Source organism: Eubacterium sp. SB2 (genome assembly GCF_001244405.1).
Classification (GTDB): domain Bacteria; phylum Bacillota; class Clostridia; order Lachnospirales; family Lachnospiraceae; genus Faecalicatena; species Faecalicatena contortus_B.
Genome location: NZ_LN865149.1, coordinates 237713 through 338968, shown reverse-complemented (window position 1 = coordinate 338968; position 101256 = coordinate 237713). Strand labels below are relative to the sequence as shown.

Genomic DNA, 101256 nt, shown 5'->3' with positions numbered 1-101256 from the left:
CTTTCTTTGTATGCAATTTTCAAGGTACATATCCGGATGCTCTGCTTTCGCTTCCCATCCGCTGACTGTTTTATCAGTCATTACATACACGAATTCTTTCGTATATCTAATCACTGGTAAAACCAGCTATCATAACAGCACTGCCCTGCTGATTGGGTTGGCGTTGATAAGTTGTTGCTTATCCTTGCCGGTATCTATATAATAAACATTTATATAATACTGACGGCGCTTCCGTCATTCTGTTATTCTTTTTTAGATTTGGCGGCCACCTACTCTCCCACATCGTCTCCAATGCAGTACCATCGGCCGTCTGGGTCTTAACCATCGTGTTCGGGATGGGAACGGGTGTTTCCCCCAGGCGCATCGCCACCAAAAAATTTTGTTATGAGATCATGTCCTCTTCAGACACTCTCTTGATAACTAAACAATAGACAACATACTCTTTACTTCTTTCTTCCTTAGAAAGGAGGTGATCCAGCCGCACCTTCCGATACGGCTACCTTGTTACGACTTCACCCCAGTTATCGGTCCCACCTTCGGCAGCTCCCTCCTTACGGTTGGGTCACTGACTTCGGGCGTTACCAACTCCCATGGTGTGACGGGCGGTGTGTACAAGACCCGGGAACGTATTCACCGCGACATTCTGATTCGCGATTACTAGCGATTCCAGCTTCATGTAGTCGAGTTGCAGACTACAATCCGAACTGAGACGTTATTTTTGGGATTTGCTCCACCTCGCGGCTTCGCCTCCCTTTGTTTACGCCATTGTAGCACGTGTGTAGCCCTGCTCATAAGGGGCATGATGATTTGACGTCATCCCCACCTTCCTCCAGGTTATCCCTGGCAGTCTCTCTAGAGTGCCCGGCCGAACCGCTGGCTACTAAAGATAAGGGTTGCGCTCGTTGCGGGACTTAACCCAACATCTCACGACACGAGCTGACGACAACCATGCACCACCTGTCTCCCCTGTCCCGAAGGAAAGGCACCATTACGCGCCGGTCAGGGGGATGTCAAGAGCAGGTAAGGTTCTTCGCGTTGCTTCGAATTAAACCACATGCTCCACCGCTTGTGCGGGTCCCCGTCAATTCCTTTGAGTTTCATTCTTGCGAACGTACTCCCCAGGTGGCATACTTATTGCGTTTGCTGCGGCACCGAATGGCTTTGCCACCCGACACCTAGTATGCATCGTTTACGGCGTGGACTACCAGGGTATCTAATCCTGTTTGCTCCCCACGCTTTCGAGCCTCAACGTCAGTCATCGTCCAGTAAGCCGCCTTCGCCACTGGTGTTCCTCCTAATATCTACGCATTTCACCGCTACACTAGGAATTCCACTTACCTCTCCGACACTCTAGTTACATAGTTTCCAATGCAGTCCCGGGGTTGAGCCCCGGGTTTTCACATCAGACTTACATAACCGTCTACGCTCCCTTTACACCCAGTAAATCCGGATAACGCTTGCCCCCTACGTATTACCGCGGCTGCTGGCACGTAGTTAGCCGGGGCTTCTTAGTCAGGTACCGTCATTTTCTTCCCTGCTGATAGAAGTTTACATACCGAAATACTTCATCCTTCACGCGGCGTCGCTGCATCAGGGTTTCCCCCATTGTGCAATATTCCCCACTGCTGCCTCCCGTAGGAGTTTGGGCCGTGTCTCAGTCCCAATGTGGCCGGTCACCCTCTCAGGTCGGCTACTGATCGTCGCCTTGGTAAGCCGTTACCTTACCAACTAGCTAATCAGACGCGGGTCCATCTCATACCACCGGAGTTTTTCCCACTGTACCATGCGGTACCGTGGTCTTATGCGGTATTAGCAGTCATTTCTAACTGTTATCCCCCTGTATGAGGCAGGTTACCCACGCGTTACTCACCCGTCCGCCGCTCAGTCGCAAAACTCTTCAATCCGAAGAAATCTAAGTAAAGCGCTTCGCTCGACTTGCATGTGTTAAGCACGCCGCCAGCGTTCATCCTGAGCCAGGATCAAACTCTCGTTAAAAGTGTTTGTATCCAGGTCAGAATTAACTACTAGCTAATTCTATCCCTTTTACTGTTCTTACCACCGAGATTAATCTCAGTGATGGGTGCATCATTATGATGCTGTTCTTAAAAATTTTCTCTATAAGAAATTTTCAAGGGTTTGTTGTCTATTGTTTAATTATCAAGGTGCTTTTTGTCGTTTGCTGTCCCTCACGGGTCAGCCTAAACATAATATCATTAATCATATGCATCTGTCAAGAGTTTATTTAACTTTTTTTCAACTTTTTTCAAACACATATTTTACATACTAGATTTAGTGTTTTTAGTGATGCTTTCCTACAATACTTTCTGTAGAACTTACATGCAAAAACTACTGGCTTGGCCCAGTAGTTCTGGAAAACATCAAAACGGAGAAAGAGGGATTTGAACCCTCGCGCCGGTCACCCGACCTACACCCTTAGCAGGGGCGCCTCTTCAGCCTCTTGAGTATTTCTCCTGATTCTGAATAATACCTGCTTTCTATATATCAGCAGGGCAATATACAATTATGCACCCAACAGTGCAAAAGTTATTATACTAAACAGATTGTTTTATGTCAACGGAAAAATCGCAACTTTTTCATTTTTTCTCATTTTTGTCAATTGTATCCTGTATTCTGTCATGCACAATGGATGCAATTTCCGTTGTTTTCATATTTTTATAATCATCATAGTACAATGGTTTCAGGAAATGAACCTGTACGGTAACCTTACTGATTGTATTTGTATCGAATGGGCGGAATGAATCAATCAGCGCTATGGGGACAATCGGACATTTTGCCTTTGTTGCAGCTTTGAAGCTGCCACCCTTAAATTCCCCGATGCGGTTTCCGTTCTTTGATCGGGTACCCTCTGCAAAGATCAGATAATTTCTCCCATTTTTCACTTCATTTGATACATCGATAATAACCTGCATAGCCTGACGTACATTATCCCTGTCCAGCATATATGCTTTCATACATGCAAAAACCTGTTTTAGAAACTGGATATTCTGAATTTCCTTCTTTGCGACCACTGAAAAGGGCATTGGGCAGGCCTCCAGAACAGCAAGCACATCGTACAGGCCCTGATGGTTTGGAAAAAACATGAATCCACTTTCTTTAGGAATATTTTCTGTGCCATAAGGTTCTATCCGTACATTTCCCCCTTTATTGGCACGCAGCACAATAAACTTCAGCAGGCTGTACTGTTCCTCCTCCGTGTACTTTTCAGTATGTGACGCGTGATAACACAGGCGGCACCACATATATGGAACCAGGATGATATTTCGGAACACCATCAGCAATATACGTTTCATTACATTTTCCTCTCAGCTCTTAGTTTTTCCATGATTTTTCTAATTTAAACACAATAATTAGTCTTCTATACAATATTCTTTGATGGCAGTTTCATACAAATTACTGCCTTCACTGTCAATTACAACGATAACAGGAAAATTTTCTACAGTCAGCCTGCGGATTGCCTCAGTCCCCAGATCATCATAGGCAACCACTTCTGAGCTGGTAATACATTTTGAAAGAAGGGCTCCTGCCCCTCCTACTGCTGCAAAGTAAACGGAATCATTTCTTATAACCGCTTCAATCACCTCCTGGCTCCTTTTTCCTTTTCCAATCATAGCACCGAGCCCCAGATCCAGAAGCTGAGGTGCGTATTTATCCATCCGGCTTGCAGTTGTAGGACCTGCCGAACCGATAGGGCGCCCTTCCCTTGCAGGTGAAGGCCCCATATAGTAAATCACCTGATTCTCAATATCTATAGGAAGAGACTTTCCCTCTCCCAGTATCTCATACATTCTTTTATGAGCTGCATCGCGGGCCGTATAGATTGTGCCCGTTATGTATACATAGTCGCCTGCATGCAGCGATTTTGATACTTCCTTCTTAATGGGTGCTGTGATATGTTTATCCATAATATATATCCCTCCCTGGTAAATTTTAAGAATATTCTGAAAAAGGTAAGCAAAGGGGTCAGACCCCTTTACAACTCCCGGACTACATGCCTGTTCACATGACAGCAGATATTAATTCCAACCGGCAGCCCGGCAATATGCGTTGCATAGGTATTGATATGAACCCCAAGTGCTGTGGTGGCTCCACCTAGGCCGCCCGGCCCGATTCCCAGCCTGTTTATCTTTTTTAATAATTCTTCTTCCAATTCTTTTACATATGGGATATCGGAATGTGTTCCTACTTCCCGGGTGAGGGCTTCTTTTGCCATCAATGCGCATTTTTCAAATGTTCCGCCGATGCCTACGCCGACTACCATTGGAGGGCAGGCATTAGGACCTGCATCTTTTACCGCTGTTAATACGGCTTTCTTAACACCTTCTATTCCTTCAGCAGGTTTCAACATAAAGACTCGGCTCATGTTTTCACTTCCGAATCCTTTCGGTGCTACTTTTATTTTTACTTTGTCTCCTGCTGTTATTTTTGTATGGATAATAGCAGGTGTATTATCTTTTGTATTTTCACGGATTAAGGGATCATTTACCACGGACTTTCTCAGAAAACCTTCTGTGTATCCCTGGCGCACACCTTCGTTGACTGCATCTTCCAGAAGTCCTCCCTCCAGATGCACGTCCTGGCCAATTTCCAGAAATATCACTGCCATGCCTGTATCCTGGCAGATTGGAATCATATCTTGCGCAGCAATCTCCAGATTCTCCTGTAGCTGTCCCAGTATTTGTTTTCCAAGAGGGGATTTTTCTGTCTGCTCTGCATGCTTCATCGCCGCATCCATATCAGGTGACAGATAGTGATTTGCTTCAATACACATTTCTTTTATATTTTTAGTGATTTCCTCAACATTAATTGACCGTACCATGATTCCTCCTGCACTATTTAATCATTTCATTTTTTTTAATTCACAACTTTTCTTATTATAATATAATTTTATAAAAAAGAAAATAGTGGTGGAGGAAACTTATCTTAAATTTGAGAAGAGAAGGGGCTGTCGGGAAGGAGAGCAGATCTTCAGTTAAGCTGCAAAATAAGGTATTTTAAAGACAGTGCAGTGTCAACGCAGATATTCTGCTGCAGCTTCCTTAGCGCTGGCTTTTGAAAAATTCCAGGTTCTCAGGGACATATCCTGCTTCTGAATCCACTGAAAATACTGTTCCAGTCTCCCATCCCAGTATTCCGGATTACCCACTACCTTTTCAGCAGCCTGAACCACAACTGGTGCGGTATCCAGGGAGCTGGCAAACATAAGGTGCATCATATCTACCTCCGAAATCTGCTCCCAGTGTCTGACATTATATTGTGCCGTCAGTTTATCCACTTTTGTAAATGACAGCGCAATATAGCAAACTGCTACCACGACCATGATATATTTGAATAATTGAAACTTCTTTCGTATAATACTCAGCATAACCCCCAGCATAATCAGCAGAAGCACCCCAAGGAACCAAAGAACCAGAACTCTTAAAAACGTAAGATGGTAAGCTCTTACATAAAGAATCATCCTGTAAGCTGCGGAAAGAGTCATAATACATGTGCATACAGAAATTATCATAAGAATAATTTTCAAAATTCTATTTTCTTCAAAAATACTAACACAGATTAACACAGTGATGAAGTTAATAATGCTGACCGCCAGCAGCTGCCAGAATCCCGCATGCGCATACTGTGAATATGTGACGCTCTCTGGCAGACCACTTTCAAACCGTAAAAACAAAAATAATATCTGAATCGCAGAGTAAAATACATATATAACGGCAAGTATCCCTGAAAATGTAATCCCTGTAACAGAATTTAAAGAAAGCTGTTTTACATTTTCTTTCTCTTTTATATTTAGTGCTGATAATCCTGAAAGAAATGCATACATCAGAATATAGCCTGCCAGAAATGTCAAAATTACTCCCAGCTCAGCCCCAAATCTGAACCATCCCGTAAAACGGCCGAAAAACACCGCAAAAATTTTATCTGAGTATACAAGAAGCGGAAGGACAATTACTAACAGCCCGGCTGCACACGCACACCCAAGAATAATCGGTTTGAAATATCTGCTTTCTTTTTTTACCCTATTTTTTCTATATCTAATTCCATGAATAAAGGGATCACATACCGAAGCAATCGTCTTTCCCGCCAGCATCAGAATAGATACCATATACTTCTGAAAGCTCCAGTTTCCCTGCTCGTTTACCTGTTGAATCATGCCAGACATAAAAAGCAGTATAATTCCGATCCAGTTAAAAAAGTGAAAAAATTTATTCATTGTCAGCGGGGTAGAAATTCCCAGCAGCATCATCCCAGCTGCGTAAATATAAAAATTTTTCTTCACTGTTATTCCCATTCTTTTTAAAAACATAAACGCTGTGGCAATTGTTACGGCAACAATGACAGGGAATGTAACTCCTGACAGATTCTTATACAGACAGAATGTAAAGATAAAACCGTAGATCCCACACATACATCCTGTATAGAGATAATTCTCCTCCAGTTTACTGACTGATAATGTTTCCATAATGAGTGCTCCTTTCCTTATTTACCGAAAGTTTTCGTCAACATCGGGGCCCGCTCGGCTATTCTTCATCCTCTACATATTCCAGAATATCTCCGGGCTGACATTTTAAAGCTTTACATATAGCGTCCAAAGTGGTAAATCTGACGGCCTTTGCTTTATTATTTTTTAATATCGAAAGATTGGCCATTGTAATATCGATCTCCTGTGCCAGCTCGGTCACGCTTATTTTTCTTTTAGCCATCATAACATCCAAATTTACTATAATTGACATCCTTTTCCTCCTGTAATATATTCCGCTTAAATGGTCAGATCATTTTCGTTTTTAAAACGTACAGCTTCTTTAAAAACACAGGCCAGAACATGGCTGAACAGTCCGGCTATAAAAAAGGTCAGAATAACGACATACGTTGCAGGAGTGGGCAGAAAAAATAACTTTATTACAAATAGCACAGAAATAATAAAACTTACTTTTCCCATCATACTCAGACTTTTTACATTGTTATCCACAAAACAGTCTTTTTTGATCACTGTCTTTATCATCCTTCTCAGCTGATGCACAATGATAAGGCCACAGACACCTGCAAGAGCAACAGTAATTAACATGGGCCAAAATTGTACTTCTATTTCTGCATAATAATACCTGCCTGCCAGTTTTAATATAAATGGGAGACCCGCCAGTACAATAATTCCTGCATAAAACATAAAACCTAAAAATCCACTTGTAAATCTGATCAGCTTTTCCTGCTTCATAAAATTCAATCCTTTCCAAATTCTGTGTAATTTTCCAATAGTTCTTTTTATGGATTATATCATTATTAAAACTGTATTTCAATATATTTTTATCGAATAACAATATATTTTTATTATTATAAAGTAAATATAGCTAAGTTATTGACTAATACGTCCATAAATACCGGAAAGCTAAATCCCGGAAAATACTATTTACTTACTGTTTATTTATAAATACACAGTTAATTATTCGTAATGGTAGTAAATTAATCGTAAATTTAAAATGAAAAACGAGTACTTCCTGCCTTATCTAAATAAGGCATTCTGTACCCGCTTTATAATTGCATCTCTATTTCATATTTAAAAAAGCAAATAAATTTTGAGAATATTCTGAAAATAGTATGCAAAGGGGTCAGACCCCTTTACTCATAAGCTTGGTTTAATATCATGATGACGTCCTCATAATCCACTGCAGCCGGATTTAAAAGCATAGCCCCGTCATTCAATGCTGTTTTTGCCACTGCATCAAAATCTTTTTTCTCTACTTTTACTTCTTTTAGTGTCATGGGCAGTCCACATAGCTTATGAAGTCTGCGTTCGAGTTTTCTAACGGATTTTATAGCCTCTTCACTTCTCTTTTCTGCAGAAGTTCTGGCATACACTTCCGGCCCCTCCAGGTATAGAAGCAATTCTCCGTATATATCTCCCAATTGTTTATAATTATATAACATACAATATGGCAGCAAAATGGCCATGGCATTTCCATGGGGTACTTTACAGACTCCGCCCAGTGCATGTCCGATTGCATGAACCGCTCCTACCATGGAATTGGAGAATGCTGCACCGGCCATAGTGGATGCGTTTGCCATTGCAAGTCTTGCCTCAATATTTTTTCCGTCTTTTATGGTGGTCACCAGATTTTCTGAAATCAGTTTTATTGCAGCGGCAGCATAGGCATCGCTCAGTGGATTTTTTTGAGTACAGCTGAATGCTTCTATTGCATGGCATAATGCATCAAAACCTGTCGAAGCTGCCGTTTTCGGCGGAAGCGTTTCCGTCATTCGGGGATCCAGTACCGCTGCATCCGGTAACAGATAGTTTGATATAAACTCCATTTTTACGGACTTTTCTATATTTTTAATCACAGCTACGAGTGTTGTCTCTGAACCGGTTCCCGATGTAGTCGGCACTGCGATAAAAGGGATATGTTTTCCTCGAATCAGGGACTCGCAGCCCTGCAGTTCCAGCAAATCCTCTGCCTCCTGGGATATCAGCATTTCTACGCCCTTTGCAGTATCTATAATAGAACCTCCGCCTACGGCTATGATGCTGTCACAGGCCGCTTCTTTATATTTTTTCCCGATTTTATTCACAACTTCAACCGAAGAATCTGCAGGAATATCCGTAAAAACAGCCCCCGGCTCCATTCCTGTAGAAGCAATTGCGTTGGTTACCTTCTTTAGAGATCCTACTTTCTCGAGAATCCTGCCGGATAACAAAATAGGTCTGGATGCCCCCAGTCCTTTTAGTTCATAAGTAATGTTTTCAAGCGCATACTTTCCGGATAAAATTTTTGTTGAATTCTGAAATTCATAATACGTTGGCAGCACGAGTTTTCCTCCTAAATCTCATCAAAATTTAAAATAAAATCGACTTTTCCACAATTTTCCAGGGTTTTCCACATACTTTATGTGAATTACTCCGTTTTTTAGCAATATAAATGTTGATAACTTTTATTTCACAATAACATATTTATCCCCGCAGACCGCATCGGTGCACCAAAGAAATCGGTCATTCGGAGCATAACGACAACCCGCTATGAATACTCAAAGAGTCTACTTGAGTCTTTATTCTAAAATCCCAATAATGAATGGCAATATACCCGAAAACTTCCCAGTTGTTTACCAGGTACTCTACGCAGTATTCTTTTTGTAATTATTTTAGGAAACAAATATACTTCGGCCAATTCAATACACCTTACAATAGACATAATCTCGGCAATATCCCCCTTCACCATAAAACGATGCTGAGCATAAGCCTCTGTAATCCCAATCTGTCCGGAAAATACCAGAAATGCACCGTCAATACTTTTAAATGAGATAAGAATATCCGGATCCTCGATATTTCCGGAACGCACTATACCACTGGATATTCTTTTTAAACAAAGCTTTGGTCCCCTTTTTGATGCAGTAAGAACAATCGTCCTTCCTATCGGCCAGCCCTCAATTTCTTTGCAGACTCTGCTATCATACTTATATAAAGTCTTCATTCCACGATACAGAAAAAACATAATCACCTTTACAAAAAGAATCTTCCCGCTAAACACCCCTCGCTTTATTAGGCTTAAACGCATGACGTTTCCTCCTTTCCCTGAATGAGTAATCTCAGAATATAATGCTAAAAACATCCACAAATACTATTCCAATCTTCTTAAGTATACCAAACCCCACACCAAAAATATATAACTGAATATAATCTCACTCAATAAACATTATTTCCAATAACGAATCGATCCGAAAAGCCATCAACAATCCGCCTCTCCCGCCCCTGCCAGCGCAGAGAACCATCCAAAGAATTCAACTTTCCCGTCCTGATGCACCAGCTTTCCGGAGTCGTGAAAGGGATATCCCGGATGCTTCATTCGGAGATTACTGCCGCTTCATCAAAATAAAAGCCAGCATATGAACTACAAGCAGGACCTCAAGTCCTGCTTGTAAGCCGACTTATACGGGAATGCATCCTGCATTCCCGTGTTTGTCGGCGATGTTCATCATGCTGGCTTTTCTTTTGATTAGCGGCAGTTATCTTCGAATAAAGCATCCGGGATATCCCTTTCACGACTCCGGAAAGCGTCCCTTCAGCCGACCTCCCGGAAGTTTATTCCTGAATCTCCTCCTCATCATCCTCAGAGATTTCTACCTTTTCTCCGTCAATCTCCGCGGATGCTTTTCTTACCTTAGCTACACTCGCCACAGTATCCCCCTCGGCAAGGTTGATCAGTTTTACTCCTGATGTCACTCTTCCAAGAGCCGATATATCCGCACACTGCATACGGATAATAATGCCTTCCGTGTTGATAATCATAACCTCGTTATCCTCATTCACGGCCTTCATTCCCACTACATTGCCTGTCTTCTCGGTTATCTTGTAGCACTTCACACCCTTACCGCCGCGGTTCTGTGTTGTAAATTCTTCCAGGCTGGTGCGCTTGCCCATCCCCTTTTCCGATACAATGAGGAGATCGCTGCCCTGGGTGCTCATCTGCATTGCAATGACTTCATCCCTGTCGCTTAAGTTCATGCCGCGGACACCCATGGAAGTTCTTCCTGTCGCCCGGACATCCTTTTCATTAAATCTAATACACTGGCCATATTTGGTTACCAGTACAATATCTTCCTCATTATCCGTAATCTTGACCTCAATCAGCCTGTCGTCCTCGCGCAGCGTGATCGCTGCAAGCCCTGTCTTTCTAACATTTGCATAATCGGTAATCGGAGTCTTTTTCACAAGTCCCTTCTCTGTTGCCATAAATAAGAACTTCCCATCCTCATACTCCTGGATCGGAATCATAGCCGTGATCTTCTCATCCGGCATCAGCTGCAGGATATTAATAATAGCGGTTCCTCTCGCAGTCCTGCTGGCCTCCGGAATCTCGTATCCCTTGATCCTGTATACACGTCCTGTATTGGTAAAGAACATGATATAGTGATGGGTGGAGGTAATAAATAATTCCTTGATATAATCCTCCTCCAGCGTCTGCATTCCCTTAATTCCCTTGCCGCCCCTGTTCTGGCTCTTGAAGGTATCCATGGTCATACGCTTGATATATCCGAGCCTGGTCATAGTAATAACAATATTTTCCCTTGGTATCAGATCTTCCATGGATATGTCAAATTCATCAAAGCCGATAGAGGTTCTTCTCTCATCCCCGTACTTTTCAGAAATAAGCAGAATCTCTTCCCGGATCACGCCGAGAAGCAGCTTTCTGTCGGCCAGAATTGCCTTTAATTCGCCGATTTTCTTCATCAGCTCTTCGTATTCACTTTCCAGCTTCTCTCTTTCCAGACCGGTCAGCGCACGGAGCCGCATATCCACAATGGCCTGTGCCTGCACTTCCGTTAAATCAAATCTGGCAATCAATTCTTCTTTTGCGATTTGGACGTTCTTAGATCCCCTGATGATCTTAATAACTTCATCGATATGATCCAGCGCAATAAGTAACCCCTTTAAAATATGCGCACGCTCTTCTGCCTTATTCAGTTCATACTTTGTTCTTCTGGTTACAACTTCCTCCTGATGCTTCAGATAAAGCCGCAGCATATCCAGAATATTCATAACCCTTGGCTCATTATTTACAAGCGCAAGCATAATAACGCCAAATGTATCCTGCAGCTGTGTATGTTTGTACAGCTGATTCAGAATAACATTCGGATTCACATCCCGGCGCAGTTCAATACAGATTCTCATTCCTTCACGGTTTGACTGGTCACTAAGGTCTGTGATTCCATCGATTTTCTTATCCCGCACAAGCTCAGCCATCTTTTCAATTAATCTGGCTTTATTGACCATATAAGGCAGCTCTGTGACAATAATCCGGTTCTTCCCGTTTGCCATAGGCTCAATGTTCGTAATTGCACGCACACGGATCTTGCCGCGTCCGGTTCTATATGCTTCCTCAATACCTCTTGTTCCCAGAATCTCCGCACCTGTCGGAAAATCCGGTCCCTTAACGATCTTTAAAATGTCTTCTATGGCTGTATCGCCGTTCTCTTCAATCTGGTCGTCAATGATTCTTACAACCGCGCTGATAACCTCCCTCAAGTTGTGGGGGGGGATATTTGTCGCCATTCCTACTGCGATACCTGATGTTCCATTGACAAGAAGATTCGGAAATCTGGCCGGCAGCACGGTCGGCTCTTTTTCCGTCTCATCAAAGTTCGGTGTAAAATCAACGGTATCCTTGTTGATATCCGCCGTCATCTCCATGGAAATCTTGCTGAGACGGGCCTCCGTATAACGCATGGCAGCGGCGCCGTCGCCGTCCACAGAACCAAAGTTACCGTGGCCGTCAACAAGCGGATATCTGGTAGACCATTCCTGGGCCAGATTTACCAGCGCCCCGTAGATGGAACTGTCGCCGTGGGGGTGATACTTACCCATCGTATCACCGACAATACGCGCACATTTACGATGCGGCTTGTCTGGTCCGTTATTCAATTCGATCATAGAGTACAGAATTCTCCTCTGTACAGGCTTCAGCCCGTCTCTTACATCGGGCAGGGCACGGGCAGCTATTACGCTCATGGCATAGTCGATATAAGAATTTTCCATGGTCTTTTTCAAATCAACTTCATGGACTTTATCAAAAATATTATCTTCCATTTTTATATCCTTTCCTTTGGAGGTTTTCCGGCAGACAAATAGTCCGTTCTGCCGAACCCTTAATTATTCGATGCTGATCTGTAATCAGTACTTTCCCTGCAATCTATGATTAGATATCCAGATTCTGCACATACTTCGCATTCTCTTCGATAAATTCCCGCCTTGGCTCTACTTTGTCTCCCATCAGCGTAGTGAAAGTCAGGTCAAGCTCTGAAGACGTCTCCTCGTCCATCGTCACCCTCAGCAGTATTCTGTGTTCCGGATCCATGGTGGTCTCCCACAGCTGTTCCGCATCCATCTCTCCAAGACCTTTATAGCGCTGTATCTTGTTGTTTCCGTCACGTCCCACTTCTGAAAGAATCTGGCTCAGTTCCTCATCACTGTATGCATACCATACCTTTTTGTTCTTTTCCAGCTTGTACAGCGGCGGCTGCGCCAGATACACATAACCGTCTTTGATCAGATCCGGCATAAAACGATATAAAAATGTCAATAACAAAGTGCTGATATGTGCCCCATCCACGTCGGCATCAGTCATAATGATAATCTTATGGTACCGAAGCTTCGTAATATCAAAATCCTCATGTATTCCCGTTCCAAATGCAGTGATCATCGCTTTGATCTCCGCATTTCCATAAATCTTGTCCAGCCTTGCCTTCTCCACATTCAGAATCTTTCCCCTCAGCGGCAGGATAGCCTGAGTGGATCTGTCTCTGGCGGTTTTCGCGGAACCGCCGGCAGAATCACCCTCTACGATGTAAATCTCGCAGTTTTTCGGGTCCTTGTCCGAGCAGTCGGCAAGTTTACCCGGCAGGGACATTCCCTCCAGGGCAGATTTTCTTCTGGTAAGATCCCTTGCTTTTCTGGCTGCCTCCCTTGCACGCTGCGCCATCACTGACTTTTCGACAGTCATTTTCGCAACATTTGGGTTCTGCTCCAGGAAAATCTCCAGCTGGGTACTCACAATACTGTCCACAGCGCCGCGCGCCTCACTATTGCCCAGCTTCTGCTTGGTCTGTCCCTCAAACTGGGGATCCTCAATCTTTACGCTGATGATCGCAGTCAGACCTTCCCTTATATCCTCACCGGATAGATTCGGCTCACTGTCTTTGAGCAGCTTATTTTTTCTCGCATAATCATTAAAAGTTTTCGTCAAAGCATTACGGAATCCCACTATATGGGTACCGCCCTCCGGCGTCGTAATATTATTTACAAAGCCATAAGTATTGTCACTGTAGGAATCATTGTGCTGCATTGCAACCTCAACGGCTACATTATCCTTCATTCCCTCACAGTATATAATCTGGTCGTAAAGAGCTGTTTTACTGCGGTTCAAATAAGTGACGAACTCCTTGATCCCGCCCTCGTAGTGGAAATTCTTCTCCACAAGCTCTTCCCCGCGCTCATCCCTAAGTACAATCCGCAGTCCTCTCGTCAGGAAAGCCATCTCGCGAAAACGCTGCTTTAATGTATCATAATCAAAAATCGTTTCCTCAAAAATCTCATCATCCGGCAGAAATGTTACTTTAGTTCCGCTCTTATCGGCCTCACATTCTCCGACTACCCGCAGCTTTTCCACAACTTTTCCACGCTCGTATCTCTGCCTGTAGATCTTACCCTCATTGTAGATCTCTACTTCCAGCCACTGCGACAATGCGTTTACAACCGAAGCTCCCACACCGTGCAGGCCTCCCGATACCTTGTAACCCCCGCCGCCAAACTTTCCCCCCGCATGCAGAATTGTAAATACAACCTCTACCGCAGGAAGCCCGGCCTTATGATTGATCCCCACAGGAATACCACGCCCGTTATCAATAACCGTGATGGAGTTGCCCTCATTTATACTTACAAAGATTGTATCACAATATCCTGCCAGCGCCTCATCCACAGCGTTGTCTACAATCTCATATACCAGATGGTGAAGTCCTCTTGACGAAGTGCTTCCGATGTACATCCCCGGCCTTTTTCTTACCGCTTCCAATCCCTCTAATATCTGGATCTGATCTGCTCCATATTCAGCATCAAATTCTGTACCTGTTGCACCCATTTAAAAACCTCCTAATTTTCTTTTGCTACCTGTCCATTTTTTACATGGAAAATTTTATTAATAGAAAATCGATGATTCACAAACTCATCTAATCCAGTACATGTGATTACCGTTTGTATATCATGAATACTATCCAGTAAATAGTTTTGCCTGTGTTTATCCAGTTCAGACAATACATCGTCCAATAATAATACAGGCGTATCCCTGATCAGTGACCTGACCAGTTCTATCTCGGAGAGCTTCAGCGACAAAGCTGCCGTCCGCTGCTGCCCCTGTGACCCAAACCTGCGGATATCCAGGCTGCCCGCCATAAAACAAAGATCATCCCTGTGCGGGCCCACAGAGGTGCTTTTCAGCCTCATATCCCTGTCCCTGTTTTTCTTCAGAGCCTGTTCCAGGCTAAGGTTTCCGACGCTGCATTCGTAGGAAAGAGTGATATGCTCCTTCCCGCCAGTTAATTTATAGTGGATATCAGAGATGATTTCATTCACTTCTTCTATGAACCGCTTCCGGCTCTCCATTACTTTTGTTCCGTACTCAACCAATTGCATATCCCAGATATCCAACGTTTCCACAAGATTCTCCTGTTTGTAAATGTCTTTGAGTAAGGAATTTCTCTGATTAATAATTCGATTATAGTTAGAAAGATTGCTGAGATATACTTTATCAAGCTGCGACAATTCCAGATCGATAAATCTTCTTCTTCCGGAAGGCCCGTCCTTGATAATGTTCAAGTCTTCCGGAGAAAAAAATACAAAATGAATAATTCCAAACAATTCACTTGCTTTGCGGATCGGAATCTTATTGATGGCAATCCCTTTGGGGCTGTTCTTTTTCAGATGCATATCGATCTGATATTCTATTCCCCTTTTCTCAACAATGGTCTCCAGATGTGCTTCATCACGTCCAAACTGAATCAAATCCCTGTCTTTTGTACCTCTGTGAGATTTGGTAGTCCCGGACAAATACAGGGCTTCCAGTACATTCGTCTTGCCTTGTGCATTGTCGCCGTAGAGAATATTTGTCTTGGGATCAAAGGTCAAATCCAACAATTCGTAATTCCTGTAATTCTTTAGTTTTAAAGATTTGATTACCATAATTTCTCCATCAGCATGTAATTATTTGTAACAGTTCAGGCAGGCCTGAACTGTTACGCATCCAGCACATTGAAATTCGCCTGCGGCGAAGCGCTGTATGCCTGCAACCACCATGTTTTCGTACGGTCTGCGCAGTAAATGCGCAGACCTATCTGAACTGACACGATTATTTTACACTTTTTCAGACTATTTTTCAATTTTTATTTCCTGGCCGTCAAATTCCACCTTGTCTCCATCGTATAATTTGCGCCCTCTTCTGGTGTCCGTCTCTCCGTTCACCTTTACCAATCCGTCCTGGACAGCCTCTTTTGCCTCCACTCCGGAATCCACAAGCCCGGCCGCTTTCAGTGCCTGTCCCAGCTTGATAAATTCATCGCTTTCACGTAACTTTATAATCTCCATTCCGAATCCTTTCTGTCCTTTCGATAACCCCATTGGGGACGCCGCCCTTTTATCCCGGCCTGAAACTGCCGCGCCTTATATCTGGATAAAAGGGCCACGTCCCCATTTATTATGCAACCGTGCTGTAACAGTGAAAGCCTGTCTGACCTGTTACACCGCGTTAAAATTAACCGGAAGAATCAAATAAATATAACTTTGTTTTTCATCCTTGATAAAACATGGCGCCTTTGCATTCATGTAATACAGGTCAACCTCCTCATCATCAATGACTCTCAGGGCATCGATTAGGAACTTAGGATTAAACCCGATCATCAGATCCTTCCCCTCTTTTGTGATAAAGATCTCCTCATCCATGGATCCGATCTGAGACTTGATCTTAAGTTCCATGGACTCGTCCCGGATATCAATGATAATCGGCTTCTTGTCTCCCTCCTTGATCAGAAGGGTGGCTCTGTCAATACAGTCCAGAAGCTCTTTCTTGTTCATTCTTACTTTTGTCTCATAATCGCTGGAGAGCATCTGGTCAATCTTAAAATAATCTCCTTCGATCAGCCTGGATACCACCACTGTCTTATCAAACTCAAACACAATGTGGTTCTTTGTAAACGAAATGTCTACATCCGCTTCTGCCTCACCGCCGATGATCTTGCTGATCTCCTGCAGTGTCTTTCCCGGTACGATCACCTTTTTCGGCGCATAGTTTTCCTTTAACTCAATCTTACGGATCGAGATTCTGTGGCCGTCCAGAGAGACCACCTTCAGGATATTCTCTTCGATCTCGAACAGTTCGCCTGTCATCATCTTGTTTGTATCGTTGTCTGCGATGGAAAAGATCGTCTGACGTATGACTTCTTTCAGCGTAAACTCAGAGACGGTAATGTAGTCCTCTTTTTCAATCACGGGCAGGTATGAAAAATCTTCTCCCGACTGTGCGGCAATATTGAACTTCGCTTTTTCACAGGTAATCATTGTCTGATTATCCGTATCGGTCTCAATGGTTACATCATTGTCAGGAAGCTTCCTGACGATCTCTGAAAATATTCTTGCATTCAGGGCTATGATTCCTCTCTCTACAATATCACCTTCGATGCTTGTCTCAATTCCAAGTTCCATATCATTCGCAGTCAGTTTAATGACATCTGTAGATGCATCGATCAGAATACATTCCAGAATAGGCATTGTAGTTTTGGATGGTACAGCTTTGGATACAATGCTGACACCTTTAACCAGGTTAGATTTTGAACAAACGATTTTCATATGTCGGTAACTCCTTTCGATGGGTGTGGTGAAAAAACTTTCCACCGCGTTTTTTATAGATAAATATATAAATCAATTCCGTCTTCTTCGTAATAGGGGCTGTGAATAAGTTCATAAGTGCTTCAAAGCCTTTAAAATTAAGGGGTTGTCCATACTGAAAACTGTGTAGACATCCACTGGAAAGTGTTGGGACAAGATGGGGATAAAAAAACTCCTCAAACTCCTTAATTTTTTTATTAACCTCATAATTCACATCATTTTAACATGGTTATCCACAATTTATCCACATTAGATAGGATTTATCTTCTTCTTAATAATGTTCACAGTGTTGTTCAGAGCCTCGTCAACTGTAAGGTCATGTGCGATCTTCTTAACTCCATGGCTGACAGAAGCGTGATCCTTGCCTCCCAGGATAATCCCTACAGTCTTAAGGGGGGTATCCGTCATCGCACGGCAGAGGTACATTACAATCTGACGGGGAAGTACGATCTCAGCATTTCTTTTTTTCCCCTTCAATTCAGCAATGGGTACATTAAAATGTTCGGATACAACATCGATAATCAGTTCCGGAGTAATCGTCCGGTTAGCATCGGGCGAAATCATGTCCTTCAGCGCTTCTGCGGCCAGAGGAATATCGATCGGTTTCTTCTCCAGGTTGGATAAGGCGATCAGCTTGTTCAGGGAGCCTTCCAGTTCCCTGATATTGGATTTAATATTATTCGCAATATATTGAAGGACTTCATCCGGAATGTGATAACGTTCCAGTCCGTCCAGTTCCTCTTTCTTCCTGAGAATAGCCATCCTGGTCTCATAATCAGGTGAGGAAATATCCGCAATCAGTCCCCATTCAAAACGGGTGCGGAGCCGTGCTTCCAGTGTCTCGATATCCTTCGGAGGCTTATCACTGGAGATAATAATCTGCTTCCCTGATACATGGAGATGGTTAAACGTATGGAAAAATTCTTCCTGTGTACTTTCCTTACCTATTATAAACTGGATATCATCAATCAGAAGCACATCGTTATTTCGGTATTTTTCACGGAAAGTAGTCATGGCAAGTTCATTGCCGTTTTTACCTATTTTTAAGGCATCAATCAATTCATTTGTAAATGTCTCACTTGTCACATACAGGACCTTCTTGGAAGGGTCATTTTCAAGTATAAAGTGTGCAACCGAATGCATCAGATGAGTCTTCCCCAGTCCGACACCTCCATATATAAAAAGAGGGTTGTAAATCTCTCCGGGCGATTCTGCAACCGCAAGAGACGCAGCATGTGCGAAATTATTATTACTGCCCACAACAAAAGTATCAAATGTATATTTAGCATTGAGATTCGCATTCTCAAAGATAGCATTTGACTTTTTATTCTTTATGACATTTTCTTTCTTTTCCTGGATGATGACATTATCTTCAGTAACAAAAGAGATTTCAAACTCAGTGCCTGTAACTTCTGCAATACACACTTTAAAAGGAAGGAGATATTTCTCTTCTATATGTTCCAGGCTGGCTTTGAGTTTTACAAGAATATAGACAGTGTCATCGGTAACTTCATATACAGTAAGCGGCGCAATCCACGTATTGTATGAAATATTAGATGAGCAATATTCGTCCTTCATTTTGTTTAAAATCTGCTCCCAATTTTCAACTACAATGTTCATCGACAGTACTCCTAATCAATATAATAGAGAGATATGAACGCAAAATCTCTCTATTACATTTTACATCAAAACGGTATGAGAAGCAATGAGAAATGATGTGTATAACTTTATGAACAATTTAAACGCGTATGTTTGCATGGGTTAAAATCAAAAATAAAATTTAATCAACACTTTATCCAACACTTATCCACAGTTTATCCACATAAGAATTAGAGAACGAACTTGTGAGTGAACGGATGGGGGGACGTTCTATAAAAGGATGTGAGGGGTGCTGCAGCCGGGGCTGGTTTCCTCCGGGAGTGTGTATGGCTTTTGAAAGTCCGCACCACTTGATAAGAAACAGTAACAGACAAAATGTGGGAAATAGAGGGACATGCCGCAGTTGGCCTAAAATCTTGATGATTTTAGGCCGCCGGCGGCAACAGAATTTGTTTTGGTAAAACAAATTCTGCCCTCTATTTCCCACATTTTCTCTGTAACTGTTTCTAATCGAGTTATAAGGACTTTCAAAAGCCATACACACTCCCGGAGGAAACCAGCCCCGGCTGCAGCACCCCTCACATCCTTTCATAGAGCTAGGTGCATCAAGAGGGAAGGTATGATTCTTAGTGGGTGGGGTTCGGACGGGGCAGCGGATGGTAACTGGTTGTGCGGATTGTTAATGTGTGTTTAAAAAAATTTTAAGTTGTACTTGGGAGTCGTCTGTAAGGATTAGGTTATATGGGGGGATAATTTATTCAGTAGCCATGCAACAGCACCACAGGTTAAAACACGAGTTATAGGAAGCTTTGTATAAAATACAGATCTCAGCTCCGCGTCGTCAGGGCAGATCCACTGCTACCGTATGAAGTAACCATAAGCTATTCATCCGCTTCCCTACCGCAATCCTGCCGATTGGATGAACCTAGCTAAGGAAGAGGTGTGGCTTGCTCCTGGGGGAGTGTGTATGCTGATTCAGAATCCCTCGAAGTAAGCGTTAGAAGATGTTAGCGAAAAAACAGGTAAAATTGAGGGCAAAATTTGTTTTACCAAAACAAATTTTGTTGCCGCCGGCGGCCCAAAATCATCAAGATTTTGGGCCAACTGCGGCATGTCCCTCAATTTTACCTGTTTTTTCGTTTACATCTTCTTCGTGAACGGCCGGGATTTGAATCAGCATACACACTCCCCCAGGAGCAAGCCACACCTCTTCCTTAGCGCCCCCTCACCCAAATCCCCCAGATTTCGCATAAAATTCCCCATAATAGCTTGACTTCCCCCCCTTTTTTGAATATAATTAAGAGCAGTGTCTTTTTTGTGTATTATATAGGTATATATTTTTTCACAAAGACGGCAGGCGAAAGTGATAATAATTGTAATACTTTATAATAAGTATATCAATCAAAGGGAGGTGTATCTGCAATGAAAATGACATTTCAGCCAAAGAAAAGACAGAGAGCAAAAGTTCATGGCTTTAGAGCAAGAATGAGCACACCAGGCGGAAGAAAAGTTTTAGCTGCCAGAAGAGCAAAAGGAAGAAAACAGTTATCAGCTTAGGCCGCATCTATGTGGCCTTTTCTTCTATTTATAAAAGAAAAAGGCAAAGGGAATTCAATGAAATTTTCCGAATCTTTGAAAAAAAATAAGGACTTTCAAATTGTTTATAAAAGCGGAAGATCTTATGCTAATAAGTATCTTGTGATGTATGTGAAGGAAAATGGGCTGGATAAAAACAGGCTCGGTATTTCCGTTAGTAAAAAAGTGGGGAACAGTGTTGTCAGGCATCATCTGACAAGGTTGATCCGAGAAAGTTATCGGCTTTTAGAAGAACATTTCCAAAGTGGACTTGATATAGTCGTAATAGCCAGAGTAAGTGCAAAAGAGAAGTGTTACCATGAGATTGAGAGTGCACTTATCCACTTGGGAAAGCTTCATGAAATATATAAAGGGAAGTGACGCAGATGAAGCATATTTTTATATGGCTTATCAGATTTTATCAGAAGTATCTGTCCGGATTGAAGACGCAGTATCACTGTATATACACGCCGACCTGTTCACAGTACGGCATTGAAGCAATTCAAAAATACGGTGCTGTAAAGGGAGGGGCCCTCACAATCTGGAGAATTCTGCGCTGCAATCCATTTGCAAAAGGCGGATATGATCCGGTACCTTAAGGAGGATAAGAGATGTATGGAACTTTAGCTGCAGGTTATGCAGACTGGCCAATTATTCATCAGATTTCTTGGCTGCTTGGAAAATTGATGAATGGAATCTACAATGTGTTAGATGGTGTATTTGGGATACAGAATATCGGTATCTGTATCATCCTATTTACAATCGTCATATATACATTGATGATTCCGCTTACGATCAAACAGCAGAAATGGTCTAAAATGTCTTCGGTTATGAATCCTGAAATTCAGAAGGTTCAGAAAAAGTATGCAAACAAAAAAGACCAGGCTTCCATGCTTAAGCAGCAGGAAGAGATGCAGACTATATATGAGAAGTACGGTACTTCACCTACAGGCGGATGTCTTCCGATGCTGATCCAGATGCCGGTTCTCTTTGCTCTGTATCCGGTTATTCAGAATATACCGAATTATGTTAAGGGTGTTAAAGATGTTTATATGCCGGTTGTAAACCAGATCATGGCAACGGATGGTTTCCAGAAGATCATGGAAAAGATCGGGGAAGCAAAACCTGTACTTATGAGCGCCAAATCTTACGATTATTCACAGGCAGATACACTTGTGAATGCGCTGTATAAATTCCAGGACAGCACATGGAATACTCTGGTGGACAAGATTCCTTCTCTGAAGGATATTGTAGAATCCACCACACAGACAGTAGGACATCTGAACAGTTTTATCGGCATTAACATCGGCGAAGCGCCTTTTACAATGTTAATGGCGGCAATCAAAGATTTTTCGATTTTGGGTATTATATTAGCAGTTATTATCCCGATTATGGCCGGTCTTACACAGTTTATCAGTGTAAAACTGCAGCCGCAGCCACAGGTTGAACCAGGCAATACCATGGCAAACTCCATGAAGACAATGACATACACAATGCCGCTGTTTTCCGTATTCATGGGATTCACACTTCCCGCAGGTCTTGGTCTTTACTGGGCAATCAGTGCAGTTGTAAGATGTGTACAGCAGCTGGCAATCAACAAATATCTTGGCAAAAAGTCAACGGATGAACTGATTGCGGAGAATCAGAAAAAGGCTGCAAAGAAACGTGAGAAAAAGGGAACATCTGCAAAAGAAATCAACAGAATGGCAACAACGAGCACCAGAAATGTAGAAGATAAGAAAAAATCAAAGATATCTGAAGCTGAGCGCGAAGAACGCCTGAAAAATGCAGCACAGTATACAAAAAGTGCGAAGCCGGGCAGTCTTGCTTCTAAGGCCAATATGGTAAGCAAGTATAACAGTGGTCACAGCATAACAGATAAAAAGGATGAAGGTAAGTAGGAGAGTCGGTGTAGAAAGGTAGGGATACAGCATGAACGGTAGTATCAGAGTATCAGCAAAAACATTAGATGATGCGATTACAGAAGCATTGATCCAGTTAGGTGTTACCAGCGACAGGCTTGAATATGAGGTGATTGAAAAAGGAAGCGCCGGATTTCTTGGAATAGGTATGAAACAGGCTGTAATCGAGGCAAGAAGAAAACCGGAGCCTGTAGTGGAAGAACCAAAGGCAGAAGTAAAAGAAGAGAAACCTGAGGTAAAGAAAGATCCGGCAAGAGAGTTCAAGAAAAAAGAACACTATAAAAAAGAAGTAAAGCAAGAAGCTAAGAATGAGTTTAAGCGTGAATTCAAAAGTGAAGTTAAGAATGAAGTAAAAAAAGATACTGCTAAGACAGAAGCACAGCCTGCAATCAGACATGAAGCAGAGCTTGCAGAAGTAAAAGAGGAAACCAAAAATGCAGTTGAAGCCTTCCTGCGTGATACATTAAATGCAATGGGAATGACCGTAGAGCTGATCTCTGATGTGGATGCCGATGGTGCGCTGGGCGTAGAGATGAAGGGGGAGAATATGGGACTCCTTATTGGAAAGCGCGGACAGACACTGGATGCCCTGCAGTATCTTGCTAACCGGGTTGCCAATAAGCATCAGGACGGTTATGTGCGTGTGAAGCTTGATACAGAGAATTACCGTGCAAGAAGAGAAGAGACACTGAAGAATCTTGCAAAGAACATTGCCTATAAGGTAAAACGTTCTAAGAGACCAGTTTCTCTGGAACCGATGAATCCTTACGAGAGAAGGATCATACACGCGGCGCTTCAGTCTGACCCTTATGTAACAACACATAGTGAAGGGGAAGAGCCGTACAGAAAAGTAGTTGTTACCTTAAAAAGATAAATGAAATTGAAGCGAAAGAGGACGTTTCCGCTTCACGGATGCTTTCGTGAAGTCGTGAGACGTCTTTTTTAGAAATTTAATTTTATAGGATGGGGTTATTATATTTTAAAAGTTTTAGGATAATATGAGGGACTTTCCGGTTATCCATTTGCCGGAAAATCTCTCAAATGTCATGGGGAGGCTTAGAATGAAAAAAGATACGATTGCCGCGATTTCTACGGGAATGACGAATTCAGGCATTGGGATTGTACGTATCAGCGGTCCGGAAGCATTTGAGGTCATAGACAGGATATATAAAGGGAAGGACAGGCTTTTGGAAGCGGAAAGCCATACCATCCACTATGGATATGTAAAAGATAAACAAGAGACGGTAGATGAAGTACTGGTCATGCTGATGCGTGCCCCTCGTACATTTACCGGTGAGGATACAGTAGAAATCAATTGCCACGGCGGAAATTATGTGGTAAAAAGAGTATTGGAAACGGTCGTTAGAAATGGAGCCAGGCCGGCGGAACCAGGGGAGTTTACAAAGCGAGCATTTTTAAACGGCAAGATGGATTTGTCTCAGGCAGAGGCTGTCATAGATGTAATTACATCTAAAAATGAATATGCTCTGAAAAGTTCTATAAGTCAATTAAAAGGAAGTGTTAAAAATAAAATAGAGGACATAAGAAATAAAATAATATACCAAACGGCGTTTATAGAAACCGCTCTGGATGATCCGGAGCACATAGATATTGATGGTTATGGTGAGAAATTAAAATATGTCATTGATGATATTTTAGTGGACATCAGAAAACTGATTGATTCTTCAGACAGCGGCCGCATCATGAAAGAGGGAATACAGACCGTTATTGCAGGCAAGCCCAATGCGGGCAAATCATCCCTTCTGAACGTCCTGTCCGGCCGGGAAAGAGCCATTGTAACAGATATTGAGGGAACTACCAGGGATGCCCTGGAAGAGCAAATTCAGATGGGCGGGCTGACCCTGAATATGGTAGACACAGCCGGAATCAGGGAGACGGATGACATCATAGAAAAAATGGGTGTGGATAAGGCCAGAGATTATGTGGAAAATGCGGATTTAATTATCTATGTGGCTGACGCATCAAGACCACTGGATAAGAATGACGAAGACATTATTCAGTTGACTGCAGGAAAAAGATGTATCATATTATTAAATAAATCGGATCTGGAGACAGTTGTAACGAAGGAAATCCTGCAAAATACAATAGAAACAGTACTTGAAAAAATAAAAAATGCAGGAAATTATTCAAAAAACATTCCTATGATTGACATTTCAGCAAAGGAAGAACAAGGCATCCAGGAATTTGAAGAAATACTAAAAACGATGTTCCTGAAGGGAGAAGTATCCTTTAATGACCAGGTATTTATAACGAACATAAGGCAGAAGGCTGCCCTGCAGGCTGCCTGTGAAAGTTTGAATAAAGTAATAGAGAGTATTGAGAACCAGATGCCGGAGGACTTTTTCTCTATAGATCTGATGGATGCATATGAATCACTGGGCAGCATAACCGGAGAAACGATAGGAGAAGATTTAGTAAATGAAATATTCAGCAAATTCTGTATGGGAAAATAAAGACGAATATGATATCGCAGTTGTCGGAGCGGGGCATGCGGGATGCGAAGCGGCGCTGGCTGCGGCAAGGCTGGGATTTAAGACAGTTATATTTACGGTAAGTGTGGACAGTATTGCACTGATGCCGTGCAATCCGAATATAGGAGGCAGTTCCAAAGGGCATCTTGTAAGGGAAGTGGATGCACTTGGCGGTGAGATGGGGAAGGTGATTGACCAGACATTTATCCAGTCCAAGATGCTTAACAAGTCAAAAGGGCCGGCTGTTCATTCGCTGCGGGCTCAGGCGGATAAGGCTAATTACAGCAGGACCATGCGCCAGGTGATTCAAAGTCAGAAGAATCTGGATATACGCCAGATGGAAGTTACAGACATTCTGGCGGAAGAAGGCAGAGTGACCGGAGTCCAGACTTACTCAGGGGCGATATACCGCTGCAGAGCAGTTGTACTTTGTACGGGAACTTACCTGAAGGCAAGATGTATTTACGGAGATATAAGTACGTATACAGGGCCAAACGGGCTGCAGGCCGCAAATCATCTGACTGACAGCCTGAAAGACCTGGGAATTAAGATGTATAGATTTAAGACAGGAACACCTGCCAGAATTGATAAAAATTCTGTAGATTTCAGTAAGATGGAAGAGCAGAAGGGGGATGAGAGAGTCGTACCTTTTTCGTTTACTACGGATCCTGAGAAGGTACAGATTGAACAGGCATCCTGCTGGCTTACCTACACAAATGAAAAGACACATGAAATTATCAGGGCAAACCTGGACCGTTCGCCGTTGTACTCCGGTATGATTGAGGGAACAGGGCCCAGATATTGCCCGTCCATTGAGGATAAAGTTGTAAAATTTGCGGATAAAAACAGGCATCAGGTGTTCATAGAACCCGAAGGGATCGAGACAAATGAAATGTATGTCGGAGGCATGTCCAGTTCCCTGCCGGAAGATGTTCAATATGCCATGTACCGCAGCGTGCCCGGATTGGAACATGTTAAGATTGTCAGAAATGCTTATGCAATTGAATATGATTGTATTGATGCAAGACAGCTGAAAAGCACGCTGGAGTTTAAAAATGTGGAGGGCCTTTTCAGCGGAGGACAGTTTAACGGAAGTTCAGGTTATGAAGAAGCGGCGGCCCAGGGACTGGTAGCCGGAATCAATGCGGCAAGAAAACTGCAGGGAAAAGAGGGAATCGTCATCGACCGTTCACAGGGATATATAGGGGTTCTCATAGATGATCTCGTGACAAAAGAGAGCCGCGAGCCTTATCGTATGATGACATCAAGAGCGGAATACCGTCTGCTGCTGAGGCAGGACAATGCCGATCTGCGCCTGACAAAGATTGGTTACGAAGTCGGCCTGGTAGGCGAGGAGCGGTATCAAAGCCTTGTGGAAAAAGAAAAAATGATAGAAGAGGAAATCAAAAGGGTTGAACATACGAATATAGGAACATCGGATGATGTACAAAGTCTTCTGAAGTCTTACGGGAGCACGCCGCTCACATCAGGAACAACACTGGCAGAGCTGATCCGCCGCCCGGAGCTGTCGTACGAATCATTGGCTTCCATAGACAGACAGAGAAAAGAACTTCCATTTGATGTAGTTGAACAGGTAAATATTAATATTAAATATGACGGGTATATCCGCCGCCAGCAGAGGCAGGTGGAACAATTCAAAAAGCTGGAAAGCAAAATCATCCCGGATGATCTGGATTATAATGAAGTCAAGAGTCTGCGGATCGAAGCAAAACAGAAACTAACTGAAATGCGTCCGTCATCCATAGGGCAGGCCTCCAGAATATCAGGAGTATCACCAGCAGATATTTCCGTGCTTTTAGTCTATCTTGAAAGCAGATAAGAAGTATCTGAGAGTTACTGTGCACGCCCGTAGGGGGGGAACAGTAACATCTGAGAATGAATGATAATATAAAGATATTTCATTCTCAGGTACAAATTTGAAAGTAAGCGATGGTTTACAAAGTAGTATAGTCATTTACCGGGAGAAAATGTATGGAAAATAAATTTGAAAGTCAGCTGTTAGACTTGAATATCGAGTTAAGTGAAAAACAAAAACAGAAGTTCCAGAGATATTATGAATTACTGACTGAGTGGAACAAAGTCATGAATTTGACAGGGATTACCGAGTATGACGAAGTTAATGAGAAACATTTTGTTGACAGCCTCTCTATAGTAAAAGCTATTGATATAGATAACATTAAAACAGTAATAGATATAGGAACCGGAGCAGGTTTTCCAGGTCTTCCTTTAAAAATAGTTTATCCACATCTGCATGTAGTTTTATTGGATTCTTTAAACAAAAGGGTAAAGTTTCTTAACACAGTAATAGAGGAACTGAAACTGGAAGATATAGAGACGCTCCATGGCAGAGCAGAAGACTACGCAAGACAGACGGATTATAGGGAGAAGTTTGATTTGTGTGTATCAAGAGCGGTGGCAAACTTATCAACATTGAGTGAGTACTGTATACCATATATACGGGTGGGGGGTATATTTATATCCTATAAATCCGGTAATATAGAGGAGGAATTGCAGGCATCTCAAAAAGCAGTAAAAATGCTGGGAGGAAAAACAGAAGAAACAGTAAAATTCCAGCTTCCGGGAACAGAAATAGGGAGATCGTTCGTAACGATAAAAAAAATAGAGGCGACCAAGAAAAAATATCCCCGAAAAGCAGGTCTGCCCTCAAAAGAGCCGATTTTGTAGCGGGGAGGTTTTTGGGATGGTAGGGGGACGCCCTTTGTGAGCCGGCAGGGGGAGGATCAAGGATGTGGAAGGGGATTGCGGTGTGGGGAAGGATGGACGCACTGGAGGGAGGTATACCGGTGTTTTCTGATACCGGCCGTTTAGCCTAGTTTCCGTAAGGATAAAATAGAAAAATCTGATGGAACCAGCGACATGCAGCCTCAAATCTGATGATTTGAGGCCTTAGTCGCTTCAAACTTTGCTTGGTAAAGCAAAGTTTGTCCATCAGATTTTTCTATTTTATCCTTACGGAAACACGGCACACTTAGAGGCATCAGAAAACACCGGTATACCTTCCTCCAGTGCGTCCATCCTTTCCCACACCGCAATCCCCTTCCACATCCTCGATCCTCCCCCTGACGCCTCACAAAGGGCTATGCGCTACCTCCGGGAAAAACATGCTGCGAAAATCGGTGTTAGTGTGGATAAGTATAAAAATTTTGGAAGGAGAAGGGAATAATTAATTTTTAAATTTAAGATTATAAGTAAGCCAATAGCTGATTTCTTTCACAACCAAACGGATACCATCTGATTGGATGAACCAAGTTTCTGAGGAGGGGAATAGGGGCTGGTTGGATGCGTCTTTTGTGGGATTACTGGCGCTTTATCAAAAAAGACTCTGACATGCGGACTTTCACCAGGACCACAAGTCCTGGTGAAAAGCGGACCCGCAGCGAGTATGCATCGGCATACTCGTGAGTGTCCGCGGTGTTCGTCATGTCAGAGTCTTTTTTGATATAGCGCCAGTTATCCCACAATTCCGTATCCAACCAGCCCCTATTCCCCTCCTCAGAAACGTCCCCCTTCACCCAACTCAGATATCCCCCTCGATATCAAATAGGATGCGGATTTGGTCTATGAATTCTTTTGGAGATTCCATCTGCGGCAAGTGTTTTGTTTTGTCTATTCCGATAATCTCTATAGATGGCAGTTGGTTCTGATATTGATTTGCTGTGAGCCCGTTTTCAGGGTTGGCATTTCCTACTATGATGAATATGCTGTTGGTAAGGCCTTTGAGGCAGTGCATTACGTTTGCATTTGTAAAACGGGATTTCATGCTTGCGTATAAATATTTTGAGCGGGTATTGGATTTGTGCGAAGACTCGAAACAGGTCATGATACTTCTTTCTTCGATTTTATTTTGATCGTAGTAATATTGTGACCGGAAACTGTCTTCAATGGTTCTTTTGTTAATGAGCATATTGTAAGCAAATGTTCCTATGATCGGTGCACTTATAAAGTGGCGCAGTAATTTCGTGCGTTTTGTTGGTATCTTTGCCAGTGTAACCAGGTTTTGCGGATTGACCAGCATGACTTTGTCTATGACTGTGTTGTCATTTGCACATGCCATTAAAACAAAGGTTCCGGATTCACCGGTTGCTATTACATCTGTCTTACTGCAAATAATGTGCTTGATAAAGTCTGTGACCAATTGTACGTATAAATAATTGGTATATGTAAGATTTGGCTTGTCCGAGCGGCCGCATCCCAGCAGATCAATGGTGTAGACTGTGTTAGTCTGAGATAAAGTTTCAATAATTTTATTCCATTCATAGGATGAACTAATAACGTTCATGTCATGAATTAATAAAATTGGAGAACCGCTTCCTTGTTTAGTGTAGAATATACGGCCGAATCTCCAATCATAATATTTTTCATCATTATGGTATAATAAGTTATCTATTGTGGAAATGTAATAAACCAGTCTATTGACAACATGCATCATCCCGGCAGCGGTGCCTCCAAGAAGAGCGCATGTTGTGAGTTTTTTCTTCCAACTCACCATGTTTCACCTCTTTCTGAATTTCTACTTATCATTATACTACACTGGAGGGGGCATGTAAATTTATTTGGGTAAATTTATGGAATTATATTGGAGGACGCCAGAATGGAACGGTGTGCCAGCTGCATCGCTGGGAACTTACGTGTCCATTTCTGGAGCGGTCCGTTTGCCAAGACTTACTAGATGAAAAGTACATCGGATTGGAAGGCACCGGCGGCATTCACCACGCAATTTTGATGAATTGCGCGGCTCAGGCCGCCTTAAAATCTGCTTTGGTGAGCAGATTTTATCCTTCCAATCCGATGTACTTTTCATCAAGTAAGTCTATGGCGCACTCTATGCTTCCAGAAATGAACACGTAAGTTTCCAGCGATGCAGCTGGCGCACCGTTCAATTCTGGCTGGTTCATCAAATCGGTAGATAAATTTAGTTGTGTGAGTTTTACGGGGGAGGCGGATGGTGATAGGTTAGATAGTATGGATATAAGACGGTTCAAAAAAAGATTGGTTTATAAATGAAAGGGGAGTAGTTTTTAGATGGATTGTAAGACTAAAAAATGTGAGGGTATTAGATAATGTTTAATACTTTATTGAAATAGATAATTAGTTTACGCGATTTAAATGTAAATTTTGAGTTTGGGTATTTACACTGGTTAGATGTTTCACGTGAAACATTTATGCTGTTATCTACTATTTTGTTTTAAACTACAGCTTTGATGGGGATTCGTTTATAGGACATGAATTAGGGGATTCCTTTAAGTTGTACTTTATATTGGGACTTGGCTGTAAATGCGTACATAGGAATGGAAGTTACAGGATACCCCTTGGTTATACCTTGTTTTTTGTTATACCACAGAATTACTTAAAAGGTACGAATTGTGGTATGACTCTTTGAATATAACTTTATTTTATTATTTTACTTCAGCGACGTCTGTTAGGAAAAAAACATAGAATGCCCTTTAATTGTAAATTGATTTTATCTATGTGACAGGTTTTTATAAATGTATAAGTTATGGGAAATATTTGGTACAGTTTTTTTGTTTTATTGACATTGATAACATAGAATTTTTATTTTTATTAAAAATTCTATGTTTCACGTGAAACATTATATAGATATGCAGAGAAAAAAGTGATATAATAGTGAAGTGTTCAATGAAAGGAGTACAAATATGGGAAGAATTATAGCAATTGCAAACCAAAAGGGTGGTGTGGGTAAGACTACAACGGCTATTAATCTATCATCTTCACTTGCTGGACTGGGACAAAAGGTTCTGGCTCTGGATATGGATCCTCAAGGGAATATGACGAGTGGGCTTAGTGTGAATAAAAATGAAGTTGAAAACACTGTATATGATTTGATTATCGGTGGCGCCGGAATTGAGGAATGTATTTGCAGAGAAGTTTTTGATAATCTTGATGTTCTTCCATCTAATATAGACTTGTCAGCAGCGGAAATTGAATTGATTGGTGTTGATAACAAGGAATATATTATTAAAAATGAAATTGAAAAAGTTAAGGATGATTATGATTTTGTGATTATTGATTGTCCGCCTGCATTGAGCATGCTTACCATTAATGCTATGACAACGGCTGATTCTGTACTTGTACCTATTCAGTGTGAATATTATGCACTGGAAGGGTTGAGCCAATTGGTACATACGATTGAACTGGTACAGGAAAGGCTGAATCCATCACTGGAAATAGAAGGTGTTGTATTTACTATGTATGATGCCAGAACTAATCTTTCTTTACAGGTAGTCGAGAATGTGAAAGATAACTTAGATCAGAATATATACAAGACTATAATACCGAGGAATATCCGTTTGGCAGAAGCACCCAGCTACGGGATGCCTATTAATTTATATGATCCAAAGTCTGCAGGAGCAGAGAGTTATATGATGTTAGCAGAAGAAGTGATTAATAAAGGAGAGGAATAAGAATGGCAGTAAAAAGAAATGGACTCGGAAAAGGTTTGGACAGTCTGATTCCCGATAGAAGTGATAAGACCGTAAAAAAGCCTGTAAAGCAAGAAAACGTAACACAGCCAGAAAAGCAGGGAGTAGTAAATGAATCTGGCGAAATGTTGGTGAAAATCAATCAAGTAGAACCAAACAGGGAGCAGCCTCGAAAAGATTTTGATGAAGATGCTCTTCTTGAACTTGCGGACTCTATAAAGCAATTCGGCGTTTTACAGCCTTTGGTTGTACAGAAAAAAAAGGATTATTATGAAATTATTGCAGGTGAGAGAAGATGGCGGGCAGCAAAACTTGCGGGCTTAAAGGAAATACCTGTGATTATAAAAAATTATACTGACCAGGAAATCGTTGAAATATCTTTGATTGAGAATATTCAGAGAGAAAACCTGAATCCTATTGAGGAGGCCATGGCCTATAAACGTCTGCTGGAAGAATTCAGCCTGAAACAGGATGAAGTTGCAGAAAGGGTATCAAAGAGCCGAACAGCGGTAACAAACTCTATGCGTCTTTTAAAACTAAGTGAAAAAGTACAGAGAATGATTGTAGATGACATGATTACTACAGGACATGCCAGGGCTCTGCTTGCTATAGACGATGAAGAACAGCAGTATATACTTGCAAATAAGATATTCGACGAGAAATTAAGTGTCCGGGAGACCGAAAAACTGGTTAAGGCCTTGAAAAATCCTAAAAAAGAGCAAAAAATTGAAAAGGTTGAACACACATTTATCTATGATAATCTGGAAGAAAAGATGAAAAATATCATTGGTACAAAGGTAAATGTGAGTCCAAAAGCAAATGGAAAAGGAAAGATTGAGATCGAGTATTATTCAGAAGATGAACTCGAACGTATATTCGATTTAATTATGTCTATAAGAAACGAATAAGTTGTAATAAATTAAAATACACACTATTGTGCCGCTTATCATAATATGGGGAAATGTCAGCATAATAAACAGTGATGGCAATAGATTGGTAAATTTGGCGGTAAAAGGGGATACATAATTTAATAAGGAGGAAGTGGGTATGGAAAATACTATTTTAAGTAATATTGGACTAGATCCTGTGTATTTGATTATACTTTTGTTTTTAATCCAGGTTCTGTTATTTGTAATGTTAATCAGTGTAAATATGAAGTACAATAGGCTAAAAACCAGTTATTCTTCGTTTATGAAGGGAAAAGATGGAAAGAATCTAGAAGAGAGTATGCTTACAAGATTTTCGGAGCTTGATGAAATTGCAGAAATCGCTAAAAAAAATCAAATAGATATACAGGATATTTATAAAAAAATGAAGCTACATTATCAGAAGATTGGCATTGTAAAATACGATGCTTTCCATGAAATGGGGGGGGATCTAAGTTTTGCGCTTACTATGCTGGATGAAAATGATAATGGATGGATATTAAATGCAATGCACAGCAGGGAAGGCTGTTATACTTATATTAAAGAAGTTGTAAAAGGGCAGAGCTATATTGAGCTGGCAGAGGAAGAATCAGAGTCACTGGAAAGAGCTATATTCCAGGAAGCATATGATTTAAATAAAAGATAGAGAGGAAAAGAGGAGAGATACTATGTTGGATATTAAATTTGTAAGAAATAACCCTGATGCTGTAAAACAAAATATTAAGAATAAATTCCAGGATGAAAAATTGCCTTTGGTAGATGAAGTTTTAGAACTGGATCAAAAAAACCGGGATATTAAGCAGGAAGTGGAGGCATTAAGAGCCGAAAAGAATAAAATTTCAAAAGAGATCGGTGCTCTGATGGCACAGGGAAAGAAAGAGGAAGCATCAGTCCTTAAACAGAAAGTAGCAGAAAATGCAGACAGAATGGAAGCACTCTCTGCAGAAGAAAAAGAAGTAGAAGAAAATATCAGGAAGATCATGATGATTATTCCAAACATAATTGATCCATCCGTACCAATTGGAAAAGACGACAGTGAGAATGTAGAGGTTGAGAGATACGGAGAGCCATTTGTGCCAGACTTCGAAATACCTTACCATACAGAAATTATGGAACGTTTTAACGGCATAGACCTGGACAGCGCAAGGCGTGTTGCCGGGAATGGATTTTATTATCTGATGGGAGACATAGCACGTCTTCATTCTTCCGTGATTTCCTATGCAAGAGACTTTATGATCGACAGGGGATTCACCTACTGTGTGCCTCCTTTTATGATTCGCAGCAATGTCGTGACAGGCGTTATGAGCTTTGCAGAGATGGATGCCATGATGTACAAGATCGAGGGCGAAGACCTCTATCTGATTGGGACAAGTGAGCACTCCATGATCGGAAAATTCATCGACACACAGCTGCAGGAAGCAGAGCTTCCGCAGACACTGACAAGTTACTCCCCATGTTTCAGAAAAGAAAAAGGGGCGCACGGAATTGAAGAGCGCGGTGTATATCGTATACATCAATTTGAAAAACAGGAAATGATTGTTGTATGCAAACCGGAAGACAGTATGGAATGGTATGATAAGCTATGGCAGAATACGGTAGATTTATTCCGATCTCTGGATGTGCCGGTGCGTACTCTGGAGTGCTGTTCAGGAGACCTTGCTGACTTGAAAGTGAAATCCGTGGATGTAGAAGCATGGTCCCCGCGGCAGAAAAAATATTTTGAAGTAGGAAGCTGCTCTAATTTGGGCGATGCACAGGCCAGAAGGCTGGGAATACGTGTAAAAGGTGATAAGACAAAATACTTTGCACATACACTGAATAATACGGTAGCAGCTCCGCCAAGAATGCTGATTGCATTTCTGGAAAATAACCTCCAGGCAGACGGCTCCGTAAAAATACCGGAGGCGCTCCGCCCATATATGGGAGGGAATGCAGTGATAACTCCGAAAAATTAACGGATTCATGAATATATATTAGAAAATAGTATTAAGATAATATAGTACTATAATTTGGAGAATATTATGCATCAATATCTGAAAGCAATTGGATTTAACAACCTGAAGACAAAGAAAGATATAAAAGAACTGTTGAATCAGGTAGAAACTACTTTTACACATCAGACAATCGTATCTTATCAGAATTGGGCAGATTACTGTGAATTTCAGAAGGAATACGGACAAAATGTGGGGATAACTTTGTGCGGTGAACTGGATGAATTTGAAAATTTCGATGCAGATTATTATTTTCCATATTTTGAGGGGAGCGGTGTAACCACATACGCTGATGTTATTGTAGAAAAAAGAATCGAGAAAGAAGAGTATGTGGGAATATGTGAGGATCCGAAAGTCGGTATCAGCCTTATCTTCCATCTGCAGAATGGAATCGAGTATATGAGGGAGCGCCAGTTTGGCATTGCAACCGAGCTGGCAGTCTCAGTTACTTTTTCAGGGCTGGCACTTTCAGGAAAGATTCTATTTCCGGTAAGAAAGAGTGAAGATCAGCTGAAAAATGAAAAAGAGGCATCGGATAACAGAAAGCTTCTGCTTAATGCAGCTAGAAGCGGCGACCAGACGGCAATAGAAACCCTTACTCTGGATGATATCGATACATATTCCAAAGTATCCCGCAGGCTGATAAATGAAGATATATTTACGATAGTAGATACATACTTTATGCCATACGGTGTGGAATGTGATTTGTACTCTATTATGGGGGAGATACTTGCAGTTAGAAAGAGAGAGAACACGCTGACTAAAGAACCTTTGTATCAGATGAAGCTGGATGTAAATGAGATGCAGTTTGATGTATGCGTACCCGTAAATGAGGTTATGGGAGAACCCGAAATCGGCAGGAGGTTTAAGGGTACAATCTGGCTGCAGGGATATATCAATTTCTAAGTATGCGGCCGATATTACCCCGGATGAAGGTTAGAAAAAATATAAAAATATTTGGGAAATAAGTTGAGTATTTTTAAAATTTATGTTATATTATAAATTGTGTTTTGACACTTATTTTATATTGTGGATAAATTCATAACAGAATTGCAAAGTAGTAGTATATGTATTTCCATATGCCTATTGGGGAAAATATGATATAATGCTACTAATTAGTAAAGGACAATAACTTGAATTAAATATAGATTATGGAATGTTTCTGTAGCTCAGCAGGATAGAGCGTCCGCCTCCTAAGCGGAAGGCCAGCGGTTCGAATCCGCTCAGGAACGCCAACAACCCCGCCGAAAGCCCTGTAAAAACAAGGTTTTCGGCGTTCCTTATTTTATAAGAAAAATTGAACTTATCATAATGTGCGATTAGCAGGAGCGCCTTTTGCTAATCAATCCTTCCCAAAACGGTTGCCGAGATGCTTCAGAAACTGTTTGAGAAAAATCGAAAACCTCAAGGAGCCGTTCGGAGAGAAATCTACAGACTACAATCTGGAATTTACTTCTTCCTGCGGCAGACCGATAGAAGGGCAGAATATCAATTGGGTGCTAAAAAACTGATTGATAATTATTTACCGCTTGTTGTGTTTCACAGTTTCCGCCATTCCAGTATCACTTATAAGCTGAAATTAAATGGTGGAGACATGAAGTCTGTACAGGAGAAGTAGAAAAGATTGCCCCTCTTCTTTATGGATTTGTGTGGTGAAAAGTCTGCTGCATGGTATAATGGATTTGTTGAGAAAAGCGTTTAAGGTCACAGGCTGTTACCTTAAAGCAGATTATACATAGAACTTGAAATGCCAATTTGGCATTTCAAGTTTAGGAGGATATAATGGCAACACAAGAGAAAAAAGAAGTTTTGTCACAAAATGAGGTAGAAGTACCTATGGTAGAAATTGGGCAGCCTGGTATTGAAAAATTGATATATGTAATTTATTTCAAGCATGAGAGAAAGTGGATATGGTGGACGAAGAACTTTACCTTATGTCTTTACCGAACAGGGAATATCCATGCTTGCCAGTGTACTTCATAGTGAAGTTGCCGTAAATGTAAGTATCGGTATTATGAGGGCTTTTGTAGAGATGCGTCGTTTTATTGCTAACAATGCCTTGCTCTTTGAGCGTATCAGCAATGTAGAGTTAAAGCAGTTGGAATACCAGAAGCAGACCGATGAAAAATTAGAGCAGATATTTGAGTACATATCCGAACATGAAGAAGCCAGTCAAAGTTCTTGACAGGGAAACCGCTTACCATGTGGGAGCATCCTTAAAGGATGCAGGCAAAAAATGTTTTGGTATTAACCTCATTCAAGATGCGGGGATTATCAAAGATATATTGCAGCGGTTAGAACTGGAAACGGAAGAATGATGATGAATCAAATAATATTGACTTAGGTACAACTCCTTTCTGGTGGATGTGGTCGCTATACTTACGGACAGCATTGGCCCGAAACAATATATCAAAAAAATGAGAAGTCGTGATCTAGAGCTTAACAGCAACTGGGGTACAATTTGTACTCCAGTTGAAATGATTGCAGTAGACGGAAAAAAAGAAAAATACAAGCGGCTACTATAAAAGGAGTATTAAGACTTATTCAGTCATCCTGTCTGTTTATTGCTGTTAACCGAGGAAGACAGCCTGTCTTTTATACGGGAAGAGTAAATAAGGTACGGTTCCAGAAGAAGATACGTGGGGGCTAAGAAATTTATCTTTTAGGGAGGAAAGCCGGTTATGGGGATATTTCAGAAAAAAAGTCCTTTTGAAAAAGAATGGGACAAACTGGAGCGGAAAGAATCAGTTTTTTTAAAAGGACGTCAGGAAAAGAAAGATACTCTTCTGAATCAAAAACTGGCGGAGAAAGTTCCAGAAAAATTGCAGCACACTCTGGATATAGCTTTTGCCAAAGCATTTATGCTGATTTTTGAAAAAGGAACGGCAGCGATTGAAAAGACATATAAAAAAGAGGATTTAGAAAAGGCCTACAAAGTCAATCAATATGCGGATGAAGTACGGCAGAACCGCAGTTCCCTGCGTGCTTTTTCCAGAAAAGCGGACTTTGTGGGGGCGAAGAATTTAGTGATCTCCGGGGTTTCCGGGATAGGACTTGGAGCTTTGGGAATCGGCCTGCCTGACATTCCTCTCTTTACGGGCCTGATATTAAAGAACATTTACGAGACTGCAATCAGTTACGGTTACGATTATGACTCTGAAGAGGAACGATATTTTATACTGCTGCTGATTCAGGGAGCCGTTTCTTATGGTGAGATGATGCACGAACTGGACTGCAGGGTGAATGCATATATTGAAAAAGAGCAGCTGCCGGAAGATTACAGCAGGGAAATGGAAATTGAAGAGACTGCAGGATTATTATCAAAAGAACTACTGTATATGAAGTTTCTGCAGGGAATCCCAATTGTGGGAGTTGTAGGCGGCGCCTATGATGTAGTCTACATGAAGCGGGTATCTTCTTATGCCAACTTGAAATATTGGAGGCGGTTTCTGACCCGAAAAAATAAAATTGAGGGTAAATAAAAAGAAAATTGTTTATGACAGACGAGAGAAAAGAATATGTTACGATTCACGGCCTTTGAGCCGTGCAAAGTAGCAAGAATATGGCAGAGCTGACCGGAAAAGGATGGAAATGCTTGGCGCTGGGGATGTGATCATGTATAATTTTCACAGGAGGAAACAATATGTCAGCGCAGACTTATGGATATATCCGGGTATCGTCTAAAGATCAGAATGAGCAGCGCCAGGTAATTGCTATGAATGAGTTTGGTATCCCGGATTCAAAAATCTATATGGATAAACAATCGGGCAAGGATTTTAACCGCCCTCAATATAAACGTCTTATTCGTAAACTTAGGACGGGAGATACTCTTGTTGTCAAGAGCATAGACAGACTCGGAAGGAATTATGATGAGATACTTGAGCAATGGCGGATTATCACAAAAAAGATGCATGTAGGAATCGTGGTAATGGATATGCCTCTACTGGATACCAGGCACGAAAATGACCTGACAGGGACGCTTATTTCAGATATAGTTCTGCAGCTATTGAGTTATGTGGCACAGACAGAGCGGGAAAATATAAGAAAACGGCAGAGGGAAGGAATTGCAGCGGCTAAAGCCCGGGGCGTACATATGGGAAGGCCGCAGATTAAGATTCCGGAAGAATTTTATAGTTTGAAAGAGCGTTATATACATGGGGAGATAACCTGTCGTCAGGCTGCGGGAAATTTAGGGGTATCTGCCACAACATTCCTCAGATGGACGAAAAACAGTGGTTAACTATAAATATAAATCAATAAATAACATATGCATCAAATAGTGATACTTCCTTGCTTATTAGTAAAAAGTATAGTATGATTTATTAAAAAAATGCGTTGTAAAAAAAGGTACACCTTTAGTTACAACATTAATTTGGAAAAAACACCCAATTAAAAAAAGGCCGTCCGTTGGGATAGCCTAAAAAGTGTGTTTTTTTATAAGTAACTAAAGGTGTACCTTTCGTAACTTGTATGTAAACAGATAAAGTCGTGAGGGGGGATATGTGTGCAAATTGATCATTCAGGAATTATAAAAGGTGCTGAACATGCGGCGGGTTACGCAGAAGATCTAAGAATTGTTGCGATTGATAATGATCCCATATCGCTCAAACAGATCGGAGACTTAATAACGCAGATGGATGGAGTAAAGTATCAAAGAGGGTTTCTGGATGTTTTGGATGGGATTGCCTACATAAAAGAGCAGAGAGTGGATTTAGTCTTTATAGCAATATCGATGTACAGTGACCAGGGGATTATAGTGGCGCGTCAGCTAGAAGAAATGAATCCGCCGCCCGCCATTGCTTTTGTAACGTGGAGGCGTGATTATTCCTATGACGCATGGAGAACGAATGCGGTGGACTATATTCTGAAGCCAGTCAAAATAGAGGATTTGGTGCGTACGGTCGGGAGGGCAAGATATTATAAACTGTTTAAAGAGATAGAAGAAAGAAAAAATGTCTCCAAAAAACAGATTGTAATGAAATGCTTCCCATCCTTTGATGTTTTTGTAGACGGAGAGATTGTGGAATTCACTTATGCGAAAGTAAAAGAGTTATTAGCATTTCTTGTGTACCAACAGGGAAACTGGTGTACTATAGACCAGATTGTATTTTCTGTATTAGAAAAACAGACAGAAAAAAGCGGGAAACAATATTATCGGACACTTATGCACAGGTTGAAGAATGTGCTTGAGAGATATGGGATACAATTCATACTTGAAACAGGATACGGCAGGGCCAGGATTAAATCTCTACATTTTACCTGTGAATATTATGAATACCTGAAAGGAAAAAGAGATTTATTCCAGGGGACTTTTATGGGAACTTATTTATGGGCAGAGGATGCCAATGCTTTTATGACGAGAGAAAGCAACCGGGTAGTTGAGTAAATGCAAGCTGATATAATTAGCCAGATTTGCTGAAAAATTCTGGTGTGATTCGAAAAGAATTTGGCGGGATGAAAAAAAATTGTTTTTTATGAAATATCTATAACTTAGAGTAACGGTTGAGTAACGGTGCCTATTGTATAATATGAAAGAGGGAGTCGTTATTCATTTTTAAATAGTTTTAATTTACGGTATCCTTCATAGGGATACCGTTTTTTTTACCTTAAAAGGATCTGAAAATTGAGGGGTTGGGGAGTTCAAGTGGGCTTGCCCACTTTGTTATTTTAGTAAATCTATAAAGAGAGGACTTACATAATTATGGAACGGCAAAAGAAAAAAAGAGGACTGGTTGGTACTATTATAGGCATTATATTATGCATTATTTTAATTCCGATTATTATCATCAATATAATTTTAATTGTTAACACATATATTCACCCGGAAAATATACCGGGAGTGTTTGGAATGCGTCCGGTAATTGTACTTTCTGGTTCGATGGAACCGGAATTCATGTCCGGAGATTTAATATTTATTCAGAATGCTGATAAAGACCAGCTCAAAGAGGGAGATGTCATATGCTATCTCGAGGGAGGTACTGCAGTGACTCACCGGATCGCAGACGTTACCGAAGATAACGGCAATATTCGCTATACTACCCGGGGCGATGCCAATAATACAGACGACCAGAAGCAGGTAGAGCAAAGCCAGGTGCAGGGCATTTATAAAGGCAAAAAGATAGCGGGGGCCGGTGATTTTGTTATGTTCATGCAGTCTACAACGGGCATGATCATATTTATCGTGTGCCCGATCTTTCTTCTGATTGTGGGAGATATCCTGTATAGAAGAAAAGGAGATAAGCAGGAACAGGAGAAGAGAAGGCAGCTGGAGGAAGAACTTGAAGCACTGCGCAAGGCGAATCAGGAAAGATAAAAAAGAATCAATAAAAGGGATGTATTACACCTGGGAGCTGGGCACAGGAGTTTTGTCAGGTGTTTACATATAGCTGAGCAACTCAGCAAAACGCTGCAGGCAATGAAGGGAATCATTGCAGCAGTCAGACAGGGGACGCAGGAGACTGCGCGGGATTCCCTAATAAATAAGAGAAAAGGAGGAACAAGGATGAAGAAAAAATTTAACTTTGGGCGCCTGGGCGCTTTGGCTCTGGCGCTCACGCTTATTACCACATGTCTTACGGGCGGGACGTTGGCTAAGTATACTAGTAGTGTTGAAGGTGAAGGGACTGCTACTGTAGCAAAATGGGCTTTTAAAGCAGGAGATGCAGTAAACGGAACTACAATCACGGACTTTCATTTGACTGATACTACGACTGGTGGTGGAGTTACAGATGGCAAAATAGCACCAGGAACAGAGGGAAAACTTCCAATTTTTGTAGATTTAACAGGAACCGAGGTAGCAACAAAAGTAACGATTTCTGTTAAAGTTGATGACGTTTCAAATCTGCCGGAACAGTTAACATTTACAGATAGCGATGGTAAAAAGGTTATTATGCCAACCCAAGATAATACAGAGAAGGAAATATTTACTAAAGAATTAAAAGCATCAGAAGCTGCTGCATTTAAAAAAGAACTATCAATTAACTGGGAATGGCTTTTTGATAATAGTAAAGACACAGAGGATACAAATTTAGGAGCAACCCCTCCAACCTCTGCTAATATTACTGTGAAAGTAACTGGTGAACAGTTGAATGAAGACCCAACCGTGCCCCCAACCCCATAAAAATATCCCCTACCACCTGTGCCAGTGGATATTTAAACCGAGGGCTTCCAGCCCTCGGCAAAGGGAATTTTAACACCGTTAATGTTCCCTTTGCCGTAGGCTGGAAAGTGTTTCTACAATTTACAAAGCAAACATTTCGTCTATACCGGAAAGGAGCGTCTGAACATGAGTGATTTATACACACAATTAAATACCAGTACTCCGGATCCGGAAGAAAAGAAAGGCCGCAAATGGCGGATTCTTTTATTTTTACTTTTCATTTTCATGATTATAACAACCGGTTTTGCAGGATACATTTTGGGCAAGGGAAGCCGTTTCTCAGATAATATGACAGGAAAAGCAATTGATACCATCCATGTTACCCAGCCGGGAGCTAAGATCCATCTGGGGGGCAAGATATTCTACAGCGACGGTTCTCCCTATGCGAAAGGAACGGTTCAGATTCATAGTGAGCCAAGGAAGACGATAACGGATGATTTTGGTGCGTTTGTGTTTGAGAATACAGAGGGCGGCTCCCATACGCTTAGTATTATTGACAGTAAAGGGAATGTACTTGCCGAGAGAGAAGTCAATATCAGTAAGGAGGAGATTGAGGAGGGGGCAAGGATAAGCCTTCTTAAGGATGACACATATCAGGTGGAGGTTGCCGTTGATATTAAGTATCTCGAGATACAGGTCATGATTCTGAAAGAAGACGGCAGGCTATATATCAACCCGGATAAAGTGACTTATCTGACAGAGGATGGAATTGTAGTATCCCCGACGGGAAAGGCAGATATCAGATCTGGCGTGGTAGTAACTCCGGTGGGGAATGTGATTACAACAGACGGAACGATTATCTGCGGAAGCGGGGATAAGGCAAACCATAAGGTCATAATACCATCCGGCAGTCTGACGAATATGGAGGATGGAACCATCCAGGCTCCGGACGGAACACAGGTGCGGCCGGACGGGACTGTGATTCATAATGACACTGTGATATATACAGGAGGTACCTCTATGACCCCGGATGGAAACAAACAGGAGCCGGGGGAGGGCGGATATCAAATTTTAAGCGATGCTAATAAAGTATTGCAGGTACCTATAGGGAAAGATACTGAGAAACTGATAGGCGCCAATAAGGAGCCGCCATCCCGAGAGAATCAGGGGACAAATGTCAACAATCAAGGCGGAAATAATTCCGTTGGCAGTACCATAGGGGCGAACCCTCCATCGAATGATACGGCAGGTTCAGGCACAACAGGCTCTGATACACCGGGAACCGGTACGCCGGAACCAAATATGCCGGGTAACGACGATCCGGGAACGTACACCCCGGACCCGGATATCCCAGATCCAGATGTTCCGGGGCCAGATGTCCCAGGCCCGGATGTTCCGGGGCCAGATACTCCGAAACCGGATGAGCCGGACAATGGAGTAAAATTTGCCGGGGGAACAAGCGAGCAGCTGATGACTGCGTGGGAACAAGCAACGGAGATTGATCTATTCTATAACCGGACGGCGGGGCAGGATGATGTGACGCTGCTTTCACCAGGAGCGGAAGGGTACTATCTGTTCCGTATAAATAACGACAATCATTTTTCTGTTTCCATTGACCTTGCTGTCAGCGAGAAGGATCTGCATCTGCCTTTGGAATTTGCAATTGCAGATTCCAGGGGGAATCTTCTCACATCCTGGCAGGCGGCAGCAGGCAAGGAAGAAGTCTATACAGATAAGATAACCCTGAAAAAGAGGGGAGAGGAGATTTACCAGATTAAATGGCGGTGGCCCTATCATACAAGCGATGAACAGGATGCGGCAGATACCATGATCGGAGAGCTTAAGAACCATTCCTACACAGTGAACCTGCACATTAGGGCAGTACAGCAATGAATCGTGCAGTAAAAACGGTAAAGGGGATCATTTTGATCCTGTGGGGGCTTGTATTGGTAGTAATAATGTATTGGGCGGCTATACAGCATGTATCAGGAGAACAGACGCCGCAAATACTTGGATTCCGGCTGGCAGCAGCAGGTTCGGGCAGCATGGAGCCGGTATTTTCCTCCGGTGATCTGAACATTTACCGGAAAGCTCCCTCATATCAGGTTGGAGATATCGTATTATTCCAGCAGGATGGGAGCCTGATTACTCATCGGATTATAGAGAAAAAGGATGGACAATTCCAAACCCGCGGAGATGCGAATAATACTGCGGATCAGGAAATGGTGCCGTATGAGAATGTTTTGGGAAAGTTAATCCTGGTTCTCCCGCACCTGGGGAATGTGGTGCTGTTTTTGAAAACGCCCCCCGGAATGCTGCTTATGACAGCAGGCATACTTGTAATCATATGGGTGCCTCATCTGAGGAATAAGAAAGATGAATAATACAGTTTATACAATACCGAGGATTGATACCCGCATAGAGAGGAGGAGCAGATGGATCGTAATCAGAATAAACGCCGGGCAGCCAGTTATCTGCTCTGTTTTACGATGGCTTGTACGCTTGTACTTGGAATCACTTATGCCCGTTACCGATCTTCTGTAACGGGTACAGGGACAGCAAGCGTCGCCAGGGTTGCACTGGACAGTAAGGCCGATCTGAGCAGCATATTACAAAGGATGACGCCAGGAGACAGCCGTAATATAGACATATCTGTTTCTAATGTAAAGGATGGCAGAACCAGTGAAGTTACGCAGGATTATTCCATCATCATTAATACAACGGGAAATTTGCCGCTTGTATATGAGCTGGCCCAAAAGAATTCCACTGGAGCGGGGACGTATGTAACAACCAGTACCATTCCAAAAAGTGACGGAAACTCAAGAGCCTGGAGCGGTGGACAGATGCCCCATAGCGAAAATACAGTACATGAATATACATTAACTGTTAAGTGGCCAACAAATTCAACCGATGCCAGTTATGCCGATGAGATCGATAAGGTGACTCTGACAGTTGATTCAAAACAGACACAAAATAAATAGATTTCAGAATAAGGAGGCGCAGGAATGAAAAAGATGAATATAGATCTTAATGATAAAAATTACCGATTTCCGGCGCTTTTTATCGTGACAGCTTTCATACTTGTCATTACCGCTGGGATTACATTTGCACGGTATGTGCTTCAGGAAAACCACAGCGGGGCTGCGGAGGCTGAAGCGTTTTACTTTACCAGTGATTTCCTGAAAGAAGTATCAGAAAATAAGGTTTATCATATAGATCCTAAGGCCGGCAGCTTTGATATTACATTCTCTAATTCTGCTGATTCGAAGCGGATCACACAGAAAGCTATTACTTTTGATATCAATGTTGAAGGGGGAACACTAACTAGTGCAGAAAACCTGATACTGAACGGAAGTAGTAAGGACGAGGAAAAGGTCACGATCACCCCTGATCCGGGCTCATCTAAAGTGACGGTAACTGCATCTTCCAGTACACCATATAAGAAGACTCTAAAGGCTGAATTTGTGTTGGAACCTGGCAATCAATATTCTATTGAGGATGCGGAAAATAACCGGGCAGCTGTTCTAACGATTACATGTGTGGAAACGCCATCGGATGGGATTACTCTTATTGTACCGTCAGGTGTGATACCAGACGCTGCGAATACGATGATCACCAAGGAGCAAGATGGAAGTTTCAAGTTCAGCCCAAAAGAATCGGGGGTATATACATTGGTATTACTGAAAAAAGAGGTGGAAAAGAATCTATCCAGACCAGAAAAAGACTTTGAAGAGGCTGACAAAATTGATTTAACAGCGGGGGAAGCACAATAAACAAAGAGGGGGATTTTGGCCTGCTTGATGGAGGGAGTGTCATGAGGATGAATAATCATAGAAAACAAATTAACCCGGGAGGACACAGGCATTCATTTTTGACCATTGTGCTTATTCTATGCCTGCTGCTAAACTCCACGGGCCTTAACTTCATACCGGTCTATGCAGCACAAGACAGTCCGTCTCCAATCGACGTGGGGGGCGGGGTATCCGCTGTACTTCAAGAGGGAGTCCTTACCCTTTCAGGAGAAGGAAGGACAGATGACTATAGCGCTGAAACTGCGCCATTTTTGCCTTATGCAGGTGAGGTACATACTTTAGTTATTGAGAATGGTGTAACATATATTGGAGCGTATCTATTCTATGGACTGGGGGAACTTGGCGGCGAACTGACATTGCCCGGCAGTATTACAGGCTTTGGAGATTATGCATTTGCCGGAGAGCAGTTAGAGTCCGCCCCTAAATTTACAGGAATAAAGAATGAATTCGAAAGCGCAGAAATAGAAGACCCCGTTCAGTCTGATGGAGAACTTGAACCGGATCTTCCTGAAAATGGAAGTGACACTGCCTTGGAGGGAAACAACAGCGAGACGGAAGTAACGGTACCTTCCGAAGAGGTGGTGCCGCCGGAAGATGTGGACGACGGATCTGCTGGAGATTTGATATTGCCGGAAGATAATGCAGAGGAATACAAGGAATCTTCACCAGAGGACTCAGAGGGAGAAAAATTATCCGGCGAAACAGCAAATTATACAATTTCAGACGAACAGTCATTACCGAAGGAGGATGCAGGAGAAGAAGTTACTCAGGAAACAGCCTCTCAGGAATCCGCCTCCCAGGAAGCTGTCTCTCAGGAGCCGGTTCTCCGGCAAAAGGATGCCGTACTGAGCGGACAGCCTGCGGATAATATCCGAACCAAAGTTATAATGCAGCAGGAGATTGATCATCCGGAAACCCTTTTCGTAACGGGGCAGGATGGATATGTAATATGCAGGAATGAAAACACGACATTTGCAGAGAGTGCACGGGCAGCTGGATATAGGGTTTCAGATACAGCTGAAAATGAGGAACAGAAAGACCCGGAGGAGAAGGAATCCCTTCTTACAGAAACGCCAGAGCCGGCGGCGTTGTATTCCAAAGCAGCTGTTGCAGCAGAAGAGGTATATTGTGTATATGTGAATCAGGAAAGTGGAGATGATAACAAGGATGGTACGGAAAGCCTGCCATTTAAATCATTGACCAAAGCAGCAAAATACCTGATGGAGAAGAACCTAAACGGGACAGTTGAGACAAATAAAATTATACTTCAGGCAGATTACGATATGGATCAAGCTGATGATTCAACTGAAAAAAGCGGTGGGATACTAGGTGGAACTCCAGTGAATGTTACTATTTGCGGGAGTACTCAGCAAATAAGACTAAAAGGTAGTGGCGAAGATAAGGATAATATAGAAAAAGCTATAGATTTATCTGGAAATCTCAAGCTGGAATCCCTCACACTTGCAACCCTGCAGCATATATATGGATCCGGACATGATATCATTTTTGGTAAAGATGTAACTTCCAAGGGGACATATCTTTACGGGTCTTATAGAACACCTATATCTACCCAAAATGTTAAGGTTGGGAAAATTGAAGTTGAGAGCGGTGGAATTGCCAGAATTGTAGGGTATATCAGGTCTTTTAACACTAATGTTTTGAATGTTAATAACCAGGAAGCTAATATAACCGTAGGCGGTAATGCCATTGTATCCACCATTGTTGCAGGCAGTGCATCAGGAGGCATTGAGAATGCCAATGTAAATATTAATATTGAAGGTGGAATGGTGACTACAGTTATTGGTGGAAACCAAGGATTCACTGCGGTAAAATCTCCATATAGCGGAACTACTAAGATAGAAGTTTCCGGAGGAACTGTAGGGGATATCTATGGTGCAGGAACGGGGAGGAATGCAAGTATTCCTACGTATTTGGGAAACCTGGACATAAAGGTGACAGGAGGAAAAGTAACAAATATCTATGGCGCAGGGTCGGCTGCTTTTGTTAAGAGTGAAGGGGACACAATGTCCTCCGTAAGGATTTCCGCACAGGGAGGCACTATCGGAAATATCTATGCAGCCGGTAAAGGAAATGAAAATGGTGTATCTCTGTATAAAGATGAAAGTACAAACTATACCTTTGCTGAAGAGACTACTCCCGAAAAATTTGGCAGTTTAACAGGATCGGCAAGTATAACCGTCGGGGGCAGCGCTATAGTAGAGGAAAATATTTATGCCAGCGGTTCGGGTGACAGTGGAACAATTACGGGGTATGATGGAGACGGGTTAAAAAGCAATGCCTATTTGAAGGGCACGGCAGAAATAACTGTCAATGGAGGAACGATTAATGGCAGCATATATGGTGGAGGGAAAGGAATTGCCCAGTCCGGATATGAAGAGTGTGCACGCGTAGATACTGGTTCAACAGTAAAAATCGCGATTGCCGGCGGTGAAGTGAAAGGTTCTGTTTTTGGCGGCGGAGAGAATGGAAAAGTAAACGGAAATACAGATGTTACAATAAGCGGCGGAATAGTCAGCGGCAATGTCTACGGCGGTAGTAAGAATGCGGTTGTGGAAGGAAAGACGAATGTAACCATAACAAATGGTACAATAGAAAACTCTGTTTATGGAGGTTCACTTGGCAGTCCGGGCAGCAGCCTTGTACTTGGAGGAGCCACCGTTAATATGACAGGCGGCTGGGTGAAAAAAAACCTTTATGGCGGAAGCGAAAAAAGTGATGACGGTGTAGTAGAATCTGGTTCAACTAAGGATATGATCTTTGTCAATTTAACAGGAGGGACTGTTACAAAAAATGTGTTTGGGGGAGGGTATCTAGGAACGGTTTATGGGTCTACCCATGTACATATCGGCATACATGCCCCGGATAAATGTACATATTATAATAACCATGCCGTTGAGAAACCGCAGTTAACCTCGTCTAAACTGCTGGTGGAAGGATCTGTCTATGCAGGCGGCGATTTTGGAGGCGGGGCGGATTATAATGCGATCACTATAACAGGAACATCCCATGTGTATATAGACGGAACTGGGTATAATACAGGGACAGGAAGTACAGAGGAGCCAGATCTGACGATTTCAGGCGGCGTATTTGGAAGCGGGGCATCCTGTGATGCGGGTTCTACCCGCCTTGTTACCCTGGATCATTATGGTGTATTGGATGAAAGTGCGGATAAAACTAATACCACACGTACCTTAGAAGCCATACAGCGTGCGGACAGAGTCCTGTTAATTGAGTCCCATGTACGTTTGAAAGGCAAGTCCGATATAGCAAACAACAACACGACGGCATTATATTCTCTGAACCGTATTGGGGATCATTCGAATCCGGATGTAGGAACTCTTGGAAAAGGCCTGGTGCTCAAGGGTGGCAGTACAGTAATCTTAGACTCAGAAGCAATCGGACTTGGAAGATTCAGCAGCCGTGATAAAGAGGACGGCATAGTTGGGCTGGATAAAGTTGGGAATACAGATGGTATGACATCAAATAAAGTGTGTTTTGACAGTGGGACGGTATTCCGTGTGGCTGTTGAAAACACAGATAAAAGTTTAGAATATGGAGAGGTTTCTGGCTATGCTTATATGGAGGCAGGAGAGACGGCAGAGGTTTTTGCATACGCCCGTACTAAGACAGAAGAAAAAAACAAAAATGATGGAGGATTTGTAGATCCCCGGAAGACGGATGAAGAAATCCCTTATTACAATGTAGGATCAACATATCGTTATTGGCAAATGAAAAAAGATGCGGGAGCTGTGTCGGAACGAGAGACCGTCCTGACGGCACAGGAACTCAAAGCGGGGGATAGCGGTTATATTGACGGAACATATTCTGTGGCAGAGGGAACGATTGAGCTTCCTCATGCATCCGAACCGACTGTCTATACGATTGAGCAGGTAAGCCTGGTGGATGCCAGTGGTATGACACTGGTTGAAGCAGCTAAGAGCGGTATGGGGAATGACGATGAATGGTTCACGTCGCAGACCAATCAGGAGTCTGGAGAAAGTATTACGCAGGAACAAGAGAAGAAGCTTATTCAAGATAATCCCTTGTCGCATTTCGGCCTTTTTATGAAAGCAGGGGAGGGATTTTCTTCGGGTACCGGTAAAGAAGGAAAAGTGGTTTCTGAAAAATCAATTATAGCGAATGATAAGAATACAATCATAAAGACGAGCACAGCAGAAACACAAAAAAATATTATGCCTCAGATTAAGTTTTATCTGACTTATAGCAACAAGGGAATAACCGTCAGTAAAAAGCTGGGGGCAGTAGTGATTCAGATACAAGGGAAAGATAGCAGTGGAAAAATAACAACGATAAACATGAAGGTAGAAATCATTACAAAGGCAGCAGCCCTATCTGACCAGACTATAGATCTGTATGCAACGCAGAGCGGCAGTTATACCGGAAAGCTGACAATTCCGTCAGGGGTAAGCCGGACTTTGCATTTACAAAAGGTTACCAGCGGAAATTCAGAGAGATTTATAAGTTATGACGCCCCAACGATAACCGGGCAACAGTTTGGCATAAGCATGCAGCAGGTACAGTCGTCAGGATGGACAGAGGCGGCGGTTACTAAGCCGTATGATTTAAAATCATTTACGTCAGGCCAGGTGAATATTGGAACTACCGATAGCCGCTATGAAGCTATAATAGAGTTTAATTTGAAAAATGCACCAGGATTTACAGATCAGGAAAGCCCGGATACCGTATTATTAGAATTTGCGGATCAAGCAGGGCAGGTAACCAAGATTACTCTCCATATTTATTGGAAACCGTCTGTTGTATCAAAAGTTCAATTATCGGCAGGTCGGCATTATAATCAGATCGTGAAGGAAGAAAATTCCCCATCTATTTCTTCTAAAAGCGCAGTGACAACCCAGTTTACATTGGGAACTCAGGTACAAATAAATGATCTTTGGCTGGAACTCAGAAATATAGAAAACGGAGATACGAAAATATTTCCGCCCGGCACCAGCCTAACGCTTATAACAAGTGCAGAGTTTTACATTTATACGGTATCGGGAAGTGAAGCGCAGGGTCGAATTCGTTTGTCCGACTTTAAAAGTATGTGGGATGACACAGCATTTACAGGCACTACTGCCGCTGGTGCGGTATGGGACATTATTGTTGATTTCAGTACTGGTACATCAGGGCTGTCCCCGGGAAATTATGGCCTGCGCTTAAGAGAAGATAAAAGCGCCGATTCCCAGGATGATTATTTTACCGTAAATAACAGCATACCTGTGGTGACGATAGCAAATGCGCCAACATCCGGTTTATCCAGAGGGGAATATCAATTCACTTTATCTGCATCAGCAAGCGGAGATACCAGGTTTAATGGCAGCGTGTGGGCTGTGCTTGCGCCGGAGGGCGGAACAGAATTTCCGGTGGGAACTGTGATACAGTATGAAGAAGGCGGTGAAATGTTTTCATTATATCCCAGAGGAGGAAAGACGTATCTTCCTATGCCTGAATCAGGCAGCAGAGTATTTACCATGAGTACAATGGATACAACAGGGCTGAAGCCCGGACAAATAGGGTTAAAGGCTGCAATCATGCCTGGAGGTGTCAGTGCAGGCGCGTCATGGGAGAGTGTTGGGGGAAGTCTGACTCCGATTACTGTAACAGCTAACCCTGAAACGGCACTTTCCATTGCACTTCTAGGCGATGGAACAAGAGTGGTAAAAGCCGGAGATAAACTGCAATTCAAAGCGGATTATCTGAATGGTATGAATGAGTCAGCGATTAAAGTAGGGGTACAAAAAAAGTCTGGGGAAGCTTATATCGATGCTGCTGCCGAATGGGGCGTGACCGGAAATACAGTGACTGCAGGGACAGGAACTAAGACGATTGACGTAACCGTTGCAGAATCGTCTGCGGCAGGCACCTATCGTATCTTATTCACACTCGGAGACAAGGAAGTGCCATACAATGTGATTGTAGAGTAACGGGCAATATACACGCTAATAGGGCAAAAGGAGCAGACATCAGTTAAAAAGCCACTGAAAACATGTGTCATACGTTGTTTTCGGTGGCTTTTTCAGCTGCCCAAAATACATTGACAACCGGCAGTTTTATATAATATATGTTAATAAATCCAATAAAATGAATTGGATTCATTTCAAACATTCTTTATAGCTATCATTATGAAATATCTAATTTCAATCCTGAGGGCTGTTTCGCCCGCTAATTCAACGTTACCCAAAAGTTTTCCGGCTAAAAGTTTGACAAAAGGATAGTGAAAGACTATACTTTTTACTATATTGAACGTGTTCAAATCAAGTTCAATATTCTATAGTAAAATGATCAAAAAAATATATAAACAAAAGTATACAGTGGATTTATGGAGGTAAACAAATATTATGAACTGCAGCCAGGATACAAAAGATAAAATCATTGAAGCCGCAGGCATAATGATAAAAGAAAAAACAGACGTAAACAAAATCACTGTCCGTGGCATTGCGAAGCTGGCAGGAGTAGGAACAGGACTAATAAACTATTATTTTGGAAGCAAGGACAATCTTCTTGCAGCCGCTATCGAAAAAAGGGTTGATGATGCGGTAGCACAGATTTTGAACCGAGCAGAAATGCAGTCAATGGATCCGGCAGAAAGAATTAAAAATATGCTGGATACGATCTTCGAACTGTCTGAAGCATATGAAAAACTGGCGAAATTCATGCTGACTATGGAAGTCCAGCGAGGCAGCATGCAGGTGGAACTGTATATGATTCCCATGTTAAAAGAGCTGTTTCAGAATAGAAAGAATGAGCTGGAACTCCGCATTATAGCTCTTCAGATTATACAGCCTCTGCAGGTGGCGATTATATCTGCCAGTACTTTTAAGCTATACAGCGGCGTGGATATATACAAAAAAGAAGAGAGAAGGAAGTTCATAGATACATTGGTAAATAATGTGGCAGGAGACGCCAGGGGGGAATGAGAATGAACCGGGACACCATTTTAATAGTAGATGATATGGAAGTGAACCGTGCGATTCTCCATGTACTGTTCGAGCAGGAATATAATCTGCTGGAAGCGGAAAATGGAGAACAGGCTCTGATGCTGATAAAACAGTACAGGGAATCTCTGGCTGCTGTCCTGCTGGATGTGGTCATGCCTGTAAAAGATGGATTTCAGGTTATGCAGGAAATGGGACAGAATGGTCTTATGACTAATATTCCTGTTATTATTATAACTTCCGAGGATTCTATGGAAAACGAAGTACGTGCCTTTGATATGGGAGCGTCTGATATTATTATTAAGCCATTTGAACCCCATGTTGTCAGAAGAAGGGTACGTAATGCAGTAGAACTGAACCGTCATAAGATGCATCTGGAAGAAATGCTGCAAGAACAGACAATGAAAGTGAGGGAATCGAGGGATGTAATCATGGACACCCTTTCTTCCATAATTGAGCACAGAAGCGCGGAGACTGGGCAGCATGTTTTGCGAATCCGCAAGTTTACAGGGGTGCTTCTGGAAGATGTCATGTATTCCTGCCCGGAATACGAGCTGAACGAAAGGGCAATTCAGGTCATTGCAGAAGCGGCGGCGCTCCATGATATTGGTAAAATAGCAATTGCTGACACCATTTTGAATAAACCGGGCCGTCTTACAGACGAAGAGTTTGAAATCATGAAGAAGCATACGGTTAAGGGGTGTGAGATTCTTTCAAGTCTGGGCAGAATGGGGGATGAGGAGTATCTGAAGTATGCATATAATATCTGCCGCTATCACCATGAACGCTGGGACGGAAAAGGATATCCCGATGGGCTGATCGGCGACAATACCCCGGTTTATGCGCAGGCAGTGGGGATCGCCGATGCTTATGATGCTTTGACTACAGACCGGGTATATAAAAAAGCCATTCAGCCGGAGCAGGCGTTGAATATGATACTCAATGGGGAGTGCGGAATGTTCTCTCCAAAGCTGCTGGAATGCCTCAAGAATGTGCGGATTAAGTTCTTCCGGCTGACCCGTGAATATGCGGACGGTAATCTTCCGGGCACTGCATTTAAATACCAGGACACCCTGGATCCTGTACTGCATACAGATCAGGAAAATGCACCAAAATTGGAGCAGATGAAATATTTTGCCTTGCTCAGACACCTGGATTCGACAGTGGTTGAACTTGATATGGACAGCGGGGTCTATCATCTGGTTTATCAGCAAAACGAGGACTTTCAGGATCTTAGATCCGGCAGTACCTTTGAAGAATCGCTGAGTAATTTTATAGATCATGCAATATACCCGGATGACCGTCCTCTTGTTGAAGGAATCCTGGGTGAATATATGGAGAACTTTTTTAAGCACGGGCTGATCAAACGAACCCGCAGCTATCGGGTTCTGCACCGTGAATCCGGAGAATATATCTGGTATAAAGCAACTTCCCTGCGAGTGAATATCGAGAGTCCCAAACAACATAAAGTACTGATTATATGGGAAAGGGAAGAGCCGGAAGAGATAGATGAAAAAGTGGAGGGGCAATCCGGACACGATCTTATGACGGAGAACCTTCCCGCTGGTATTCTGCAGTGTATGAATGACCAATGGTTTACGATTACATACCTGAATAATGGGATTATTTCGTTATTTGGTTACACCAGAAAAGAAATTAAAGAGAAGTTTCATGACCGGTATATTGAGATGATCCATCCAAAAGACCAGCCTGCAGTACATAGGCATTACAGGGAACAGTTGTCTGAGGGGAGAGCACAGACGCTGGAGTATCGGATTTTGACAAGGGAAGGCGCTGCGCTGTGGGTTCTGGAAAAATGCCGGCTGATTGTGGGTGCGGACGGGATAGAATATGTGAATTGTATCCTTACGGATATCAGTGGGATCAAAAAAGTTCAGGAGCAGATGGCTCTTTCAATGGAGCGTTACCGCATTATTATGAATCAGACGAATGATATCACCTTTGAGGGGGATCTCGAAAAGCATACAATTAGTTATTCCTCAAATTGGGAGAAAAAGTTCGGTTATAAGCCTCTGTCAAAAAATATCTTCGCTGAAATCCAGAAAGCTTCCCATATCTTTCCGGAAGACCTGCCTGCACTTCTTGAGCTGATGAAAAGCGCTTCTGCTGGAATTCCGTATGGTGAAACTGAAGTGAGAATTGCCAATGCACAGGGAAAGTACCTCTGGTGCAGGATACGCGTGACTACCCAGTTTAATGAGGAGAAAAAGCCTGTCAGGGTGATCGGTGTCATTATAGATATAGACGGTGAGAAGCGCCAGATAAAAGAGCTGTCTGCGAAAGTGCAGATGGATTCGCTGACAAAAGTATTCAATAAAGATACGGCGGTTGGGAAGATCAGACGCCGCCTGGAGTGGGCAGAGGAAGCAGGTTATACCCAGACGAATTCTTCGGACTGCGGTCTTGCAGGAGGGGGATCGTCTGTAAAAAGAACGAAGTTTGCACTTATGATTATTGATCTGGATAATTTCAAACAGGTGAATGATTCTATGGGACATATGTTTGGAGACGCTGTTCTCGCAGAAGCAGCCGCTAAGATCAAGGATATTTTCAGGGGAGGAGATATCATTGCCCGTTTTGGAGGGGACGAATTCCTGGTTTTTCTGGAATACAATACAAAAGGAGAATTTCTGCATAAAAAGGCGGAGAAGATTATCCGGGTATTGAAAAGTATCTATCATGATAAACTCTCTGACCTGAGTCTGACATGCAGTATTGGTATTGCATTATTTCCAGAGGATGGACTGGACTTTCAGAATCTCTTCCAGAAGTGTGACAGGGCGCTGTACCATGCTAAGCAGAGCGGCAAGAACGGTTATGCATTTTATGATGCAGCAGTGATGCAGAAATCATTCGTACTAAATTCAGAACAGAGTACGGCGGCAGGCACCCGGATCGATTCGTATGGGGAAGAAGAGGTCAGTGTAGACAGTATTGTTCCTGAGTCATTCCAGAAATTATATGAATCAGGAGATATTGAAAAAGCGGTGAGGTCGATTCTGGAGATGGTTGGGATGCGCTATAATGTCAGCCGTGTTTATATATTTGAAAATTCTGTGGACGGCACGAGATGCACGAATACCTTCGAATGGTGCAATGAAGGAATCGAACCTGAGATCGGCGGGCTGCGTAATATTGAATATAAGCATCTTGGCTGTGAATATCAGAATAATTTTGACGAAAATGGAATTTTTTACTGTCAGGATATTTCTGACTTTTCAAAGAAAAAACATCCGTTTTTATATAAAAGAAACATACGGTCCATGCTGCAGTGTGCGGTGAGCGACGAGGGCAGATTTGCAGGTTTTGTAGGCTTTGACGACTGCCTGGCCATGAGGCTGTGGACGAGAAACCAGATTGATGCGCTTAAATTTATTGCAGAATTTTTATCCACGTTTCTGCTGAAGAAGAGGGCACAGGACCGTGCTCTCGAGGCAGCCGAGAATTTGGATATGATACTGGACAACCAGAATTCATGGATCTATGTCATTGATCCTGACAGTTACCGCCTTCTTTACATTAATGCAAAAACAAGGGATACGGTACCTGATGCACGGACAGGGATGTGCTGCCATAAAGCTTTTTTTCATAGAGAAAGCCCCTGTGAGCTATGCCCTGTCAGAGGAATAAAGAGTATAAGAAGCAAAACAATGGAGGTGTACAACCCGGTGCTGGATGTCTGGTCCATAGCGGATGCTTGTATGATTAAATGGGGCAGTGATGAGGCATGCCTGCTGGCCTGCCACGATATTACACCTTACAAATCAGAGCAGGATAAGCGCGGGCAAAAAAGAAGGAATTCTGAGTGAATAGATGAAGGGAGGTAATGAAATGGAAGATGGAAATGGAAGGGAAGAAGAATATCTGCCAAAAGTGGAAAATCCCCTGAAACAGAATAAGTCAGAGGCAGAATACATCATGCTTATGAGTTCGCTGCAGGTGAGTGTCAGCAAACACCTGCTGGATCAATACTATACTATGGTATGGTCCAATGATTTTTATTATGACCTGATCGGTTATTCTAAAGAAGAGTATCAGGCAAGGTTCCGGAACAGACCGGATATCTATTATACGAGCCATCATTATGAGGATGAACTGAATAAGATCCGCGGGGCGGTAATGGAGGCGGCAGAGGCAGGGAAAGAAGGGTACAGTATTATTACCCGTATGCCGGTCAAAGGCGGCGGGCATAAGTGGGTGAGGATGAACGGCCGCTTTACAGAGGAAGTGCTTGACGGTATTCCGATTGCCTATACGGTCATCACCGATATCAACGACCTGATTGAAATGGAAAAGACACAGTCTATTACATATCATAACATCCCGGGATTTGCTGCAAAGTTTTTGGTGAAAACAGAGCGGGATGTGAAATTGTTAGAGGCGAATGATAAATTCCAGGAATTTTTCGGGATCGGAGAATTCGGGGATATGTCAGAACAGACTCTTAGGATGAATCTGGATATGAACAGAGATGTAATTTTGTCCCAGATGAGCCGTATAAAAAAAGGAGAACATGTACATTTTCTGGCAAAGATGCTGAATAAGGACGGCCAGACTGCCTGGATGCAGATTAACGGGGATTGTGTGGACTGGATTGGCGGCTTTCCTGTATATCTGCTTATTTACATTGATGTCACGGACGTAAAAGAGCTGCGTGAGATGCAGAAAGAACTCAAAGCCCAGGCTCAGCAGCTCAGTGATGCTCTGCGCTCCGCTGAAAACGCAAATAGGGCAAAATCAGATTTTCTCTCCAGAATGTCTCATGAGATCAGGACTCCGATGAATGCAATTATCGGGATGACAACGATTGCAGCGGCGCATATAGAAGAGAGAGAAAGAATACAAGACTGCCTTGCTAAAATCAGTTTTTCCTCAAAGCATCTGCTTTCCCTGATCAATGACATACTGGATATGTCTAAAATTGAAGACGGAAGGCTTTCGGTCTCCCATGAAAAGTTTGATCTCGGGCGTCTCCTGGAGTCAGTGACTGCGATCATTCATCCGCAGGCGGTCGACAGGGGACTTGAATTCGATGAATCCATACAGGGAGTGATGGATGAGGAGCTGATCGGAGATTCCATGCGTGTAAATCAGATTTTGCTCAATCTTTTATCAAATGCGCTAAAGTTTACGCCTGAGGGAGGTCATGTCAGGCTTGATGTCAGGCAGTTGTTTTCACAGAAGGGACGGATCAGGCTGAGGTTTACCGTATCCGATACGGGAACCGGTATGAGTGAAGGATTTCTACAACATCTGTACGAGCCTTTCGAACAGGAACGCAGGCAGGGATATTCCCATATGCAGGGAACCGGACTGGGAATGCCCATTACAAAGAACCTGGTTACAATTCTGGGGGGAACGATTGCGGTAAAAAGCAAGGTAAATGCGGGAACCACATTCACGGTGGAGCTGCCCTTTGACCTGGCAGATTCAGACAGTTCTTATGAGAAATATCCGGAGCTGGATACGCTGAAAGTGCTCATTGGCGATCACGATCAGGATGTCTGCCAGTATGCATCACTGCTTCTGCAGAAATTCGGAATTGACGCAAAATGGGTGACGGACAGCATGGAAATCGTGGAGGAAATTCGGCAGTCACACGAAGCCGGAGAGGATTATGACATTTGTTTTATTGATCTAAGGATGCCGGAGATCAGCGGCGTGGAAGTTGCCAGAAAAATCAGGTCTATTGTGGGCTATCATACACTGATTATTATTATCACCGCATATGATTATGGAGAGATAGAGGAGGAAGCACGGGAAGCAGGTGTGAACAAGTTTCTTGCGAAGCCGCTGTTTGCGTCGTCTCTTTACAACACATTGCTGGACATTACCGGAAAAGGCAAAGAAAAAGCGCCGGCAGATAATCCAGCGCAGGACTTTGATTTCAGTGGACGCAGGGTGCTACTTGCCGAGGACAACGCGCTGAATCAGGAGATTGCCGTGGAGATTCTGCAGATGACGGGCATCCATGTGGAGACAACCGCAGACGGAGCCCAGGCTCTGGAGGCTTTTGCTGAATCAACGGAGGGGTATTACGATGCCGTTCTGATGGACATTCAGATGCCGCTGATGGACGGATATGAGGCGGCCCGGGCGATCCGGTCCAGCACACATCCGCAGGCAGGCAAGGTTCCGATTATAGCCATGACTGCGAATGCGTTCCAGGAGGATGTTGCAAAATCCCAGGAAGCGGGGATGGACGCCCATATTGCGAAGCCCATCGAACCGGAGCTCCTGTACCGGACGCTTAAGAGGCACTTCTACTGAAACAGCTTCCGGATTCTGCTCTCCCCTTTTCGCAGGGCATCCTGCGGGGAAAGTTCTTTTTGATAAGCCTGGATACATACGTCCTGAAGGATCGTCTCTATCTCATACGGAGGAACGATCCTGTCGGGAGCCTGGAACGGATAGACCCGGTTCCGGGATTTCTCGATGCACTTTGTGTTCAGTCTCATCCAGGGATAAAGCCTTAAAATCTCCTGGTTCTCATAGGGGTAAAGTACGGTGGACTGCCCGTTTAAGGTCGTCATATAGTAGCTTGTTTTCTTCTGAGATATCCACTTAAAGTAGTTTGCTATTAGTTCTGTATGGCGGGTCGTCTTGCTGATGCCCATATGCCACCCTACATTAGCCGGAGTCTGACCGGGGAGCATGCTGTAATCGATTTTCGTTATAATATCCCCGTGCAGGCAGTCGTTAATCAGCGTTCCGTATTCTGTAAAGGAAAGAAGCATGGCGGTACGTCCGCTTCCAAAATCCTGGAAACTGGAATTGATGGAGGTGTTCGAAATGCCGTGTTCCGTAAAGCGGGCGGTATCCAGAAGACTCTGCAGTGCCTTGACATTCTGAGGCGTATCCAGTTTCAGGCGGCCGGCGCTGTCATACAGGCCGCCCCCGAAGCTCCAGAGACGTATCTGCAGCTCCAGGGCAAATTCTTCATTGACGCTGCCGATGACGGATGTTCCGTATAAAGTCGGCGAATAGGGGTTAAATTCTTTCGTAAAAAACTGTGCAATGCCGTTGAATTCTTTCCAGGTTTTAGGAGGACGCAGCGGCATATTGTACCTTGTTTCAAACTGGTTCTGGATGGACGGCTGTTCAAATAAATCCTTTCTGTAAAACAGGATATGGGATCCGCCCACGATAGGGAATCCGTAATACCGTCCCTTATAGCATGCATTGGACAGGTTCTTTGGAACAAGATGCCTAGAAAATACCTCGTTGGATGTAATCAGTTCGGTTATGTCTGTGAGTACATTTAAATTTACCAGATATGTAAGCCATGAGATATCATACATATATACATCATATCTGCTTTTTTCCCTGGCACTGTCTGCAACGATCGTTTCGATCAGTTCTCTGTAGCTTACAAAATCAAATTCTATCTTAACCTCATGCTGCCTCTCAAACTCTTTTGATACTGCATATAATGAGAGGATAGTTGGCATGGAGGTGGCAATAATGCGCAGTGTCCTCTTGGGAGCCTTTGGGATGTGGTAGGGAATGGGAGCCTTGGGAATCTTGATATGGCTTCCTATCACATTGTCTTTGAAGAGCATGAACTCCTTTTCAAAAAATGCCGACTCCTGAAGATTCTTCATGAGAACCTGAATGCTGCGGATGCCAAGCGTGTAAGCGGTACGGGACGTGTGCAGCAGGTTCGGCAGGTAGTTGCTCTCATTCCAGGATTCTTCTCCAAGAGTGATGATACAGGTATCTTTTGGTATTTTGATTGAACAGAGATTAAAGGCCTCAATCACCCCTTTAGCCAGTGGATGCGACGAAGTGATAATTGCCTGAGGCGGTTTTTCTACGATATTAAACATGGCCTTTCGGAAAGAGGATTCTTTTGTAAAGCGCGTCTCAATGATCTGATCGGCGTCAAATTCCAGTTCCAGGTCATCGTGGGCATCGGTAAATCCCCGGACACATTCACGTTCAGAAAAGTAATCACTGTGTCCGATCATGAGGTCAATATTGTGATATCCGTTTTCAATCAGCTTTTTCGTAAGATAGTAACAGGAATTGTAATTGTCAAATGCCAGAAAGTTTGCGTCTATATTATCGGGAAAATGATCGATAAATACGGTTGGAATGTTGTGCCTGACAATGCTGTTCTGAAAATAGTCTGCATTCTGGGGCTGGCATGTAATAAGAATGATACCGGCTACATTTCTGCCGATGAGCTGGTCTATGATCTTGCGCTCCAGTTTTGGCGTGTGATAAGAAAAGGATATATTTAACGTATAATCCATGTTCTCTGCGCTGGAGATGATTCCCTTCAGAATATCGGCATGGCAGGAGTCATCAATATCAGGGAATACAACTCCGATCTCTCTGGATGCCTCAGATTTGAGGCTCTTAGCGGATGCATTGGGAATATAGTTTAATTCTTCAATGATCTGCATGATCTTTGCCCGGGTAGCGGGTTTTACGGTTTTCGTATTATTAATACAGTTTGAGACGGTCGCAATCGAAACGCCCGCTTTTTCCGCAACATCTTTTAATGTTGCCATAAGAATCCCTCCTTGCTTTTCTCCAAATTTTATAATAATATTGTCATAAGTAAATAAAAAAGTCAAACGGAATTTAAGATAAAGTTAAACGTTTTAAAAATGAAGTTAACGGTTCAGGCAGGTATGGACTGACCTGTTACAAAGGAGGCGCACCGTGCATTTCGAGTTTAAGATTATACAAAATGAGTATACGTTGTGCCCTCCGGACTGGGGCATGACGGATGAATGCGCCGCATTTTACCGCATGTATTATGTCTGCGGGGGAAAGGCCTGGTTCCGGCAGGGGGAAAAGGAGGTGCAGCTGGAAAAAGGGTGTTTTTATGTACTACCCGTGATGCAGCCCTATTCTCTGCGGCATGACCTGGACGACCCGCTGGAAGTACTCTGGTTTCATGTGGAGATGGATATCTCCCTGGCTATGAATTTTACCTGCATTGAAATTCGTTCGGATGAAGAATTGTATTATCTGCTTCACAGCATTCGGCTCCTGCAGCGTGATCCCGCCTGTTTTCAGGACGTGTCCAGGCTGTTCGATATCTTTTTGAAGCGGATCAATGAGAGGCTGCCAATCTACCGCACGAGCAGCCGGCGCATGAAGCGTGTGCTGAAGTATATTGATGAGCACATTGCTGAGAATCCGGGGGTGCAGGAGCTGGCAGAGTGTGCGGGTATGGAACGGTCTTATTTTACAAGGCGGTTTAAAGAGATATTCGGCATGTGCCCGAGCCAGTTTATCTATACCAGGAAAATGAGTGTGGGAGCCCAGGCTCTGCTTGGGGGCAGGACAGTGAGTGAGGCTGCTGCCCTCTGCGGATACAGTGATTCCAAGACATTTTCCAGAGCATTTAAAAAATATATGGAAGTCACTCCCGGTGAATACAAAAAATGTCACATTGAGCAACCATAAAGCCACAACAGAGCGTTGTGGCTTTTTTCATGGAGTGTTAGGATGGAAAAAAGAGAGTAAAAATCTGGAAGAATCTGCAGGTCCCGGTTCTTTGGGAGCCTGCAGGTATATAGTAAAGGAGGAAAAAAAGTATGCTGCATGATCCGTCACACAAACCGGTGATTCCGGAGGAGAAAGAAATTATACTTACACAGAAGGACAAAGATATCTTAAAAACACTGGGAGAGAGGATTGCGGAGATCTCAGGCGATAAAAGAAATGAAGAGAATGCCAGAAACTGGACGCTTTTGAATGACAAAAAATCGGTAAAACCAATGGTATGGATCAATGAGATTCCATGGCATGAGATGAATGTAAACGATGAGCTGACCCTGAAGTGCACACATCCATGGGCGAGAAATCTGGAGGACACGCTGAAAAAGACAATTTTCCAGTGGAACCATTTCCCCGGAGATATGGTGGTGAACCCCTATATCGAATGTCCGCTGGCGATCCACTCCACGGATTTTGGTATTGTGGAAGACGTGGATGCCGCGTATACGGATCAGGAAAATGAGATCTATTCCAGGCATTTTAAGATTCAGATCCAGGAGCCGGAAGACATTGAAAAGATCAAGATGCCGGTGATCACCCATTATGAAAGGGCTACGCAGTATTCCTATGATGCAATGCAGGATGTATTTGCGGGAATAATCCCTGTCAAAAAGGTGGGGCAGACCCACATATGGTATACGCCGTGGGATTACCTGATCCGTTGGTGGGGCGTGCAGGAAGCGATTATGGATCTGGTCATGAGGCCGGATATGGTACATGACATCTATGAAAAAATGGTACAGGCATGGATGGTGGAGCTGGATCAGTTTGAAGAGCAGAACCTGTTATCACTGGACTGCAATAACACCCGGGTAGGTTCAGGCGGTTACGGGTATACAACCGAGCTTCCCGGTGAGGATTTTAATCCGGAACACATACTTGCAAAGAACATGTGGGGATGTTCCAATGCACAGATATTCTCAACCGTATCTCCTGAGATGCACTGGGAATTCGCAGTTGAACATGATTTGAAGTGGCTCAGGCGGTTTGGCCTTACCTATTACGGATGCTGTGAACCGCTGGACCTGAAGGTTTCCATGCTTAGAAAAATACCCAATCTGCGTAAGATATCCGTATCACCCTGGTGTAACAGTGAAAAGATCATTCGTGAGGTTGGGACGGACTATGTCATGAGCAGAAAGCCGAACCCGGCCATCGTTGCGGGCAATATGTTTGATGAGGCCCAGGCTGAGAAAGAAATCAGAGAGTTTATGGAGCTGACAGAGGGGCAGTGCCATGTGGAACTTATCTTCAAAGATATCTCAACCGTAAGACATGATCCACAGCGGCTGTTTAAATGGGAGAAGATTGCGATGCGTGTTGCAGGGGACTATGCAAAATGATTTAAACGTTTAAATTTAAAATTAAATTTAAATTGATTTTAAACTCCCTCAGAATTATAATGAGCTTAACAAGAAGAGGAACTCTGAGGGAGGGATATCAATTGAATAGTAAGGAGCGTGTGAGGGCAGCTTTTGAGCACAAGACTCCGGACCGTGTCCCTGCAACGATGCAGGCTGTTGAGACTGCATGGGAGAAGATGCAGCATTACTTTCAGGTTGAGACGGCAGATGAGGTTATGGATATCCTGGAGATTGACACAAGGGTAATGGATTTTCCACCATATATCGGGCCTAAGATACCGGATTTTGTTAACGCAAAAGGCGAGGTAGTGCATACACATCCTTTTGGACAGCAGTATGTGGAAAAATGGAACGGTGTGGAGTATAACAGCCATACCATCAAAAGGCCTCTTGAACATGTTGAGACAATGGAAGACCTCATGGCCTTCAGAAACTGGCCCAATCCCGATCACTTTGACTATGAGGCTGTGAAGCGTTTCTGCGGCCGGCATCAGGATAAAGCAATCCGGATCGGATGGCCTGGGCCTTATCAGGTATTTCTGGATCTGTATCCCGCGGAATCTTTCTATATGCTGATGGCGGAGGATCCGGGGATGGTAAAGGCAATGCTGAACCGTTACAGCCAGTTTTACATGGAGATGTATGAGAGGATGCTGGAAGCAGGGGATGGGGCGATTGACCTGATCCGGCCCTGTGATGATTATGGGACGCAGATCAGTCTGCTGTTCAGCCCAAAGATGTGGGATGAATACTTTGCGGAGAATACGAAAAAGCTGGTTCAGCTGGCACATAAATATAACTGTTTTTACTTGCAGCATTCCTGCGGGGCGGTCAGGAAGATCATTCCGAACCTGATTGCATGCGGGGTTGACGGACTGGAGCCAATTCAGAAGGTTAAGGGAATGGAAGTCGATTCATTAAAGCGGGAATACGGACACAAGCTCTGCTTTCAGGGCGGTGTGGACACACAGAACCTGCTGCCTTTCGGGTCACCGGAGGAGGTCAGGGCGGAGACGGAATACATCATCAGGACGATGAATGTGGATGGAGGATATATTCTGGGGCCGAGCCAGGATTTTGAGGGCGACGTTCCTGTGGAAAATATCATAGCTTTATATGAAGCAAGAAAGAAATTTATTTAACTAGTAAATAAGCCTCTGGCGGAGGGAGAGGCGAGCTTAGGTATTGTGCATGCCGAGCATGACGTGCGGCTCTCCGCCGGGGCATACTTGAAGTAATTAAGGAGGAAACAGCAGTATGAAAAAGAGAATACTTTGTTTCGGGGATTCCAACACCTGGGGAGCCGTTCCGGCTGAAGGGACCAGACACCCGGACGATGTCAGGTGGACAGGGATTCTGGCGGCTGAACTGGGAAATGAGTATCAGGTGATTGAAGAAGGATATAACGGAAGGACCACCGTTCACGATGATCCGGTTGAAAACAGACTTTCCGGTATCACTTATTTTGAGACCTGCCTGGATTCACAGTCTCCTCTTGACCTGATTATTCTGATGCTTGGGACGAACGATCTGAAGGCCAGATTCGGAGCGGACCCTTACACGATAGCATTCGGTTTCGGACGCTATCTGAATGCGGTGAAGACGGTGCCGATGGCAGGAAACAGACCGGAAGTACTTTTAGCATCTCCGCTCCTGATTGATCCGTCTTACAAGGATGTTCCACTATTCTTCGATATGTTCGGAGACGGCGCAGTTGAGCGTTCAGAAAAGTTTGCAGAAGCATATGAGGCATTTGCAAAAGAAAACGGAGTGCACTTTATAGACGCGTCCAAATACGGTAAGGCATCCGTCAGGGACGGGGTACATATGGAAGCGGAATACCACGAAAAACTGGGGAAAGCCTTTGCAGAAAAAGTAAAAGAGATCCTTGGATAACAGATAAAGAGGCCTTTGTGCTGATAAGAGGTGGCTATGAGCAGAAAAATCAACAACAGCGGGGGCACAAAGAAACAGGAACAGCAGGCAAAAAAGCAGCGCCAGAACAGGCAGATCACAATCTTTGCAGTAGTACTGGGAGTGCTGATCGTTATCGGAATCCTTGCAGCTTTATTTTTTCAGAGCGGTGCTCCGGTCAGAATCCTTCCTGCGGTCACGATAGACGGGAAAGGGTATAAGCTGAGTGAATTCAACTATTACTACTATGCTTATTATAATTCTTATCTGGATGAACACAGTGAGTTCAGAGAGTATATGTTTGATGACAGCACATCTCTGAAAGACCAGCCCTATGACGATGATCAGTCCTGGTTCGAATATTTTGAGGATCAGACCGTGGAGTCTATGTCCAGCGTTCTAAGGACGGCTGCTCTGGCAGAGAAAGAAGGATTTGAACTGAGCAGTGAGGCGCAGGAAGAGATCGATACTGCACTGGAAGACATAAAAAGCAGAGCTGATGATGCCGGAATCAGTACAGACAAGTATTTGGAAAATATATACGGCAGCAAAATGTCAGAAAAGCTCTACGGGAAGCATCTTACCTATTCCCATCTGGCGGCTGAATACAGTGACCAGATCAAGGCTGACTTTCGTTTCAGCGAAGATGAGATAAAAGCGTATTATGAGGAACACCTTCCGGAATATACTTTTGTCAATTATGAAAGGTTTTATGTGAAGGCCAGTGATATTGATACAGAGCCGACAGAGGAAGAAAAGCAGAATGCTTTTTCCATAGCACAGAAGATCTTCGACAAAGTAGAAAAGGGTGGGGATCTGAAGGAAGCCAGCAGTGAGTTTGAAGACTATGGAACCTATTATGCTTTTGACGATGCCTACTATGATCCGAACTTTTCCTATGGGGAATGGCTTTTTTCACCAGAACGAAAAGACGGCGATGCAAATGTGATTGATGATGGTTCCGGATACTATGTGATGGTGTTCCACAGCAGGAACGAGAGCAGCTATCCGACGGCTGATATTATAGACATCTGTTTTCCGGTGGATGCAGCATTGGAGGATGGCAGTTCAGAAGATTATGATGATAAAGTGAACCAGTTATATGAAGATTCCTGTGCAAAAGCGGAAGAGCTGCTGGAGACATGGGAAAAAGGAAACAAAACAGAGGAAAGCTTCGGGGCGCTTGCTTCAGAAAATGAATCTTTATCTGAGGCAGACGGAAATTTTGAAAATCTGACCAGAGATAATCTGGATGATGCAATTGATAAATGGGTGTTTGACGATGGGCGTAAGCCTGGAGACTGCAGTGTCATATACACGGAAGGCGGTTTTCATGTGGTTTATTACGCCGGCACGGGTGCTGAGGCGTGGCAGGTAAAAGCGGAGGAAGATATGCGCACAGATGCTTATGAAGAATGGTATCAGAATCTGCTGGATACTGCCAAAGTAAAGCGTCACAGCTACGTTTTAGGGTTTGCCGGCGGTGAAATCAATAAATAGCAACACGAAAGGAGTTAATCAGCATGGGTAACGCATCAAAAAATGAAGCGTATGCACTGGATATGCGCAGCGTATCCAAGAGATTTCCCGGTACATTGGCTGTTGATAAGGTCGATTTCCGGGTGAGAGCGGGGGAAGTTCATGCCCTCATGGGGGAAAACGGAGCGGGTAAATCCACTTTGATGAAAATGCTTGCGGGTCTTTTCAATGATTATACCGGAGAGATCTACATCAATGGGGAGAAGCGAAATCTCCACACACCGAATCTTGCAAAAGAGTACGGGATAGGAATGGTGTACCAGGAGTTATCACTGGCACGGAGGATTTCTATTTATGAGAACCTTCTTGTTGGGCGCCTTCCCAAAAAGAACGCACTGTTCATTGACAAGAAGAAAGCAATCGAGGAAGCGAAGAAACTGCTAAGCCGGGTAGGTCTGGATGATCTGGATCCGACGCTGGATGTATCCGAGATCAGCCAGTGTGATGCACAGCTGGTTGAGATTGCAAAGGTGCTCGGTTCCGAACCGAAGATCCTGGTTATGGACGAGCCGACTTCCGCGCTGTCAAGCGAAGAAGTAAATAAGCTGTTTGAGATTGTAAGAAATCTTCAGAAACAGGGACTGGCTATCGTATATATTTCTCATCACTTAAGTGAAATCTTTGAGATTGCAGACATGGTTACGGTTATGAGAGATGGTAAGCTGGTTGATTCTTTCCCGATCTCCGAGACCAATACGGAACAGCTGGTAGAGTGCATGGTCGGTGAGCCTGTAAAGAGCTTCTATGCGGACCATAAGAGCATGGTTACCGATGAAGTGGTACTGAAAGTCGAAGATTTTACAAGATGGGGATTCTACCATCATGTGAACTTCGATCTCCACAAAGGGGAGGTTCTTGCTATTTGCGGACTTGCAGGTTCAGGACGTACCGAGATTGCAAGAGGACTGACAGGCGTTGACAAGGTTGACTGCGGAAAAGAATACATCCATGGAAAAGAGGTTCATTTCAAAGATCTTGGAGAAGCCATTAAGGGTGGAATCGGTTACCTGACAGAGGACAGAAAGGTCGTAGGCCTTGCACTTCCTCAGACGGTTGCAGACAATGTTACGTCATGTATTATTGACAGATGCGGCCCCGGCATTATCTATGACGGCAAGAAACAGTACGGCCTTATAGACGAAAAGATTAACGAGATGAGCGTTTATCCGGCAGACAGAGACAGACAGGTAAACAGCTTCTCCGGCGGTAACCAGCAGAAAGTCCTGATGGCAAAATGGCTGGCGGCAGATGTTGACATCCTGATCCTGGATGAACCTACCCGAGGCGTTGATGTCAATGCAAAACAGGTTATCCATGATGCGGTTAAGCGATTTGTTTCACAGGGCAATGCCTGTATCCTGCTTTCCAGTGACTTGCCGGAGGTTGTAGGACTTTGCGACCGCGCGGTAATCCTGAGAGAAGGCCATATTATCGGCGAGATTCCAAAAGAAGGTATCAATGAGAATTCACTGTTGATTGCAGCTAATGGGGAGGGTGAGTACGTATCATGTCAGAACAAATAAATAAAAATCCAAATCCAAGCGCGCCAAAAGTAGATACACGAAAAGAAGAAATCAACAAGTTCAGTCTTATATTCAATAAGCTAGGTATTTACGTTGTTGTAGTTGCGTTGATTATTATAGGTATGATTGTATCAAAGGGTACATTCTTCGCCGCCAGCAATATCCAGTCCATTCTGGAGGCGGTTGCGCTGATCGGTATGGTCAGTGCGGGACTTATTTTCATTACATATTCCGGCAATATGACCGATATGTCCATTCCGCTTACCATGGCTGTGGGCGGTATGATGACGGTGCAGACCATTAACTTCGGTTTCCCGGTTGCGATGCTGATCGGTATATTATCCGGTGTAATCATCGGTTTTATCAATGGTTTCATGATCGGTAAGCTCAGAGCCAACCCAATCATCTGGACATGGGGCTTCAACCTTCTGTTGTCCGGTATCGTACGTGTTGTATGGGAAGGAAAACAGCTCTATGCAGATAAAGTGGCAAAGGATACGGAATTTGCACAGAACGCTGCAAATACATTCTTCTCTATTGCCAGAACTTATATCGGAAAGTACATTTCCCTGATGGCGATCGTTATGATCGTAATCATGATCATCGCATGGTTTATTCACGCCAAGACAAAATTTGGCCAGAAACTGAAAATCATCGGTACGAACTATGAAGTAGCAAAATTCTCAGGTATCAATTGTGCAAAAACACTGATTACCGCTTATATCATCAACGGTGTCTGTGCATCCATCGGAGGTATCTTCTTCGCAGCACTGCGTAAGACAGCATCCTACGAAAACGGTACAGGATATGACTTCTCCTGTCTGACAGCCGTACTGTTGGGCGGATGCCTCTTAAACGGAGGTAAAGGTTCAGTAGTTGGAACATTTGGAGGTGTAATCGCCTACGGTATCCTTAACAACATCCTTTCATGGATCGGTCTTGGAACCTATGAGAAATATCTGGTACAGGGTCTTGTATTCCTGTTTATCGTATGGCTGAATACTTATTCTAACAGAAAGTTGGGTAGAGCATAATGAAAAATAAGAAATTTAAACTTAATGCAAATTTTATTAATGCAAACAGATCTTATCTTTTCCTGGCTCTGATATTGATTATTGGTCTTTTTGTAGATAACTTCTATACCATGTACAACATTAGTGCCGCTACAGGAAACGGAAGCCTTGTTATCTGGCTGGGCTTAGGATTTACAACATGTATGATTGCAGGACATATGGATCTGACGATCATGTATATGTCCACATTTGCAGCGCTGCTTTGTCTGGGACTGCACGACAAACCTGGTCTTCCGTGGGTTGTCTGCATCCTGATTGCAACACTGGTCGGAGTCTTAGTGGGATGCATTAACGGTTTCCTTGTTACGAAGCTGAAGATCCACTCCTTTATCGCAACACTGGGTATGCAGTTTGTATTGAAGGGATCCATGTACATTTACACAGGCGGTGAAGAACTGAGTATCGGAAAAGATTATGCATTCAGCGATGTCCTGAATGAAAACCTGGTTCCGTTCCTGCCGTTTTCAACATATTTCCTGATCACAACAATCGTTGTCTTTATTGTTATGATTGTTCTGCGCTACACAAGATTCGGGCGGAATGTATATATGATCGGCGGTAACCTGGAGACAGCATGGCTGGCAGGTATTAAAAGTGACCGTGTAACAACACTTGCATTTGTAATTTCTTCTGCAGCTTGTGCACTGGGTGGAGCGTTAAATGGTATCTACTCAGGAACAGCAGGTATTACAATGGGTGAGAAGGGAATCAGCCCCCTGATGATCGCGCTGACGGCAACCATTATCGGCGGTACTGCTATCAACGGAGGAAAAGGAAGCGTTGTGTGGACCTGGGTATCCCTGGTAGCCATTGCACTTCTGAAAGCTATTTTCAAGAAAACAGAGATACAGGTGCTTGTCATTGCAGCGATCCTGATCGGATGTATTGTATATGAGACTATCGCACTGTATAACAGAAACAAGACAGTAGGTACAAGGCCGAACCTGCATAAAGAGGCCATGAAGGAGCTGGGCAAGGCTTCATAGGCAAGATCTTTCTATCAGAATAATCGCAGGTTCAGCTTAACTCAGATTAGAAGCATGCGGGACATGTTTTTAATAAGAAACCCAAGGAAAATAAAAGGAGGAAGAAAAATGTTCAAAAAGTATGTAGCAGTATTGCTCAGCGGGCTTATGCTGGTAAGTGCAGTAAGCCTCACAGGTTGCGGAAGTGACTCCAAAGAATCTGATTCAAAAGCAGACACGAAAACAGAGGATTCCAGCGGCGGCGGGGATAACCTGGCAGAATCCAAAGACCTTTTAGCAAAAGCAATTGAGGAGCTCAAAACAACAGACAATCATCCACTGCTGGAAGAGGGAACCACATTCGATGTTCCGGAAGCAAAGGGCGATGCAGAAGAACTGGAAAAACTTGATGACAGCGACATAAACAAATGGCACTACTATGAGTACCTTGACTGGGATGATTCAAATGATGCAAAATTCCCGGAATCTCCGGCTGACGGACAGAAGGGTAAACACGTCATCGTAATCGTACACGGAGCTCATGCATGGACAACCTGCTATCAGGAAGCTTTTGAGGAAGCTTGTGAAGCAGTCGGCATGACATGTGATGTATACGATCCTAACTGGGATCAGTCTACACAGGACGGATATGTTGACCAGGCAATCAATGAGAGCCCGGATGCAATCGTAGTAATCCCGGTAAGTGCTGACCACGCCGGACAGCAGTTCAAGAAGATTACAAAAGCAGGCATCCCTGCATTCTGCAGCAACACACTTCCAGAGGCAGATGCCATGAACAATATTCTGGCTTACACAGGCCCGAACGACTGGTATCAGATGAGAAACCTGGCAAGCAAGCTTGGTGAAGAGCTTGGCGGAAAAGGCGGAGTTTGCTACATCACACACAATGTAGGAACATCACCATACTATGCACGTACATTCGGACCTATGTCCACATTAGCAGAAGAATATCCTGACATCAAATCTCTTGACGTACAGTCACCAGGATTTGAGGCTTCCGCTGTAAAACAGGTAGTATCTGACTGGATTACAAAATATGGCGACGACCTGAACGCAATCGTGCTTGCAGACGATTCTGACCAGGCAATCGGTGCAACAGAGGCTTGTAAGGCAGCTGGACGCGATGACATCATCATCGTAGCAGCTGGTATCTCCAAACAGGGCGCAGAGCTGATTCAGAGCGGCGAACTGAAATACGCAAGTTACCAGTCATGCCAGGCAGACGCAGGTCTTGTAGTAAGAACAATGTCCGAGTACTTCAACGGCGAAGAAATTCCGAGAGTTGCTTACATCGGAACAGACATCATCAGCGCTGACAATGTAGAAGATTTCCTTCCATGCCAGTGGTAAGCAAGAGTTAGTAAAATTGTAATAGCAGATAACGGTCGGGCGGAGGATGGTATATCAACCTCCGCCTGACCTGTGAAAGAGGAGAGGCAGATGAACAGTAAAGAACGTTTTTTGGCAACAGTTGAGAGAAAACCGGTAGACCGCCCGGCTGCATGGCTTGGCATGCCGGATATATTTTCACAGCCGGCATTATTTGAGTATTATGGCGTTAAAGACATGCATGAGTTAAAACTGGCGGTTGGAGATGATTTCTATGCAGTGGAAGTTCCGTACAAATCACCGACCGCAAGCGCGATCTATGCCGCATTTGACTGGTATATGGATGGCGATGTAGATGCGGAGGACCGGACCCTGACGGCAGACGGATGTTTTAAGGATGCCGAGGAGCTGGAAGATCTGGACTTCTTTGAATGGCCGGATCCAGAAAAATACATTGATCCCGAAGAGTGTTTACGCCGTGTCGAGGCAGCTCCGGAAGGAAAAGTGAGACTGGGAATCCTCTGGTCGGCTCATTTCCAGGATACCTGTGCCGCTTTTGGCATGGAGACTGCACTTATGAATATGATTGCAAATCCTGAAATTTATGAAGCAGTTAATGAAAAGGTCATGGAATTCTATCTGAAGGCAAATAAGATCTTTTTTGAAGCAACAAAGGGTAAACTGGATGCAGTCCTGATTGGAAACGATATGGGCAGCCAGAGAGGCCTCATGTTATCACCGGACATGGTACGCCAGTTTATTATCCCGGGATGTAAACGCCTTGTAGAGCAAGCACACAGCTACGGTGTAAAAGTAATCTATCATTCCTGCGGTTCAATCGCAGATGTAATTCCGGATCTGATTGGGGCGGGCGTGGATATTGTTCATCCAATTCAGGCGCTGGCAGCAGGAATGGAGCCAAGAGGGCTAAAAGAAAAATTTGGCGATCAGGTAGCTTTCTGCGGAGGCGTGGATACTCAGGATCTGCTCGTACATGGCAGCCCGGAAGATGTACGTAATAAAGTAAAAGAACTGCGCGAAATTTTCCCGACAGGATTGATTATTTCCCCAAGCCACGAGGCAATTATGCCGGATGTACCGCCGGAAAATATTCATGCGCTGTTTGAAGAAGCACAGAAGGTTTATTAAGAGATTAACTAATATACTTAGAAAGTATCCCGTAATATAAGCCCTTATGGGTGGGGCAGGACGCAGTATCATGTTTATCAATTGGAGGTGCAGCAATGCAGAGATATGGATCTATCATAGGAGTAAAAAAGGAAAAACTGGATGATTACAAATATCATCATGCACATATATGGCCTGAAATTAATGCAATGATCAAGGAATGCAATATTTCTAATTATTCCATTTACAATTTTGGGGAATTACTGTTCTCATATTATGAATATACAGGAGATGACTATAAAGCAGATATGGACAAAATGGCGGCAGACCCAAAGACACAGGAGTGGTGGGATCTGGTTATGCCTTTCCAGCAGCCGCTTGAGGAAAGAAAAGAAGGCGAATGGTGGGCTGAGATGGAAGAGGTCTATCATTTAGATTAAGGACGGAGGTCTTGGTATGAATTCAAGAGAGCGTGTGATGGCGGCAATTAACCATAAAGAACCGGATTATGTGCCGCTGGATCTGGGGGCAACGCCAAGTTCAGGAATCTCGGCGATTGCTTATAACAACCTGAAGAAGCACATGGGCATTACAGACGGGCATACCCGCATCTTTGACGTAGTACAGCAGGTAGTCATACCGGAGCAGAATATCATTGATGAATTCGGAGTGGATGTGATCGACATTGGAAGAGTATTCAATGAGAAAGACAGCGACTGGTATGATGTGACTCTGGCAGACGGCTCCACCGGTCAGTATCCGGTATGGTTTCAGCCCATTCGCCAGGAGAATGGAAACTACATTGTTGTGGACAAAGAAGGAACCCAGATTGCAAAAATGCCAGTTGGAGCAACCTTCTTCGATCAGACATATTTCCCGTATGTGGACGACTACCCGGAGGATTATTCTGACCTGGACCACCAGATGGGCAAAGTCCTGTGGAGCGCTCTCGTGCACAGTCCGTGGGATCACGCAGGGGAGAGAGGCTTCTACAGTGAACTGAGAAGGCGCACCCTGGAGCTGAGAGCCAGCACGGACAAGGCACTGATGATTACCTGCGGCTGCAATCTGTTCGAGTGGGGAACTTTCCTGCGCAGAATGGATAATTTCCTGATGGATATCTATGCAGACCCGGAAAATGTAAAAGAACTTGTGGATCAGCTGATGGAACGGCACCTGGCGACCTTAAGCTGTGTATGCGACGCTGTGGGTGACATTGTGGATATACTCAGATTTGGAGACGATCTGGGAATGGACACAGGGATGTTTATGTCCCAGGAGAAATACAGAACGCTGTTCAAGCCTTATCACACACAGCTCAATGATTACGTCCACAAGAACAGTAACATGAAGACATTTTTACACTCCTGCGGTTCCATATATCCAATCATTGGAGACCTGATTGATGCGGGATATGATGTACTCAATCCGGTACAGACAACAGCGTACCAGATGGACCCTGCGACTTTGAAAAAAGAATTCGGAAATGATATTACTTTCTGGGGCGGCGGATGCAATACAAGATCCGTATTAAACAGGTCTACACCACAGGAAGTATATGACTATACAAGAAAAATGATCGATATCTTCGGACCGGGCGGCGGATTTGTGTTCAATCAGGAACATAATATCATGCCGGATGTACCGGCGGAGAATCTGCTTGCTATGTATAAGGCTGTGGCGGATAGCAGGTAGGGGGGCGCCTGTCAGGGGCGGGACTTCTGCCGCGGGCGGGGAAACTTTCCTGTCCCTTTCTGCGGGCGGTCCGTTTGCCAAGTTTCACTAGATAAAAAACACATCGGATTGGAAGGCATCGCCGGCATTCACCGTGCAATTCTGATGAATTGCGCGGCTCAGGCCGGCTTAAAATCTGCTTCGGAAGCAGATTTTAGCCTTCCAATCCGATGTGTTTTTTATCTAGTGAAACTACGGCGCACTCTATGCCTGCAGAAAGGGACAGGAAAGTTTCCCCGCCCGCGGCAGAAGTCCCGCCCCTGACAGGCTGGGGGCACCCGGACGGGAGGGCGGCGGCGCGGGAGAATGGCCGGACGGGAAAATTATGCATAGTATTTCCGTTTGCTCTGCCGCTGCCTATAACTACTAATATATTTTTCATATTCACTTCTTGAGATTTTTAATGATTACTGACTTTTAAGGATATTATAACATGATTTTAAGACCGGATTTATGAAGAAATCAGAAAAAACAGAAACAGGGCTATGAACTGGATAATGATGTTCTCAGGCTAACGATGACTGGAGGAGGGAAGAAAGGGCGGCAGAGATTATACAGTATTGTCTGTTAAAAGCTTAACAGGTACAATCTGCCGCCCTTTGTTGCAAATTATTTACAATGCAGTCTTTTGTGCTTAGTTACTTGATTTTCTTTTCCTGAAGGCATATACACATAAGGTACCGCCGGACAGTGCCAGCAGGCTGATTAAGAGTGCTGGATTTGATGTGTCGCCAGTTACAGGGGTGCTGGATTTCGCTTTTGTCTTGTCGGCGGGTTTATTTGTTGGTTTATCATTTGGTTTGTCAGTTGGCTTGTTATTTGGTTTATCATTTGGTTTGTCATTTGGTTTATCAGTCGGTTTGTCATTTGGGTTATCAGTCGGTTTGTCATTTGGGTTATCAGTCGGTTTGTCTCCTGGCTTCTGCTCTTCCTTCTTGGCGATAGTAAATTTCACTACGGTGTCCAGGCCGGTGTAATTTGCAGTTGCTTCAACCTTGGCTTTCATATACCAGGTACCTGCATTTTCCGGCATTGTATCAGTGAACAGACCATCTTTAGCATTACTGTAGGAAAATACTGTATTTCCATACTTAGCTTTTGCAGAAGGCGTATTTGCCGGTTCTCCATCGGTCCAGCCAATCAGGGCAGGGGCTTCCAGCCATTCATTAGCTGCCTGTGAAATATGAAATTCTTTTACATCTTCTAAACCTGTATAATTTTCTGTTTCCTTTACAATAGCTTTTACATACCAGGTTCCTGCATTTACAGGCGCTGTGCTGGTATATACTCCGTCTTGTACATTGCTGTAAGTAAAGGTTACATCTCCGAACTTTGCTGCTGCGGCCGGGATACCTGCTGTTTCATTATAGGTCCGGTCACCAAGGGAGAGCGGTGTTGTCCACTCATTAGCTGCCTTTGTTATTACAAATTCTGATGCCTCCAGACCTGCCTGATTAAAATAATCGTCTTCTTCTACGGTTACCGTAATTGCATATTTCCCAACATCTTTTGGTATGTCGGAGCAGGGTTCCCAGTCAGCTCCATTCCATTTGAAATAAGAAGCAGTCACTTTCCCCTTGCTTCCTTCAACACGGATCTCTGGGTTCACAGGATTGCCGGTATAGTCCCTATTAAGATCATTATCAATATAAAGATAACTGTCAGCTTTATGAACAGTAAGAGTCAGGGTTACATTTAATTTCGCATCCGTCCCATCAGAGTAAGAACCACAGTCATATTCATAGATTAATGGTTCACCGTCTTTATAACCTGTGACATCACTTCCGTTCAGGGTGCCTCCGTCTGTTATATGAACTTTGCCGGGATCAATTCCGGGAAATGCGTTAGTAATATCAAAGCTTGGACCCGTAACATCCAGGGATAGATTCGTATTGCCAGGCTTTGTAGAATATGAGTCGAAGGCTCTATTTTCGCCGATATTTAACCATGCAAGATTGCATCGGCTGAAACGCAAAAGGTCCATATTTGCGACGTTGCTGACATCAAGACCGCGAATCCCGGTATTGCTGCATTCCAGTGTATTTAAATATGTTGAGCCATTGACATCCAGATCTGTTAAATCTTTGTTGTTATCGCAATAGATGACACTTAAAGAATTTTTTGCATCACCTAAGATCAATTCTGATAAATTAGCGTTATCACAATATAAACTCACCAGATTGTTATTCCCGCTGACATCCAGGCGTCCAATTTTTGTGTCTCCGCAATCCAGATAGCTTAGAGCGCTTGCACCGTTTACGGTCAGTGAGGCCAGATTTGCACTCTCCATACACTTTAATTCAGTCAGATTGTGATTTTCGCTGACATCTAAACTGCTGATTCCTGTTTTAGAACAGTCTATTTGTTTTAACGAAGAAGCACCCTTTACAATCAAGGATCCCAGACTGCTATTGTTCTGGCAGACCAATGTTTCTAAATTTGGATTCTCGCTGACATCGATGCTGGCGATATTGGTATCATTGCATTTCAAAAATGTTAAAGCTCCGGCCCCCTTCACGATTAATGAGGCGAGATCACTGTTGTCGTGACACTGTATCTCCGACAGATTGGGGTTGCCGCTGACATCCAGAACTTTTATCTTTGTGCCCCAGCAGCCTAATTTCTTTAAGTTCTTTAAGTAGCCTATTCCTGTCAAGTCGGATATCTCTTGACGAGCAACATTCACCTCTTCAATTGCATCAATTTCAGCAGCTGATAATATGTCATCATCATTTGTATCTATCGTGTAGCCCCCCAGATATTCCCGAAACTTCGGATCTGGGAAATTAGTATTATTAATTAAGACATCACCTTCATTGAGCAGCTTAGGTATCACTATTGTATAATGGAAATTATACTCGTCATAACCCTTGGGTGCTGACGGATTAGAAAGCCAGTAGTAAACATCAAAATCCATAGAACCCTCGGCATCAGTTGTGGCTTTGATCCTGGTTAAAAATACCACATTAGTTTTCATCATTTGACCAGTAACTACAAATTTGTTTCTTAGAATTCCTTCTATGTTTTGTCTCCAATCTTCATCGGTGTCACTATTGTCCACAACTACACCAGCGAGAGTTTCTCTGAGTACGCGCTCTGCCTCAGTTGGGTCAGTAATAACCGGGTCCTCCGCTTTTAATGTCTTTACTGGTGCCATTGTCAGTACCAGCCCTAAGATCAGCAGGCAGGTACAGGTTTTCTTCCATAATTGTTTTATCATCTCTCATACTCCTTTCTATGTACACCCTCTCTAATCCAATTTAGCAAAAAAAATTTTAAAAACAATGGTATGGCTGAAATTTGCATTTTTTGGCAGGAAATTACATTGTTTGGAGGTTCTTTATCATGTAAAATAGAGTAGATAAAACATTTATTTAGTGTGGATAATACAGGAAGCGAGGATTCGATATGAAAGTCGCTGTCATAGATGATCTTTCGGAATGTAGGAATGAAATACAAGACAGCCTGCATCGTTTTTTTGCGGAACATTATGCGGATGAGATTCTTACCATTGAGGATTTTAGCAGCGGGGAAGCATTTCTTTCTACGTTCAGAAAAGACACTTACGACCTTATTTTTATTGACCAGTATATGGACGGGCTATCTGGTATTGAAACGGCATGGAAAATCAGGCAGAGCGATGAACTTGTCTCTCTTGTATTCGTCACCACCAGCCGTGACCATGCAATAGACAGTTATCAGGTAAAGGCAGGCGGTTATCTGCTGAAACCGTTCAGCTATGCTGATTTTGAGCATACGTTGTCAATGCTTTCAATTGCAAAGATAAGAAATGCACGATTCATCTGTTTGGAGGAAGATCGTATCCTTCTGCGTGAGATTCTCTGGTGTGATGTTGACGGACATTATGTGCAGGTACATACCGAGCAGCGGGGGATCAGGCGATACAGGATTCCATTTAGTAACTTAACAGCTATGCTGCTTTGCTATCCCCAGTTTCAAACCTGTTATAAGGGATGCATCGTAAACCTTGATCATGTGGAGCGTCTGGATAAGCTGGACTTCCTGTTGAGGACAGGCAAAAGGCTGCCCTTTTCCAAGCGGGACAGAAAGAAAATCGAAATGAACTACCATACCTATCTGTTTCAAAAAGCAAGAGAGGAGGATCTGCTGTGATAGATACCCTGATGGTGATCTTATTTCCATATCTGGATTTTATTCCCTTTGCCGTGCCGCGCTATTACATGTTCCGTGACAGGCTGCGAATTCCGTTTCGCTATATCATGGTACTGATTACCGGTGTCGCGACTCTCAACAGTCTGGTTTTTTACCTGATCAATTCCAGTGGGTATGAGACGGCGATGCAGTGGACAACAGTCATGCGCTATGGGTTCATGCTGATCAATCTCATATTGTCTTTTTCTCTGATAAAGGAGTGCTTCCCAAAACTGATGTTCACCTATCTGCTTCTGCTTTCGTGGTCTTTCTTTGTCTTTGGAAATGCGAACTACATTGAGAGCAGGTTCTTCTGGAATTTTTCCGACCAACATCCCTATCTGGTCTACAACATTGCCCGTATTATAATATACCTCATCACCTGCCCGTTTCTGTTCCACTATCTTCAGCACACCGTTACGGAAGCGCTGAAGATCCAGGATGATGCATTATGGCGGTATCTGTGGAAGATCCCGCTGTTCTCAACCTTATTCGGGATGCTGTATTGTGCTGTCGATGATGTCTACGCCTATGCCACATGGGAATTTTTGGTTTCCCGCTATTTGATGCTGTTTGGTACGTGCTATGTGTCTTTTGTGGCATTCAAAGTACTGGAGATTTCAAGAACCCGTACACAATTAGAGGAAGCATTGCACTATGCAAATCAGAGTATGAATGCTCAGAAAAAGCAGTTTGACAGTCTGGCACAGCATATGGATGAGATGAGGAAAGCAAGACACGATCTGCGCCAGCACCTGGCTGTCGTACAGTCCTACATAGAGAAAGATGACAAAGAGGGATTGCATAATTACATTGAACTGTATAAAAATGAACTGCCCCATGAGGTGCTTGATTTGTACTGCCGCAATGACGTGGTGAACGCTGTCATCAGTTATTATGCGGGGGTGTCACGGGACAACGGAATACAATTTGATGTAAAGACAGATTATCCCGAACTCTCCTCCATTACCGAGACCGATATGACCGTGTTACTGGGGAATCTGCTGGAAAATGCGGTGGAAGCCTGCCTGCAGCAGAAGGATGAACAGCCGTTTATCAAGGTACGCATCAAACGCCATGGTAACTCGGAGCTGCTGATTCTAATCGACAACACCTGTAAGACATCCGTCCGCTTCATGGATGGCCTCCCCTTGTCATCGAAGCGCCCCGGTATGGGGATAGGAGCAGCGTCTGTACAGGATATCGCAGCGCGTTATAATGGGACTGTCCGGTTTGAGCAGAGAAAAGAGGTTTTTTATGCCTCTGTCCTGATTCAGTATGACAGCCAGATATAGAAATTAAATATATGAGCTATTATATTATAATGGACTTATCTATTTTCGGCACATTGGATTTGAGTGTTGATAAAACTTTATAATATGTATACAATAAATTGCAGGAGGTATACATTGAAACCTCAGAAAAATGAAAGAGCAGTGGAGAGTTTATCGAAGAATCTGCTGTTTTAGAAGCCTAAGACAAATAACGAACAGGGGATATAAATGGAATTTAATGAAAAGCTGCAGCAGCTCAGAAGGAATCACAATCTTACGCAGGAACAGCTTGCAGAGCAGCTGTATGTATCACGGACAGCTATATCAAAGTGGGAAAGCGGCAGGGGCTATCCAAACATCGAATCTTTAAAATGCATATCAAAACTTTTTTCAGTTACAATTGATGAATTATTATCAAGTGATGAATTGATTACCCTGGCGGAAACTGAGAACCGTTCCAATCTTAAAAAGATCTACATGGTTATCAGCGGGATCGTTGATGTTTTGTCTGTTGCATTTATATTACTTCCGATTTATGGAAAGCCGGAAGGGAACCATGTTTACTCCGTGAATCTACTGGCGAATACCCATACCCCCAATATAGACCGTACTATTTATTGGTCTGTCTTTACAATTTTGATCGGACTTGGCATTGCCAGACTTATATTCACCTATATTGAGAAGGAGTTATTGTACCGTTTTTTTACTAAAATTTCGATTGCAGCCGGTGCGGCAGCTATCTGTTTATTTGCAGCTGCAAGAGAGCCATATGCAACTATTTTATTATTTTTATTTTTTGGAGTGAAAGTATTTCTACTATGGAAGCAGATGCAGGCAGATCAGCATTAAATCCTTGAGAAAAGGCCCTTTGACACGAAGAGTGTCGGGGCCTTTTTCTATTGTGACGACAGGTTTCTTGTCCTTTTGGTACTGCTGGCAGATAATCCAAATGCAGCTTGCAAATAGATTATTTCCGCAAAAGAAAGGAAGATTGATTATGCAAAAAAAATTAAAGAAGTGTCTTATCATAACAGGGGGATTGTTTTTCATCTTTATACTTTTTACTGTTATGGTCAAAACCGTGGATGTTCAGCCCGTCGGTCCGGATCACTCAAAAGTTGGCCTCGCGTCCGTCAACCAGTGTGTGTTTAAATTTTTCGGTGTAAACCTATTATGGTACGATATTACTGACTGGCTTGGAGTTTTCGCGATAGTAATTGCTTTGGGGTTTGCGGTTCTGGGACTGTTCCAGCTTATAAAGCGGAAAAGCATTAAGAAAGTCGATTACAGAATATTATTGTTGGGTGTATTTTACGCGATGGTTATTGCTGTTTATGTGTTTTTTGAGGTAGTGGTTGTCAATTATAGGCCCATCATTCTTACAGAAAGCTTAGAAGCATCGTTTCCCTCCTCACATGTTATGTTTGTAAACTGTATTATGGCTACAGCCATGCTGCAGTTTCATTATTATCTGCGGGAAAGGAAAGCTTGGCTTTGGATATCGGATATTGTATCCGTCCTCATTATGATAGTAACTGTAATCGGGCGGCTAATATCCGGTGTCCATTGGTTTACTGATATTGTGGCGGGGATTTTATTTTCGTCGGTGCTGATTGCACTATACTGCACTGCATTGTTGTATTTTGAGTCGGGGAAGAGAGTGGAATAAAACAAAGCATGGGAGTACCGTTAATTTCATTACTCCCACGTATCAGGAATGCCGTATCGGAAGAAATGCGAAGATGAACTGGAGAAGATAGAAAACTATTTTAATATCAAGAATACAGGTTTGGCAAGAGGCTGCCTGTACCATTCGTTATTATAATATTTTAAAAGGAATCCCTCTTTTTTTAAATGCCTCTTTCGGAGTCAGATGTTACCATTGGTTCAGTAATTAGTTTTGTGAAATCAGGAGGGTTCTTATGGCAAATTTTATGTTTGAAAATGGTACTAGGCTTTATTGGGGAACTGGTGTGGAAGAAGAGGCAGGAAAGCTGTGCAGGGAGTTTGCGCTGACAGATACGGTTATGACAGTATCCTATGCAGAGGGGCCGCTGCGTCCTCTGGTGGAACGGGTGATCGGCTATCTGAAAGCTGAAGGGCTGAAGGTAGTGGAATACAATGATGTGGTTCCCAATCCTCTGTTGGACAAAACGAGGGAAGCAATACAGACTGCAAAGGAACAGGGAGTGGGGATGACATTGGGAATCGGCGGCGGGAGCTGCATTGATGTGGCAAAAGCCATTGCCCTTGGGACCCGGCTTGAGAAGGATATCTGGGAGGTATACAGCGGGGCGGCCGAGCCGGATGAGATCCTTCCGGTGGGGGCCATTATGACACTTGCGGGGACAGGCAGCGAGACCAGTCCCTTTGCTGTACTGACGAATACTGAGGAAGTATCCAAAATCGGATACGGCTGTACGGAAATGAGGCCCAGGTTTGCACTGCTGAACCCGGAGCTTACTTTTGGCGTTCCGGCATACCAGACGATGTGTGGGGCATGTGACATCTTTGCCCATATCTGCGATGCATATCTTGGAAGAATTGAAGATATGAAGCTGACCAGCAGGCTGAGTGAAAGTGTGATGAAAACGGTTATCGAATATCTCCCGGCGGCGCTGGAAAAGTCGGATGATTATGAGGCGCGGAGCCAGCTGATGCTCTGCGGCACCCTTGCTATGGGCAAATTTGCATCGATGGGCCTGTATACCAATCTGGGGCTGCATACCATTGCGGAGGATCTGGGGGCAGTCTATAATGTGACCCACGGTGCAGCGCTCTCCGTCATCCTTCCGGCATGGATGACGTATCTGAAGAAGGAGAAGTTTAACCTGCTCCTGCGCTATGCAAGGGAAGTCTGGAACCTGGATATCAATGCGGACCATCCGGAGAAGACGGTGGACGCTGCGATACGAAAGACAAAAGAATTCTTTGCAGGCGTGGGGCTGCCGGTTACGTTATCAGAACTTGGCATTGATTTTGAGAAAGACGGTAAAATGCTTTCTGAGCGTATCAATTGTACAGAAGATTATGGCGACGCTTATATCGCGCTGACACCGGAGGATGTTTATGAAATCTACCGTTTTGCATCAAAGTAGAAGAATTATCCATCTGAATAGGGGATGGAAATTTACAAAAGAAACGAAAGCAGATATGGAATATGACGCATATCATCTGACGAAGACCGGAGCACAGGTTTCGCCTGCGGCAATGTCCTATGACGACCATGGCTGGGAGGAGGTGACACTGCCTCATGATTTTGAGGTGCTCCAGGAATTGAATCCACAGGCCAGGGATTACAATGGATATCTCGACGCGGAAGATTGCTGGTACAGGAAGTTTTTCTGTCTTGACGACAGGGATAAAGAACGGCGAATTATTTTACATTTTGACGGAATAACCGGGGAGAGCAAAATATGGGTGAATGGCTGTCTGATGAGGAAACAGATGTCCTCCTGCTGTGATGTGGAAATTGATATTACAGATGTAGTGAGGTATGGCGCTGCTGTCAATCTGATTGCCGTATTTCTGGACCATACATGGATGCAGGGATGGTGGTATCAGGGCGGTGGTTTGTACCGCAAGGTGTGGCTGGAAATAACGGACCTGCTGTATCTGGATCCAAAAGAGGTTCAGATTCTCACAGAAAAGAACGGGACTGCAAAACCTTCGGAAGTAAAAGAAAGGACCGGAGCGTCGGAACTTCCGGAGGTAAAAGGAGAGACCGGGGCTGCGGGGAGTTCGGAATCAAAAGAGAAGTGGAAAGTAACTGTCAATTTGGAGGTAGATGCCCGATATGGCGGAGTAGGAAACTGCACGGTCAGAGCACGTATCTTTTCTGAGGAGGGGATTCTGGCGGCAGAGCAGAAAGCAGATATTTGCCAGGGAATACATCCGGATAAAACCAGAGCATGCCTCAGCATGGAGATGACAGTAGAAGCCCCCGCTCTCTGGGACATCCATGAGGGAAACTGTTATCTGCTGGATCTGGAGCTGAGCCGGGAACATGAGATCAGGGACAGCCTGTGCCTGCGTTTTGGCTTTCGGGAGATTCGTTTTGATGCTGAGCAGGGATTCTATATCAATGGGAAACGAAAAGAGATCCGTGGATTTTGTTTCCATGAGGATGAAGGCAATCTGGGGCTGGCAGTCGATTCCTCGGTCTATGAACGCAGAATACAGTATTTGGTGGAGATGGGGGCGAATGCTTACCGGTGTTCCCACAATGCACCGGCAAGGGAATTGCTGGATCTGTGCGACTTATATGGTATTATGGTCATGGAAGAGACCAGGCGTTTTGACACGGGAGAATTGGGAAGAGAAGATCTGCGCCATCTGGTCAGAAGAGACAGAAACCATCCATGTGTTATTCTCTGGTCAGTGGGAAATGAGGAACCCTGGCAGAAAGAGGAACGGGGTTACCGGATTGCGCAGACGATGAAGGGATGGATCCGGGAACTGGACCCGTCCAGGCTGGTAACGATGGCTATGCATGAAGGACTCACAGAAGCGGACAGAGAAGGCGAAAAGACGGCAGCCGATGCGGTCGATGTGATCGGAGTCAATTATAATCACAGGAGGCTGGAAGAGATCCACAAGAGATATCCGGACAAGCCGATCATCGGTTCGGAGATGCTCTGCCTGGCGGATACTGTAGTAGAATGCGGCAATCCTTTTTCGGGAAGCGAGGGGGCGTATGAAACACTGGAGTTCGGGAAAAGCCATCCTTATTATGGCGGGACTTTTGCCTGGGCCGGTGAGGATTATCGGGGAGAGCACAGAAATCTGGGGTTCTTTACAGATGCCTGTCCGCTGAACATAAATGGAGACAAAAAAGACGGCTTTTATCAATATGCAGCCCGATGGAGGGAAGAACCCGTTCTCCACATATGCGGCCACTGGAATCCCACGGAAGCAACAATGCGTGACATCGCAGTCTGCAGCAATATGGACAAAGTTCTGCTGTATGTGAATGGCAGAAAGCAGGCCGAGGCAGTTGTAGATAAACGGCAGCATGCGGTCTTCAAGGTTCCTTATGAACCCGGTGAACTGAAAGCGGTTGGAATCAGCGAAGCGGACCGGGTAACAGCGGAAATACGGACAAGCGGTGAGGCGTATGCCTTCCGGGTCTATCCGGAAAAGACAGCATATCCTGCAGACGGCGAAGCTCTGGTTACGGTGCGGGTGGAGGCCATAGATACAAAAGGAAATCTGGTACCCACGGCATCCCATATCTTTGAAACAGCATGTAATGAATTGGCAGAGTGTGTGTGCACGGATAATGCGGATCCTTATTGCAGCTGCTTTCCGGAGAAAGAGGTTATGTGTCTGTATAAAGGAAAAGGAAAGGCGGTTTTTCGGTGCAGGACAGAACCAGGTGTGTTGAAAATCAGGATTTTTGGCATGCTGAAAGAGGCGGACTGCAGCGTGAATCTGTATTCAATCCGGGAGGGGAAGCAGGAGCCTGTCTGGGAAAATTCTGTGAGTGTCGGAAATCCGTATATAAACGATTGGTTTGTGTCTCATATCTACCAGAAGAAACCGGACATATACGCCTATACCACGGATGACAATTATATTTACTGGAGAAAGAGCCTGGAGAGCGCATCTATGCTGGACCGCCAGATGCCCTTCTTTTTTACAAGAGGCGGCGGCTATATTATTTATTGTATGGAGCCGGATATGCCGGATCTCGAGGAGGGAAAGACCGGAGCGGTGGTGTTCGAGGAGATTACCGGGGAGGCGGAAATCTTAATCTCCATGCGTGATTACATGAACCGCATTCAGAAACGTTATTATCTGGCGAAACATGGCGTGGAAGGAAGCCGCATGAGGGTAGAACTGCCGGGTATTGTTACAGGAGACCGGTTAATTATCAAACTGGTAATAAAAGGTAATCACTGGAAATGCGGGATAACCGGGCCTGTAAGATTTGAAGTATAGTATAATTAAGGACATACAAGACGTCTTGTATGTCCTTTTGGAATACACAGATGAGAACAGGGGGAAAACAGAATATGGCACAGAAGCTGATGGAAAAAATCCGTTTGTGGGCAAAAAAACTGAAAATCCGCTCCAAATTTTTTATTGCGTATGTTAGTACTATGCTGCTTTTGATTCTACTGCTGGGAGGAGTCTTTCAGTATATTTCGGTACAGGTGATCTTCAAAAATACGGCCAGTTTTACCGGTGAGTTTCTGGAACAATTATCCTATAACTTAGAAAACCGCACGGAAAGTTTGTTGGAGACCACATATGAACTTATGACCGACGAAGAGTTTCTTGCGTGTATCAGGGCCCCGGAGACGCAGATTAAGCAGGAAGGTTCGGGAAAATACAGGCAGAATATTCGGACACTCGGCAATAAGCATTTCAGCAGCTCCGTTCCGGTTACTGCTTTTTACGTAAAAGGGGTGGGAGAACAGCCGGCCTGGTGGGCGAGGTATACAAAGGCATTTAACGACAGCAACATCAACCAGGAACGGGCGGCAGAGATTCTCAAAATGGCGGAGAACCGGATGGGCGCAAAGAATACATGCTGGTTTCTGGAGGAAGAAGAAAATCAGGTTTATCTGGTGCGCAATATAATTGACACGAAGAATCAATTGGGACAGGTGTATGGAACGGTGGTCTTTGCTATTGCTCAGGATTTCTTCCGGCCCATCCAGTCCCAAAACCGAATGATCGACAATGAAAGCCTGGTCTTCGAAAATAATGAGAGTTCCATGATTTATGGGAATTTTCAGATGGAAGAAGGAATAGACAGCCGTATGGGCAGGGAAGAAGACCGGTATGGCAATTATATATCGCGTATTCTTTACCAGAATGAGAGTTATATTTTTGCAGAACGCATCAAAAACAGTACAGAGTGGAACATATACTGTTTTATTCCGGAGCATGCTTTTATGGCAAATACAAAATCAATCAAATGGTATATTATGGTGATTGCGGCAGGGGCGATTCTTGTATCATTGATTTTTTCTTATGCTGTTTCAAGAAATCTGAGCCGGAATATCCATTACCTTGAGCGGAACATGCGGAAGGTAGAACAGGGCGATTTTAAAGTACATATCGAACCCACCAGTCTTGACGAAATCGGTATGCTGTGTACGCGTTTTAACTATATGGCGGATAAGATTGAGGAGCTGATTGAAGCGGCCTATAAAGAAGGACAGGCGAAACAAAAGCTTAAGCTCCAGGTACTGAAGGCCCAGATCAATCCCCATTTTCTTTATAATTCACTGGGGTCAATTCAATGTATGGCGAAGATGGAAAAGCAGGAGCATATCGCAGAAATGACGGCGGCGCTGATCGAACTTCTCAGAGCATCATTAAGCAAAAACGGAGAATACCACACAGTCAGGGAAGAGGTGGAGTATATTAGGAATTATTTTACCCTGCAGAAGTTCAGGTACGAGGATAAGTTTGCCGTAGAATACTGTCTGTGTGAGGGCGTGCAGGAATATATGATGCTGGACTTTATTCTGCAGCCGCTGGTGGAAAATGCAATTTTTCACGGCATCGAAATATCCAAAGGAAACGGGATAATCCGGATTACTTCATCCGCTTCAGAGGGAAAGCTCCGGTTGACGGTGGAAGATAATGGGGTCGGGATGACGCAGGAAAAAATAAAATCGATACTGACCGTGCAGGAAGAAAGGTATGAAGGGTTGAATAGCATAGGAGTGGCAAACGTGTCACAGCGAATCAAGCAATATTTTGGAGAAGAGTATGGATTGAATTATATCAGTGAACCTGGAAGGGGAAGCATTGTAGAGGTCTGGCTTCCGTTATTTCGGACAAGAGAGGAGGCACAGGCAGGTGTATAAGATGTTGATTGTAGAAGACGATGTGTTTTACCGTTATGAAATCCGGAATTTTATGGACTGGGAGGCATATGGATTTCAGGTGATCGGAGAGGCTATGAATGGAAAATGTGCGCTGGATTGCCTGAAAGAAGAGATACCGGATCTGATTCTGACAGATATCAGTATGCCGGAGATGAATGGAATTGAACTGCTAAAGCAGGTGCGGGAATGCTATCCCAGGATTAAATGCATTGTTCTGAGTTCATATGATGATTTTAATTTTGTGAAAGACGCAATGAAACTGGGCGCCCGGGATTATATTCTGAAGTATGATCTGAAGGAGCAGGATGTCATTTCCATACTGGATAAGACAGTGGCTGAAATTGAGCGGGAAAAAGAGGAGTATAAAAAATCTCAGTTCGTAACAGAGAATTTCTCGATTATTTCCAATGACTTTTTAAAAAATCTGCTTTTCAATAAGCTGAATTCTCAGGAGTATATGCAGAAATTCTGGGAATATACCGGAAGGACGGATAAACCGGGCAATATGACCGTGCTGACAGTGAAACTCCTTGAACCGGATGAAGTGACTTATGAAAAGGCGCGGAACATATTGAATGAACAGATATCAGTGCAGGAGTTTACAGTTTCCATGGATAGTGAAACTTTAGCGGTTCTGTTCTGCCTGGAGCATGAGAATAGCGCCATGCGTATTTTCGAATATGTGACCCGGAAGGTGACTTCTATTTATCAGGAGATGAAAAGGCGGCACATCACGGGATTTTCCATGGGAGTCAGCGACAGCTTTAAAAATCCCGGCGACATTGCCCTTTTGTACCGGCAGGCGCTGAGGGCGCAGGAACAGAGCCTGTATGAAGGATATGATAAGGTGTTTTTTTATTCCACTTTGAACCAGAAGAAGACGGAGCAGAATCTGGAAGCTGCCATTGAGGATCTGGCGGAAGAGATCCATGAGGGCCAGGAGGAAAGAGCACGGGCACAGTTAAAACAGATCATTCAAAACCTCTATCAGACACGTCCGGATAAGAACAGCCTTCAGAGAACATGTTTTTTGCTCTTTCATGTTTTCTACCGGATCTCTATCGAAGAACATATAAACCCGGAGTTGATTCTGGGCGTGAAGGTGATTACAGAGGGCTGGTGCCGAAGGTTTCGGTCTATCCAGGAGATGGAGGCTGCATTGCTGGAAGGCTATGAAAAGCTGGTTCTGAAGATCAGCCAGAAGAATCAGATCGGGTCCGGCGGAAGCAGCAGGCAGGCCTCGGCGATTATGAATTATATCGAAAAAAATTATATGAAAGAGATTTCACTGGAAATTCTCTCAGAAGAGATGGGGCTGACACCCAATTATCTCTGCAAGATTTTTAAAAACAGTACGGGAATGAAGCTGACCCAGTATATCAATCAGGTGAGGGTTGAAGGTGCGAAAAAGCTTCTGAAAAACACCAATATGAAAGCCCATGAGATTGCTGAGACGGTAGGATTTTCCAGTGCCTCTTATTTTTCCACGATTTTCAAACAGGTGACGGGAACAACAGTTTCTGAATATAAAGATAGTATTTTTTAAGAAACTGCAATTTTTTAAAATGACCCATATAAGAAAAAAGTTTATATTAGAGTCAACAAAGGAAATCCCATAATAAGAGGAGGAAAATCTATGAAACGAAAAGGAATAAGTGTTGTGCTTGCTGCTGTTATGATCGCGGGGATGGCTGCCGGATGCGGGGCGAAAGGTTCATCAGATGCGGCAGAGGGCAGAGATACAAAACTGACGCTGATTCATGATATGAATGAAGACAGTGCGATCAGCTTTCTGGAGCAGGCTATTGAACAGTTTGAAGAGGAAAATCCGGACGTAAAGATTGATATGGAGACGCTCTCCAGCGATGATTACAACTCCATGCTGCGCAATAAGATTGCAGCGGATGATGTCCCCGATTTGTTCTTTATTGATGATATCCATAAAAAACAGGAGTTTATAGATGCGGGAATTTGTATGGATATTTCCGGGGAGGAATGGCTGAATGAAAATATCAAGGAGAGCGCAGTTGAGGCGTGCAGCGTCGATGGCAAAACATGGTGCCTGCCCTTTGCGCAGGGCGGCATGTTTGTCATATATAACAAGGATGTATTTGAGGCGGCCGGAATTAAGCAAGTGCCTGATACCTGGAGCGGATTTATCGATACCTGCAGGACGATACAGGAAGCAGGAAAAACTCCGATTGCAGCAGGGTTCCAGGAGCAGTGGGTGCTGTTCAGTGACGAACAGTGCGATTCCGTGGTAACAACTGTAAAGTATGACAAAGAGAACCGTCTGAACCTGGAGGCGGGAACCACAACCTGGGCGGCGGACGAAGGCCATTTTTCAGAGGTTCTGCAGAGGATGAAAGAACGGTATCAGTATACCAATGACGATCCCTTTGGAACAGACTGGAATACGGCGCTGAATATGCTGGCAGTAGGGGATGCAGGCATGATTCTCAACGGCTCATGGACCCCGGCGGCTGTGCTGGGAATCAATCCGGATGCAAATCTTGGAATCTTTCCGCTTCCGCTGACGGAAGATTCTGAGGAAGCAATGCTGCCGCTTCGTTCTACACCTGGCGGATTTGCGGTATATCAGGATTCAAAAAATGCAGATGCAGCCCTGAAATTCCTGGAAATGCTTTCTACACCGGAAATGGGGGCGCTGCAGCAAAAGACGAAAGGTGATATCTCTGCATGTAAAAACGTAGAGGTTACGGAAGAAGATGGAATTCTCTATGACGTACAGCAGTATATTGATGCAGATAAGGTGTTTGACTGGACCGGGTATTCTGAGCTGTTTGTGTCGGACGAGCTGGAGACGATCGTAACGGATGTGGAGACGGAACTTCTGATGAATGAAAATATGACGGTGGATGAAGCCATTGAGATGCTGGATGAGCGGTTTGAAGCGGCTCTGTCCGCGCAAAAATAGAATAGTGGGCACAGGACAGGCACCGTCTGCGGCGCCTGTCCGGGAAAGGAAGACCTATGAATAAAAAAGTAAAAAGTAAGCTGATAAATTTTAGCTTTTTGCTGCCGGTCTTATTTTTTTTCGGCTTTTCTGTCATTATTCCGTTTTTTTCGGGGCTGCATATAGCGTTGACAGACTGGAACGGGGTCAGCAAAGAACTAAATTATGTTGGTTTGAGAAATTTTATCAACATATTTTCCAATAAAGATATTCTGCAGCCCGTGCAGAACACGATCTGCTATACCTTGATTGCAACGATTGCGGGGAATATCATTTCTCTTTTGCTTGCACTGGCAATCAACCGGAAATTTATCGGGAGGACATTTGCAAGGACCGCATTTTTTCTTCCTACCGCGATCAGCGTTGTGCTGGCAGTGTTTATCTGGGGCTACATTTTCCGCGATGTGTTCAGAAGCCTGTTCGGATGGAACAGTCTTCTGGGGCAGAAGAGTACCGTAATTCTCGGAATTGCCATTATCCATATGTGGATTGACGTAGGAATCAATATGCTGGTTTATCTTTCCTCTCTGACCACAGTGCCAAAGGAATTATATGAATCAGCGGATCTGGACGGAGCATCCAGGATACAGCAGTTTTTCCGGGTAACACTGCCTATGATTGTACCGGCATTTACCACCTGCATAACTCTGTCTCTGACCTATGGGCTGCGTGAATTTGCAACACCGTATGCGGCGACCCAGGGAGGACCGGCAGGAGCATCAGAGACGATCGGTATCTATATATACAATCATTTGATGAGTTATAACAAGGCAGGGTATGGGCAGGCCATCTCGGTTGTATTCACCATTGCACTGGTATTGATCGGAGGCGGATTGTCAAGGGCTTTGCGCAGACTGGAGGTGGAAGCGTAGATGTCAAAAAAAAGTAAAATAATCAAAGGGCTGCTTTCCCTTCTGACGATTCTTGTGGGAGTAATATTCCTGGCGCCTCTTTACATCGTTATCGTAAATGCCTTCAAGACACCGATGGAGACGGCACAAAGTATTTTAGCGCTCCCCTCCGGCCTGCATTTGGAGAATTTCAGCAAGGCAGTGGAAGTAACAAATTTCTTTGTGACATTAAAAAACAGTACGATTGTAACGCTGCTTTCGGTCACCTTGATTGTTATCTCATCTTCTATGGCAGGGTATATGATCTGCAGAAAAAGCGGCAAACGGTTTTATAAAGCTATGGATCTGCTTCTGATGTCAGGCATGATGGTCTCCTTCCAGATGATCATGATTCCGGTCTATCGAATGCTGAAGGGACTGAATCTCATGAATACATATACAGGCGCGATTATCCTGATGGTAGGAACCAGTGTTTCCTACGCAACATTTTTATATGTCGGTTTTACAAAGACCATTCCGGTTGAGCTGGAGGAGGCCGCGCAGATTGATGGCTGCGGGAAAATACGTACCTTTTGGTTTATTGTATTTCCGCTGATGAAGCCTATCACAGCAACGGTGGCAGCGCTGCATATGCTGTGGATGTGGAATGAGTTCAATATCGGGCTGATTGTGCTGCAGAAGAAAGAAATGCGGACAATACCGATGCAGCAGTTTTATTTCTTCGGACAGCATGTTTCGAATATGAATGCCGCATTTGCCGCGGCCTGCCTGTCACTGATACCGGTCGTTGTTTTTTTCTTCCTGACGCAGAAAAGCATTGCAGGAGGAATGACAGCCGGAGCAGTGAAAGGCTAGTACATCGTAAAATAAGGTCGGCTTATGTGGAAGTTAATGATGATACGATGTGCTAGACGGGGAAAAGGGAAAGGATGAAGATATGAGAGAAAAATTACAGTTTGACAGAGGATGGAAATTTCACAGGGGAGATGTGGAAGATACCGTGTCACACGGCTATCTGTATACATATATGCATACAAAAACGGAGAGGGGAAGGGGTCCTGCCTCAGCAGATTATGATGACAGTCTTTGGGAAACAGTGGAACTGCCTCATGATTATGTGGTGCAGGGGGCACCCACGCCAGAGGCCAATCCGGTGCATGGTTCTCTGATCCGGGAAAATGCTTGGTACCGCAGATTCTTCAGGCTGGAGCCTTCCGACAGAGGGAAAAGCATCCATATAGAATTTGAAGGAATCTGTACAGAAAGCCGTATTTGGATCAACGGCTGTTATATGGGGATGAATGACAGTGCTTACACGGAAATTGATCTGGATATGACGGATATTGCCAGATATGGGGACGAGCTGAATGTAATTGCGGTATATGTGGACAACCGGGAATACGAGGGCTGGTGGTATGAAGGCGGAGGAATCTACCGGCACGTATGGCTGGTCAAGACAGAACCGGTCTGTGTGGATTACTGCAGTATTTTCATTCATCCGGAATCCAAGGATGGAAAATTGTGGAATGTGCCGATAGAAACAACACTGCGCAATGACGCATTTGCGGACAAAGAGGTCAGGGTGGTTCATACGGCGGCGGATGAACAGGGCAGCTTATTATTTGAAGCAGAAACGATTCAGCTGGTACCGGGACGGAAAACAAAGAGGCTGATGCAGCAGGCGGAAGTGAAAAATCCAAAGCTGTGGTCGGTGGAGCATCCCACGCTCTGTCAGCTGAGAACAAGGGTTTTCAGCGGGGAAGAGCTGCTGGATGAAGTAGACACTACATTCGGATTCAGGACAGCTGTATTCGATGCAGAGCGCGGCTTTCTGCTAAATGGTGTACCTACAAAAATAAAGGGAATGTGTATTCATGAGGATCATGGCGGCCTGGGAACGGCGCTGCCGGATAATATAAAGGAATATCGGGTACAGCGCCTCAAAGATATGGGATGCAATGGATATCGGTTCTCGCATAATCCGCATTCCCGGGAGACGCTGGATGCATGTGACCGACTGGGCATGCTTGTGATGGATGAAAACCGCTGGTTCGAATCTTCGCCGAACGGTCTGCGGCGTCTGGAAAACATGGTGAAACGGGACCGGAACCACCCGAGTGTGATCGTCTGGTCGGCAGGGAACGAGGAATCCCTGCAGGACGGTGAACGCGGAAGAAAGATCATGAATGCCATGAAACACAGGATTTATGAGCAGGATCCGACAAGGCCGGTGCTGATGGCGATGCACACAGGATTATTGGAAGACGGCGCAGCACAAAGCGCGGATATGATTGGAATGAACTACAACATTGAACTGTGTGAAGCAGTCCATAAGAAATACCCTGAGAAGGCCATTGTATTTTCAGAAGTGAACAATGCATCAGAGGAAGATGTTCTGGGGAACCGGACTGCCGGAATCCGTACATGGCAGATTGTGGACAATACGCCATACATGAGCGGCATGTTTGCCTGGACGGGGATGGACTACCGGGGAGAGCATGATTATCCGGGGCTGTTTGCGCCCTGCGGCTGTATGGATCAGAATGGTTATGCAAAGGACAGCTATTATCTGTATCAGACGTATTGGCGCGGGGAGGCATCCATCTATATCCAGCCCCATTGGAACGGGAAAAAGGCGGGCGAAAACGTGACAGTCCGGGTATTTTCCACGGGGGATGAGGTCAGCCTTTATCTGAATGGACGATTGCTTGGAACCAGGAAGAACGATGCTTATTTTCAGACAGACTGGAATGTGGCATATGAGCCGGGAGAATTGAAAGCCATTGCGATGGTGAATGGAAACGTGGCTGCGCAATGCGTGAGAGAGACAACAGGGGAACCCAAAAAGCTTTCTTTAAAGCTGGAGAACCGGCAGGTAAAAAGCGGCTGCCGGGAAGCCGCTGTTTTTACAGTAACCGCATTGGACGAGGCAGGCCGGGAGGTGCCGGATGCTGAGAATGTATTTGAGATTACCAGGCTGAATGGGGCCAGGCTTCTGGTAACCGGCAACGGGGATGTGAAGGATACCAGTAACCGCAGAGAACCCGTATGTAGATTGTACCACGGGAAGGCCCAGATCATAGCCGAAGTACAGGATACCAGGGTGGAAATCCAGGCAGAGGCCAGGGGGCTGGAAAAGGCGGTGCTTACGAGTATCTGTGAACCGGGAAGTATGGTGCCGGAGGCGGAAACCGTGCAGAGCAGATATATCACAAATTGGGAAATGGCGGAATGGATGCCTGAGGAGCCGAAAAAAGTGGATGGAAATTACAGCCATCTGCCTTCTTATCACCCGGTGGAAATCGGCCATGGGACCCAGCTTCATGATTTATGGAAGAACAGCGGTTTTCTGGCATACCACTGTCATACGGATATCCCGAAAGACCGGAAGGGAGAGCCGTTGTACCTGCAGTTTGAGCTACTGGAGGGAAAGGCCAAGATTACAGTGGAGCTCAAAACAGAAGATGCAAAACGTGTAAATGTGATCGAAGCAGAAAAGCCGTATGAAGAGCCGGACAAGCTTGCGTTAAAAATGGAGGGGGACGGGGATGCATCACAGGCGGATATCTGGGTCTGCATGGAAATTTTCTCTTCTTTCCATGGAATTACAAAACCGGTCCGCTGGGAATTTCGTATGGAGGAAGCAGAATGAAAAACAAAAAAATACTGCTGTCAGCCATGTATGTAACGATATTTCTTGCTTCTTTTGGATTTATCATGTACAGCGCACTGGTTTCCGCCTTTTCAGAAACCTACAGTATCCCACTGGCAAAGGCGGGGATCGTGGGATCCGTGTTGTGCGTGGGGCAGCTGGTTATGATATTTTTCAATGACATGCTGGCGCGGAGGATGCCCAGATTTACCCTGATCACTGTGGGCGTTTTGGCGCATCTGGTCTCGATGTTCTGGATTGCGGCTTCGATTTCCTTTGCGGGTCTGCTGGCTGCATTTTTTGTAAATGGTGCGGCAATCAGCCTGCTCAATGTGGTGATGAGCGCTTATATATCTGACTTGTCCGGGGATAAGCGCAATTCGTATCTGAATATTTTTCATGGAGTCTATGGGCTGGGATCACTGGCAGGTCCGATCCTTCCCACATTTATCCTGGCATGCGGACTGAATTGGAAGCTGAGCTACTTTATGATCGGCGGGATTTCCTTCCTGCTTCTGGCGGGGCTTTTGCTTCTTGGAAGAAAGCAGAAAAAGACGGAGCCGAGTCAGGGAGAAGCTGAAGTGAAGGCAGAGGGAGCAAGACCGGAACCGGGACAGGAAGAACCGTTTTTCAAGCTTTTAAAAAATCCGCATCTGCTGATGACCTGCTTTGCGGCGCTGCTGTTTATGGGATTTGATATGACCATCAGTACATATATGTCCAGCTATTTGGAACTGGCGCTCGATGCATCTGCGATTGCCGGACTTACCATCACTTTTTACTGGACAGGTTCGGCAGCAGGACGATTGGTTTATCCTGTTTTATTTGCAAAGTATGATACAAAAAAATATTTGATATGTGTCAATCTGGTCACAGCGGTCCTTCTGGTGCTCGGTCTTGCGGTTACGAAGCCGGCCATGATGATTGTTTTAATTTTCCTGGTCGGCTTGCTGTCAGGGGTGAATTTCCCGCTGGAAATCGGCCTGGCCTGCGAGCAATTCCCAAAAAGCTCTGTGGGAGCGACGAATGCCGTCAGCATCTTCGGAAGTCTCGGAGGAATTATCTTTCCGATGCTGGCAGGGGGGCTGATGGATGCCTTTGGATATGCAAGCCTGCTGCTTCTTGGCGGAGTTATGATGCTTGTAATAGCAGGGTGTCTGACAGGAATGGCTGCCATGAATAAAAATAAATGTTACAAGTAGGAGGATGTTTATGTACAATTACAGAAAATTAGTGTTAGGATATGCGCCGACAAGGCGGTTTGATTTTCCGGATCCGAAAAATGCATATGATAATAGCCTGAAGATCCGAAGGCGGGTGGATGAAATTCTTGAAAAAATCGGCGATGTGGAGCTGGTGGACATTTCATTTTTAAATGAGGAGGCGTTGCTGTACCAGGCATGTGATGTGGAGAAGGCAGCCCGGTATTTCCGGGAGAAGAAAATTGACGCTTTGTTTGTGCCCCACGCGAACTTTGGGAACGAGGAGGCGGTGGTTAAGCTTTGCCGGGAGTTTTCTGTGCCCATTCTGGTATGGGGGCCAAGGGATGAGGCACCTCCGGGAGGATATGGATATCGCCAGACGGACACGCAATGCGGCCTGTTTGCCACGACGATGGGGCTTCTTCGGGAGGGGCTGACCTATACCTATCTGGAGAACTGCTGGCTGGAAGATCCGAAGCTGGAGCAGGGAATTGAGAATTTTATCCGCACGGCATGTGCGGTAAAGGCTGTGAAAAATATGAAGATCGGGCAGATCGGTCCGCGCCCGAGAGATTTTCTGAGTGTCATCGCGGACGAGGGGGCTTTGGTAAACCAGTTGAAAATTGATACAGTTCCCATTGACGGGACAGAGCTGGTAACGGAGATCGAACGCATTCGGAAGGAAGATCAGGGAGCCGTTAAGAGGCTGGTGCAGGAAACAAAGCAGTCGTTTCCGTGTTACAGCATCTCTGGGAAGCATGCGGAGATTACAGCGGCCACAGAGCTGGCAATCCGAAATCTGGCTGAAACTTATGGGTGCACGATTATGGCGGGAGACTGCTGGTATGTCAATCCATTGATCTATGAGTGTTATCCATGCTATGCCTTCGGCAACTTGACGGAGAAAGGCCTGCCGGTGATCTGCGAGACAGATATTTACGGTGCAGTGACAGCGGGAATTTTGACGGGAGCAGCCAGGATGGAGTCCCCTGCATTTACTGCGGACATGACCATACGACATCCGGAAAATGACAATGCAGAGCTGCTGTGGCATTGCGGACCGTTCCCGAAATCGCTTGCAAAACCATCTTGCAATCCAGAGTTGACGGATGAATGTATGGGCCGGTATGAAATCCGGGGAGGCGATCTCACGATTGCACGGTTCGGTGGTGTCTGCGGCGATTTCCAGATGTTTTTTGGAGAAGGAAAAGGTGTGGAAGGACCGGAGACCGGAGGTAATTATATCTGGGTCGAGGTAGCGGATTGGAGCAGATGGGAGAAAAAGCTGATGTACGGCCCGTATATCCATCATGCATGCGGCGTCCACGGAAAGTACAGGGAAATTTTGAAAGAAGTATGCCGCTACACGGGAATCAGGGCTGATGAGGCCGATGAAAGATAAGAGGAGGAGAAACATATGCCATTAGTAAAAGTATCAGAGATTTTAAAAGAAGCAGATAAAGGGGGATATGCGGTGACTGCATTTGATACCTTTAACTTTGAAACGATCAATTGGGTGATCGAGGCGGCAGCGGAGCTGAAGACAGCGACAATCATTATGATTTACCCTGAGATGACAGAGTATATCAGAGTGGATACTTTTGCCCAGATCGTAAAGACACTGGCCGCAAAAAGCGAGTACCCGGTGGGGCTGATGCTGGATCACGGGGACAGCTACGAGCTTGCAATGCAGTGCCTGAAAGCCGGATTTACCAGTATCATGGTGGATTTTTCATCCTATGAATTCGAAGAAAATGTCAGAAGGACAAGGGAGGTCGTAAAAGCGGCACACGCGATGGGGGTGGATGTGGAAGCTGAACTGGGGCATGTAGGAAATGCAGATACGCTTGAAGATTTTGCGGATGACAGCGGCTACACCTCCCCGGAGCTGGCGAAGCAATTCGTGGAGCTGACGGAGTGTGATGTACTTGCGATTGCATTTGGCAGTGCGCATGGTAATTATGTCAGAGAGCCGAAGCTGGATATGGAGCGCCTGGATGCGATTAAGAGAGAGGTATCCGTTCCACTGGTGCTCCATGGAGGCACAGGAATTCCGGACAGCCAGATCAAGGAAGCTGTGAAAAGAGGGATCCGTAAGCTGAATGTGGGGACAGGATACGATCAGACCATTTTTTATGCGGTGCAGAAGAACATAAAGGAAGATGTGGGAGAACCTTATATATTTTGTACCCTGGCAGATGCGGCGCCGGCAGCAAAGGCATTTTTGAAAGAGAAAATCAGTTTGACACGCTGGTAGGAGGTGTTTATGAGGATCATAGGATTTGATTACCCCTGTATGGATATGAATATTTTGTGCCCGCACATGCCAAAAGAAGAGGAACTGGTGGAGTTTCAGGATGTGAGTCTGATGGGCGGCGGCAAGATTGCAAATGCGGTTGCTGCTGCTGCGCGTCTGGGGGCAGAAACTGCATTTATGGGTGCTGTGGGTAATGACAGGTATGGGAAGCTTTGTGTAGAAGACTTAAAAGTGCTTGGCGTGGATGTTTCGCACCTGGAGATGCGAAAAGGCAGAACTTCTTTTTGTGTCAGCATTATAGATTCTGAAAAACGGGGAAAGCACTATCTTGAATCTGCATCTACGGTTCAGCCGTGGAACGCTGCGGATATCCCTTATGAAATCTTTAAAAAAGGGGATTATCTGATGCTGTATCAGATGGATGCCGCGGCGGAAAAGATGGCGGAATATGTACATGAAAACGGAGGAACCGTTGTTGTGGATGGGGATGAATTTGATGAGAGGACCCAGAGAAACCTGAGGAATATTGATGTTTTTATACTATCAGAATATTATTACAATCATCTTTTTTCTGACAGAGAGTACAAAAAGAATCTGGGGCTTCTGTCCAAAGAGGGGCCGCAGGTAGTAGTTGTTACGCTGGGGGCAAAGGGCTGTGCAGGAATGGATCATGGAAAGTTTTTTGAGTCAGAATCCTATCCTGTGGAGGTTTTGGATACGACCGGGGCCGGGGATGTTTTTCACGGCGCATTTACCTGTGGAATGGCGGAAGGAATGAATGCAGAGTCAGCAGCTGGATTTGCCGGAGCGGTTTCCGCAATAAAGTGTACGGTTCTGGGCGGGCGTACTGGAATTCCCACGAGAAAATGTGTGGAACATTTTCTAAATACAGGGGAGATCCTGCCTTGTGATTTTGCAGAAAGAGAAGAACAGTACCGGGAGGCATTTTGGCGATGAGGAAAACTGTGATGGTAACCGGTGCAGACCGGGGGCTGGGATTTGCATTGTGTGAGGAACTTTTGAAAAACAGCGGGAGGCAAGCCTGTACAGAATCCGGAACCACATTTCAAGTGATTGCAGGCAGGTATATGGAAGAATGGAAAGAACTGGATGCCTTGAAACGGACTTATCCTGACCGCCTGATCTGTGTGCCGCTGGATGTGGGAGAGGATAATTCGGTAAAAATAGCGGCTCAAAAGGTTATGGAACGTGTGGAAACGGTTGATATGCTGATTCATTGCGCAGGAATCAATGGTACCATCCGGGACATTCGGGATGGGTATGACTATCTTGCGATGCTTCGGACTCTCAATATCAACGCATTGGGAGCAATCCGGGTGACAGAGGCATTTCTCCCGCTTATGGACCGAGGCACAGATAAAAAGATCTGCTGTATTTCTTCAGAAGCAGGAAGCATCGGAACCTGCTGGCGGGAGGACGAAACCGAATACTGCATGTCCAAGGCTGCACTCAACGCAGGTATGGCAGTTCTTTCAAACCGGCTGAAAAAAGACGGGTACGAAATCCGTCTCTATCACCCCGGATGGATGAATACCTATATGATGGGAACCAAAGAAGAACACGCCGATTTGAATCCGGAAGAAGCGGCAAGGCTGGCCCTGCAGAGCTTTTTCAAAATACGGGAACAGGAAAAGCTGGTATTGGACAGCTATGACGGGAGCATCATTCCCTGGTAGGAGGTGTGAAAGAATTGACGGAAAAAAAGATTCTAATATTGGGGGATGAAGAACAGGCGCCATATCATCCGCTTAGCAGGGTGCTGCCCGGCACCCGGGAGGCGCTGGAATCCCTGGGAGAGATAAGCGTATGTACAGATTACCGCGGCCTGACTATTTCTGACCTGCAGTTATATGACTGTATCATCAGTTATCTTGACGATTACCGGCATCTGAATGGATTCGATGACATTCTTGCGGATTATCTTGCATGCGGCGGCCGTCTTCTGGCACTGCATAACGGAATTATCAGCCGCGCAGGAAGTAAGCTGGAAAAAGCATACGGCGGAAACTTCGTGACGCATCCTCCCCGCTGCCTGTTGGCATATCGTACTGCAAAGCGGGCAGAGTGGCTGGGAGTAAAAGAGTTTAAGTTAGAGGAAGAGGCTTATATGGTGAGGCAGCTGGATTCGAAAAATCAAATCTTTCTTACTTTTCATTATCAGGGAGAAGACTACCCTGCAGGCTGGTGCAGGAATTATAAAAAGGGCAGGATGATCTATCTGGCGCCGGGGCATGATGAAAAGACAGCGGAGAGCAAAACATTCCGGAGATTGTTGAGGGAATGCGTAATAAAATCGGGATTTAGCGACGAGCTTTAGCCTCGGCGCGGATGGGGACGCTCTATAAAGGGATAGCCGAAAACCTCCCGGAGAACATCCATGTCCTTTCAAAAACGCGGCCGCGGACCTAAGAAATTCTAGGCGGGAAACAGCCCTGAAAATGGAGCACCACTGACACATCACGAGAAATCCGATGATTTCTCGCGCTGGGTCAGCTGATTTTTGGATTCGGAATCCAAAAATCTCTCCATTTTCAGGGCTGTTTCCCACCAAGAATTTCTAAGG

75 protein-coding genes, 2 tRNA genes, 2 rRNA genes and 1 pseudogene are annotated in these 101256 nt (G+C 44.1%); 60 read left to right on the top strand and 20 right to left on the bottom strand.

The features are described from left to right. Nucleotides 1-256: 256 nt before the first annotated feature. The 17 genes from rrf to dnaA all read right to left on the bottom strand — a co-directional run bounded on the left by rrf (nucleotide 257) and on the right by dnaA (nucleotide 19051). Nucleotides 257-374, bottom strand: a 5S ribosomal RNA gene (gene rrf / locus BN1938_RS03315). Nucleotides 375-462: 88 nt separating this feature from the next. After that, nucleotides 463-1995: ribosomal RNA gene (locus BN1938_RS03310) — 16S ribosomal RNA — on the bottom strand. 389 nt (nucleotides 1996-2384) lie between these two features. Further along, a tRNA-Ser gene (locus BN1938_RS03305) sits at nucleotides 2385-2472 on the bottom strand. Nucleotides 2473-2594: 122 nt separating this feature from the next. Continuing rightward, nucleotides 2595-3311 carry a lysophospholipid acyltransferase family protein gene (locus BN1938_RS03300; protein ID WP_025653898.1) on the bottom strand — a complete coding sequence of 239 codons (717 nt, stop codon included), beginning with the start codon at nucleotides 3309-3311 and terminating at the stop codon, nucleotides 2595-2597. Nucleotides 3312-3368: 57 nt separating this feature from the next. After that, nucleotides 3369-3923, bottom strand: coding sequence for a Fe-S-containing hydro-lyase (locus tag BN1938_RS03295; RefSeq protein ID WP_050639226.1), 555 nt, complete (start codon nucleotides 3921-3923; stop codon nucleotides 3369-3371). A gap of 68 nt (nucleotides 3924-3991) precedes the next feature. Beyond that, complete coding sequence (locus BN1938_RS03290; RefSeq protein WP_050639225.1) at nucleotides 3992-4837, bottom strand: fumarate hydratase; 846 nt, start codon at nucleotides 4835-4837, stop codon at nucleotides 3992-3994. Nucleotides 4838-5029: 192 nt separating this feature from the next. Beyond that, a complete protein-coding gene (locus tag BN1938_RS03285; RefSeq protein ID WP_050639224.1) occupies nucleotides 5030-6478 on the bottom strand; it encodes a DUF4153 domain-containing protein in 1449 nt (482 codons plus the stop codon). 58 nt (nucleotides 6479-6536) lie between these two features. Continuing rightward, a complete protein-coding gene (locus BN1938_RS03280) occupies nucleotides 6537-6749 on the bottom strand; it encodes a helix-turn-helix domain-containing protein (RefSeq protein ID WP_050639223.1) in 213 nt (70 codons plus the stop codon). A 26-nt stretch (nucleotides 6750-6775) separates the two neighbouring features. After that, complete coding sequence (locus BN1938_RS03275) at nucleotides 6776-7228, bottom strand: DUF2975 domain-containing protein (RefSeq protein WP_050639222.1); 453 nt, start codon at nucleotides 7226-7228, stop codon at nucleotides 6776-6778. Between the two features lie 401 nt (nucleotides 7229-7629). Further along, on the bottom strand, nucleotides 7630-8817 hold the full coding sequence (locus BN1938_RS03270) for an iron-containing alcohol dehydrogenase (RefSeq protein ID WP_050639221.1): 1188 nt from the start codon (nucleotides 8815-8817) through the stop codon (nucleotides 7630-7632). A 242-nt stretch (nucleotides 8818-9059) separates the two neighbouring features. Continuing rightward, on the bottom strand, nucleotides 9060-9560 hold the full coding sequence (locus BN1938_RS03265; protein WP_050639220.1) for a hypothetical protein: 501 nt from the start codon (nucleotides 9558-9560) through the stop codon (nucleotides 9060-9062). A gap of 524 nt (nucleotides 9561-10084) precedes the next feature. Beyond that, nucleotides 10085-12589, bottom strand: a complete 2505-nt coding sequence (gene gyrA, locus BN1938_RS03260; RefSeq protein ID WP_050639219.1) for a DNA gyrase subunit A — start codon at nucleotides 12587-12589, stop codon at nucleotides 10085-10087. Nucleotides 12590-12698: 109 nt separating this feature from the next. Further along, nucleotides 12699-14636, bottom strand: a complete 1938-nt coding sequence (gene gyrB / locus BN1938_RS03255) for a DNA topoisomerase (ATP-hydrolyzing) subunit B (RefSeq protein WP_050639218.1) — start codon at nucleotides 14634-14636, stop codon at nucleotides 12699-12701. Between the two features lie 11 nt (nucleotides 14637-14647). After that, nucleotides 14648-15733 (bottom strand): DNA replication/repair protein RecF, encoded by a 1086-nt coding sequence (gene recF, locus BN1938_RS03250; protein ID WP_050639217.1) that lies wholly within the window; start codon nucleotides 15731-15733, stop codon nucleotides 14648-14650. 186 nt (nucleotides 15734-15919) lie between these two features. Continuing rightward, on the bottom strand, nucleotides 15920-16135 hold the full coding sequence (locus tag BN1938_RS03245; protein WP_050639244.1) for an RNA-binding S4 domain-containing protein: 216 nt from the start codon (nucleotides 16133-16135) through the stop codon (nucleotides 15920-15922). A 150-nt stretch (nucleotides 16136-16285) separates the two neighbouring features. Then, entirely contained in the window at nucleotides 16286-17392 is a 1107-nt protein-coding gene (gene dnaN, locus BN1938_RS03240) for a DNA polymerase III subunit beta (RefSeq protein WP_050639216.1), read from the bottom strand. Between the two features lie 288 nt (nucleotides 17393-17680). Then, a complete protein-coding gene (dnaA, locus tag BN1938_RS03235) occupies nucleotides 17681-19051 on the bottom strand; it encodes a chromosomal replication initiator protein DnaA (RefSeq protein ID WP_050639215.1) in 1371 nt (456 codons plus the stop codon). 1401 nt (nucleotides 19052-20452) lie between these two features. Between dnaA and rpmH the strand changes: the two genes are divergently transcribed. From rpmH to rsmG, 8 genes are all read left to right on the top strand, one after another. Beyond that, on the top strand, nucleotides 20453-20587 hold the full coding sequence (rpmH, locus tag BN1938_RS03230) for a 50S ribosomal protein L34 (protein ID WP_025653883.1): 135 nt from the start codon (nucleotides 20453-20455) through the stop codon (nucleotides 20585-20587). 57 nt (nucleotides 20588-20644) lie between these two features. After that, nucleotides 20645-20986, top strand: a complete 342-nt coding sequence (rnpA, locus tag BN1938_RS03225) for a ribonuclease P protein component (protein ID WP_050639243.1) — start codon at nucleotides 20645-20647, stop codon at nucleotides 20984-20986. Nucleotides 20987-20991: 5 nt separating this feature from the next. After that, on the top strand, nucleotides 20992-21204 hold the full coding sequence (gene yidD, locus BN1938_RS03220; RefSeq protein ID WP_050639214.1) for a membrane protein insertion efficiency factor YidD: 213 nt from the start codon (nucleotides 20992-20994) through the stop codon (nucleotides 21202-21204). 12 nt (nucleotides 21205-21216) lie between these two features. Beyond that, nucleotides 21217-22506 carry a YidC/Oxa1 family membrane protein insertase gene (locus BN1938_RS03215; protein WP_050639213.1) on the top strand — a complete coding sequence of 430 codons (1290 nt, stop codon included), beginning with the start codon at nucleotides 21217-21219 and terminating at the stop codon, nucleotides 22504-22506. Nucleotides 22507-22537: 31 nt separating this feature from the next. Beyond that, the gene (gene jag / locus BN1938_RS03210; RefSeq protein WP_050639212.1) at nucleotides 22538-23401 is read left to right on the top strand and encodes an RNA-binding cell elongation regulator Jag/EloR; all 864 of its coding nucleotides are present in this window, start codon (nucleotides 22538-22540) and stop codon (nucleotides 23399-23401) included. A gap of 187 nt (nucleotides 23402-23588) precedes the next feature. Continuing rightward, on the top strand, nucleotides 23589-25001 hold the full coding sequence (gene mnmE, locus BN1938_RS03205; RefSeq protein WP_050639211.1) for a tRNA uridine-5-carboxymethylaminomethyl(34) synthesis GTPase MnmE: 1413 nt from the start codon (nucleotides 23589-23591) through the stop codon (nucleotides 24999-25001). Further along, nucleotides 24967-26859, top strand: a complete 1893-nt coding sequence (mnmG, locus tag BN1938_RS03200; protein ID WP_050639210.1) for a tRNA uridine-5-carboxymethylaminomethyl(34) synthesis enzyme MnmG — start codon at nucleotides 24967-24969, stop codon at nucleotides 26857-26859. Before mnmE ends, mnmG begins: the two co-directional genes overlap by 35 nt. Nucleotides 26860-27011: 152 nt before the next feature. Further along, nucleotides 27012-27725: a 16S rRNA (guanine(527)-N(7))-methyltransferase RsmG gene (gene rsmG, locus BN1938_RS03195; protein ID WP_050639209.1), complete on the top strand. Its 714-nt coding sequence runs from the start codon at nucleotides 27012-27014 to the stop codon at nucleotides 27723-27725. Between the two features lie 853 nt (nucleotides 27726-28578). Here the strand turns inward: rsmG and BN1938_RS03185 are convergent. Beyond that, on the bottom strand, nucleotides 28579-29550 hold the full coding sequence (locus tag BN1938_RS03185) for an alpha/beta fold hydrolase (RefSeq protein WP_330581537.1): 972 nt from the start codon (nucleotides 29548-29550) through the stop codon (nucleotides 28579-28581). Nucleotides 29551-30715: 1165 nt separating this feature from the next. Between BN1938_RS03185 and BN1938_RS03180 the strand changes: the two genes are divergently transcribed. The 22 genes and pseudogenes from BN1938_RS03180 to BN1938_RS03075 all read left to right on the top strand — a co-directional run bounded on the left by BN1938_RS03180 (nucleotide 30716) and on the right by BN1938_RS03075 (nucleotide 58597). Continuing rightward, entirely contained in the window at nucleotides 30716-31483 is a 768-nt protein-coding gene (locus BN1938_RS03180; protein WP_050639207.1) for a ParA family protein, read from the top strand. 2 nt (nucleotides 31484-31485) lie between these two features. After that, on the top strand, nucleotides 31486-32409 hold the full coding sequence (locus tag BN1938_RS03175; RefSeq protein WP_050639206.1) for a ParB/RepB/Spo0J family partition protein: 924 nt from the start codon (nucleotides 31486-31488) through the stop codon (nucleotides 32407-32409). Nucleotides 32410-32548: 139 nt separating this feature from the next. Next, a complete protein-coding gene (locus BN1938_RS03170) occupies nucleotides 32549-33073 on the top strand; it encodes a DUF4446 family protein (RefSeq protein ID WP_050639205.1) in 525 nt (174 codons plus the stop codon). A 22-nt stretch (nucleotides 33074-33095) separates the two neighbouring features. Then, a complete protein-coding gene (serS, locus tag BN1938_RS03165; RefSeq protein ID WP_050639204.1) occupies nucleotides 33096-34382 on the top strand; it encodes a serine--tRNA ligase in 1287 nt (428 codons plus the stop codon). 66 nt (nucleotides 34383-34448) lie between these two features. Continuing rightward, the gene (locus tag BN1938_RS03160; protein ID WP_050639203.1) at nucleotides 34449-35324 is read left to right on the top strand and encodes a DUF3881 family protein; all 876 of its coding nucleotides are present in this window, start codon (nucleotides 34449-34451) and stop codon (nucleotides 35322-35324) included. Nucleotides 35325-35576: 252 nt separating this feature from the next. Continuing rightward, a tRNA-Arg gene (locus BN1938_RS03155) sits at nucleotides 35577-35653 on the top strand. Between the two features lie 113 nt (nucleotides 35654-35766). Then, a pseudogene (locus BN1938_RS23830) lies at nucleotides 35767-36027 on the top strand (site-specific integrase); the annotation flags it as partial. Nucleotides 36028-36200: 173 nt separating this feature from the next. Next, entirely contained in the window at nucleotides 36201-36401 is a 201-nt protein-coding gene (locus BN1938_RS23615; protein ID WP_050639201.1) for a hypothetical protein, read from the top strand. Next, nucleotides 36379-36603 carry a hypothetical protein gene (locus tag BN1938_RS24150; RefSeq protein ID WP_050639200.1) on the top strand — a complete coding sequence of 75 codons (225 nt, stop codon included), beginning with the start codon at nucleotides 36379-36381 and terminating at the stop codon, nucleotides 36601-36603. Before BN1938_RS23615 ends, BN1938_RS24150 begins: the two co-directional genes overlap by 23 nt. Nucleotides 36604-37099: 496 nt before the next feature. After that, entirely contained in the window at nucleotides 37100-37900 is an 801-nt protein-coding gene (locus BN1938_RS03135) for an EcsC family protein (RefSeq protein ID WP_050639199.1), read from the top strand. A 161-nt stretch (nucleotides 37901-38061) separates the two neighbouring features. Next, nucleotides 38062-38658 (top strand): recombinase family protein, encoded by a 597-nt coding sequence (locus tag BN1938_RS03130; RefSeq protein WP_050639198.1) that lies wholly within the window; start codon nucleotides 38062-38064, stop codon nucleotides 38656-38658. 264 nt (nucleotides 38659-38922) lie between these two features. Continuing rightward, a complete protein-coding gene (locus BN1938_RS03125; RefSeq protein WP_050639197.1) occupies nucleotides 38923-39804 on the top strand; it encodes a response regulator in 882 nt (293 codons plus the stop codon). Between the two features lie 315 nt (nucleotides 39805-40119). After that, on the top strand, nucleotides 40120-40731 hold the full coding sequence (locus tag BN1938_RS03120; protein WP_050639196.1) for a signal peptidase I: 612 nt from the start codon (nucleotides 40120-40122) through the stop codon (nucleotides 40729-40731). Between the two features lie 189 nt (nucleotides 40732-40920). Continuing rightward, on the top strand, nucleotides 40921-41538 hold the full coding sequence (locus BN1938_RS03115) for a hypothetical protein (protein ID WP_050639195.1): 618 nt from the start codon (nucleotides 40921-40923) through the stop codon (nucleotides 41536-41538). A gap of 165 nt (nucleotides 41539-41703) precedes the next feature. Next, on the top strand, nucleotides 41704-43410 hold the full coding sequence (locus BN1938_RS03110) for a hypothetical protein (RefSeq protein ID WP_050639194.1): 1707 nt from the start codon (nucleotides 41704-41706) through the stop codon (nucleotides 43408-43410). Next, complete coding sequence (locus BN1938_RS03105; protein ID WP_050639193.1) at nucleotides 43407-43901, top strand: signal peptidase I; 495 nt, start codon at nucleotides 43407-43409, stop codon at nucleotides 43899-43901. The genes BN1938_RS03110 and BN1938_RS03105 overlap by 4 nt, the downstream gene beginning before the upstream one ends. A 51-nt stretch (nucleotides 43902-43952) precedes the next feature. Then, nucleotides 43953-44498, top strand: a complete 546-nt coding sequence (locus BN1938_RS03100; RefSeq protein WP_050639192.1) for a hypothetical protein — start codon at nucleotides 43953-43955, stop codon at nucleotides 44496-44498. A gap of 24 nt (nucleotides 44499-44522) precedes the next feature. Continuing rightward, nucleotides 44523-45290 carry a hypothetical protein gene (locus BN1938_RS03095; RefSeq protein WP_050639191.1) on the top strand — a complete coding sequence of 256 codons (768 nt, stop codon included), beginning with the start codon at nucleotides 44523-44525 and terminating at the stop codon, nucleotides 45288-45290. 41 nt (nucleotides 45291-45331) lie between these two features. Continuing rightward, on the top strand, nucleotides 45332-51295 hold the full coding sequence (locus BN1938_RS03090) for a hypothetical protein (RefSeq protein WP_050639190.1): 5964 nt from the start codon (nucleotides 45332-45334) through the stop codon (nucleotides 51293-51295). Between the two features lie 414 nt (nucleotides 51296-51709). Continuing rightward, a complete protein-coding gene (locus tag BN1938_RS03085; RefSeq protein WP_050639189.1) occupies nucleotides 51710-52288 on the top strand; it encodes a TetR/AcrR family transcriptional regulator in 579 nt (192 codons plus the stop codon). Next, nucleotides 52285-56136, top strand: a complete 3852-nt coding sequence (locus BN1938_RS03080) for a diguanylate cyclase (RefSeq protein ID WP_330581536.1) — start codon at nucleotides 52285-52287, stop codon at nucleotides 56134-56136. The genes BN1938_RS03085 and BN1938_RS03080 overlap by 4 nt, the downstream gene beginning before the upstream one ends. Before the next feature lie 22 nt (nucleotides 56137-56158). After that, a complete protein-coding gene (locus BN1938_RS03075) occupies nucleotides 56159-58597 on the top strand; it encodes a response regulator (RefSeq protein WP_050639187.1) in 2439 nt (812 codons plus the stop codon). Here BN1938_RS03075 and BN1938_RS03070 read toward each other — a convergent pair. Continuing rightward, nucleotides 58591-60846, bottom strand: a complete 2256-nt coding sequence (locus BN1938_RS03070; RefSeq protein ID WP_050639186.1) for an extracellular solute-binding protein — start codon at nucleotides 60844-60846, stop codon at nucleotides 58591-58593. The two genes, BN1938_RS03075 and BN1938_RS03070, sit on opposite strands and share 7 nt — an antisense overlap. A gap of 154 nt (nucleotides 60847-61000) precedes the next feature. On the opposite strand from BN1938_RS03070, the gene BN1938_RS03065 reads away from it, so the two are divergent. The 12 genes from BN1938_RS03065 (at nucleotide 61001) to BN1938_RS03010 (ending at nucleotide 74397) form a co-directional block, all read left to right on the top strand. Beyond that, nucleotides 61001-61753: an AraC family transcriptional regulator gene (locus BN1938_RS03065; protein ID WP_050639185.1), complete on the top strand. Its 753-nt coding sequence runs from the start codon at nucleotides 61001-61003 to the stop codon at nucleotides 61751-61753. Nucleotides 61754-61884: 131 nt separating this feature from the next. Further along, nucleotides 61885-63189 (top strand): hypothetical protein, encoded by a 1305-nt coding sequence (locus tag BN1938_RS03060; protein ID WP_050639184.1) that lies wholly within the window; start codon nucleotides 61885-61887, stop codon nucleotides 63187-63189. 101 nt (nucleotides 63190-63290) lie between these two features. Further along, nucleotides 63291-64352 (top strand): uroporphyrinogen decarboxylase family protein, encoded by a 1062-nt coding sequence (locus BN1938_RS03055; RefSeq protein WP_050639183.1) that lies wholly within the window; start codon nucleotides 63291-63293, stop codon nucleotides 64350-64352. A 115-nt stretch (nucleotides 64353-64467) separates the two neighbouring features. Next, on the top strand, nucleotides 64468-65106 hold the full coding sequence (locus tag BN1938_RS03050) for an SGNH/GDSL hydrolase family protein (RefSeq protein ID WP_050639182.1): 639 nt from the start codon (nucleotides 64468-64470) through the stop codon (nucleotides 65104-65106). A gap of 36 nt (nucleotides 65107-65142) precedes the next feature. Further along, nucleotides 65143-66624 (top strand): peptidylprolyl isomerase, encoded by a 1482-nt coding sequence (locus BN1938_RS03045; protein ID WP_050639181.1) that lies wholly within the window; start codon nucleotides 65143-65145, stop codon nucleotides 66622-66624. Nucleotides 66625-66647: 23 nt separating this feature from the next. Continuing rightward, nucleotides 66648-68186 carry a sugar ABC transporter ATP-binding protein gene (locus BN1938_RS03040; RefSeq protein ID WP_070102397.1) on the top strand — a complete coding sequence of 513 codons (1539 nt, stop codon included), beginning with the start codon at nucleotides 66648-66650 and terminating at the stop codon, nucleotides 68184-68186. Beyond that, nucleotides 68171-69220: an ABC transporter permease gene (locus tag BN1938_RS03035; RefSeq protein ID WP_050639180.1), complete on the top strand. Its 1050-nt coding sequence runs from the start codon at nucleotides 68171-68173 to the stop codon at nucleotides 69218-69220. Before BN1938_RS03040 ends, BN1938_RS03035 begins: the two co-directional genes overlap by 16 nt. Further along, nucleotides 69220-70245 carry an ABC transporter permease gene (locus tag BN1938_RS03030; protein ID WP_050639179.1) on the top strand — a complete coding sequence of 342 codons (1026 nt, stop codon included), beginning with the start codon at nucleotides 69220-69222 and terminating at the stop codon, nucleotides 70243-70245. Before BN1938_RS03035 ends, BN1938_RS03030 begins: the two co-directional genes overlap by 1 nt. A 108-nt stretch (nucleotides 70246-70353) precedes the next feature. Next, the gene (locus tag BN1938_RS03025) at nucleotides 70354-71595 is read left to right on the top strand and encodes a sugar ABC transporter substrate-binding protein (protein WP_242843793.1); all 1242 of its coding nucleotides are present in this window, start codon (nucleotides 70354-70356) and stop codon (nucleotides 71593-71595) included. 90 nt (nucleotides 71596-71685) lie between these two features. Further along, nucleotides 71686-72723, top strand: a complete 1038-nt coding sequence (locus tag BN1938_RS03020) for a uroporphyrinogen decarboxylase family protein (protein WP_050639177.1) — start codon at nucleotides 71686-71688, stop codon at nucleotides 72721-72723. A 95-nt stretch (nucleotides 72724-72818) separates the two neighbouring features. After that, nucleotides 72819-73142 carry an L-rhamnose mutarotase gene (locus tag BN1938_RS03015; RefSeq protein WP_025653827.1) on the top strand — a complete coding sequence of 108 codons (324 nt, stop codon included), beginning with the start codon at nucleotides 72819-72821 and terminating at the stop codon, nucleotides 73140-73142. Nucleotides 73143-73158: 16 nt separating this feature from the next. Then, nucleotides 73159-74397, top strand: a complete 1239-nt coding sequence (locus BN1938_RS03010; protein WP_050639176.1) for a uroporphyrinogen decarboxylase family protein — start codon at nucleotides 73159-73161, stop codon at nucleotides 74395-74397. 673 nt (nucleotides 74398-75070) lie between these two features. On the opposite strand, the gene BN1938_RS03000 is transcribed toward BN1938_RS03010, so the two are convergent. Further along, on the bottom strand, nucleotides 75071-77656 hold the full coding sequence (locus tag BN1938_RS03000) for an MBG domain-containing protein (RefSeq protein ID WP_050639174.1): 2586 nt from the start codon (nucleotides 77654-77656) through the stop codon (nucleotides 75071-75073). Between the two features lie 188 nt (nucleotides 77657-77844). On the opposite strand from BN1938_RS03000, the gene BN1938_RS02995 reads away from it, so the two are divergent. The 18 genes from BN1938_RS02995 to BN1938_RS02910 all read left to right on the top strand — a co-directional run bounded on the left by BN1938_RS02995 (nucleotide 77845) and on the right by BN1938_RS02910 (nucleotide 101010). After that, complete coding sequence (locus BN1938_RS02995) at nucleotides 77845-78570, top strand: LytR/AlgR family response regulator transcription factor (protein ID WP_050639173.1); 726 nt, start codon at nucleotides 77845-77847, stop codon at nucleotides 78568-78570. Next, a complete protein-coding gene (locus BN1938_RS02990; protein ID WP_050639172.1) occupies nucleotides 78567-79904 on the top strand; it encodes an ATP-binding protein in 1338 nt (445 codons plus the stop codon). The genes BN1938_RS02995 and BN1938_RS02990 overlap by 4 nt, the downstream gene beginning before the upstream one ends. A 207-nt stretch (nucleotides 79905-80111) precedes the next feature. Next, the gene (locus BN1938_RS02985) at nucleotides 80112-80732 is read left to right on the top strand and encodes a helix-turn-helix domain-containing protein (RefSeq protein ID WP_050639171.1); all 621 of its coding nucleotides are present in this window, start codon (nucleotides 80112-80114) and stop codon (nucleotides 80730-80732) included. A gap of 148 nt (nucleotides 80733-80880) precedes the next feature. Then, complete coding sequence (locus BN1938_RS02980) at nucleotides 80881-81552, top strand: phosphatase PAP2 family protein (protein ID WP_050639170.1); 672 nt, start codon at nucleotides 80881-80883, stop codon at nucleotides 81550-81552. 253 nt (nucleotides 81553-81805) lie between these two features. Next, nucleotides 81806-82981: an iron-containing alcohol dehydrogenase gene (locus BN1938_RS02975; protein ID WP_050639169.1), complete on the top strand. Its 1176-nt coding sequence runs from the start codon at nucleotides 81806-81808 to the stop codon at nucleotides 82979-82981. Continuing rightward, nucleotides 82953-85826 (top strand): glycoside hydrolase family 2 TIM barrel-domain containing protein, encoded by a 2874-nt coding sequence (locus BN1938_RS02970; RefSeq protein WP_050639168.1) that lies wholly within the window; start codon nucleotides 82953-82955, stop codon nucleotides 85824-85826. The genes BN1938_RS02975 and BN1938_RS02970 overlap by 29 nt, the downstream gene beginning before the upstream one ends. A 74-nt stretch (nucleotides 85827-85900) precedes the next feature. Continuing rightward, nucleotides 85901-87712 carry a sensor histidine kinase gene (locus tag BN1938_RS02965; RefSeq protein WP_187376285.1) on the top strand — a complete coding sequence of 604 codons (1812 nt, stop codon included), beginning with the start codon at nucleotides 85901-85903 and terminating at the stop codon, nucleotides 87710-87712. 1 nt (nucleotide 87713) lies between these two features. After that, the gene (locus tag BN1938_RS02960) at nucleotides 87714-89279 is read left to right on the top strand and encodes a response regulator (RefSeq protein WP_242843794.1); all 1566 of its coding nucleotides are present in this window, start codon (nucleotides 87714-87716) and stop codon (nucleotides 89277-89279) included. Nucleotides 89280-89369: 90 nt separating this feature from the next. Continuing rightward, complete coding sequence (locus BN1938_RS02955; protein WP_050639165.1) at nucleotides 89370-90671, top strand: ABC transporter substrate-binding protein; 1302 nt, start codon at nucleotides 89370-89372, stop codon at nucleotides 90669-90671. A gap of 56 nt (nucleotides 90672-90727) precedes the next feature. Beyond that, entirely contained in the window at nucleotides 90728-91582 is an 855-nt protein-coding gene (locus BN1938_RS02950) for a carbohydrate ABC transporter permease (RefSeq protein WP_050639164.1), read from the top strand. Further along, nucleotides 91583-92416: a carbohydrate ABC transporter permease gene (locus tag BN1938_RS02945; protein ID WP_050639163.1), complete on the top strand. Its 834-nt coding sequence runs from the start codon at nucleotides 91583-91585 to the stop codon at nucleotides 92414-92416. It begins immediately after the preceding gene. Between the two features lie 82 nt (nucleotides 92417-92498). Then, a complete protein-coding gene (locus BN1938_RS02940) occupies nucleotides 92499-95213 on the top strand; it encodes a glycoside hydrolase family 2 TIM barrel-domain containing protein (RefSeq protein WP_148487117.1) in 2715 nt (904 codons plus the stop codon). Then, nucleotides 95210-96415 carry an MFS transporter gene (locus BN1938_RS02935; RefSeq protein ID WP_050639161.1) on the top strand — a complete coding sequence of 402 codons (1206 nt, stop codon included), beginning with the start codon at nucleotides 95210-95212 and terminating at the stop codon, nucleotides 96413-96415. The genes BN1938_RS02940 and BN1938_RS02935 overlap by 4 nt, the downstream gene beginning before the upstream one ends. Before the next feature lie 10 nt (nucleotides 96416-96425). Then, nucleotides 96426-97817, top strand: a complete 1392-nt coding sequence (locus tag BN1938_RS02930) for an L-fucose/L-arabinose isomerase family protein (protein WP_082202737.1) — start codon at nucleotides 96426-96428, stop codon at nucleotides 97815-97817. Between the two features lie 15 nt (nucleotides 97818-97832). Then, nucleotides 97833-98672 carry a class II fructose-bisphosphate aldolase gene (locus BN1938_RS02925; protein WP_050639159.1) on the top strand — a complete coding sequence of 280 codons (840 nt, stop codon included), beginning with the start codon at nucleotides 97833-97835 and terminating at the stop codon, nucleotides 98670-98672. Nucleotides 98673-98681: 9 nt separating this feature from the next. Beyond that, nucleotides 98682-99629 carry a carbohydrate kinase family protein gene (locus BN1938_RS02920; RefSeq protein WP_050639158.1) on the top strand — a complete coding sequence of 316 codons (948 nt, stop codon included), beginning with the start codon at nucleotides 98682-98684 and terminating at the stop codon, nucleotides 99627-99629. Next, entirely contained in the window at nucleotides 99626-100369 is a 744-nt protein-coding gene (locus BN1938_RS02915; RefSeq protein ID WP_050639157.1) for an SDR family NAD(P)-dependent oxidoreductase, read from the top strand. Before BN1938_RS02920 ends, BN1938_RS02915 begins: the two co-directional genes overlap by 4 nt. 14 nt (nucleotides 100370-100383) lie before the next feature. Next, nucleotides 100384-101010 (top strand): ThuA domain-containing protein, encoded by a 627-nt coding sequence (locus tag BN1938_RS02910; RefSeq protein WP_050639156.1) that lies wholly within the window; start codon nucleotides 100384-100386, stop codon nucleotides 101008-101010. The last annotated feature ends 246 nt before the right edge of the window (nucleotides 101011-101256 follow it).

Coding starts and splice junctions, on each gene's coding strand:
- BN1938_RS03300 (WP_025653898.1), bottom strand. CDS start 3,311: ATGAAACGTATATTGCTGATGGTGTTCCGAAATATCATCCTGGTTCCA.
- BN1938_RS03295 (WP_050639226.1), bottom strand. CDS start 3,923: ATGGATAAACATATCACAGCACCCATTAAGAAGGAAGTATCAAAATCG.
- BN1938_RS03290 (WP_050639225.1), bottom strand. CDS start 4,837: ATGGTACGGTCAATTAATGTTGAGGAAATCACTAAAAATATAAAAGAA.
- BN1938_RS03285 (WP_050639224.1), bottom strand. CDS start 6,478: ATGGAAACATTATCAGTCAGTAAACTGGAGGAGAATTATCTCTATACA.
- BN1938_RS03280 (WP_050639223.1), bottom strand. CDS start 6,749: ATGTCAATTATAGTAAATTTGGATGTTATGATGGCTAAAAGAAAAATA.
- BN1938_RS03275 (WP_050639222.1), bottom strand. CDS start 7,228: ATGAAGCAGGAAAAGCTGATCAGATTTACAAGTGGATTTTTAGGTTTT.
- BN1938_RS03265 (WP_050639220.1), bottom strand. CDS start 9,560: ATGCGTTTAAGCCTAATAAAGCGAGGGGTGTTTAGCGGGAAGATTCTT.
- gyrA (WP_050639219.1), bottom strand. CDS start 12,589: ATGGAAGATAATATTTTTGATAAAGTCCATGAAGTTGATTTGAAAAAG.
- gyrB (WP_050639218.1), bottom strand. CDS start 14,636: ATGGGTGCAACAGGTACAGAATTTGATGCTGAATATGGAGCAGATCAG.
- recF (WP_050639217.1), bottom strand. CDS start 15,733: ATGGTAATCAAATCTTTAAAACTAAAGAATTACAGGAATTACGAATTG.
- BN1938_RS03245 (WP_050639244.1), bottom strand. CDS start 16,135: ATGGAGATTATAAAGTTACGTGAAAGCGATGAATTTATCAAGCTGGGA.
- dnaN (WP_050639216.1), bottom strand. CDS start 17,392: ATGAAAATCGTTTGTTCAAAATCTAACCTGGTTAAAGGTGTCAGCATT.
- dnaA (WP_050639215.1), bottom strand. CDS start 19,051: ATGAACATTGTAGTTGAAAATTGGGAGCAGATTTTAAACAAAATGAAG.
- rpmH (WP_025653883.1), top strand. CDS start 20,453: ATGAAAATGACATTTCAGCCAAAGAAAAGACAGAGAGCAAAAGTTCAT.
- rnpA (WP_050639243.1), top strand. CDS start 20,645: ATGAAATTTTCCGAATCTTTGAAAAAAAATAAGGACTTTCAAATTGTT.
- yidD (WP_050639214.1), top strand. CDS start 20,992: ATGAAGCATATTTTTATATGGCTTATCAGATTTTATCAGAAGTATCTG.
- BN1938_RS03215 (WP_050639213.1), top strand. CDS start 21,217: ATGTATGGAACTTTAGCTGCAGGTTATGCAGACTGGCCAATTATTCAT.
- jag (WP_050639212.1), top strand. CDS start 22,538: ATGAACGGTAGTATCAGAGTATCAGCAAAAACATTAGATGATGCGATT.
- mnmE (WP_050639211.1), top strand. CDS start 23,589: ATGAAAAAAGATACGATTGCCGCGATTTCTACGGGAATGACGAATTCA.
- mnmG (WP_050639210.1), top strand. CDS start 24,967: ATGAAATATTCAGCAAATTCTGTATGGGAAAATAAAGACGAATATGAT.
- rsmG (WP_050639209.1), top strand. CDS start 27,012: ATGGAAAATAAATTTGAAAGTCAGCTGTTAGACTTGAATATCGAGTTA.
- BN1938_RS03185 (WP_330581537.1), bottom strand. CDS start 29,550: ATGGTGAGTTGGAAGAAAAAACTCACAACATGCGCTCTTCTTGGAGGC.
- BN1938_RS03180 (WP_050639207.1), top strand. CDS start 30,716: ATGGGAAGAATTATAGCAATTGCAAACCAAAAGGGTGGTGTGGGTAAG.
- BN1938_RS03175 (WP_050639206.1), top strand. CDS start 31,486: ATGGCAGTAAAAAGAAATGGACTCGGAAAAGGTTTGGACAGTCTGATT.
- BN1938_RS03170 (WP_050639205.1), top strand. CDS start 32,549: ATGGAAAATACTATTTTAAGTAATATTGGACTAGATCCTGTGTATTTG.
- serS (WP_050639204.1), top strand. CDS start 33,096: ATGTTGGATATTAAATTTGTAAGAAATAACCCTGATGCTGTAAAACAA.
- BN1938_RS03160 (WP_050639203.1), top strand. CDS start 34,449: ATGCATCAATATCTGAAAGCAATTGGATTTAACAACCTGAAGACAAAG.
- BN1938_RS23615 (WP_050639201.1), top strand. CDS start 36,201: ATGGCAACACAAGAGAAAAAAGAAGTTTTGTCACAAAATGAGGTAGAA.
- BN1938_RS24150 (WP_050639200.1), top strand. CDS start 36,379: ATGCTTGCCAGTGTACTTCATAGTGAAGTTGCCGTAAATGTAAGTATC.
- BN1938_RS03135 (WP_050639199.1), top strand. CDS start 37,100: ATGGGGATATTTCAGAAAAAAAGTCCTTTTGAAAAAGAATGGGACAAA.
- BN1938_RS03130 (WP_050639198.1), top strand. CDS start 38,062: ATGTCAGCGCAGACTTATGGATATATCCGGGTATCGTCTAAAGATCAG.
- BN1938_RS03120 (WP_050639196.1), top strand. CDS start 40,120: ATGGAACGGCAAAAGAAAAAAAGAGGACTGGTTGGTACTATTATAGGC.
- BN1938_RS03115 (WP_050639195.1), top strand. CDS start 40,921: ATGAAGAAAAAATTTAACTTTGGGCGCCTGGGCGCTTTGGCTCTGGCG.
- BN1938_RS03110 (WP_050639194.1), top strand. CDS start 41,704: ATGAGTGATTTATACACACAATTAAATACCAGTACTCCGGATCCGGAA.
- BN1938_RS03105 (WP_050639193.1), top strand. CDS start 43,407: ATGAATCGTGCAGTAAAAACGGTAAAGGGGATCATTTTGATCCTGTGG.
- BN1938_RS03100 (WP_050639192.1), top strand. CDS start 43,953: ATGGATCGTAATCAGAATAAACGCCGGGCAGCCAGTTATCTGCTCTGT.
- BN1938_RS03095 (WP_050639191.1), top strand. CDS start 44,523: ATGAAAAAGATGAATATAGATCTTAATGATAAAAATTACCGATTTCCG.
- BN1938_RS03090 (WP_050639190.1), top strand. CDS start 45,332: ATGAGGATGAATAATCATAGAAAACAAATTAACCCGGGAGGACACAGG.
- BN1938_RS03085 (WP_050639189.1), top strand. CDS start 51,710: ATGAACTGCAGCCAGGATACAAAAGATAAAATCATTGAAGCCGCAGGC.
- BN1938_RS03080 (WP_330581536.1), top strand. CDS start 52,285: ATGAGAATGAACCGGGACACCATTTTAATAGTAGATGATATGGAAGTG.
- BN1938_RS03075 (WP_050639187.1), top strand. CDS start 56,159: ATGGAAGATGGAAATGGAAGGGAAGAAGAATATCTGCCAAAAGTGGAA.
- BN1938_RS03070 (WP_050639186.1), bottom strand. CDS start 60,846: ATGGCAACATTAAAAGATGTTGCGGAAAAAGCGGGCGTTTCGATTGCG.
- BN1938_RS03060 (WP_050639184.1), top strand. CDS start 61,885: ATGCTGCATGATCCGTCACACAAACCGGTGATTCCGGAGGAGAAAGAA.
- BN1938_RS03050 (WP_050639182.1), top strand. CDS start 64,468: ATGAAAAAGAGAATACTTTGTTTCGGGGATTCCAACACCTGGGGAGCC.
- BN1938_RS03045 (WP_050639181.1), top strand. CDS start 65,143: ATGAGCAGAAAAATCAACAACAGCGGGGGCACAAAGAAACAGGAACAG.
- BN1938_RS03040 (WP_070102397.1), top strand. CDS start 66,648: ATGGGTAACGCATCAAAAAATGAAGCGTATGCACTGGATATGCGCAGC.
- BN1938_RS03035 (WP_050639180.1), top strand. CDS start 68,171: ATGTCAGAACAAATAAATAAAAATCCAAATCCAAGCGCGCCAAAAGTA.
- BN1938_RS03030 (WP_050639179.1), top strand. CDS start 69,220: ATGAAAAATAAGAAATTTAAACTTAATGCAAATTTTATTAATGCAAAC.
- BN1938_RS03025 (WP_242843793.1), top strand. CDS start 70,354: ATGTTCAAAAAGTATGTAGCAGTATTGCTCAGCGGGCTTATGCTGGTA.
- BN1938_RS03020 (WP_050639177.1), top strand. CDS start 71,686: ATGAACAGTAAAGAACGTTTTTTGGCAACAGTTGAGAGAAAACCGGTA.
- BN1938_RS03015 (WP_025653827.1), top strand. CDS start 72,819: ATGCAGAGATATGGATCTATCATAGGAGTAAAAAAGGAAAAACTGGAT.
- BN1938_RS03010 (WP_050639176.1), top strand. CDS start 73,159: ATGAATTCAAGAGAGCGTGTGATGGCGGCAATTAACCATAAAGAACCG.
- BN1938_RS03000 (WP_050639174.1), bottom strand. CDS start 77,656: ATGATAAAACAATTATGGAAGAAAACCTGTACCTGCCTGCTGATCTTA.
- BN1938_RS02995 (WP_050639173.1), top strand. CDS start 77,845: ATGAAAGTCGCTGTCATAGATGATCTTTCGGAATGTAGGAATGAAATA.
- BN1938_RS02985 (WP_050639171.1), top strand. CDS start 80,112: ATGGAATTTAATGAAAAGCTGCAGCAGCTCAGAAGGAATCACAATCTT.
- BN1938_RS02980 (WP_050639170.1), top strand. CDS start 80,881: ATGCAAAAAAAATTAAAGAAGTGTCTTATCATAACAGGGGGATTGTTT.
- BN1938_RS02975 (WP_050639169.1), top strand. CDS start 81,806: ATGGCAAATTTTATGTTTGAAAATGGTACTAGGCTTTATTGGGGAACT.
- BN1938_RS02970 (WP_050639168.1), top strand. CDS start 82,953: ATGAAATCTACCGTTTTGCATCAAAGTAGAAGAATTATCCATCTGAAT.
- BN1938_RS02965 (WP_187376285.1), top strand. CDS start 85,901: ATGGCACAGAAGCTGATGGAAAAAATCCGTTTGTGGGCAAAAAAACTG.
- BN1938_RS02960 (WP_242843794.1), top strand. CDS start 87,714: ATGTTGATTGTAGAAGACGATGTGTTTTACCGTTATGAAATCCGGAAT.
- BN1938_RS02955 (WP_050639165.1), top strand. CDS start 89,370: ATGAAACGAAAAGGAATAAGTGTTGTGCTTGCTGCTGTTATGATCGCG.
- BN1938_RS02950 (WP_050639164.1), top strand. CDS start 90,728: ATGAATAAAAAAGTAAAAAGTAAGCTGATAAATTTTAGCTTTTTGCTG.
- BN1938_RS02945 (WP_050639163.1), top strand. CDS start 91,583: ATGTCAAAAAAAAGTAAAATAATCAAAGGGCTGCTTTCCCTTCTGACG.
- BN1938_RS02940 (WP_148487117.1), top strand. CDS start 92,499: ATGAGAGAAAAATTACAGTTTGACAGAGGATGGAAATTTCACAGGGGA.
- BN1938_RS02935 (WP_050639161.1), top strand. CDS start 95,210: ATGAAAAACAAAAAAATACTGCTGTCAGCCATGTATGTAACGATATTT.
- BN1938_RS02930 (WP_082202737.1), top strand. CDS start 96,426: ATGTACAATTACAGAAAATTAGTGTTAGGATATGCGCCGACAAGGCGG.
- BN1938_RS02925 (WP_050639159.1), top strand. CDS start 97,833: ATGCCATTAGTAAAAGTATCAGAGATTTTAAAAGAAGCAGATAAAGGG.
- BN1938_RS02920 (WP_050639158.1), top strand. CDS start 98,682: ATGAGGATCATAGGATTTGATTACCCCTGTATGGATATGAATATTTTG.
- BN1938_RS02915 (WP_050639157.1), top strand. CDS start 99,626: ATGAGGAAAACTGTGATGGTAACCGGTGCAGACCGGGGGCTGGGATTT.